Raw genomic sequence first — 111412 nt, 5'->3', positions numbered from 1 at the left:
CGCTGGCGCTCGCCATCATCGGCGGCGAGCCGCATCGCTTTGCGCCCTTCTTCGATCTCTATCGCCAGAGCGCCGCCAAGGCCGGCGTCGATCCGTCGACGCTCAAGACCTCAATCAACGTGCATGGCTTCATCCATGACACCACGCAGTCGGCGGCTGATATCTTCTATGCGCCGCAGGCCGTGGTGATGGACCGGATCGGCCGCGAGCGCGGCTGGGGTCCGACCAACCGGGCGCAGTTCGATGCCTCGCGCGGGCCGCGCGGTGCGCTCTTCGTCGGCGATCCCGAAGCCGTTGCCGAAAAGATCGTCGCCATGCACGGCATCTTCAAGAATGACCGGTTCCTGATGCAGATGGCGATCGGGCCGATGCCGCATAAGGAACTGATGCGCGGGATCGAACTTTTCGGAGCAAAAGTCGCGCCGCTGGTTCGGAAAGCGTTGACGGAGACAGCGTCTGCCGCCTAAGGCAGCGCTTATCCCCGTCGAAGAGCCGTTGAAGGACCGCCATGATCGTCGAAACCGAAGAGGACCTGTCGCGTCTCAAGGACATCGGACGGATCTGTGCGACTGCAGTCAAGACAATGTCTGCAGCGCTCGAGCCCGGCATCACGACGCGCGAGCTCGATCTGATCGGGCGCAAGGTGCTCGAGGACAATGGCGCCCAGTCTGCGCCTGAGCTTTGCTACCAGTTTCCCGGTGCGACCTGCATCTCGGTCAATGAAGAGATCGCCCATGGCATTCCCGGCGACCGGGTGATCAAGGCCGGCGATCTCGTCAATATCGATGTGTCAGGCGAAAAGCTCGGCTATTTCGGCGATACCGGCTCGTCCTTCATCGTGCCGCCGGGCACGGCCAAGCAGGAACGGTTGCTGCGCGACGGCAAGCGGGCGCTTTGGGTGGGCTTGAACCAGGTAAAGACCGGCCGTCCGCTGGCCGATATCGGCAATTCGATCGGCGCCTTTGCCAGGAAGAACCGCTATACGCTGATCACCAATCTCGCCAGCCACGGCGTCGGCCGCTCGTTGCACGAGGAACCGACGGAGCTTTCGACCTGGCCGGATCCGGATGAGACGCGGATCATGGATGAGGGGCTGGTCTTTACCGTCGAGCCGTTTCTCTCGCTCGGCGGCCAATGGGCCGAGGACGGCGACAAGGACAACTGGACGCTCTACAGCGAGCCGCGTGCGCCCACCGTGCAGTTCGAGCACACGATCGTGGTGACCAAGAATGGTCCACTGGTGTTGACGCTCGCCGACTGAGCGTCTGTTCGATAATTCCCCTTGGCGGGCTGCAAATGGCGATTTCTGCGCTTCCGGTGCTCACGTACCAAATGTACGCTCCGCTTCGGTTCTCGAAATCACCATTTTCGCCACTCCCAGGGGAATTCTGGAACAGACTTCGCGGCGGTTAGATGGTTCGTTACTCCGACTTCGAAAAGCCGACGGCGACGCCCTTCTTCTTGAAATAGGACTGCATGATCTTGCGGCCCTGACGGTTCGACTGGGCGAGCTTGGACGGCTCGAACACCGCTTCCTTGACGCCTTCCTTCGCCATCGCAGCCTTGAGGGCGGCAATGTGAAGATCGATCTCTTCGTTGTCGTTGTTGATCGAGGTGTAGATGTTGTCGATGGCCTGCTGCAGGCTGAGATCGCTCATGGGGCACTCCTGAATAAGCTTTGCGACTTCCCTAGCGATTTTTGGGCAGGAGGCAAGAAAAGCTTGAGACCACATCACCGAACGCCAACCTTACAGACCCTTAATTTTGGCGGGGGTAATTCTGCCACAATTTGGCGATGCCATTGCTGGGCGGAACCTTCTGCCCTAGGTTCCGCCAGGTTCTACAGGACTTCTCCCACACGAAGGTTTTCCGCGTGTTTCACTCCTTCTTTCCGCAGCCCAAGCTGTTCTTCACCTCAGCCGCTGTCTGGACGCTCGTCTGCATCATCGTCTGGTATACTGTCGGCCCGCAGATCGGCGCCGCGATCGGCTTGCCGCCGCTGGCAGAAGGGCAGCAGCCGCCCGTCGGGCTGGCCTTCTTCTTCACGCCGGACAATCTCTGGTTCTACCTCTATTTCACCATCTTCGTTCTGATCTTCGGTGGTGTCTGGCAGGTCCTCGCCAAGGATCATCCCTGGACGAAATGGTCGATCTGGGGTTCGGCCTTCATCATCTTCATTGCCTATTTTAGCGTGCAGATCTCGGTCGCGGTCAACAACTGGCGCGGTCCCTTCTTCGATCTCTTCCAGAAGGCGCTCAACGGCGACGGTACGGTCACGGCCGGCCAGCTCTACGAGTTGCAGCTGCGCTTCCTCGAAATCGGCATGGTCGGCGTCACGCTTTCCGTCTTTACCGCCTTCTTCACCAACCATTACGTCTTCCGCTGGCGCAATGCGATGAACGACTATTACCTGTCGAAGTGGGACCAGTTGCGCCACATCGAAGGCGCCTCGCAGCGTGTGCAGGAAGACACGATGCGTTTTGCCAATATCCTGGAAGGCCTCGGCGTTGCGCTGATCAACTCGGTCATGACGCTGGTCGTCTTTCTGCCGATTCTGTTCCGCATGTCGGAGAATGTCACTGAACTGCCGATCATTGGGGCCGTGCCGCATGCGCTGTTCTGGCTGGCGATCTTCTGGTCGCTGTTCGGCACGGTTCTGCTGATGGTGGCCGGTATCAAGCTGCCGGGCCTGCAGTTCCGCAACCAGCGCGTCGAAGCCGCGTTCCGCAAGGAGCTGGTCTACGGCGAAGACAATGCCGAGCGTGCCCAACCGGTGACGGTGCGCGAGCTCTTCACGAACGTGCGCCGCAACTACTTCCGCATGTATTGGCACTACACCTATTTCAACGTCGCGCGCTTCACCTATGGCCAGCTCGACGCAATCTTCCTGACCTTCATCCTGATCCCGACCATCGTCGCCGGCAAGATCACCATGGGTGTCTGGCAGCAGATGGCCACCGCCTTCGGTCAGGTCACGGACAGCTTCCAGTATCTGGTCAGCTATTGGTCGACGATCATCGAACTGCTCTCGATCCACAAGCGTCTCGCCGCCTTCGAGGCCGCCATCGATGGTGCCCCGCTGCCGGCGATCGACCAGCGCTACCTTGAGCGCGAGGCAGCAGAGGGCGAGATTGCCGCAGATCGGCCCTACTGAGACCGAGACAACGCGACCAAATGACAAAGGCCGCGCCGGGAAACCGGTGCGGCCTTTGTGTTTGCGATGAAGGAAGTCGTCAGCCGAAGCTCGGCCACACCGAAACCGGCGTGGTGAAGCCCCCAGGCAGGGCGGCATAGGCTTCCGGTTGGGTGAACAGCGAAAGCCCAATGGCGACAGCGCCGATGGTGGCGGCTATCACGCAGGCGCAGGCAAGGAGGAACAGGATCTTCATGGATTTCCCCGAGATGTTTGACCGGCATATCGGGTCTCCCAGCCGGGAAGTAAATGCGTCACGCGATCACATGCCGATCACACGACGCTCACGGGGGTATCACATGGCGCCGGGTGCCGCCGCCGGATTGGTCCGGCCCTCCATCATGTCGAGCGCTTCGGCATAGGTCACGCAGGCGACATCGGGCAGGGGGCAGACCTCCGTTACCAGCCGTTCCATGGCGGCCCAGTAGGCGCCGCCGTTCATCTCGACGAAATGCAGGCCGATCTGCAGAGGAATACGATCGCCTTCGTATTGCCGGTCGAAGGCCGACCGGAAGGCCTGATAGCTGCGCTCGGCGAATTCGTCGGCCTTCGAGGGATGGTCGATGCCGGCGGAATGGCGGATGAAGAGATTGTAGTCCATGGCGATGATGCGTCGCTCTCTCGGACCTTCCGGGATCAGCGGCAGGCCAAAGCGGGCGACGCCTGCTTTTTCGACCGGTAGCGTCGGATCGTGGGTGACGATGCTTGCGTCATACCGGAAGCCGTGTTCGCGCTCGGCCTGAAACAGGCTTTCGGGTGCCGAGAGGTAAGGGGCGCGGAAACCGGTGATGTCCTGCGTGACGAAGTCCGCCCAGCCTTCCGGTTCGCGATCGGCAAGGCCGTTATCCTTCCAGGCATTTGCCAGAACCCGGTCGAAGGCCTCGAATTCCTTCAGCCAGTCCGCCTTCGTCCAGTCCTTGCCGTCGAAATGGCCGCAGGTATGGCTGGCGATCTCATGGCCTTCGCTGCGCGCCTTCCAGATGTGGTCCAGCCGGTTGCCGACTTCGTCCGCGCTCATGGCAAAGCCGATGTTCGAGCGGCCCGCCTTGATGCCCGGGGCCTTGTAGTCGCCGGCACGGGCGCGCGGGATCAGAGTGGTGCAGGAGAGGAAATAGGTAAAACGGGCATTGGCTTTTTGGCCGATCTCGCGGCTGCGCGCCCAGAGCCTGTTGTCATGCGCACCGTCAAAGGAGACGAGCAGCAGTTGTTTTGGTCTGGATTCGGCCGCGCCTTTTGCCGCAGGGACAGGCTCTCCGGCGAAAGCAATGGTCGCCGTTGCGGCAAGGGAAAAGGCAATCAGGCTACGAAACATCAAGAAATACCCGGTCATCAACAGGGTGCGTTGCCTCCCATCCAAATGCGGCGAAGCTTTGAACGCTCTGGAAATTCGATCGCTGGACCAGTAAGGCTTTGGGCAACTCGACCTGAAAGGTTCTGACCCATGACGCTTCTCATTCTCGGCATCATCCTGTTTCTGGCTACCCATCTCATCCGCGTCGTCGCGCCCGGTTTCCGGCTGTCGATGATCGACCGCTTCGGCGAGACGGGCTGGCGGGTGATCAATTCGGTGATGAGCCTGGTATCCCTGATCGTGCTAATCTGGGGATATGCGACCGCGCCCGTCATCAATCTCTGGTTCCCGCCTGCCGGCATGAACCACCTGACCACGACGCTGATGCTGTTTGCGATGATCTGTCTGGTGGCCGGTTTTCTCCCGGCGGGACATATCGCCACCAAGACCAAGCATCCGATCGTTCTGTCCATCAAGATCTGGGCCGCCGCTCACCTGCTCGCCAATGGTGATCTCCGCTCCGTCCTTCTGTTCGTCGCGCTTCTCGCCTGGGGCGTGGTCCTCAGGATCGACTACAAGCGGCGTGTACGGGCCGGCGATCTCGTGCTCAAGCCCTTCGTTTCGGCGCGCTTCGATGCGATTGCCGTGGTCGGTGGTATCGTCGCTTGGGCCGTCATCACCATGTGGCTGCACAAACTGTTGATCGGTGTTGCACCGCTTGCCATGTGACGGCTTAAGGCTGTTGGCGGTTTTCCCCTTACAAGCGGGCAAAAATCGGCTAGAAGGCCGCTCACGCATGAGAGACTGCATGGAAAGGCCGGCGACGTCCGGGAGTATGAATGGTTGACCAGAACGACAGCTTTATCCGCGAAGTGAACGAGGAGCTTCGCTCCGACCAGGTGCGCAATGCCTGGAAGCGCTACAGCCGCTGGATCATCGGTGTCGCGGTCGTCATCGTGCTCGGCACGGCCGGCCATCGTCTCTGGACCCATTGGGATTCGACCCAGGCGTCGGATGCCGGCGACAAGTTCCTCGCGGCGCTTACTCTGGCCGACCAGGGCAAGCGCGACGAGGCGGAAGCCGCACTTCAGGCGCTGGAGCAGGAGGGCTACGGCGCCTATGGCGTGCTCGCCCGTTTCCGTGGCGCCTCGGTTTTGGCCGAAAAGGGCGATCCGGCCGGCGCCATTGCCTCGTTCAAGACGATCGGCGACGATGCCTCGATCCCGGATGCCGTGCGCAATACGGCGAAGATCCGCGCTGCGTGGCTGCTCGTCGATACCGGCACCTACCAGGATGTCTCGGCGCTCGTCGAGTCCATGGCAACGCCGACCAATGCCATGCGCCATGCCGCCCGCGAAGCGCTGGGTCTCGCCGCCTACAAGGCCGGCGACATGGTCCGCGCCCGCGAATGGTTCGAACAGATCAGTGAAGATGCGGAAACCCCACGCAATGTCGCCAACCGCGCCCAGATGCTGCTCGACAACATCAAGGCGTCGGGCAAGGCGCCGTAACAACGACAAGGCCTCTTAAGGCCGGAAAGCTAGCGTTCCCATGAGTTTCACAGTCGCCATCGTCGGGCGTCCGAATGTCGGCAAGTCCACGCTCTTCAACCGCCTCGTCGGTAAGAAGCTGGCGCTGGTCGACGACACCCCGGGTGTGACCCGCGACCGCCGTCCGGGCGAGGCCAAGCTCGTGGACCTACGTTTCACCATCATCGATACGGCTGGTCTCGAAGAGGCTGGCGCCGACACGCTCGAAGGCCGCATGCGGGCGCAGACGGAGATGGCAATCGACGAGGCGGATCTGTCGCTCTTCGTGGTCGATGCCAAGTATGGCCTCACGCCCGTAGACCAGACGCTCGCCGAAATGCTGCGCCGCCGCGGCAAGCCGGTCGTGCTGGTCGCCAACAAGTCGGAAGCCAAGGGCTCTGACGGCGGCTTCTACGACGCCTATACGCTCGGTCTCGGCGAACCCGTGCCGATCTCAGCCGAACATGGCCAAGGCATGATTGATCTGCGCGACGCCATCGTCGAAGCGATCGGCGAGGATCGCGCCTTCCCCGAGCCGGATGACGAGGCGGAAACCGATGTCGTCCTGACCGAGGGCGAGGGCGAGGGCGAGGAAGACGAAGAATTCGAGCCCGAATACGACGACACCAAGCCGCTGCGTGTCGCCATCGTCGGCCGTCCGAATGCCGGCAAGTCGACGCTGATCAACCGCTTCCTCGGCGAAGATCGTCTGCTGACCGGGCCTGAGGCCGGCATCACCCGCGATTCGATCTCGGTCGAATGGGACTGGCGCGGCCGCACCATCAAGATGTTCGACACCGCCGGCATGCGCAAGAAGGCGCGTGTGCAGGAAAAGCTCGAAAAGCTCTCGGTCGCCGACACGCTGCGCGCCGTCCGCTTCGCCGAGACGGTGGTCATCGTTTTCGACGCGACCATTCCCTTCGAAAAGCAGGACATCCAGATCGTCGATTTCGTGCTCCGCGAAGGCCGTGCCGCCGTACTTGCCTTCAACAAGTGGGATCTTGTGGAAGATCCGCAGGCGGTTCTGGCCGACCTGCGTGAAAAGACCGAGCGGCTTCTGCCGCAGGCGCGCGGCATCCGCGCGGTGCCGATGTCCGGCCAGACCGGCTACGGCCTCGACAAGCTGATGCAGAACATCGTCGACACCGACATGGTGTGGAACAAGCGCATCTCGACGGCCAAGCTCAATCGCTGGCTAGATAGCGTCACGACCCAGCATCCGCCACCGGCCGTCTCCGGCCGCCGTCTGAAGCTGAAATACATGACGCAGGTCAAGGCCCGCCCGCCGGCCTTCATGATTTCCTGCACGCGACCCGATGCGTTGCCGGAAAGCTATGTGCGCTATCTGACCAATGGTCTGCGCGCCGATTTCGATATGCCGGGCGTGCCGATCCGCATCCACTTCAAGGCGGGCGAGAACCCGTTCGAAGGCCGCAAGCGGCGCCGCTGATCGTCAGCCTTACTCGGTTGCTGGTGCCTGACAGCTGTCCGCGTCCTGCGGGCGGATGCCGAAGCGCTGCCTGAGACCACGCCTGCGGCGTTGCTCTTTCGCTTCCACGACATTGTCGAAAAACTGCTGAGTGGCTGCTTCCCAGGAATAGGTCTCGGCGAGCCGTCGTGCGGCCTGGGGCGATGCCTGAAGGGCTGCGATACAGGCAATCTGCAGGTCGTGATCCATGGCGCCGGCGTTGGAGCCGGACGGGATGATGTCGATGGGGCCGGTCACGGGATAACCGGCGACGGGAACGCCGGAGGCGAGCGCTTCGAGGATCGTGTTGCCGAAGGTGTCGGTCTTGGAGGGGAAGACGAAGACATCGGCCTCGGCATAGGCGCGGGCGAGATCCTCGCCATGTTTCATGCCGGTGAAATGCACATCGGTATAGCGCGCCTGAAGGTCGGCACGGGCAGGACCATCACCCACCACCACCTTGGATCCCGGCAGGTCGAGGTCCAGGAAGGCCGGCAGGTTCTTTTCCACCGCGACGCGACCGACCGTCATGAAGATCGGACGGGGCAGGCCGAAGGGCTTTTCCGATTTTTCGCGTGGGTAAAACAGGCTCGTATCGATGCCGCGGCTCCAGAGGCTAAGATTGGTCAGGCCTTGTGCTGCCAGTTCCCGTCTCAGGCTTTCGGTCGCCACCATGCAGGCGCCACCGCGATTGTGGAACCAGCGGACATAGGCATAGAGCCAGGACAGCGGCACCGGCAGGCGGGCTGCCACATATTCCGGAAAGCGCGTGTGATAGGTCGTCGAGAAGGCACGTTTGTGCTTCAGGCACCAGCGACGGGCCATCAGTCCGAGCGGGCCTTCGGTGGCGATGTGAATGTAGTCTGGCTGCTGCTCTTCCAGCATTCGGCCGATGCGGCGCGGCGTCACCAGCGACAGGCGGATCTCCGGATAGGTCGGCATGGGGGCGCTGCGGAAGGGTGCCGGCGTGATCATCGAGACCTCGACGCCCATCTTCTGCAGTTCGCGGTTGGTGGTCTCGATCGAGCGGACGACGCCATTTACCTGCGGGTGCCAGGCATCAGTCACGATGGTCAGTCTCGGCATGGCGCGTCCGCCCCCATCCGAAGGGCCACCGAAGCGGCGAGTCACCCTTCACAAGCTCTCGCCGCCTTATGCGGGTCCAATATTACAGTCTGATGTCAGCCGAAGAAGGGGCGTTTGACATCGGTCTCCGAACCCGATTCCCTAGGCGTGCCTCGACGATTCCCGCCGAAAGGATCCGCCCATGACGAAGTCACCCGCAAAACCCACCCGTTCCAATGCGGCCGACTGGTGGCGGGGCGCCGTCATCTACCAGGTCTATCCGCGCTCCTTCCAGGATACGGATGGCGACGGGATCGGCGACATCAAAGGGATCATCGAGCGACTGCCCTATATCGCCTCGCTCGGCGTCGATGCGATCTGGCTTTCGCCCTTCTTCACCTCGCCGCAGGCCGACATGGGCTATGACGTCTCCGACTACTGCGACGTCGATCCGATGTTCGGCACGCTTGCCGATTTCGATGCGATGATGGCAGAGGCGAAACGGCTCGGACTGAAGGTGATCATCGACCAAGTGATTTCGCACACGTCGGACCAGCACCCCTGGTTCAAGGAAAGCCGCGCGAGCCGCGACAATGCGAATGCCGACTGGTATGTTTGGGCGGCGGCGAAGCCCGATGGGACCGCGCCGAACAACTGGCTTTCGGTCTTCGGCGGCCCCGCCTGGGAGTGGGACGGGGTGCGCAAGCAGTATTACATGCACAATTTCCTCGCCTCGCAGCCGGATCTCAACTTCCACAACAAGGCGGTGCAGGATGCGGTTCTCGACGCGGTGAAGTTCTGGCTTGATCGCGGGGTCGACGGTTTCCGCCTCGACACGGTCAATTACTACTTCCACGACAAGGAATTGCGTGACAATCCCCCGCATGTTCCCGACAGCGAGGACGCCGGCCTGGATGCGCCCGACGTCAATCCCTACGGCATGCAGAGCCATCTCCATGACAAGACCCAGCCCGAGAATATCGAGTTCCTCAAGCGCTTTCGGGCGCTGCTCGACCAGTATCCGGATCGGACGACAGTGGGCGAAGTCGGCGATGGTGCCCGTTCCTTGAAGACGGTCGCGGCCTACACGTCCGGCGGTGACAAGCTGCATATGTGCTACACCTTCGACCTCTTGGGGCCAGACTTTACGCCAAGCCATATCCGCCACTGCGTCGAGAGCTTTCAGAAGCAGGTGAAGGACGGCTGGGTCTGCTGGGCCTTTTCCAACCATGACGTTACGCGGCATGTGAGCCGTTTCGTCCAGCAGCCGCAGGAACGGGAGGCCGTGGCGCGGCTCGCCATATCAGTGCTTTCGGCTCTCCGCGGCTCAATCTGCCTCTACCAGGGCGAGGAGCTTGGCCTACCCGAGGCAGAGCTTTCCTTCGAGGACCTTCGCGATCCCTATGGCATCCGCTTTTGGCCCGCCTTCAAGGGGCGCGACGGATGCCGTACGCCGATGGTCTGGGAGAAGGGCAAGACGCAGGCCGGCTTTTCCACGGCAAAGCCCTGGCTTCCGGTGCCGGCGGCGCATCAGGCGCTCTCGGTCGATGCCCAGGACAAGGATGCAGGATCGGTGCTCGCCCATTATCGAGCGACGCTCGCCTTCCGCAAAAGTCATCCGGCGCTGATCGACGGGGACATGGAGTTTCTGGCGACCAATGAGGATGTGCTGGCCTTCATCCGCTCCAAGGGTGACGACCGGTTGCTCTTCGTCTTCAATCTCCGCCGGGGGCCGCAGGAGATCGGTCTGCCGAAGGGGCATGGCGTACGAGACGTGTTTCCCATGCCCGGGCTGACCGGCACGGTGGTGGACGGGGAGATCCGCCTCGGACCGCTGGACGGCATTTGTGCGAGGTTGTCTTGACCGGGTCTGCCGTTCGTCGAGCAACGAAAGACGATCTCGATGTCTGGGCGTCCCTACGCCATCAGCTCTGGCCGCATCTGTCGCTCGAGGAACACCGGGCCGAAATCACCGAAGCGCTGGCACAGCCGGAGAAGCTTGTCGCCTTCTTTTGTCTCACCGCCACCGGCAACGCAATCGGACTTGCCGAGGCCAGTGTGCGGTCGGACTATGTCAATGGCTGCGAGACGTCACCCGTGGCCTTCCTCTAGGGCATTGTCGTCAACCCACCTGCCCGTCGGCAGGGCGTAGCCGCCAGCCTCGTCGCAGCCGTCGCAGAGTGGGCAAGGGGCCAGGGCCTGAGCGAACTCGCCTCCGACGCCGAGCTCCACAATACCGTCTCCCATGCGATGCATGTAGCGCTGGGCTTCGAAGAGACCCAGCGTGTCGTCTATTTCCGCAAGGCGCTCTGACGTTCAGACCGCGCCATCATCGGGAATATTGAGCACATGGCCGCAGGCCTTGCAGTGCACGGCGTCCACGTCGTGTCGCCGCAGCCCGCATTTGGGGCAGGGAAAGGTCACCTTGTTGGGGCGGACGATCGCCTGGGCGAGCCGCACGAAGAGCGAGATGCCGATGATCATCGTGACGATCGAGGTCAACTTGCCGAAGGTGCCCGGCAGTGTGATGTCGCCGAAGCCGGTCGTCGTGACAGTCGCCACGGTAAAATAGAGGGCATCGACAAAACCGGTGCCGGGATCCTCACGATAGAAGAAGAAGGTGTAGACGAAGCCGCTGACGAGAAGCAGGAAGACGATCAGGTTGACGAAGGCCTTGAACACATCGACGCGCTCCTTGAGCCCGAGCCTGGCGAGCATCAGCCCGAACACCGGCCTCTGGACCACGGCCCATATCCGGGCGACGCGGAGGAAGGCGAAATTGTATAGCCAATAGGGGAAGAGCAGAGTGCACAGTACGAAGATGTCGATCCAGGTCATCGGCCGCATCAAGAAGCGGCGGGTCGACCACGAAGCCGACCATTGGGCAATCAGCTCAAGCGCGATCCAGGCGGCGATCATGTAGTCGAAGATCAGGTAACTCGGACGGTCCCGCAGATAGGGTCCGGCGAGGAAGAAGCCGATGATCGCAATGTCGATCACCATCAGCATGAACTGGAAGCGGATGGCTGCGGTGTCGCGGCCGTAGTAGAGGCGAACAAGGCGCTGGCGGAACGGCTTGGTTCGATTGCCTTCAGTCTGGGATGCCATGGGCCCTCGTCAGTAATGGTAGCGGCATTGCAGGACGACCAGCATCTGGTCTTCTCCCTTGCCGACAACGGCGTAGACGATCCTGTGTTCCTGTGTGATACGGCGGGACCACATGCCTCTAGCACACTGCGATCAGCGAGTGATCAGTTTGTTGTAATCCGCATGAGAGCCGATCCAGAACCAGATCCAGTCCTCGCCCGAGCGGACGGCAAGCGCCCGATGTCCAATGCCGACCCTTGCCGACCAGACCTTGCCGATCTGCTTGAAGTGCAGAGATGGATGCTGGGGATCGGCCTTCAATCGATCAAAGTTGCGATCGGCGAGTTTGCGAACCGCTTCTGGAAGCGCGTTGTAACAAGCCCAGAACTCCGGTGTGGTGTGGTGGTTCACAGCGGCCGCGTTCGCGCCCCCGCGTGAGATGCCAACGCGCCCTTGATGAGTTTCTCCAGTTGTCCTGCTGCCGAGTCCTGTTCGATCTCACGATCCCAGCGCTCGGCGCGCAGTTCTTCCACCGAGTCCGCAAAGGTGTCGAACTCCTCCGGCGACAGTTCGCGGACCATTTCTACAAGACGTTCGAGACGGGTCATGGCTTCATCCTTCCCTCAAACATAAGACTTCTATGGTCCGCTGCCAATCCTCACCCGATCAGGCAGAACTTGTCGACATCCACCATGCCCTTGTCGGAAATCTTCAGATGCGGGATCACCGGTAGAGGCAGGAAGGCGACCTGGAGGAAAGGCTCTTCGAGTTGCGTTCCAAGGGCATAGGCGGCTTGTCTCAAGTGATGCAGCGTGTCGCGCACGCTCTCATAGGGTTCGAGACTCATCAGGCCGGCGACGGGGAGTGGGATCTCGCCGGTCACCTTGCCGTCCTCGACCACGACGAAGCCACCCTTGATTTCGCCCAGACGATTGGCGGCGATCGCCATGTCCTCCTCGGAGACGCCGACCACGCAGATATTGTGGCTGTCATGGCCTACGGTCGAGGCGATCGCGCCCTTCTTCAGGCCGAACCCCTGGACAAAGCCATTGGCGTGGTTGCCGTTTTTGCCGTGGCGCTCGATGACGGCGACCTTGATCACGTCGTTTGCGAGATCAACGGAGGTCTGGTTGCCCGAGGTCGGCAGCCTGTAACGGCGATGCTCGGTGATGATCTTGCCGGGCATCACGCCGATCACGGGCGTTTCGCCTTCGGCCACTGGCACGCCGAAATCGGCAGCCTTGACGACACGCGCCTTGACGCTGTCGAGGCCGACCGGGGCTACCGGCTTGCGGGTGGAGAAGAGCGCATCGGTGACGCGGCGGCCGCCCGAAAACACCATCTCGGCCTTGCAGTTTTCGAGGCTGTCGACAACGACGAGGTCGGCGCGCCAGCCCGGTGCCACGAGGCCTCGATCCCGAAGACCAAAGGCGCGGGCCGCCGAGATCGAGGCGGCGCGGTAGACGGCGAGCGGCTCGACACCGTTCCTGATCGCTTCACGGATCATGTAGTCGAGATGGCCCTGCTCGGCGATATCGAGCGGATTGCGGTCGTCGGTGCAGAGCGCAAGGAAGGGCGAAAGCCGCTCGGTGAGGATCGGCATCAGCGCATGCAGATCCTTCGACACCGATCCTTCGCGCACCAGGATATGCATGCCCTTGCGGATCTTTTCCATGGCTTCCGCAGCACTCGTGCATTCATGATCGGTACGGATGCGGGCGGAGAGATAGCCGTTCAGATCCCGGCCTGAAAGCAGCGGCGAATGGCCGTCGATATGGCCGTCCTGGAAGGCCTCGAGCTTTGCCATGCAGATTGGATCCTTGTGGATCACGCCCGGGAAATTCATGAATTCGGCAAGGCCGATCACCTTCGGATGATCGCGGAATGGCAACAACCGTTCGATCGGCAGATCCGCGCCGGAGGTTTCCAGATGCGTCGCGGGCACGCAGGACGACAGCTGGACGCGGATGTCCATGATCGTTTGCTCGGCCGAATCGAGGAAGTACTGGATGCCCTCGGTGCCGAGCACATTGGCGATCTCGTGCGGGTCGCAGATCACTGTCGTTACGCCATAGGGCAGCACGCAGCGGTCGAATTCATGCGGGGTCACCAGCGAGCTTTCGATATGAAGATGCGTATCGATGAAGCCGGGCACCACGATCTTGTCGGTGATGTCGACGACCTCGCGACCCTCGTAATCCTCGACTGTGCCGATGATCGTCTCGCCTGATATCGCGATGTCGGATGCGACCAGTTCGCCGGTGACCAGGTCGAAGAACCGCCCACCCTTCAGGACGATATCCGCCGGCTCGCGGCCGGTGCCCTGGTCGATACGGCGTTCAAGGTCGGTCATGCGGCGTCTCCGATTCTGTTGTTCCCGGCACTGTAACGACTGGGACGGGTAGAGGGAAAGGGTCGCGATCTCGATCTGTCGTGCTGCGGCTCAATCCCCCTTCGCCGGAGGCTGTGCCTCAAACCGCGCGTCCACCGGCACGCCCAGCGCCACCGCCAGCGCATTGGTGCGGCTCGCCATGGCGATCACCTGCAGGAGTTCGGCATGCATTTCTGGCGTCATGCCCTTGGCTTTGGCCGAGGCGGTGTGTGAGTGAACGCAATAGGCGCAGCCATTGGTGGCCGATACCGCGATGTAGATCAGTTCCTTGACCAGCGGATCGAGCGCGCCCGGTGCCATCACCGTCTGCAGCCGGTCCCAGACGGATTTCAGCTCGTCCGGATCATGCGCGAGCGCCCGCCAGAAGTTGTTGACGTAATCGGTGCCGCGTTTTGTTCTGATATCGTTGAAGACGGCGAGCGCTTCCGCGCTCGCCTCCTCGTCGCTGAGGAGAGGGAGGACAGCCATGTGGTCGTCCTCAAACCAGCGCCAGGACGCGGGCCGGCCCACCGGTGCCGCGCTTGTGCTTCGGTGCGCCGACCATGATCGTCGCTCCGGTGACCGGCAGCTCCTCCAAATTGTTCAGGCATTCGATGCCGTAGCGTCCGCCCGGCAGCCAGCTGTTGTGCACGGCGAAGTCGGCCGAATTGCCGGGATCGAGTGACAGCGTATCGACGCCGATTGCGGCAACGTCGAGTGTCGCCAACAGGTCGGTCGCCGACTTGCCGAAACCGGGGAAGGCGAACTTGCCTTCACCATCATTGCGGAAGGACGGGTCCGTCACCTTCTTCGCCCACCCGGAGCGGAGCGCCACGACCGCGCCTCTCGGGAACTCGCCGTTGGCGCTGATCCAGGCCTCGACGTCGGCCGCCTCGACCATTGCATTGGCGTCTTCTTTGGCGCGGTCGGTGATGTCGATGATGGCGAGCGGGGCGACCAGCTGTTGCGGTTCGATCTGGTCGACGCTCTTGCCGTCGGCGCTGAAATGGAAGGGCGCGTCGATATGGGTGCCTGTGTGTTCGAAGATCGTCAGCTTGTGAAGCTGGTAGCCGTTGCCTTCAAATTCCACCGCCCATTCATATTCGATGCCGGGATTGCCGTCGAAGGTCGGAAAGCTGCCGTCATAGGCATGGGTGAGGTCCACCACCTTGCTCGGGCTCTGTTGCGCCAGAACCGGCTTTGCAATCCCGCCGGTGGCGGTCGCTGCGCCTGCAAAGGCCATGCCTTTGAACAGGGAGCGCCTCGACAACATGTTCTGCTTCACAGTCTCGATCACGCAATGATTGCACATAGGCCTGCCCTCTCCACGGTTGTTGACCGGTGGAGAGTATCCGAAGCATGGTAACGGGCAAGAGGTGTATCGGGCGCTAGTCCGTAAGCCCCGTCGGCGGAATTTCCCGGAGCGGGTCGCCGCCGTCGATGAAAAGGCGCGCCTTCGATCGGGGCGCATGGGACCTTCTTCCTTACCCTCTGATCTCGACCGTAAAGCCGAAGCGCATGACTTCTTCCGCCGGCAGTGCCACCGTATAGGGCCGCTCGACCAGTTCTGCGGTCCCACCTGCATGGGCCGCCATGCCGTGCCAGGGCTCGACGCAGAGGAATGGGGCGCCGGGCTTTTGCCAGAGTGCGATATTGGGCAGGTTCTCGAAGGTGAAATGCATCGAGGGCCCGTTTTCTGCGGCATAGTTGAGCCCCGTGCCTGCATCTTCGGGAAAGACCAGCGCATCATTGGCAAAGAGCGAATGGTGCAAATCGAGCCTGCCGGCCGTGAAGGGGGAGGGCAGGCGCTTGCCGATCAGGCCGGCTTCGAGCTGCACCACGGCAGGTTCGGCGCCGTTGTCGAGCTGAACATGATGGGGCTTGCCCTCGGCGCCAGGCAAAGGCCAGAGAAAGGCGGGGTGAAAACCAAGGCCGAAGGGCAGGAGCCGGTCGCCGGTGTTCTCGACCGTCGCCGTCACCGACAGGCTGCGCCCGTCGAGGCGGTGCTCCAGCGTCAGGCGAAAATCGAAGGGATAGGCTTCGCGCGTCTCGTCGGTCGAGACCAGTTCATGAAGACAGGCCGTCGCCGCTTGCTCGACAATCGTGAATTCCCGCCGGCGGGCGAAGCCGTGCTGCGCCATGGGATAGGTCTGGCCGTTGATCGCCAGCCGGTCGTCCGGCGCCTTGCCGACGATCGGGAAGAGGATAGGTGACCGCCCCGTCCACCAGGCAGCATCGCCGTCCCACAGGAAATTCCGGCCATCCGCGGTCTTCAAGGACTGCATCTCTGCGCCAAGCGTCGAGACCTCGACGGCAAGTTCCTCGTTTGCGATGCGAATCGTATGGGGCATTGATGGTCCTCGTCTGTTTGGCCGCACCCTAAAGGGATTGGCGGCAAAGTGCGACGCGGGTATGTCGAGCATCTCTCTCGAACCCTGCAGGGTTGCTTTGGCTGGGCATCCTTCCGAGAAACAACCCGTCTCAGACGATCACGACGCGCTCGCCGAACGGGGTGTTTTCATCGAAATTCTGCGTGCCGATGCGCTCACTCTCGCCGGAGAGGCGCTTCTCTTCCGCGCCGCCGTCTTCCGCCGGTGAATCGTGAGCGATCTTCTCTTCTGCATCCCGCTGTTGTCGTTCTTCGAGGTCGTGATTGATCTTCGACTGGCGGGCAGCGACCCAGGCATTTTGCGCGTCGGAACCAAGGTTCAGCGTATGACCGCCTTCTGTCTGCGAAGAGGCGGCGCTTGATGAAGTCCTGCTGATGCGTTCGACCATGATCGTCTCCTGACGAGACTTGGCCCGAATCACCGCCATGACCTCCTGTCATGGACCAGGCGAGAGCGGGCCGTTGGGAACCATCGATCGAACCTCGTCGCCGTCATGCGAAAGGGTTGCGATCGTGCGGCTTTCACGCTTCAAGATAGAGCAGCGGGCCTCGGTATTCAACGTGTGGCCCGTCAGCCCTTCGTTTTCGCCACGACCGCCTCGACCGGAAGGCCCCGATCGCGCCAGGCGGAAAAGCCGCCTTCCAGATGGCAGACATTTTCCAGCCCCATCTCGAGGGCCGTCTTCGTCGCCAGCGCCGAGCGCCAGCCGCTGGCGCAGTAGAAGAGGAAGAGTTTCTCTTCGGCAAAGACGGGTTTGTGGTAGGGGCTCTCCGGGTCGATCCAGAATTCCAGCATGCCGCGCGGGCAGGAGAAGGAGTCCGGGATCGTACCTTCGCGCTCGCGTTCGCGCGGGTCGCGTAGATCGACGAAGACGACATTGCTCGCCGAATGCAGACGCGCTGCCTCCGACGCATCCACTGCCTCGACCAGCGCCTCGGCCTCCGCCAGCAGGTCCTTGTAGCCCTTCTTCATGTCGATCCTCCCGACCTCAGTCCACCCGTTGCGATGTTTCGCTATCCTACCTCTGTCGCAGCGTCTGTCACGAACTGCCTTGCCGAAAGACGGCTTGCCGCATTGTCGGCGATCTCGAAAGCGCCTAGCCTGTCTCACATGGACACTGTACCCGTTGCCGGCCCGATCATCCTCTTCGATGCCGAATGCATCCTGTGTTCGGCGAATGCGCAATTCGTGCTATCGCACGATGGCAAGAAGCGGTTTCGTTTGGCTTCAATGCAGGGCGAGGTGGGCTCGGCGCTCTATCGCCGCTTCGGCATCGATCCAGCCAATCCCGACAGCATCATTGTGGTCGACGGCGAGCATATGCTGCGCGACAGCGATGCCGTCTTGTCGATCTATGCCGGCCTCGGCTGGCCTTGGAAGGTCCTGTCGGTCTTCCGGCTCATCCCCCGTTTCATCCGCGACCCGCTCTACCTCTTGATCGCGCGCAACCGCTACCGGCTCTTCGGCAAACGCGACAGCTGCTGGCTGCCGTCGGCGGAGTATCGCGACCGGCTGCTTTGATGCTGGCGAATTCCAGGCGAAACTTTCCCCGTCCGCCGCCGTTGAGGGCTTCATGAAACATGCAATCGTCACAGGTGGCGCCGGCCTCATCGGCGCAGAAGTTTGCACCGCTCTCCAGACCGCCGGTTACGAGGTGGCCTCTTTCGATCTGAAGGAGGCGCCGGCCGGCATCCCGTCGGTCCTCTGCGACGTCTCCGACGAGGCAGCGGTGGCGGCGGCCTTCGCGGAGCTCGGCTGGACAAGTCTCGATCTCCTCGTCAACAATTCCGGCATTGCCACTCCCGATTGGGGCCCGATCAGCAGTCTCTCGCTCGACGACTGGCGCAAGGTCACCGACAGCCACCTGACGGCCGCTTTTCTGATGACGCGTGCTGCCGTGCCCCTGATGGGTGAGGGGGCATCCATCGTCAACATGCTGTCGACGCGTGCCTTTATGTCGGAAAAGAATACGGAAGCCTATGCCGCCTCGAAAGGCGGTCTTTACGGGCTGACTCATGCCCTTGCGGTCAGTCTCGGCCCGAAGATCAGGGTCAATGGCATCGCGCCTGGCTGGATCTCGGGAGAGCGCGATTTGCGGCCGGAAGACCACGCCCAGCACCCCGCCGGGCGCGTCGGGCGACCGGAAGATGTCTCGAAAGCCGTGCTCTATCTCGCCGATGCCGGCTTTATGACCGGAGCAGTGCTGACGCTCGATGGTGGCATGACGCGAAAGATGATCTACGAGGAGTGAGGAGGCGCGAGCGCTGAAGGGGCCGCTAGTCTCGCAATAGCGTAGGCTGCCGCCCCTCGTATGGGCGGCTTTGCGCGGGCCCAATCTCTCGTTCGAGCCCACGCCTGGGGCGCAATCACGCCGCCAGTTGCAGCCGCATCAGATCGCCGTATGCCGATACCAGTCGATCGACATGCAGTTCTGCCTCCTGCGGCCCGAAGCTCAAGTGGCTGACGACGAAGTCGGAGTAGATCGCCACGGGCCGGTTCAGAAGCCGTGGCATGTCGACGGCTAGGGCCTTCTCGTCGCCCAGACGCCTAAAACCGAAGTGCTTCAGATCCTGACCTAGCCATGAGATGAAGTTGATCGATACCCGTTCCTTCACCTCAACGACCGGTTGGACAAGTGGCATGCGCTTGTCCGGCGTCTGGAGGAAATAGTCGTGCAGGGCATTGGCACGGTTCCCGCTTTCCCACAGGCTGCCGTTAAGGCCACCCGGCGGCATTTCGAAGTGGCCGACTTCGATGGGCAGAGAGCCGGACCGCTGTTGCCAGTGGGCGCAGACACCATTGTTGACGACGTTGGCCGACACCAGGAAGGGGGTCGGATTGTCCCGGCGGAAGGCGATGAAATCGCTCAGACGCTCCAGGTTCATGTAGACGATGTCATCGTCGCACTTCATGAAAATCGCGTCCTGGAAACGGTTCGCGTGCTTGGAGTAGTAGGCGTAGGTGTGGTGGTAGGGATATTTCTCGTTCCGCGGACCGATGTAGCGACGGACCTTGTCGTTGACGTTGAGGATCTCGAGGTCAGCACCCCAGCCGCCACGGACCATCACATCGGCACCCCCCGAGAGATTGATCTCGGTGATCGGACCGATCTTCATGCCGTTGACAGTCAGTACCGGATGTCCATTGCGGTCGATCGCCATTGCGACTGGGTTGGGAAGGCTGGGAGAGAGGATGCCCGGTGTGGAAAACTCGGCAATGCGCGGAGCCGTGTCCCGATTGAACGTCGCAAGTTCGGACCGGGCGAGTTTGCGAACTGCGCTCAACTGGTTGTCCCAGCCGCCGACGACAAACTCGTAGAAGAAATTCGGATCGTTCTTGGGCAGCAATGCCAGATGCAGATCGCCGCCAATGCCCGCATCCATGCGGAAGGGCGACAAGGCGGTCACCTCGCCCGCAGGATTGTAAGGGGTATCCGGATGCATGAAACGCGCCGGCCCAAAGTTCTCGGAGACCCAGACGCGATCCTCTTCGGAACGGGTGAAATCCCAGACGTGCCACTCGTCGATGATTCCGGCGGAAAGGGCCGCCCTCACATAGTTTGTGAGGATTTCCATTCGGTTGCGTCGGCCTGCGAAGGTAATGAGTATAATTGGCGCCATGAGAGTCCCACCGGGTTGAGTTGAATACTCCTTGCAGCGGAACATTGAGCGAAGCTGTCCAGAATACTCGTAGAACGAGACTTGATCTGGGACATTGAACTATATGTCGGAGGGTGTGGGCGGTATCCGAGTATACGGCCAGTACCGGATCTGTCGTGCATTTCGGTGGTGTCTGCGTTCTGTCATGTGCCAACGGGGGCGTGACTTGTGCCTCCGGCCGCGATGCGCTTCACTTGCCCCGGCGCCATGCGTCGCATCGGTGCATGCGGAATGCGCTGGTGGAAGAACGAGGCGGGGAGCAAAGCATTGCAGGCAGCAGCGGCACGACCACAACTGACGATCATCGCCATCATTCTCAGTCTCTGGGCCGCCTATGCGGCGGGTGCATTTCTTGCTCCGCTGTCGCTTGCGATCTTCATCCTCGCCTTCGCTTGGCCCGTGCAGCAGCGGTTGTCTTCCGTCATGCCTGCACCGCTGGCCATCATCTTAACGCTGATCGGCATTGTCGCCGTGATCATCGGCCTCAGTTCTTCGACGATCTGGGCCTTCAACACCATCTGGCGATTGATCAGCGACAACGCCACCTACTACCAGGAACTCTATCGGAATGCGGCCGCCTGGCTCGAGGAGAACGGTATCGGCATTGCCGGGATCTGGGCAGATACGGTCAGCGTGCCGTGGTTGCTGCGGCTTGCACAGCAAGCCGTGACGCGCATGGCGCAGACGATGACCTTCTGGCTGGTGGTGCTGGCCTATGTCATGGTCGGCCTCATCGAGATTTCGCGGGCGCGGCGCGTCGTCGAACGGCTGCCGCACGGGCAGGTTTCCGCCCATATTTTGACTGCGTGCCGTGAGACCGCCCGTCGGTGGCGGATCTATATCGCCGTACGCACCTTGATCAGTCTGATGACCGGGATCCTGATCGCAATCTTCTTGATGATCTCCGGGGTGCCCTATGCGCTGGAGTGGGGCGTCATGGGTTTCGTGCTCAACTTCATCCCGTTCATCGGACCCTTGATCGCCACTATCGTGCCGAGCCTCTTCGTGCTGGCGCAGTTCCTCGATCCGAGTTTCGCGATTTTCGTCTTCTTCAGCCTCATGGTGCTGCAATTCCTGTTCGGGAACTACATCGAGCCCTGGATTTCAGGCGATGCCCTGTCCATGTCGCCGTTCGTCGTCCTGATATCGATCTTCCTCTGGACCTTCCTCTGGGGGGCATATGGCACGTTCATCGGTGTGCCGATCGCCATTGCCGTCGCAACATTCGCTGCGCCTTCGCGCTCCCTGGGCTGGATCAGTCAGCTGATGGGCGGGCCGCCTGCGGAGGTGGAAATCGCGGATCCACAGCCTCAGACATCCACCGAGTGACTGCAGGCGGAAATTGGCTGCCGACAATTTCAATCCAACAAAAAAGGCGACCCTCGCGGGCCGCCTTTTCAGTGTCTCGGAACACGTCCGCTTATTCGGCAGCAACCGTCTTGCCGGCTTCCCACTTGTAGACGGCGAAGCTCTGCGAGGTCAGGTCGCCGGTTTCGCCATAGGTCAGCTTGCCGATGGCGGTCGGGATTTCCGAGCCGTCCTTGAGGGCTGCGGCCACGGCTTCCGCGTCGTCGGTGCTGCCGGCCTTGGCGATGCCGGCGGCGATCACTTCGACGGCGGCATAGGTGTTCAGCGTGAAGGCTTCTGCCGGGATGTTCTTCGCGGCGAGCGCGTCGACGGCGGCCTTGCTGTCGTCCGACTTCAACGCGTCGGCGGCATTGGTGAAGATGGTGCCTTCGGCAGCGTCGCCGCCGATGGTGACGAATTCGTTGTTCGACAGGCCGTCACCGGCGATCAGCTGGGCAGAAAGACCGGCATCCTTCATCTGGCGGACCATCAGGCCGGCTTCCGGATGGTAACCGCCGAAGTAGATAACCTCGACGCCTTCAGCCTTCAGGCGGGTGATAAGGGCGCCGAAATCCTTTTCGCCTGCGGTCAGCGAATCCTTGAAGACTTCGGTGACGCCACCGGCGTTCAAGGCTGCCTGGAAGGCGTCGGCGAGACCCTTGCCGTACTGGCCCTTGTCGTCGAGGATGGCGATCTTCTTGTCTTTGAAGCTCGCCAGCACGAACTTGGCGGCGACATCGGCCTGCTGGTCGTCGCGGCCGCAGGTGCGCAGCACCGTGGTCAGGCCCCGGGCGGTGAGGTCAGGGGCGGTCGCGGTCGGCGTGACCATCAGCACACCGTTTTCGGCAAGGACGCTGGAGGCGGGAACGGCGACACCCGACGTGACCGGACCGACCACGAAACGAACGCCTTCACCGACGAGCTGGTTTGCCGCAGAGACGCCCTGCTTCGGTTCGCCGGCATCGTCAGCGATCTTCAGGCTTACCTGTTCGCCGTTGATGCCGCCCTTCTTGTTGATTTCCTCGACGGCGGTTTCAGCGCCGTTCTTGATCTGCGCGCCGACGGCGGCAAGCGGGCCGGTCAGCGGCGCCATCAGGCCGAGCACAATTTCGGCGCGGGCAACGGGGGCGCTGGCGATCAGCGCGGCAAGGGCTGCGCTGGCGAGAAGTTGAAATTTCATGTCCTGCTCCTTGGGTCGGCGCGACCGATCTCTGTCGGTTTCCGCGTCATTCGGGTTCTTTTGTTGCTCCCCATGATCGCTTTAGACAAAAACGACGAGCAGCAAAAGAGCCGATGCCGCGGTGCGTGATCACGCCACAGCTTTGTCGGAGCAGAATTCGGCCTGATGGTGCAGGCCTGTCTTCAGACGGTCAGGATACGGCCAGCAACACCGTCTTCGGCTTCGAAGCCGGCTTTTGCGGCTGCTGCATCCTGTTCGCGGCGCAGCGCGAGCTCCGCCATGGCGATCTGCTGAAGTTCGAAGAGATCGTTGCTGATCTGAGCCCTGCGTGCGGCAAGACGGGCCTCATCGGCGCGCGCTGCGGCGATCGCCTCGGGTTCCGGGGTTGCCCTTGTGGGGGAGGTTGCGAGGGAAAGGTCTTTAACGAACATGCGCTTGAAGAGGTCGACCACGGATTTCCTCCAGGGACCAGATCCGCTCGCGGCCTTTGCGACGTGATGTCGGTGATGACGATTGCGGATGTGCTGAACTCGTCGCCCGGGCCTTTCGCGATCATCTGCGCCAGGATCGAACGTGCGATTCCCCAGAGGATACGGGATGGTGCGACAGGCGACAAGCGGGAGCGAATCCGATGGTCAGCCTCGCGCAAGCTACAAAAAAGCGGCCACACGGGCCGCTTCCTTGCATTGGGTCTCGAGCGGCTGGCTCAGATGTTGTTCATCAGCACCTTACGCAGCTTGTCGAACAGCTCATCGATCTGTTCGTGGGTGATGATCAGCGGCGGCGACAGCGCGATGATGTCGCCGGTGGTGCGGATCAGCAGGCCGTCATTATAGGCGTTGAGGAAGGCGTTGAAGGCGCGCTTCGTCGGCTCGCCATCGATCGGTTTCAGTTCGATCGCGCCGATCAGGCCAAGATTGCGGATGTCGATGACGTTAGGGCAATCGCGCAGGGAATGCAGCTTCTCTTCCCAGTAGGAGGCGATCTCGGAGGCGCGGGTCAACAGACCCTCTTCCTTGTAGGTGTCGAGCGTGCCGAGGGCGGCTGCAGAGGCGATCGGGTTGCCCGAATAGGTGTAGCCATGGAAGAACTCGATCATGTGCTCGGGGCCCTGCATGAAGGCGTCATGGATCTCGGCCGTGACGAAGACCGCGCCCATCGGGATGACGCCGTTGGTCAGGCCCTTGGCAGTGACCATGATGTCGGGCTTCACGTCGAAATACTGGGCAGCAAAAGGCGCACCCAAGCGGCCGAAACCGGTGATGACTTCATCGAAGATCAGGAGGATGCCGTGCTTGGTGCAGATCTCGCGCAGGCGCTGCAGGTAGCCCTTGGGCGGGATCAGAACGCCGGTCGAACCGGAGACCGGCTCGACGATGACGGCGGCGATGGTCGAGGCGTCATGCAGGGTGACGATGCGCTCCAGCTCGTCGGCGAGATCGCCGCCATGCTCCGGAATGCCCTTGGTGAAGGCGTTCTTCGCCGGCTGGTGGGTGTGCGGCAGGTGGTCGACGCCGGTCAACAGCGTGCCGAACATCTTGCGGTTGGAGACGATGCCGCCGACCGAGATGCCGCCGAAATTGACGCCGTGATAGCCGCGCTCGCGACCGATCAGACGGGTGCGGGACCCTTGCCCCTTTACGCGCTGATAGGCGAGCGCCACCTTCAGCGCCGTCTCCACCGATTCCGAGCCGGAATTGGTGTAAAGCACATGCGCCATGTTGTCGGGGGCGAGATCGATCAGGCGGTTGGCCAGTTCGAAGGCCTTGGGATGGCCGAGCTGGAAGGCCGGCGCGTAATCAAGCTCACCGGCCTGCTCGCGGATCGCTTCGGTGATCAGCGGGCGGCAGTGGCCGGCGTTCACACACCAGAGGCCCGCGGTGCCATCAAGCACCTGGCGGCCGTCATGGGTGGTGTAATGCATGTCCTTGGCGCCGACGAAAAGGCGCGGCTCCTTCTTGTACTGGCGGTTCGCCGTGAACGGCATCCAGAAGGCGCGCAGGTCGTTCGGCGTGGAATTCAGGCGGTTAGACATCGTGTTCTCCATGGCCCTTTGGTCGCGGGCGGCCATTCTCCCTGATGCCGGCTGCAAGGGCCGAAATCCGTTGATTGCGCCGTCACGTTATCAGGGCGCAAGGCATGGTCAAGACACCGGCTGGCGCGCATCAACAAAGGTCATGGATCGCTGAATTCGGGTGATGGAAACGCACGGCGTCCGCAATCTGCCGCTTCCGAAGGCTCGTCGCCTGGGAAGCCAAACAAAAAAGCCCCGGAGGCAATGCCATCCGGGGCTTTGAAACATGAAATGCCAGAGGTTCATCCGCGCGAGCGGATGGCGAACCGATCTCCTCCCACCCTCGACCGGGTCGCGTCTGGCAGCGCTGTCATCAGGCGGCGGTCTTGCTCGCTGCCGGAGGGCAATAGATGCTTTCGAGCGTTGCGAGGATCTTGATCACCGATTCCGACGTCGAGGAATAGTAGATCGTCTGTGCGTCGCGGCGCGTCTTGACCAGCTTCTGTGCGCGAAGCTTGGAGAGGTGCTGCGACAGAGCCGACTGGCTCAGGCCGACCTGGGTCGCCAGAACACCGACGGGAACCTCACCTTCGACGAGGCTGCAGAGGATCATCAGTCGCTTCGGGTTTGCCATGGCGGACAGCAAACCTGCTGCAACGGTCGATTGTTCAGACAAAGCTTTCGTTTTCATCTCAGTTCAACTTTCCTTGGTCGAGCGCCCTTGGGGGGAGTGGCAGTCGTTGAAAATCCATCACTTAATTGGAAGCCAAACTCTACCAGCATCATCAAAATTGTATATGCCTAAATTTAAGGTACTGCGTATACTGATTTAGGTAACTCTAATAGCAGATGCTGGACATTTGTGATCGGCGTCACAAATTCGCGTCGGATAAGCAAGTCTTTGAAAACTATGTCGATTCCATGCGAATCGATGGCGGCGATGCGCCAGTCACCCTCAGATGTACCATAAGTTTTCATGGCAATGCGTGTTGCGAGATCTGGATGCCGCCCCCCTAATTCTCGCAGTAAGGCAGCCTCACTTTCAAACAAATCATCATTGATTTGCGGGATGAGGAAATCTTCGCTGCTCAAATGATAGGCACGGCCGAATCCGCCATTGAGGCTCGCCCGTTCGGGGCGCAAGCGAAAGAAACGAAAGTCGGGAAAGTCGATGTAAAGCTGCGATTTCGCATGGCGGGCGAGGAAGCGGCTGCGCAGTCTCTGGTGCGTGTCGCTGTCGCGCTCGACGGCTTCGGCCGTGCATTGCAGCGTCAGGCGCGGATGGGCCAGCGGATCGCCCTTGCCCGGTTCCCCCGTCAGAAGCGAGGCGCGCGGATCGGCGAGCAGGGCCGTCGTGTGGGCGGACAGGCTGGAGACGAGAATGACGGCGGCGCCGTCGCTGTCCATGCCGAGCAGCACACGGCTGACGAAAGGAAAGCCAGTTTCCGGATCGATCACGCCGATGGCCGCGAATCGCGCCCCCCGCAGCAGAATGCGCGCCTGGCGGCGCGCATCTTCGTCGGTATCCCGGATAATCTGGGGCTTGTCTTTCATCGCCGTCTCCCGCATGCGCCTGATGTCGATGCGGGGAAGGGCACGCTACGCCTTGCGGCGATGTTTCGTCAGCCCGCTCACCACATCCTGAGCGTCGATCGTGCCGATGACGACGCCGTTGTCAACGACCCCGATCGTGCCGGGCTGACGCGACAGGGCATCCAGGATGTCGACGAGCGGTGTTGCCGGCGCCGTGGTGCCGGTGACCTGACGCTGTTCACCGGTCACGCCTGAGCGCATCACGTCGGAGGCGATCAGCATGTTGATCGGGTTCATGTTCTGCACGAAATCAGCAACATACTGGTTGGTCGGGTTCTGAACGATCTCCTGTGGCGTGCCGCACTGGATGATCCGGCCGCCCTCCATGATGGCGATACGGTTGCCAATGCGGAACGCCTCGTCGAGATCGTGACTGACGAAGAGAATCGTCTTCTTCAGCCGTGCCTGGAATTCGAGGAGCTCGTCCTGCAGACGGGTGCGGATCAGCGGGTCGAGCGCCGAGAAGGGCTCGTCCATCAGAAGGATCGGGGCACCTGTTGCGAAGGCGCGGGCAAGGCCGACGCGCTGCTGCATGCCGCCGGAGAGCTCGTTGACCTTCCGATCCGCCCATTTCGACAGGTTTACCAGTTCGAGCTGCTCGGCGACCGTCCGGTTGCGCTCGGCTTCCGGAACGCCGGCGAGCTCGAGGCCGAAGCCGACATTGTCGGCAACCGTCCGCCAGGGCAGGAGGCCAAACTGCTGGAAGACCATCGAGACGGTGTGCATGCGCAGATCCCGCAGCACCTGGGCCGATGACTTGTAAGGATCGACATAGCCGGTTTCGGTACGGACGCTGACACTCCCGCGGACGACGGGCGCGAGTGCGTTGACCGCACGCAGAAGGGTCGATTTGCCTGATCCGGACAGGCCCATCAAAACGAGGATCTCGCCTTCCTTGACGGTGAGCGAGGCGCCGGCCACGCCGAGCACGAGGCCTGTACTGGCGCCGATCTCGTCGCGGGTCTTGCCCTGGTCGACCATTTCAAGGGCACGCTCGGGATTGTCCCCGAAGACGATGTCGACATTGTCGAAGATTACGGCGTCGGTCATGTCTCTTCTCCGGGAATGCGGAACATCCGGTCGAGGATGATGGCAAGGATCACGATGCAGAGACCGGCCTCGAAGCCACGCGCGATGTTGACGGTGTTGAGTGCGCGAACGACGGGCACGCCAAGGCCGCTTGCGCCGACGAGTGCTGCGATGACCACCATCGAGAGCGACAGCATGATGGTTTGCGTCAGCCCCGCCATGATCTGCGGCATGGCGAAGGGCAGTTCGACCTTGCGCAGCACCTGCGTCGGGGTCGCGCCGAAGGCGACGGCCGCTTCTACGAGGGAGGGCGGGGTGGAGATGATGCCGAGCCGTGTCAGGCGTATCGGGGCTGCGATCGCAAAGATCACGGTCGCGATCAGGCCGGGCACCATGCCGAGGCCGAACAGGATGAGCGCCGGAATGAGATAGACGAAGGTGGGGATCGTCTGCATCAGGTCGAGAACGGGGCGGACGACGGCATAGAGCCAGGGGCGTCGGGCGCAGGCGATGCCGATCGGCACGCCGATGACCATGCACACACCGGTGGCTGCCAGCACCAGCGCCAGCGTCTCCATGGTCTCCTTCCAGTAGCCCTGGTTATAGATCAGGAGCAGACCGAAGAAGGTGAAGGCGGTGACACCGAGCGAGCGGCGCATGAACCAGGCGAGCAGCGAAAAAAGCGCGATCATGAAAAGCGGATAGAAGCCTTCCAGCGCGGTTCCTCTGAGAAAAGGGGCCTGAAGCACGAAGAGCATCGCGTTGATCGACGCGCTGAGAATCGTAGCGATGAAATCGAATACAAAATCGACGTTATCGGTCAGCCAGTCGACGAAGCTCTTCGACCAGGGCCCGATGGGCAGTTTATTGTCTGTCAGAAAATCCATGTTCGTCCCCTGATAGCCGCAGGTTTAATACCCAGGATCCCGCGCGACCGGATCCCCCTTCCGGTCGCGCGGTTCCAGCATCATTGGACAGGGCTCAGAGGCCGAGTGCCGTCTTCACAGCAGCGAGGCCGTCGCCGCCATCCTTGGTGGTGACGCCGGCGAGCCAGGGCTCGACAGCCGCCGGATTGGCCTTAAGCCAGTCACTCGCTGCCACCTCGGCGTCCTGGCCGTCATTCAGGATCTTGCCCATGATCTCGTTCTCCATCTGGAGCGAGAACTTGAGGTTGGTCACGAACTTGCCGACATTCGGGCACTCTGCCGTGTAGCCGGCGCGGGTGTTGGTGAAGATGGTCGCGCCGCCGAAGTCGGGACCGAAGACGTCATCGCCGCCGGACAGGTAGGTCAGCGCAAAGTTGGCGTTCATCGGATGCGGTTCCCAGCCGAGGAAGACGACCGGCTGGCCATCCTTTTCAGCGCGGGCGACCTGCGCCAGCATGCCCTGTTCGGAGGATTCGACGACTTCGAACTCACCGAGTTCGAACTTGTTGGCGTCGATCATGTCGAGGATCAGGCGATTGCCGTCATTGCCCGGCTCGATGCCGTAGATCTTGCCCCCGAGCGCGTCGGCATGCTTGGCGATGTCGGTGAAATCCTTGATGCCGAGTTCGGCGCCCTTGGCATTGGTGGCGAGCGTGTATTTCGCGCCTTCGAGATTGGGGCCGAAGACCTCGACCGACTTGTCTTCGCGGTAAGGCGCGATGTCGGCTTCCATCGTCGGCATCCAGTTGCCGAGGAAGACGTCGATATCCTTGTTCTTCAGCGAGGAATAGGTGACCGGAACGGAGAGGACCGTGGTGGTCGGCTCGTAGCCGAGCGCCTTCAAGAGAACCGATGCGGTGGCGGTGGTTGCGGTGATGTCGGTCCAGCCGACGTCCGAGAAGCGGACGGTCGAGCAGCTTTCAGGCTCCTGGGCGGAGACCGGCATGGCGCTGATGGCAATCAGCGAAACGGCGGCCGCAAGGTTGCGGCGACAAGTGAGTAGAGACGTCATGGAAAGGCTCCCGGTTTTTTTATTGATGTTCCCAAGTCAACATTCAATACCGGAGAATTGCAAGGATGCCCGCGCGTTTGCGTCGCAGCACCAGCCCTGTTTGCGACTTGCAGCCCCTGCAGGACAGGGAACTCGGGTTCCTGAAAAAAAGCCAAGGATTTTGATGGCAGTCAAAGCAATCGATTGCGCGTCGTGCGAATTGGTGCTGCCATATGCATGCGACGCGCTGGCGCCGTTCTATGGATCAAGGAGTTTCCATGAAGCCGTCTACCTTGCTTATGATACTTGCCGTGTCTGCCACTCCCCTTCCAGCATTCGCAGCTGGCGATCCCGTCGCCGGCGCCAAGGCTTTCAAGGCTTGCCAGGCCTGTCACATCGCGACTGAAGCGAAGAACAAGGTCGGTCCGACGCTGCAGGGCGTGGTCGGCCGCCCGGTCGCTTCGATCGCCGATTACAAATATTCCAAGGCCATGACCGATTTCGGTGCGGGCAAGGTGTGGGACGAAGCGCTGCTTTCCGAATATCTGAAGGCGCCGAAGGCCGTCGTGAAGGGCACCAAGATGGCCTATGCCGGCGTCAAGAAGGACGATGATCTCGCCAACATCATCGCCTATCTCAAGGATCCTGCCGCCGGCGGTCAGTAATCCCTGCACAACTTCCTGATGCGACAGCCGTTTCGCGGCTGTGGCATTTCTCTGCTAGCGCCTCTTGTGTGGAGGCTGCGATCATCCATATCGAATGAGGGCCGCCTCTGCTTGTGCGTTGCGATACTTCCCTGCATGGGGAAACGCGCTAAGGTGATGACAAACGAGTCCGGCGCGCCGCCGGGATGACGGCACAGGGAGACAACATGGCGACTTTGCAGGGCTTCGACACTGAGATCGAAAAGACGCGTAAGATCGTCTCGGAGATGCGTGGAAAGATCGACCAGTCCAGCGTAGTGCTGGATACGCTGGCCAAAAGCGATTCCAAGCTCGTCGGCCAGGATTTCGACATCGAGAATGCCCGGATCTCGGATGTTCTCAACCAGCAAAAGGTGATGGAGGCGAATATCGCCGACCTGATCATCGGGCTGGAAGATGCGACCAACGTCTTCGGTGCCGAGTTCGAGAGCATGAAGAGCTTTTCCGGCATGGAAAAATTCATCGGCATCTTCTCCAAGCAGAGAGCGCAGCGCATGCGCACCGAGCGCGTCCGCAACATGTCGCTTGCCGGCAATTTGCAGGAACTGCTCGCCAAGTCGGACAGCATCGTCGGCATCCTCAAGGAACAGAAGTCGGTTCTCGAGGAGCGCTACAAGACCTCCGAGGCGAGCCTCGTGCAGGTGATCGAGCGGCGCAAGCAGACGATCGCCAATCTCGAAGAGACCCAGAAGCGCATCGAGACGCTCAATCCGGCGCTGCTCGACATCGAAAACAAGATCGCCGCCTCGACCGACACGTCGGAGCGCACGGAGCTCGAAGCCCAGCGCTCGAAGCTTGCGACAGACTACAACCAGGCCCAGGCCCGCGAGCAGGAACTCCTGGCGGAGAGCCAGACGCTCGAGCGCTATACCTCGATGTTCCAGACCTTTGTCGACAGCTTGAACAACCAGATCGCGGCGCAGAACACGCTGATCAACAAGCTCAGCATCGACACCGAGCAGCGCATCGTGCTCTACAAGGCGCTGGAAGATTCGTTGAAGACGGCTGCTCAGCAGGAGGTTGCGCACCGGATCAACACGCTCGGTTCCCAGGTCGATACGGCTGCAGAGGAAACGATGGCCGGCATCGGGGCTGCCGCCCAGCGGCATATCGGCGATCTCCTGGAGCTGCACGAGAAGAACATGCTCTCGACGCAGGACATCCAGCGCCGCAAGAAGCTGGCCGACGAAGCCTTCGCACGCCGATTCCAGTCCGTTCTCGACAAGCACAATGCGGCCAATTACGTGAAGCCGTGAGCATGACGTTCAGCATGTCATTGACGTGGGCGCGGCCATCCGGCCGCGTACCGCTTTTGCGGGGAGCGGTCTTGTCTATGGGGGGAGGGGCATGAACGTCGTCGATCGCAACAGTGCCGTCCTGCACTATTTCACCACCATGGCTTCGGCGCTGTCAGGGCTCGAGCAGTTTTTCGGCCAGTCCGATCGTCGCTTCGGCGACAAGGGGCCGCCGACGCTTCACCTGCTGCCCTATCTCGACCGCTTGAGAAACTCCTTCACCTCCTGGCAGAACCGCATCGGCTTTACCGGCCAGTTCAAGATCGCCCAGGCCGAGAGCGGCTTTCCGATCTTTCAGAACGTGCTGGAGCTGGAAAACGATCGCGCGGGCGCCGCTACACGGCTCTCGACCATTCCCGCCGTTTCCAAACTGCGCGAGGAAATGGTTGATTTCATCCTGCGCCAGAAGGAGTTTCCGGCAGCTCTGCAACAGCAGATCGCCGAGCGCCTCTATCTGGAGCAGGTGAGCGCCGGCGAGATCTTCTCGCCCTTCGTTTTGCCGACGACGGTTGCCGTCAGTGTCAACCCGCAGTCGCGCCGGCCCACCTATCTCGTCAGTTGGGCCGCCTTCGACGGGGTCAGCACCCTGCCGATGATCTATCTGGCGACAGTCGAGGATTCTTCGGAGAATGTCGCGGAGATCCTTGTGACGGCCGAGGGTAAGCTCAATGAAGAGGTCGAGATCCCGCTTCCTGTGGGCGGATTGCTCAATCCCGAGCTCGCCCGCACATTCGACGATTTCTGTGCCAGGAATTCCGCCTATTCGCTGACGCCGGCGACCATCGCCACCAACATGGACCGCGATTTCCCGACACTGCATCCCAAGTCCGTCCGGCGCGTGGTGCTCGGGCCGCTCTATTCGACGGGCTTGACCGAAAATTCCGGCCGCGTCACCGAGATCCTCGACCGGGTGCGCAGGCCCGAGAATGCCTGGGTGATGACCTGGACGGTGCAGGAGGTGTTTTCCAAGCGCGAACAGCCGGCGGTGAAGGGTTTCTTCTCCTCGACGCCGGCCACCCAGGAATTCCACATCGAAACGCATGATCTCGAAGCGGCGCGCATGGGTGTCTCGACCTATGAGAAACACGCGCTGGTGCCGCATGATGCCTATCAGGCGCTCTATGCTGCGGGCGAGATCCAGCCGATCTTCGGCAATTTCAAGGTTCACGTGATTTCCGGCAACCAGGTCGTGAGTGAGGTCTGACGATGAGTGAACTGACGGCAGGGCTGACGACGCTTCGGGAAGACGACATCGCCAAGCATCTGGCCGTCGCCCAAGGGCTGGTGACGCGTTTCGTGGTGCTCGATCAGGGCGAGGGCACATCTGGTGCGCCGATTGCCGGCACTGGGCGGCGGTTCGTATCCACTGTCTCGACAGGATCGGTGCGTCGGACGCGTGAGATCGAGCTTTCCAAGACCATCCAGGCGACCGGTAGCGCCGATCCGCTGCTGACGCCTGCCCAGCATACCGTGCTTTACCGTGTCCGGCGCGGCGCGCAGGTGGCGCTTGCCATATCGGATGTCTTTGCCCGGCAGAGCGAGCTGGAGCCTTTGCAGGCCCGCAATATCAGTGCACCGCTGCAGGGCGAGGAGGCCGCGCGCTTCAAGGCGCTGCTTGCCTCCCAGGCTTATGTCTCCGCCTTTTCCTTTGCCGCTTATCTGAAGTCCACGGTATCCGGCGAGGGCGAGCAGCTGGACGGCATCCGCGCGCCGGACTTCCTCTTCGACACGGTCCAGGATGCGCTCAAAAGCATGATCGCGGGTATCGATACGGCGGTGCAGGGGGCGGGCGACGATGCGACGCTGATCGGCCGCGTGCGTGGTCTTGCCGATCTTGCGCTCGTTGGGCTTCTGACCCGCAAGGCGCGGTTCGAGAATCTCGGCGTCTTCGAAAACGCTCATATCCGTGTGGATCAGGATGATTTCACCCTCGACGGTTTCGACGCCGCGCCGGGCGTTAAATCGAAGCCGCTCACGATGAGCTTCAAGAAGCCGGAAGAGATCATCGGCAACCACATTGCCAAATATCAGGCGCTGAAGCTCGCCAAGATGCTGATGGCCTATGATTTCGACCGGCAGATGAACCCCTTCGTCGATCTTGGCGGCTTCCTCTTCACCTTCATCGGCGACGGCATGCCAGGCACGGGCAAGACGATCCTGATCCAGATGCTGGCGGGGCTGCTCAACGACTACTGCAAGATGGCGGGCTATGCCTTCCACTACGAGAATTTCGGCGTCGACCAGATCTCGTCCTATCAGGGCAAGTCGGGCCAGAACTGCAAAAGCTTCATCAACAACGTGCTCAACCCGCGCGTCATCGGCTTCGGCACGATCGACGATGTCGACCAGGTGACGGCGAAGCGCTCGGACGACCGGGCGTCATCAGGCCAGCACGAGGTGACCGCCGTTCTGATGGAGAGCTTCGCCGGCGCCTCGACCGTGGTGCGCGGCAACGCCACCTTCGGCATGTTCTCCAACTATCCCGAGAATGTCGACGATGCGCTGCGCCAGCGCGCCGGGGCCCGCTGGCTGGTCGACGGGCCGCAGACCCGCGAGGACTACATCGACATCTTCTCGCTGCTGGTCGGCAAGAACCATTCAATCCCGCTTGGCGAACACCAGCTGTTCGCCGGCCAAGAGATCCAGAAGGCGGTCAGCCGCTCCTATGGCGAGCATGACCGCCCAAAGGAAGACGGGCTTGTTGCGGTCTGGGAACGCCACGAGAAGACCGAGGGTAAAATCGAGACACTGGCCGATGTCGGCGCCTATCTGCATGCGATCAAGCTCGCCGAACCACGCTTCACCGGCCGCGCCATCAAGAACATCACCGATGCGATCAAGATGCGGGCGATGGATGTCGAACTGCCAGATGCCTGGTTCGAAACCCCGCATGCTTTCGTCCACAAGAGCTATGACGAGAAGAAGGCGATGATCGCCGAACTGCGCGGTCCCGTGACGATGGAGATGATCTGCCAAGAGATCAACCGCTATGCGGACAGTGAATTCCGCTATGCCGACAAGTCGGATGATGCTGCGGTGTCGGAGATCATCCGCCGCGAGCGTCAGCGGGAACGGGCGATCGGCGAGATAGAGAAGATGAAGGGGGAGGGGACTTGGTGAAATTCGCTATTTGCGAATTTGGTTGTCGAGACCGGGGTTGAGGGGTAGGATGTGCGGGACGTTGTTTACAGCAAGGATGCCATTCGTAGCTTGAACCGGATGCCGGCAAACGAGGCTCGACGTATCCGGTCGAAAGTTCTTCAGTATGCCACCGACCCGGCTTCACTCGCCAACAATGTCAAGAAACTACGGGACAGTCGCTACCATCGCCTGCGGATCGGGGACTGGCGCGTGATCTTCCGTGAAGACGGAACCGTCGTCGACGTGGTGCGTGTCGCAGCGCGCGGTGAAGCCTATGAGGGAGAGCTCTGATGACGATCGCATCATCGTTTACGACGCCAGATGGCGAAGAGATGATCGTACTCAGCCGCAAGGACTACGAAGCGCTTATCGCGCGTATCGAGGATCTGGAAGACAGTCTGGCTGTCGCCGACTTCGAGAGGAAGCTTGCTGCGGGCGAGGAAGAACTGATCCCTGCCGAGTACGTCAACCGGATGGGGGAAGGTGAAAGTCCGATCCGCGTCTGGCGCGATTTTCGTGGCATGGCGGCCAAGGACCTTGCTGCAGCCGCCGGAATCAGCACCGCATATCTGTCAGAGATCGAAACCGGGAAGAAGGACGGCAGTGTAGCAACCCTGAAAGCAATCGCCGATGTCTTGAAGCTCGACCTTGATGACCTCTACTGGCGGCACGAGGACAGGAAGGTCGCAGATACCGCATGAACCGTCTCCTCGAAGCCGAACTCATCTACGGCCGTCTGCTTGCGATCCGCGAGCCGCACCTTGTTGCGCGCTACAACAAGGCGCTCGCGGCCTTCGACCTGCCGCAGACCAATCTCACCGAATTCTATATCGATATCACCGGCTTTTCGCCGCAGGTGGCGGCGGAGCTGGGTGATCCCGACTATCTCGACCCCCTGAAGGTCAACCGGCGCTTCATCATCCTGACCCCGGAGCAGGACAGTCTGCCGGTGGTGCATACGAGCTTCTCCAACACCGCCGGCCTGATGCACGAGTTCTTTTCGGCGAACGCCCGCGCCATTCACGCGATCACGCTCAAGGACACGCTCTATGGAGAGATCGAGGACAGTGTCTCCGAGGTGAAGACGCTCGATGACCTGCTGTCGATCAACGAGGTGAAGTTCAAGGTGTTGTCGGCCGAGGACCTGCTCGGCAAGGCGGGACAGCTCCGGCAGCTCTGCGACGCGCTGGTGACGAGCCCGGATGCCTGGCGTGACGACGCGATGCTGGAGCGCATGGTGTCTCTCGCGAAAGAGACCGGCGACATCAGGCAGAACACGCTGGTCCCGGACAAGCTCGTCTTCCGCCACGATGCCTTCTGGGCCGATCATTTCGGCGGGGTCTTCGTCTTCGTCGATGAGAAGATCACCACGGTCATCTGCGATCCCCAGGCCCCGGGCTTTCGCCGGTCGCGGCCCTGGCAGGTGAGCTACATCTCGATCGACGACACCGCTCAGGTCGCCGATTTTCTGGCACGCACCGGCCGGCTCGAATTGCCGCGGGCAAGCTGGGTGGAAAGCTCCGGCCTTTTTGCCCACCGGCTGGAGATGGCGCTTCTGTCGGTCGCCGCCACACTCGATCCGGTGCCGGATCTGACGCGCATCGATGCGGTCTGGATGCAGACTTTTCTGCACCGGAACGCCAAGGCGATCAGCGATCGCGGCATCTATCCGCTCTTGCAAGAAGCGTTGCGGACGCTTTCGCGTACGGGAAATCTGAGGATGGCGGATATCGACCCGAAACTTCGTCTTTGGCTGGTGCGCGCCGAGCCTGATCATCCCGACCAGTGGCTGACAAACCGGCTGATCGCGCATCTGACACCAGAGGACTTCGTCTCGCGCTTCGTCTTCGACAAGCAGGGCTTCTATCGTGCCTATGACCAGTATCCGGAAGCCTATCGCGATTATGTTGTATCCCGCCTGTCCGACACTTATCTGAAGGACAAGCCCGCCTTCCGCAAACGCCTCTACGGCCTAGGAGATGACCATGCTTGACCCGATCATCGCGTTTTTCCAGCGCGTCTTTGCCGCGATCGGTCGCGGCATCGGCATGGTGGTCGCGTGGTTTCTCTGGCCGTTCCTCGCCGCCCATGGCTGGTATCGCGACCGCAGCTGGATCATCAAGGGACCGATCCTCGGCGTGCTCGTGCTGCTGGCGATCTTCTACGGCCAGTTCATCTATCGCACCCAGGTGTGGCACGGCTTCGATCCGGCTTTTGTGCAGGCCTACAAGTTCGAGGAGCGTACCGTCCCGGCTGGTACAGCACTGCCAGGGGAAGCCAACCGATGCCAGGATTCGGCGATCGTCACCGTGGCCGCTGCACTCACCGATCAGAATGTGAACCAGAACAGCTGGATCTCCTCGACACTGCTCTACAAGCTCGGATTCTTCAGCCTGGATTGGGACAATACGCCGTTCATGGACAACAAGGCTGCGTTCCAGCGCGGCGTCAATCAGGTGGTCCGCCGAACGGCCATCCAACTCGCCGACAATCTCGGTCGCGTGCGCGGCACCTCGGGGATCAACAACGACCTGCAGAGTGCTCGCGGCAATATCCAGTTCAACGAGACCACCTGGTATTTCGGGACCAACCCGTTTGGCTTTAAGACACCGACGCCGAGCTATTACCGCTCCGCCGTGTCCAGCTGGAACAGCTTCAACACATCGCTTTCGACCTGCGAGTCGGTATTCGATACGCGCTCTGACAACCTGCTGCAGTTGCTGGACGGCATGGCGAGCGATCTCGGCAATACGTCCGATATTCTGCGTCGCCGTTCCGAGGAGTTCAATGCGGGCTGGTTCGACACGCGCGCCGATGACCGCTTTTGGTTCTCCTACGGCCAGCTCTATGCGCAATATGCCCTGCTGCAGGCGACGCGTACCGACTTCAGCGGCGTCATCCGTGATCGCAATCTGACGGCCATATGGACCGAAATGGAGCGGCAGTTGCAAGCGGCTCTGCGCATTCAGCCGGCGATCATCTCGAACGGCAGCGAAGACGGGTGGATCATGCCGACGCATCTGGCGACCATGGGCTTCTATATCCTCAGGGTTCGCTCCAACATGGTCGAAGCCCAGTCGATCCTCGATCGCTGAGGCGGCGGGGCCTTCTGTCTAAACCGAATGCGAAAGGGCCCGGTCGAGAGACCGGGCCCTTTCGTTTCAAGTCGCTTGGTGCGATCAGTTGATGATCTTCATGCGGATCGCCTTGGCGACCAATTGCGTGCGGTTGACGCAATCGAGCTTGCGGATCGCATTGGTCATGTAGGCGTTCACGGTGTGGTCCGAGAGCGAGAGGATCTGGCCGATTTCGAGCGAGGTCTTGCCCTGCGATGTCCAGCGCACGACTTCGAGTTCGCGTGCCGACAAGACGTTGGAATTGCCTGCCGTGCGGCGCAACCGGTCGAAGACATCGAAGGCCTGGATGCTCAGCATAGACAGCTCGTTGATCTCCGGCATGGCCAGCGGGCTGCGATCGCCGTCATAGCGGACGACGAAGCGGCTTCCGTCGACGGAATTCATCGAAAAGAGAATGCCGGTGATCAGCCGGTATTTCAGCATCAGGGCAGAAAATTCCGGCGGGCAGTCAAATGTCGGGGCCGACCCATCCGGTCCGATCGTCCAGGCATTGTGCATGATCGACCGGCTGATATGCGTGACTGTCGGGCAGTGTCTGAGGAATTCGAAACGATCGAATTCTCGGCAAAAATCGGCCGGAAGCGTCGTTTCCCGCACCAGCGGGCCGAGCAATTTGTCCTGGGCCGTGGGCGCGGCTGCCAAGCTCACATAATCAAGGCCATATTCACGCGCTGCTCGGGACCAACTGTCCATCAGCTCGGCGCGGCTCTGACAGCTCCCGATATGCTCGCTCAAGAGTGCCTGTCTTTCTGGAAACATCTTATCAATTTCGAAAGTTGACATCAATTCGGAAGTTTAAGACCAATATATCAGTCCAAACGAAAAGCTAGCAGTTTTTCGGGGTCTGTCACGATTAATATGACTAATGTCTGACCGCTGCCGATCAAAATGGCAAGGGCCTGTTAGCCTGATGTTCAAACGGGCAGGGCCGACACGGCCTTCACCTCTTCCATCACCGCGTAGGTGTGGGTTTCGCGCACGCCCGGAAGGGGCAAAATGACCTCGGAGAGGAATTGCCGGTAGGCCTCCATGCCGGCGACCCGTGCCTTGACCAGATAGTCGAAGCCACCGGCAACCATGTGGCATTCCATCACGTCGTCCGATCGCTTCACGGCGGCCGCGAAGGTGTCGAAAACATCCGCCGTGGTGCGATCGAGCTTCACCTCGATGAAGACCAGGAGATTGCGTCCGAGCTTCTGGGGTGAGAGCATCGCCATATAGCCGGTGATGTAGCCTTCCCGGGTCAGGCGGCGGACCCGCTCCGCGGTCGCGGTGGGCGAAAGGTTCACCCGTTCGGCAAGCTCGATATTGGTCAGGCGACCCTCGGCCTGCAGGGCGCGGAGGATCTTGCGGTCAAGGCGATCCAGTTCTTTGCTCATTCTCTGCCAAACTCCATTTCTCTAGTGAACATGCCAGAGAAGTGACCAAAGAATAGTGGGAAAGTCGGTAAATCCGAAGATATGTTGCGGATACCACGGAGGTGATAATGATCAAGCCAGCCACAACCGATTTCCCGCGCTTCGAAGCCCCCTATGCCGGCGACGACGACCAGCTCATTCGCCATTTCGCCTCGCGCCTGTCGCTCTCGGAGAGTCAGAACGGCGCCATCGACCGGCGCGCCACGACCTATATCGAGGCCATCAGAAACAATTCCGGCTCGGTTGGCGGCGTTGAGGACTTTTTGCGCGAATACGGTTTGTCGACCCGTGAAGGTCTGGCGCTTATGGTGCTTGCCGAAGCGCTCTTGCGCGTGCCTGACGCGCTCACCCAGGACCGTCTGATCGAGGACAAGCTGAAGGAGGGCGGCTGGAGCGAACACGAGGCCCATGGCGACAGCTGGTTCGTCTCGGCCTCTGCCTGGGCGCTCGGCCTCTCCGCCCGCGTCATCCGTCCGGGCGAGACGCCTGAAGGCGTCATGCGTGGTCTCGTCAAGCGCCTTGGCCTCCCTACCGTACGCTCGGCCACCAAGCAGGCCATGCGCTTCCTTGGCCATCACTTCGTGCTCGGCGAAACCATCAAGGACGCGCTGTCGCGGGCAGCCAAGAGCGAGGAGCGCGGTTATCGCCACTCCTTCGATATGCTGGGCGAAGGGGCGCGGACGGCCGACGACGCCAAGCGCTACTTCCAGTCCTATGCCATGGCGATCGAGGCGATCGGCGCGCGTATGGCGAAACACGGCAAGAGCCAGCAGCTGCCAAACCGCATGGGCATTTCGGTCAAGCTGTCTGCGCTGCATCCGCGTTATCTCGCGACCCACCGTGAGCGCGTCATGCGCGAGCTGGTGCCGGATCTGTTGAAGCTCGCCCAGATGGCGAAGGCGCATCAGCTCAATTTCACCGTCGATGCCGAGGAAGCCGATCGTCTGGAGCTTTCGCTCGATGTGGTCGCCGCCGTCTTTGCCGATCCCTCGCTCTCGGGCTGGGACGGCTTCGGTCTTGCAATCCAGGCCTATCAGAAGCGCGCGCCGCAGGTGATCGATTACATTGACGGCCTTTGCCAGCAGTATGGTCGCCGGATGATGGTGCGTCTGGTCAAGGGCGCCTATTGGGACACGGAAGTGAAGCGCGCCCAGGAGCGCGGCCTCGATGACTACCCGGTCTGGACCCGCAAGCAGGCGACGGATCTCTCCTATCTGCATTGCGCGGCGAAGCTGATGGAAAAGCGCGCCCGCATCTTCCCGCAGTTTGCCACCCACAATGCGCTCACCGTATCGACAATCATCGAGCTTGCCGGTGCCGATCGCTCCGGCTTCGAGTTCCAGCGCCTGCATGGCATGGGTGAGGCACTCTACGATACGCTGCTGTCGGGCAATGATCGTATTGCCTGCCGTATCTATGCGCCTGTCGGCGGCTACCGCGACCTGCTCGCCTATCTCGTCCGCCGCCTGCTCGAAAACGGTGCCAACTCCTCCTTCGTCGCCGTTGCCGGTGACAAGAATATCCCGGTGACGGCACTTCTGGAGCGGCCGACCGAAAAGCTCGGCCTCGGCAATGGCCAGAGCGCCCGCCACAGCCAGATCCCCATGCCGCTCGGTCTCTACAGTGACCGCCGAAACAGCGCCGGCTTCGAATTCGGCCATCGCGACAATCTCGAGCGGCTGATGGCCCGCATCGGCCAGCCGTTGCCTGAGATCGCGGCGCGTCCGCTGGTTCCGGGGGCAACCGGCGCGACCAGCGACGAGGCCGTGCTGTCGCCGGCCGATCGCACTCACAAGGTCGGGACCGTGCGCAATGCGACGCCTGCCGATGTCGACCGCGCCTTTGCCGCCGGCCGCCAGGGCTTTGCCCGCTGGTCTCGGACCTCCGTCGAGGAGCGCGCAGCAACGCTGGACAAGCTTGCCGACCTGCTGGAGGCCGATCGTGACCGTCTCCTGGCGCTGCTTGCGCTCGAAGCTGGCAAGACGCTGGACGACGGCGTTGCCGAAATCCGCGAGGCGGTCGATTTCTGCCGCTATTATGCAGCCCAAGCCCGTAAGCAGTTCGGCGAGGCCGAAGTCATGCCGGGCCCGACCGGCGAGCTCAATCGTTTGTCCTGGCGCGGTCGTGGCGTCTTCGCCTGCATTTCACCGTGGAATTTCCCGCTCGCCATCTTCCTCGGCCAGGTCTCGGCTGCCTTGGTCGCCGGCAATGCCGTTCTCGCCAAGCCCGCGCCGCAGACGCCGCTGATTGCTTTTGAGGCGGTCAAGCTCTTCCACAAGGCAGGCGTTCCGGAAGACGTACTGATGCTCATGCCCGGCGGCGGTGACGTCGGGGCCGCGATGGCCGCCCATCCGCAGCTCGCCGGCATCGCCTTTACCGGCTCGACGGGCACTGCGCAGGCGATCAACCGGACGCTGGCTGCCAAGGACGGTCCGATCGTGCCGCTGATTGCCGAAACCGGTGGCCTCAACGCCATGATCGTCGATGCGACGGCGCTTGCCGAACAGGTGGCCGACGATGTCGTGATGTCCGCCTTCCGGTCGGCCGGCCAGCGATGCTCGGCGCTCCGCATCCTCTATCTGCAGGAAGACATTGCCGATGGCATGCTGGAGATGATCGAGGGAGCGGCCCGCGAGCTCAATCTCGGCAATCCGCTTGAGATCACCACCGATATCGGCCCTGTCATCGACGAAAAGCAGAAGGCGATGCTGGAGGCTCATATCGCCGAGATGAAGCGGAGCCAGAAGGTGCGCTATGCCGGCAAGGTGCCGGCCACTGGCAATTTCTTTGCCCCGCATATCGTCGAGCTCGATCGTCCCGAAGCCTTGACCAAGGAGATCTTCGGCCCCGTCTTGCACGTCGTGCGCTGGAAGGCAAAGGCACTCGACCAGGTCATCGCCTCGATCGATGCCACCGGCTACGGCTTGACGCTCGGTGTGCACAGCCGCATCGAGGCGACGATCCGCAAGGTCACCGACGCGCTCGACACCGGCAATATCTATGTCAACCGCAACATGATCGGCGCGGTTGTCGGCACCCAGCCCTTCGGCGGCTCCGGCATGTCCGGCACCGGCTTCAAGGCGGGTGGCCCCGCCTATCTCAGCCGCTTTGCGGTCGAGCAGGTGATCTCGGTGAACACGGCCGCTGCCGGCGGCAATGCGAGTTTGATTGCGATCGGCGAGGGGTGAGGGCTTCAATCCAGCGCCTGCCGGTCGCCGCATCGCTCCCCACCTCCCTCGTCTTGGGCGGTGGGGTCTTGCAAAAGTCAGCAGCCCCTGCCATTCCTTGCGAATAGACGGGGGTGGCCGAGTGGTTGAAGGCAGCAGACTGTAAATCTGTCCTACCGAAAGGTAGCGCGGGTTCGAATCCCGCTCCCCCCGCCATCTGATCTGCGCACGTGTGGCCAACTGCTTTTGCCGTGAACGAATCTCGGAGCGCCTTCGCCAATTTGATCTCCGCGAAATACAACGTGATCGCATTGCCCCCATCATGAACTGAGACGACATCGCGCAGCACATTCGTTTGCGGCGGTGCCAGGCGCATGGGGTTCTGCTGGCGCGCGGAAGCGGCGCCAAACTTATCGCCGCCGCAAAGCCTTTTAGACAGACTCATGATGCTTCCTTAAATCTTGCATACCGATCAGTGCCTGGCGTAGCGTCAGCTGTGTATGCTGGGGGGGCGGATGCCCAGAGAGAGAAGTGCCGTGTTCTGGCATGGCTGGGGACTTGCGTGGGGCTTCGCTTTTGGCGTTGCCTTTGCCGGATTCGTGTATCTGGGATCGGCTGGCGCTGACGCAGTATGGTGCGCAGCCGATGATAGGGGTAATTGCCTGCGAGAGTGGATTTCCGCACTCGGAGGATGGGCTGCAGTTGCTGCTGCCGCGCCTACGATCTACTACCTTTCGAGGCAAGTGACCGCGGCTGCGACCCATGAAAAAGTCAATTTTGCCATCGCGAGCCGCGCGAATTTGTCTCTTGCTTCGGCTGCGCGTCAAACAGCGATCGAGGTTCGCTATCAAGTACGCCTCGTTCGCCAAACTCTTGGAAACTCTGGCATGACTAGGCCTCGGCAGGTCAATCACGTTCGTGCTGTCTGCGAACTCGCGTCCGAATGGTTCAAGCGACCTGTTTTTGCAGAGTTCGAGGCGCGCATCGGTTTTGCTGATGCGACGACCGTGGCTACCATAACCGTTTACCTGGATGGCCAGGTCAGCCATATGAAAGATCTTGAGATTCAGGCTCTCGAGGGATTGTCGGTTAAAGAATTCGAAATGCTGATGAAGCGACTCGACGGCGCGATGAATATCGCGGACAAGTTTGCGGAAGCCACATGCGCAAGCGCTGATACCTTCATTCAGGAAATCAACCGCTTGGGGTCTCGTCTCGCCTAATAAGTGGAGGTATGGGGCGTTTTCCGACATCTTCATGGTCTCGTGCCCTCCGTGGTGGCGAGAAGCTTCTCTTCGATGAAGTCATAATCTTCTTTGTGCGCAGCCGGATGCGACGAGAACTCGAAGGTGTAGCCGCGAATGCCGTCCGCGATCTCGACAGCCAAGGCGCGGCAGTCCACCCGCAAATGAGGGGAGGGTGTGGTGTCGCATTCACCTCATCCCCTTCGCTGTGAAAAAAGTCCTCTAACCTGCTTGCCAGCCGAGCTGCGTCGTCCGATCTTCTCGGCACACATAAGGGGCAGGGACACATGACCGTACCATCCGACATCGAGATTGCGCGCGCAGCGAGGAAAAAGCCGATCCAGGAGATCGGCTGCAAGCTCGGCGTCCCCTCCGAAAGCCTCATTCCTTACGGCCACGACAAGGCGAAGATCTCCGCCAGCTTCATCAAAGGGCTGGCGGATCGTCCTGATGGCAAGCTGATCCTCGTGACGGCGATCAACCCGACACCGGCAGGTGAGGGCAAGACGACGACCACCGTCGGGCTCGGTGACGGCTTGAACCGTATCGGCAAAAAGGCCGTCATCTGCATCCGCGAGCCCTCGCTCGGCCCCTGTTTCGGGGTGAAGGGCGGGGCGGCGGGTGGCGGTTATGCGCAGGTCGTGCCGATGGAGGACATCAATCTCCATTTCACCGGTGATTTCCACGCGATCACCTCGGCCCACAATCTGCTGTCTGCGCTGATCGACAATCACATCTACTGGGGCAACGAGCTTAACATCGACACGCGCCGCATCACCTGGCGCCGGGTCATGGACATGAACGATCGGGCGCTGCGCCAGATCGTGACGTCTCTCGGCGGCGCGTCCAATGGTTTCCCGCGCGAGGCGGGCTTCGATATTACGGTCGCGTCCGAGGTCATGGCGATCCTCTGCCTCGCCACAGATCTCGAAGACCTGGAGCGGCGCCTGGGCGCCATCATCATCGGTTATCGGCGCGACAAGAGCCCTGTCTTTGCCCGCGACCTGAAGGCCGATGGCGCGATGGCGGTGCTGCTCAAGGAGGCCTTGCAGCCGAACCTCGTGCAGACGCTCGAAAACAATCCGGCACTCGTCCATGGCGGCCCCTTCGCCAATATCGCCCATGGCTGCAATTCGGTGGTGGCAACGAAGACAGCGCTGAAGCTCGGCGACTATGTGGTGACCGAGGCCGGCTTCGGCGCGGATCTCGGCGCGGAAAAGTTCTTCGACATCAAATGCCGGAAGGCCGGGCTCACACCCTCGGCCGTCGTCCTCGTCGCGACCGTCCGGGCGCTCAAGATGAATGGCGGCGTCGCCAAGGACGATCTCTCCCGCGAGGATGTCGCAGCCGTCGAGCGAGGTGCCGTCAATCTGGCGCGGCATCTGGAAAACCTCGCCAAGTTCGGCGTGCCGGCGGTGGTGGCGATCAACCATTTCACCACGGATACCGATGCCGAGATCGCCGCCGTCAAGGCGGTGGCCGAAGGTCTCGGAGCAGAAGCCGTGCTCTGCCGGCACTGGGCCGACGGCGCGGCGGGGATCACCGAGCTTGCGGAAACGGTCGTGCGGATCGCCGAGACGCCGTCGGCGTTTCGTCCGCTCTATCCCGATGCCATGCCGCTCTTTTCCAAGATCGAACGGATCGCAGCGGAGATCTACAGGGCCGGCGAAGTGACCGCCGACAAGGCGGTGCGGGAGCAACTGGCCGATTGGGAGAGGCAGGGCTATGGGGAGTTGCCGGTTTGCATGGCGAAGACGCAATATTCCTTTTCCACCGATCCGACGTTACGCGGCGCGCCGGAGGGGCATGAAGTGCATGTGCGCGAGGTCAGGCTGTCGGCCGGCGCCGGGTTTATCGTCGCCATCACAGGCGAAATCATGACCATGCCGGGCCTGCCGCGCACCCCATCTTCGGAAAAGATCCGGCTCAATTCCGACGGCGCCATCGAAGGGCTGTTTTAGCCGGCCCTGAAAATCACCACTGAAATCTTGTGGTATTTCGGTCACGTCCGAGCGCGTGATAATTCATGATAAAAAGAATCATGTTTTATATCTTGACGATTGTAATCATGTTTTATACGGCATGATTACGGCGGGAACAACGTCTCCGCCACGTTTTTGACGCAATCACATCCGGCCGACCCGCTTCCGCCTTCGGAAGCGGGAACCCTTTCCTGCGGCCATCGAAAGGACGATACCCATGCGCTCCCGGTCCCTCCGCCCCATCTTGCTCACCTGCACGGCGCTCGCGGCGATCACTTCGCTTGCGCCTGCCCAGGCGCAGACTGCTGCAACGACCACGACGAATGCTGAGGAGACGCAACTGCAGACGATCGTAGTCAAGGGTAAGCGGGCACCGGCCGGGTCCGTTGCGGATACGCCGCTGGCGACCGAGACGACGGCGGAGGACATCCGGAAGAAGGAAATCAAGGACCTGAGCGACCTCGGCAATACGACCGAAGCCGGGATTGATTTCATCAAGTCGAAGCCCGGCAGGACCGGTGGCTTGTTCATCCGCGGCCTGACTGGCCCGCGTGTCGCCGTTCTGGTGGACGAGATTCCGGTTCCCTTCCTGCAGACCATCGCCCGCAACGGAGCGGGCTCACCGACGACAGGCATCAATGGTCAGCCAGACAGTTTCGACGTGGATTCGCTCGGTGGACTGGATGTCCTGCGCGGTGCCGATTCTAGCAAGGTCGGCTCTGGCGCGCTCGGCGGCGCGCTCGTTGCCCGCACGCTTGAGCCGGAAGATCTGATCGCCGAGGGGCGCAATTGGGGCGGTGTCGCAAAGACCGGCTATGACAGCGAAGACAAGAGCTTCAGCAACTCCCTTGCTGTGGCCAAGCAGGTGGAAAACACCTCGGTGCTCTTCCAGGGCTCCTACACGCGCGGCCACGAGACAGACAACCAGGGTACAGCGGACATCTACGGTAGCTCGCGCACCGAGCCCAACCCTATGGACTTCGTCCGCAACAACCTGCTCTTCAAGTTCCGCCACAAGCTCGAGGGCGGTCACACCGTCGGTCTGACCGCAGAGCGTTACGACTACACCAGCGACAGCATTCTCAAGACGCTTCAGTCCTCCACCTTCACCAGCACCACGGCCGCTTCTACCTTCCGCCCGGACGGCTATTTCGGCTGGGATGACGTCCGGCGCGAGCGTGTGTCCCTCGATTACTTCTACGAGGCACCTTCCACCGACACGCTCATTCAGGCCGCCAGCCTGCGTCTTTACTGGCAGCAATTGAGCAAGGATGCCGGATCCTTCGGTCTGCGCAACAGCGGTGCGCAATATCTCCGCGCCAACTCGGCAGAGGAACAGGATTTCGGGGTGATCGGCTCGCTGGTCTCCGAGTTCGACACCGGCACACTCAGCCACCAAGTGCGGTTGCGCGGCAATGCCACCACCTTCGAAACGCACCAGTTCATCTCGGCCTTCCCGGCCTCGGCGACCGTTGTCTCGCAGTCCGATGCACCCGATGTCGACGGCGTCACGCTCGGCTTCTCGATCGAGGACCAGATCACCTTCGGCGACAGCGGCTTCTCGCTCACGCCGGGCATCCGCTTCGACTTCCACGACTATGAGCCGCAGGATTCGGCCGCCTATCGTGGCAATACCGGCTACAACGCCTTCGGCCTTCCGAAATCCTTCAGCGACAGCAACTTCTCGCCGAAGCTTCTGGCCGAGTATCAGCTGAACGAAAGCGTGGGTGTCTTTGCCCAGTGGGCAATGGCCTATCGTGCACCGACCGTGGACGAGCTCTACGGCAACTTCACGAACACGCTGGGCGGCTATGCCAGCATCGGTAATCCCAATCTCGAAGCTGAGACCGGGCATGGCTTCGAAGTGGGTGCCAAGTGGAACACGGGTGATTTCAACGGCAGCGTGACGCTGTTCCACAATATGTACGACAACTTCATCAACAACGTGACGCGCGTTGGCGTGTCGCCACAGCCGGCAAGTCTCTTCACCTACGAGAACGTCCGTGATGCCCGCATCTCCGGTGCCGAGATCAAGACGCGCAAGGATTTTGCCAACGGCTTCTTCGCGGAAGGCTCTCTGGCGGTTGCCTATGGCGAATACGGCGATACCAACGCCCGGCTGCGCAGCGTGGCTCCGCTCAAGGCGATCCTTGGCCTCGGCTATCAGCAGGAAACCTGGGGAACGCAGCTGACCGGCATCTTCTCTGCCGCCATGCCCGATGACAACGTCGCCAACACGTTCGATGCCCCCGGATACGGCGTCTTCAACTTGTCCGGCTGGTGGGAGCCGGAGGCTGCGAAGGGGCTGCGCATCCAGGCTGGCGTCTACAACATCTTCGATAAGACTTATTGGAACGCCGTCGGCGTGGAATCGGTCAACCCGAATGCGGCGAGCTCGGCCAACCAGCCGACGGCCTTCTATTCTGAGGCGGGAACGACCTTCAAAATCTCGCTCACCCAGAAGTTCTGAGCGAGACAGACTCCAGTGCAGGGGCGGCGCAGCGATGCGCCGCCTTTTTTCATGGCGTCACCGGCAATAGCGGTAGCCGCTTTTCCGCTTGATGACGTCGAGATGCATGTGGTCCTGGTGGGTGGCGTCGCTGCCGGGGGAGAGCACCGTCGTGAAGTAGAGGCAGGCGATGGCGTTGAAGGCGCGCTGGAAGGCAGCCTCCGCCGTGCCGTCATCCTGCTTTGCGATCATGACAGGCTCCTCTTCGTCGCCGAAGCGCAATGCTGCAATGTCGATCGCATTGCCATAGGCGTGCTCCGACACCTTGCCGGTCTCCTGGCTATTCCTGTTGCGACAGACATAGCCGGAGGCGTGACGGATGGCGGTAAGCTTCGGCTTGTCGGGGAAAGCGGCCTCTGCCGCCGGTTTCAACATGTCGCGGGTCATGCGCGCCAGCTGCAGTGCCGCTTCGCACCGAAAGGTCGCCTCCGGCTCCAGCGCGACGTCCGGAAGCAGCTTGGTCAGCGTGATCGGGGACGCGATACCGCAGCCATCGGCGTCATCAATGGCCTTGTCTGTCTCGAAGCGCGCGCCAATCGCCTTGAGATCGGCAAGGCAGGCGGCAAGAGCCTTCGGGTCCTCGACAGGCGGCGGCGGATCAAGGGGAGCGGTTTTCTGCTCATCCCCATCAGGCTCGGACACGTCGCCCGGCTTATCCTTTGCCGCCTCCGTTTTTGCAGGGCTCGACGGCTTCGCGCCTTCCTCTGTATCGGCCGCCGTCTCGGGCTTGCTCTGCGGTGTAGGAGCCTCCAGCGGGGTGGCCGTTTGGGTGCCGTCTGTCGCTTTCGTCTCTTCGTCTGGTGCCGACGTCGTCACCTCCGGTCGCATTTGCGGCAGGGGGCCGCGCGAGGGCAGGGTGAACCCGGTCGCGATCGGCCAGGCCAGCAGGAGACCGACCAGTGTCGGCGCTATCGTCTTCGTCATCTCGTCTTCCTGTTCCCCAGTCCCCGGGTCGAAAAGGCGCGAGCCGTCGAAAAGTTCATCTTCAGAGCATGGCAAAACGCCCTTGCTAAGGCGGCGGCTCCACGGTATTCGTTGGCGCATGAAGATCGTTTCGAAGACCTTTGCTTGGTGGTGGGCACGCTGACGCGGCCTTGACCAGTCATGTCTTCTCGACGATTGACCCCAAAGCCGCCCGGAAAATCTCCTGAGGCGGCTTTTTTGTATTCAAGGCGCCGGGAGAGGGCCTCGAAGAACGGAAAAGGACAGACATGTCGACGATTTTGCAGGAAGACGGCTCGGAAGCCTATCAGACCCGCGGCGGTGTGACCGTCACGCGCAAGCGCCGGCCGACGCCCTATGCCGATGCCATCTCCACCTATGTCGACAAGCTCGACGAGCGGCGTGGCGCTGTCTTTTCCTCCAACTACGAATATCCGGGTCGGTATACCCGCTGGGATACGGCGATCGTCGATCCGCCGCTCGGCATTTCCTCATTCGGCCGCAAGGTCTGGATCGAAGCCTATAACGGGCGTGGCGAAGCGCTGCTTTCGATGATCGCCGAGGCGCTCGCCTCCGTGGACGATCTCGCGCTCGGTGCCCGCACCGCCACCCGCCTCGATCTCGACGTCAAGCCGCCGTCGCGTGTGTTTACCGAAGAAGAACGCTCGAAGATGCCGACGGTCTTTACGGTTCTTCGCGCGATCACCGCACTCTTCTATTCGGAAGAAGATGCGGCCATCGGCCTCTTCGGTGCTTTCGGCTATGATCTCGCCTTCCAGTTCGACGCCATCGACCTGAAGCTCACCCGTCCCGATGACCAGCGCGACATGGTGCTCTTCCTGCCGGACGAGATCCTCGTCGTCGACCACTATTCCGCCAAGGCCTGGATCGACCGCTATGACTTCACCAAGGGTGATGTCACGACCGTCGGCCAGTCGGAAGAGATCGCGCCCGAGCCCTTTGTCCACACCGACACGATCCCGCCACGTGGCGATCATCGTCCGGGCGAATATGCCGAGCTGGTGACCAAGGCCAAGGAAAGCTTCCGCAAGGGTGACCTGTTCGAGGTGGTTCCCGGTCAGAAGTTCATGGAACGCTGCGATAGCAAGCCATCGCAGATCTCCAAGCGGCTGAAGGAAATAAATCCCTCGCCCTATTCCTTCTTCATCAATCTCGGCCATCAGGAATATCTCGTCGGTGCCTCGCCTGAGATGTTCGTGCGCGTCAATGGTCGCCGCATCGAGACCTGCCCGATCTCCGGCACCATCCGCCGCGGTGCCGACCCGATCGAGGATTCGGAGCAGATCCTGAAGCTCCTCAACTCCAAGAAGGATGAGAGCGAGCTCACCATGTGCTCGGACGTCGACCGCAACGACAAGTCCCGCGTCTGCGAGCCGGGCTCGGTCAAGGTCATCGGTCGTCGCCAGATCGAGATGTATTCGCGCCTCATCCATACCGTGGACCACATCGAGGGCCGCTTGCGCGACGGCATGGACGCCTTTGACGGCTTCCTCTCCCACGCCTGGGCCGTGACGGTCACCGGTGCGCCAAAGCTCTGGGCCATGCGCTTCATCGAGAAGCACGAGAAGAGCCCGCGCGCCTGGTATGGCGGTGCCATCGGCATGGTCGGCTTCAATGGCGACATGAACACGGGGCTTACGCTCCGCACCGTGCGCATCAAGGACGGCATTGCCGAAGTCCGCGCCGGCGCCACGCTTTTGAACGACAGCGACCCGCAGGAAGAAGAAGCCGAAACCGAACTGAAGGCCTCCGCCATGATTGCAGCGATCCGTGACGCCAAGAGCGGCAATGATGCCTCCTCCAAGCGCGGCGTCGCCCGCGTCGGCGAGGGGATCAACATCCTGCTCGTCGACCACGAAGATAGCTTCGTCCACACGCTGGCCAACTACTTCCGCCAGACGGGTGCGACCGTGAACACGGTGCGCACGCCGGTGCCGGAAGAGATCTTCGACAGCTTGAAGCCCGATCTCGTCGTGCTCTCGCCAGGCCCCGGCTCGCCAACCGATTTCGACTGCAAGGCGACGATCAAGAAGGCGCGGGCACGAAACCTGCCGATCTTTGGCGTCTGCCTCGGTCTCCAGGCGCTCGCCGAAGCCTATGGCGGCGAGCTGCGCCAGCTCGCCGTTCCCATGCATGGCAAGCCGTCGCGCATCCGCGTGCTCGAACCTGGCCTCGTCTTCTCAGGCCTCGGCAAGGAAGTGACGGTCGGCCGCTACCACTCCATCTTCGCGGATCCGGCAACGCTGCCGCGTGAATTCATGATCACCGCGGAAAGCGAAGACGGCACGATCATGGGCATCGAGCACGCGAAGGAACCGGTCGCCGCCGTGCAGTTCCACCCGGAATCGATCATGACGCTCGGCGGCGACGCCGGCATGCGGATGATCGAGAATGTCGTGGCGCATCTCGCAAAACGGGCGAAGGTGCAGGCGGCTTGAGGATTGGGGTGGGGCGCGGCTGGAAACGGTCGCGCCTATCCGCTCAAATATCCTCCTGCCAATCTTCCCGACCATGGCGAACACGAACGATCAGCACGCCGCCGCCGTCTTCGGTCAGGTAAATCACCAGGTGTGCTCGGTAGCGCTGAACCCGGACCGGCGGCGACAACTCGCTTCTCTGTCGGGCCATCTCAGGCGTCGATGCGATCAGCTCGAAAAGGTCGAATAGGCCGTTGTGATAGGTTTGGGCTTGCCGAATGCCCCAGCTACGGATGCCGATCTCGGCAATCTCGATGATGTCGGCTTCTGCTTCGCGTGTCAGCCGATAGGTCATGCTCAGCCGCTGCCCGCGGTCCTTGCTTGCTGTCTGGCGGTTTCGAATAGCTCATCGGCTGTCCGGTCACCCACGCCACTTGCCAAACCGGCGTTTACCGCTGTCTGCATGGCCGCAATCTTCGCCGACCGTTCTTGATCCCGACGGATCAGATCCGAAACATACTCGCTGGAATCGGCATATTCGCCGCTTTGCGTCTTGCGACTGATCCACTCTCTGAGATTTTCAGAAATCGCGATGGTGATCGTCGACATGGTCGTCTCCGTGTCTTTCAGGCCTGAGTATCCCAAAGCGTCCGAGACTCTGCAAGGTCGCTCCGATGGGTCGGTTTTTGACGCAGCCTCGATGTCTCGGTTGATGGTGCCGCGCTCCGTTTCGAACACCGTGTTGCGACGTCGGATAGGTGGCTATCGAAAACCTGACGATTTTCATCTCGGCAATCAGGCCGCACGTTGAACTGGTTACGCGGCTCTCGGCTCGATCCGCTTCAATTCGTCCTCAATCTCGCGCCGCCGCTGCATGAGGTCGTAATCTGCCTGCAGTCCGAGGAAGAAACCTTCGGAGACGCCGAAATAGCGCGCCAGCCGTAGATCCGTGTCTGCGGTCAGCGAACGCTTGCCGAGCACGATTTCGTTGATGCGGCGAGGGGGCACGTTCACGGCGCGCGCCAGGGAGTTCTGGCTCAACCCCATCGGCTTCAGGAAATCCTCGAGCAAAATGTCCCCCGGATGCGGGTTGGGCAAAAAATCAGTCATGATAGTCGACGATCCCGACATCGCTTGGTCCTCCGTCATTCCAGGTGAAGCAAATGCGCCATTGGTCGTTGATCCGGATGCTGTGCTGGCCGAGCCGATTGCCCTTCAATGCTTCCAGCCGGTTTCCTGGCGGCACGAGGAGATCGTTCAGGTTCCGCGCACTGTTCATCAGGCGCAGTTTCCTGAGCGCCACAGCCTGTATGTCCGGCGGAAGTTTTCGGCTTCGCTGACCGGACCAGATGCGTTCAGTCTCGGCATCCGCGAAACTCTGGATCATAATCCACTATAACGCAGTGCGTTATGGCCTGCAAGGAGGGCATTGGCCCATGCCTTCACCCGTCCTTCTCGAATAATGATAAAAACTCTCATGATTTTTTCATCCCCCTGAAAAATCCTGCTGACCCGATCGTTTTTCGGTTGGCAGCCTGCGTCAGGAGCCGGTGGTCTCAACGGTTATGCCCCGTCGTTTGACGGCATCGCTGAGCGTTGAACCCGGCAAAACGGCCGCATGCGCGCGCAGCCTCGGGTTCGAGGACTGCGCTGTGCGGCAAGGCTCGGACGCTGCTGATCGTGTTTTGGTAACAGGGGATTTTTATGCACATGTCGAGGGGAACTTACGCGCGAAGCCTGAAGGCGAGCAGGCGGAGCATTGTTGCAGGCGTTTCGCTTCTGGCGATCTCGGTCGTTTCGGCGCATGGCCAGGATGCGACCAGCGAAGACGGCGCTAACGAGAACGGGGATACGAGGCTTGCGCCGATCGTGGTGACGACGACGGCCGAAGGCCAGCCGCCGGCCACGGGAACGGTCGGCCAGCCGCCGGAGGCCTATGCCGGTAACCAGGTGGCCAAGGGTGCCCGCCTTGGCGCGCTCGGCAACCGTTCTGTCATGGAAACGCCGTTCAGCATCACGGCCTACACGGCAAAGCTGATCCGTGACCAGCAGGCACGCACGGTCGCCGACATCACGCTCAACGACCCCTCGGTGCGCGCTGATGCGCCTGCCTTCAGCGAGCGCGATTCCTTCTTCATTCGCGGTTTCTCGGTGGTCAATCTGGACGTGCTCTATGACGGGCTGCCCTATATCGCCAATCCGCGTCGCAGCTACCTGGAGGGGGTCGAGCGGGTCGAGGTTCTGAAAGGCCCGACCGCCTTCGTCAATGGTGGCATCGGCCGTGTCGGAGGCACGATCAATCTCATCCCCAAGCGCGCCGGCGACGAACCGCTGACCCGTCTGACGACAACCTATATCAGCGACGGGCAGTTCTGGAACCATCTCGATGTCGGTCGCCGCTATGGACCGGCGGGCGAATGGGGCATTCGCGCCAACGGTTCCTATCGCTTCGGCGATACCGCCATGGACAGTAACGAGATCAAGGTCGGCGTTGCCTCGCTCGGTCTCGACTACGAGGGCGAAGACGTGCGTGCCTCGCTCGATCTTAGCCATACGAACCAGAAGATCGATGCGCCGACATCGCTGTTCAATGCGGCGGCCTCCGGCATCACGATCCCGGATGCTCCCGATGGCCGCATCAACACGGCGAGCCCCTTCGAATATCACGACAGCACCCACAGCATGGCGGCTGCCCGTGTCGAATATGATCTGCTCGACAACACGACGCTCTATGCCGCTGTCGGCGCCAGCCGCTATCGCGAGGATTTTCTCACATCGTCCTACACGATCAACAATGTGAACGGCAACGCCACCTCGGAACTCGCGATCCAGCCGCAGCAGATCGACGGCTATTCCGGGGAAATCGGCATCCGCTCCGAATTCGAGACCGGCCCCGTCAACCACAAGGTCAATCTTTCGGTCCAGAAGAGCCTAAACGAGAACTACCGCGGCGGCTTTGCGCCCGGTGCACTCGGACTTCCCGGATCCTATTCGACCAACATCTACAACCCGAGCTACCTGCCCGGTAGCGCCGTGACCAGTCTCAATCTGCCGACGTCGGACAATCTGCCGCTGTTTGCGGACCTCTTGTCCACCAGCATCGCGTTTTCGGACACGCTCGGCTTCTTCGACGAGCGTCTCGAAGTCACGCTCGGTGGTCGCTACCAGGAAATGCGCCAGAGAGGCTTCAACACCCGGCCCGATCGCGGGACGGTCGGCGTCCAGAACTATTACTATGACGAAGCCCGTTTCAGCCCGGCCGTCGCTGCCAATCTGCGCCTGATGGACGGTCTCTCGCTCTATGCGAACTATGTCGAGGCGCTGACTGAAGGGGCGATTGCGCCGGCCACCGCCGCCAATGCCAATGAGGTCTTCCGACCCTTCGTCAACGAGCAGAAGGAAATCGGCGTCAAGTATGACCTCGGCTCCGTGGCCCTGACCGCTGCGCTGTTCGAAATCCGGCAGGCGAGTGGCTATACCGATCCGGGCACCAACACCTATGGCGTCGACGGCCTTCAGGTGAACCGCGGTATCGAATTGTCGGCCTTCGGCGAGCCGATCGACGGCCTGCGTCTGCTGGGTGGTGTCACCTTCCTCGATGCGGAACTGGCAAGAACCCGCAATGGCACCTTCGACGGCAACGACGCCCCTGGCGTGCCGAAGACGGTCGTCAGCTTGTACGGCGAGTATGACCTGCCATCGATCGAGAACCTGACGCTCACCGGCCGCCTCGTCTATAGCGGCAATACCTTCTACGACCAGGCCAACACGCAGAAGGTCGATGGCTGGACCCGCGTCGATCTCGGTGCACGCTACAAGTTCGAACGGGAGAACGGCAAGCCGATCGAAATCCGGGCGAATGTCGAGAACGTGTTCAACGAGAACTACTGGGCATCGTCCGCGCGTGGTTTCCTCGCGGCCGGCGCACCCCGGACATTCATGCTCTCCGCCTCCTTCGATTTCTAAGCGTTGATACCACCGTGACGATTGGATTGGCCGCGCCTTTGACGGCGCGGCCTTTCGGTCCTGTGCAGAGAGCATCTCCTGCCTTGACCTTTCCTCAACCCTTCGGCATTACGCTCACACTTCAACGAACCGCCCGCTTTGCCGGGCGGTTTTGTCGTTTCTGGAATTGCGTCTGCAATTCACTCGCATCTGCAGGGAAAAAGGCCATGGTGGCTGACAACAACACTTTCGTCCGGCGGCTCGCCCTCTTCGGCATCCCGCTCGCCTTCGGGGTCATGGGGCTGAAGCTTTGCGCCTGGTGGGTGACGGGTTCGGTCGCGCTCCTGTCCGATGCGCTCGAATCCACGGTCAACGTCATTGCCGCCTTCCTCGCCTATTTCGTCATCCGCTATGCGCAGAAGCCGGCCGATGACGATCATCCCTATGGCCACCACAAGGCGGAATATCTCTCGGCCGTCCTCGAAGGTGTGCTGATCGTGGTCGCCGCTCTCCTCATCATCCGCGAGGCGATCCCGGCCCTTCAGAACCCGACCTTGCCCGACGCACCCTTCCTTGGGCTTGCGATCAACGGTCTTGCCGCTGTCATCAATGCCGCCTGGGCGACTGTTCTCATCCGCGTTGGCAGAAGCCATCGTTCCCCGGCACTTTCGGCCGATGGCCAGCACATCATGTCGGACGTCGTCACCTCCATCGGTGTGATCGTCGGTCTCCTGCTGGTGCTGGCGACTGGCCATGCAATCCTCGATCCGGTACTCGCCATCCTCGTTGCGCTCAACATCATCTGGCAGGGCTGGAAGGTGATTGCGCAATCCGTCGCCGGACTGATGGATGTGGCCGTTTCCCCCGAGGAAGCCGAGGCGATCCGGCAGGCGATCAAGGAGAATTCGGAAGGGTCGTTGGGCGTCCATTACCTGCGCTCGCGTCGGGCAGGGGCCGCGACCTTCGTCGCCTTCGACCTGGTCGTGCCCTCGACGATGAGTGTGCGCGACGCTCATCTCATCTGCGACCGGCTGGAAATGGCCGTGCATGATGCCGTACCCGGCACGCGCGTTACCATCCATGTCGAGCCGGAAAACGAGATGGCGCATGGCGCCGGCATCGAACTTAGCCGTTGAATGAAAAGGATCCCATCATGAGCAAGACCGATACCTCCGGGCTCACACAGCTCGGCCAGAGCGTCGATGCCCCGACCAGTCCCGAAGCCGCTACTCTCGAGCGCGTGCCGAACGGCAATGCGGGGACGGATTATGTCGTGCGCTTCACAGCGCCCGAATTCACCTCGCTCTGCCCGATGACCGGCCAGCCGGACTTTGCGCATATCGTCATCGACTACATCCCCGGCGACTGGCTGGTGGAATCCAAGTCGCTGAAGCTATTCCTGTTTTCTTTCCGCAATCACGGCGCCTTCCACGAGGATTGCTCGGTCTATATCGCCAAGCGCATCGTCGAGCTGCTCGATCCTAAATGGCTGCGCATCGGTGCCTACTGGTATCCGCGCGGCGGCATTCCGATCGACGTTTTCTGGCAGACCGGCGAGCCGCCGAAGGGTGTCTGGCTGCCAGAGCAGGGCGTCGCCACCTATCGCGGTCGGGGCTGATGGCAAAGGCTTCGGGTGACTTCGGTGTCCCGAAGCGCTAGCTTCCGCTCCATCGCATGCGTACCGGAGGCCTTCATGCCGAAATTTCTTGCCGTCTACACGATGAAGCACGAGGACTTCGCGCGCTTCCGCAGTCTGCCGAAGAGCGAGCAGGATGCAATCGATGCCGAGGGCATCCCGAAGTGGATCGCGTGGGAAGCGCGCAACGCTGCCGCCATCGTCAATCGCGGCGGCATGGTTGGTAAAACCACGCGCGTCACCAAAGAGGGCATTGCCCCGGCGACAAATGGGATCTGTGGCTATCTGATCGTCGAGGCGGAAACGGCAGAGGCGGCAGCCCGGCTTTTCGAAGACCATCCGCATATCACGGTCTTTCCCGGTGATGGCGTCGATATCATGCCCTTCGTTACCGATCCGCCGGAATGAGGCCTGCCCCTGCGGCATATCTCTCAGCACAAACGAAAACGGCGGCCGGCGAGCCGCCGTTTGTATCTTTGCGTCTTGAATTTAGGCTGGACCGCCTTCGCGTTCCGTGGCTCCCTGTGGTTGGAGGCATCGGGAGGGGAGACCCAAGTCCATGATGAAACTGCATTACAGTCGCAATCCCAATCCGCGGCTTGCCGTGGCTGTTGCCCGCCATCTGGGCGCGCCGGTCGAGTTCGTTTTTGCCGCGCCTTTCGCGCCCGGGCAGGCGGAGCGCTACCGGTCGCTCAATCCCAGCCTTTCCATTCCGATCCTCGAAGAGAAGGGGAGGCGCAGCCTGTGGGAGGCCGATGCGATCGCCTGCCGGCTGTCACGGCTTACCGGAACAGGCTTCTGGCGGACGGATGAGGACGAGCCGGACATGATCCGCTGGCTGAGTTGGGGCAAGGCGAATTTCGTTCGCGCCTGCGACATGGTGCATTTCGAATATGGGACCAAACAACGTTACGGGATCGGCCCTGTCGATGCAGCAAGGGTAGAGGAGGGGATCGAGACCTTTCGACAGTCGGCCGGCATTCTGGAGCTCGAACTTGAGGCGCGGCCCTTCCTGCTCGAGAGCGGCCTTTCCTATGCGGATTTTCGCATGGCGAGCTTCCTGCCCTTCAACGACGTTGCGGGGCTGCCGCTCACGGACTACCCGGCCGTCCTTACCTGGTACCGGCGGCTGGAGGCCCTGGCCGCCTGGGCCGACCCCTTCATGGGCCTGAACGCGCCCCTGCTTCCCCGCGCGCCGCTCGCCTCGGAAAGACCGGTTGCGCCGCGGCTGGAACCCATGGGCTGAGCTGCGGTTCGGCTTGTTTACCCCGACGGTGATCCCATATCTGAAAGAATGCCCAACACATGTCCGCCGCCACGGACAAGGAGTGCCATTTTGTTTTCCTTCGATAACAGTTACGCCCGCCTGCCGCAGAGTTTTCATCGGCCGGCGAGACCTGCCGCCGCGCGGGCGCCCGGACTGATCCGCTTCAATCATGCACTGGCCGAGGAGCTTGGGCTTGATCTCGAAGGTGCCGATGAGGCGCGTCTGGCGCAGGTCTTCGGTGGGCAGGTCATTCCCGTCGGGGCCGAGCCGCTGGCCCAGGCCTATGCCGGCCATCAGTTCGGCCATTTCAATCCGCAGCTCGGCGATGGGCGCGCGCTGCTGCTCGGCGAAGTCATCGACCGTGCCGGCAGGCGCCGCGACATCCAGCTCAAGGGCTCGGGCCCGACGGCCTTTTCGCGCAATGGCGACGGCATGGCAGCCCTTGGCCCGGTGCTTAGGGAATATATCGTGTCGGAAGCCTTTGCCGCCCTCGGCGTCCCCGCCACCCGGGCGCTCGCCGCCGTTTCGACGGGTGAACGGGTCGTCCGCGAGACCATGCTGCCAGGTGCGGTTTTCACCCGTGTTGCCGCAAGCCATGTCCGCGTGGGAACCTTCCAGTTCTTTGCCGCCCAAGGCGACGAGCAGGCGGTTCAGACGCTCGCAGACCACGTGATTGATCGCCATTATCCCGAGGCGCGCGAGACGGAGAACCCTTATCTCGCGATGCTCACCCAGGTTGCCGAACGTCAGGCGAGGCTGATCGCGCGCTGGCTCTCGATCGGCTTCATTCACGGGGTGATGAACACCGACAACATGGCGATCTCGGGCGAGACCATCGATTTCGGCCCTTGCGCCTTTCTCGATGAGTATGATCCGCGCAAGGTCTTTTCTTCGATCGATCAGCGCGGCCGTTATGCCTATGCCAACCAGCCCGGCATCGGCCAGTGGAATATCGCAAGGCTTGCCGAGTGCCTGCTGCCGCTCCTCGATGCGGATGAGGAGAAGGCGATCGAGGCGGCGAACGGCGTGCTGAAAGCATTCGGCGACGTCTTCCAGGACGCTTGGCTCGAACTCTTCAAGGCCAAGCTCGGTCTGACGGGCGAGGGGGCGGATGACCGGGTGCTGATCACGGATTTCCTCGAACTGATGCATCAGGGCGAGGCGGATTTCACGCTGACCTTTCGCATCCTGTCCAAGGTCGCCGGCGGCGCGGCCGTCGAGACGTTCACCGACCTCTTCGCCGTGCCGCCACCCGGCCTGTCCGACTGGCTCACCCGCTGGCGGGCCCGCATCGATGATGATCGCACAGCCGCCGAGCGCCAGGCAGAGATGGAGGCGGTCAATCCGGCGCTGATCGCCCGCAATCACCGGGTCGAAGAAGCGATCGCCGCTGCCGTTTACGGCGACTTCTCCTTCTTTCACCGGCTGGTCGACGCGCTTGCGACACCTTATGTCGAGGACCCTGATACAGCCGATCTGCGCGTGCCCCCAACGCCGGATCAGCGGGTGACGCGAACTTTCTGCGGGACGTGAGGGGGCAGGCGGTCTCCGATTGCGCGGTCGGTCGTGAAAAAGTCGAAAAACAGGCGCGGATTTAAGCAACTCAGCCTTGTATGAGTCGTTTGTCTTGCCCGACAACGGCATGCTTGATTTTCATGACCGGAATCCCTTTCATGCTCCGCTATTTCGAGACCATCATTGTTCCCACGGCCCGCGAAACGCCGGGCGATCCACCCGAAGGCCTTTTGAATTTCTACTGGTTCTTCGTGCGTCAGGCGAAGGGGCTGTTCATCGCGCTCCTCTTTGCCAGCCTGCTCGTTGCCATTGCCGATGCGGCGATCCCGGTGTTGATGGGGCGCCTCGTCGAGGTGTTGACCTCGACGCCGAAGGAGGAGGTCTTTGCCGAGGCCTCCGGTCTGATCTTCGGGTTGATCGTCCTTGTTCTTGTCATCCGCCCGCTGGTTACGACGCTGCAGGGCGTCGTTCTCAACCAGTCGATCGCGCCTGGCGTCACCAACATGGTGCGCTGGCAGAGCCACTGGCATGTCATCCGCCAGAACATCTCCTTCTTCCAGAACGACTTCGCCGGGCGCATCGGTTCGCGCATCCTGGAAATCGGTCACACGCTCAGAAGCTCCGTCGTCTCGATCATATCCGTCGTCTGGTATCTCGCAGCCCTCGGTGTGATCACATCGGCCTTCCTTGCTGCTGCCAGCTGGTGGCTGGTGCTGCCGGTTGCGCTCTGGACGCTCGCCTATATCGGCTTTCTCATCCTCATCGTGCCGCAGATCCGCCGTGGCTCGAAGGGTATTGCCTATGCGCGCTCCGAAATGGTCGGTCGTATCGTCGACAGCTATACCAACATCATGACGGTGAAGCTCTTCGCCCGCCCGGAAGAGGAGGACGCTTTTGTCCGCGAGAGCGTCGACAAGCACACTGCCCGCATGATCGTCCAGCATCGCTGGCTATCTCTGTTTTCCATCGGGCTTGCCATCCTCTCGGGCCTCCTGATTGCCGGCACGACCTGGGTCGCAGTTCAGCTTTGGGTGACTGGCGCTGTCGGCATCGATGTCGTTGCCATGGTCCTGCCGATGACGCTGCAGATCTCCGGTACCTCTGCCCGGGTGGCCCAGGAAATTACCCAGATCTCTGACCAGGTCGGCACCGTACACGAAGCAATGGACACGATCGCCAAGCCGCTCGGGCTCACCGACACACCCGCTGCCCGGCCCCTGGTCGTCACCGAGGGCGCGATCCGCTTCGACAATGTTTCCTTCCATTATGGCCGCAAGGGCGGGATCATCGAGAACCTCTCGCTCGACATCAAACCGGGAGAACGCATCGGTCTCGTCGGTCGCTCAGGCGCCGGGAAGTCGACGCTGATGAACCTGCTCCTGCGCTTCTACGACATCGAATCAGGCCGCATCACCATCGACGGGCAGGACGTTGCGCACACGACGCAGGCGAGCATCCGCCAGCATATTTCCGTCGTCACGCAGGACACCTCGCTCCTGCATCGCTCGATCCATGACAATATCGCCTATGGACGGCGATCGGCTTCCCGGGCCGAGGTCATCGAGGCGGCACGCCAGGCGCATGCGATCGACTTCATCGAACAGCTCACCGACTGGAATGGCCGTTCCGGCTTCGACGCGCATGTCGGCGAGCGCGGGGTCAAACTCTCCGGCGGCCAGCGCCAGCGCATCGCGATCGCCCGCGTCATCCTCAAGAACGCGCCGATCCTGATCCTCGACGAGGCGACTTCGGCGCTCGATTCGGAAGTCGAACAGGCGATCCAGACCAGCCTCGAAGGGCTGATGCAGGGTCGCACGGTGATCGCGATCGCCCATCGGCTGTCGACGATCGCTGCCATGGACCGCCTCGTCATCCTCGATAAGGGCCGGATCGTCGAGCAGGGCACGCATGCCGAACTGCTTGATCTCGGCGGTCATTATGCCGGCCTCTGGGCGCGGCAGTCGGGTGGGTTTCTCGAAGCGGAGGGGTGAAGGAGACTCTCGCCGTCATGGTTGCTGCCATAAAGAAAAAGGCGCCCCTTCCGAGGCGCCTTTTCTATTGACCGATGGATGCGGTCGATCAGATTGCCGAGGGCTGCAGCGTCATGGACGTGCCGGTTGCGGCGATGTTGAGGCCGATCTGGCCGGAGACGCTGACCGGCTGCAGGTGGATCGAGCCGGAGGTGCCGCCGAACAGCACGTTGGCGCCAACGCCGGCACCGACGGTCGCTTCTGCGGTCGCGCCGCCATAGAGGCCGCCGAGCGAGCCCTTGTGGTAACCGGCGGTCGGGGCGAAGACGGCCCAGATCACGCGGCTCTGGGTGGTGAAGCCGAGGTCGACGCCGAACTTCTTGATCGAACCGGAATAGGTGTCGAGCGGCTCGCCGTCGATGACGGAGGTGAAGGCGCAGTCCGCGGTCTTGGCAGAGCCGAGCACGTAGCCGAAGCCGCCGCCAATCTGGCAATCCAGGTAGCCGATGCGGACGCCACCGACACGGTCGCTTTCGATGACGACGGGGGCAGGGGCCGCGCCGGTCATATCGGCGGCGGTAGTGATGCCGGCCGAGGTGAGGACGGGGAGGGCGGCGAGGGTGAGCGTAACGAATTTCTTCATGGGATTTCTCCTTCCATGTTCGGCTGCCCGCGGGGAGGGTGGCCGTTTTCGGCTTCTCGGACAGCGTGGAACAACGCCTATCGGCAAAGATTGATCCAACTGAGGCTGAAGATAGGCGGCAAGGTGGCGATCCACCGGCTTATCGGCCTAAGGAGAACCGCCGCCGCGCCGGGCTGCCCTCACCGGAACATTTGCGCCGTTCGGCGCTTGTCCCGGACACCCAAGCCGGAGGCCTTCCCATGACGCTCACCCTTCCCGAACTCGCCAAGAAGATGCAGAAGATCGACTTCTGCATGATGATCACCAAGTCAGAATTCGGCGCCATCGCCAGCCGACCGATGAGCAATAATGGCGATGTCGATTATGACGGCGACAGCTATTTCTTCTCTTACACCGACACCCGCAAGATCCGCGAACTGACCGCTGATCCGACCGTGTCGCTTACCTTCACTGCCCCGCCAAGCCTGCTCGGCAAGCCCGGCATCTTCGTCGCTGTCGAAGGCCGCGCCAGCCTAATTGCCGACAAGTCCGTCTTCGAAGCCCATTGGATCAAGGACCTCGATCGCTGGTTTCCAGACGGCATCGACACACCCGGCATCATCATGATCAAGGTGGATGCCGAGACCATCCAGTATTGGGATGGCGAGGACAATGGCGTGATCCGCGTCTGATTTTCACCTTCGCCAAACACAAAAATGGGCGTCGACTGTTGTCGGCGCCCATTCTCGTTCCCGATGCGACATCCCTTCCGCCCATCGCGCCGCGATCAGACGGATTTTGCGGTGCAAACGGGTCGTGGGTCTCTTGCAGAATGTCGCAGACAGGCTGCAATTGTCTTTGCCCGCCTCTTAAGATCGGCGCCACATCATCCACTCCCAGACATCAGGGTTCACAAGGCTATGGCAGAGTTTCCGACCAAGGCGAAAGTCGTCATCATCGGTCTAGGCGGCATCGTCGGCGCATCGATCGCGTATCATCTCATCGAGCGCGGCTGGGACGATATCGTCGGCATCGATAAGTCGGGCATTCCGACCGACATCGGCTCGACGGCGCACGCCTCGGACTTCTGCTACACCACCTCCCACGACTATCTCTCGGTCTGGACCACCCAGTATTCGATCGATTTCTACGAGAAGATGGGCCACTACGCCCGCATCGGCGGTCTCGAAGTTGCGCGCACCGGCGACGATACCTGGATGGAAGAGATCAAGCGCAAGCTCTCCTCTGCACGCGCCTTCGGCACCCGCGCGCACTACGTCTCTCCGGCCGAAATCAAGAAACTCTTCCCGCTGATCGAGGAAGACCAGGTCATGGGCGGCATGTTCGATCCGGATGCCGGCCTCGTCGTTCCCCGCTCCCAGACCGTTGCCGGCAAGCTCGTCGATGCGGCTGAAAAATCCGGCAAGCTCACGATGTTCGGCAATACGCCGGCGAAATCGCTGATCGTCGAGGGTGGTCGCATCAAGGGCGTCGTCACCCATCGCGGCACCATCATGGCCGATCACGTCATTGTCTGCGCCGGTCTCTGGGGCCGGCTGATCGCGGAAATGGTTGGCGAAGACTTGCCCGTCATGCCGGTCGACCATCCGCTGACCTTCTTCGGTCCCTATAACGAGTTCGAAGGCACGGGCAAGGAAATCGGCTATCCGTTGCTGCGCGACCAGGGCAATTCCGCCTATATGCGCGATACCGGCGACCCGAAGACCACGGAGGGCGGTCAGATCGAATGGGGATATTACGAGCAGCACAATCCGCGCATGTGCCATCCGCGCGAACTCCTTGAAAAGCACGAGGCGCGCCTCTCGCCCTCGCAGCGCGACCTCGACATGGAGCAGATCCTCGAGCCGCTCGAAAAGGCGATGGAGCTCACCCCGATCCTCGGCGAGCTCGGCTATAACGAAAGCCATTCGTTCAACGGCCTTCTCCAGGTCTCCGCTGCCGGCGGCCCGTCCTGTGGCGAAAGCCAAAAGGTGCGCGGCCTCTGGTATTGCGTTGCCATCTGGGTCAAGGACGGCCCTGGCTACGGCAAGCTGATCGCCGACTGGATGACCGATGGCCGCACCGAGATCGACCACAACTCGATCGATTACGCCCGCTTCTACCCGCACCAGCTGACTGAAGACTTCATCGCCGGCCGCTGCTACGAGGCCGCCCAGAAGATCTACTTCCCGGCCGTTCACACCCGCGAGCCCTATGCATCGGGTCGCGGCGCCAAGCGTTCGCCGATGTATGAGCGCGAAGTCGAGCTCGGCGGCTACTTCATGGAACTCGGCGGCTGGGAGCGTGCGCATGGCTATGCCGCCAACGAGCACCTCCTGGAAAAATACGGCGACCGCGTTCCGGTTCGTGAAAACGAATGGGATAACAGGCACTTCTGGCGCGTCTCGAATGCCGAACATCTGGCGATGAGCGAGGATTGCGGCATCGTCAACCTCAGCCACTTCCACATGGTCGACATTGAAGGCCCAGATCATGTCGAGCTTCTCGAATGGCTCTGCGCTGCCAAGATCGGCGGTGATGCGAATATCGGCAAGGGCATCTACACCCACTTCCTCGATGACGAGGGCATGGTGCGCGCCGACTTCACCGTCTTCCGGCTCGCCGACCGCTGCCGCCTGGTGAACGGCGCCGACGCCGGCCCGCGCGACTTCCACTACATGAAGCGCGTGGCCCAGGATCGCGGCCTCGATGTCACCATCACCGACACCTCGGAGAAATACATCACCATCGGCATCTGGGGTCCGAATGCCCGCGTGACGCTCAAAAAGGCCGTCGCCGATCCTGCAGGCCTCGACCCTGAAAACTTCCCCTTCGCCGCGATCAAGCAGATCGAAATCGCGGGGAAATCCGTCACCGCCTTCCGCATCTCCTATGTCGGCGAGCAGGGCTGGGAACTGCACATGAAATACGAAGACGGCTTGGCCGTCTGGGATGCACTCCGCGCCACCGGCGTCATGGCCTTCGGCGTCGAGACCTATGCGAATTCGCGCCGCATGGAAAAGAGCCTGCGCCTGCAGAACGCCGATCTCTTGACTCAGTACAACCTGATCGAGGCGGATCTCGCGCGTCCCAAGGTCAAGGAAGCCGATTTCCGCGGCAAGGCCAAACATCTCGAATACAAAGCCCGCGACAAGCAACCGGCCATGCTCTGCACGCTTGTGATGACCGACAATGTCGACAGCAAGGGCGTCGCCCGCTACCCCGTCGGCTCCATGCCGGTGATGGACCCCGCGACTGGCGAAGTGCTGGTCGACAGCCTCGGACGGCGTTCCTACACGACATCGGTGGCCTATGGCCCGACGATCGGCAAGAACATCGCGCTTGCCTATCTGCCCGCGGAGTATTGCGAAGTGGGGCGGAAGCTGCACGTGGAATACTTCGCCGAGAGCTTCCCGGTCGAGGTTGCGGCGGTGGGGTATAAGCCGCTGTACGATCCGGAGAATTTGAAGCCCCGGAGTTGAGAGTAGGGCGGTTTTCTCAGAGAGTTTTGAACCCGTCGGTCGAGAGGCCGGCGGGTTTTTGCATGTAGCTAGGCGCCTCCCCCTCAACGGGGGAGATGGGTCATCGCACATGCGGCCTTCGCCCCTCATCCGCCCCTTCGGGGCACCTTCTCCCCGCAGGCGGGGAGAAGGCCACGACGGCCACCGCTTGGCTCTTTCCTCTCCCCGCCTGCGGGGAGAGGGCAGGGTGAGGGGCGAAGGCCACACGCTCGAAGCTAGCGGCGGGCTCCCGCTTCTCCCAAGCGCATAAAAGAGGGCTGTCTGCCAAGGAACATTTATCGCCAGGAACCATTGTTCCATCATTCAAACGACAACGGAGAGAAGACGATGGATCTGAATGGCGTGGGTATTCTCGGTGCAATCTTGATCGGCGGCCTCGCCGGTTGGCTGGCAGAGCGGTTCATGCGCAGCAATATGGGGCTCGTGATGAACATTGTGCTGGGTATCGTGGGCGCCATTGCGCTCAACTTCATCCTGGCTGCCGTGTTCAACGTGGCCTTTGGTGGGGCTATCGCCTATCTGATCATCGGCTTTATCGGTGCCTGCATGCTGATTGCCGTCGGCAGAATGGTTCGACGATAAATCGCGTCACTACCCCTCGATTTTCCGAGATCGAGGGGGATGTATCCGAGACATTCCCGAATGAAAACAAGGGCGGAGATGATGTTTCATCCCCGCCCTTTTTTCTTCTCGTAGACTTGGAGCCGTCCCGCCCTCGGATACACCTGACGATGCGATGTCAGGCGGGGCCGGCGCCGGGGGCGAGCACTCTCGCAGGTGCAAATCCCCGGCCCGCTGGAACCCTCATCCTGAGGTGCCCGACCTCGTCGGACCTCGAAGGGTGAGGCCACCTATACAATGAGAAAGAGGGATGCTTCGAGGCCCGCGCTTCACGCGGGCACCTCAGCATGAGGGTGTCGAGACGCATGCGCGGAACCCATCTCCCCCTTGGTGGGGGAGAAAGCGATTTCGATGAATTAGGCGAGCGTAAGCGGCCTAAACATCTGAAATCGCAAGTGAGGGGGTCCGTTCGTCGTGCCACCATCACCGATCCCCTCACCAACAAAATCTAAGGTTTAGCCCTGATCGGGCTAAGCCCTCGATTTTGTAACCTCTCCCACAAGGGGAGAGGGGACCCAAAAACAATTCGTTCTCTCTTGAACAAACCACCGTAAAACGCCCACATTGAACGAGAACAACGAAAAGGAAACGGCCATGGACGGACAGGTATCGCCGAAAGCAGAGATCGCAGATCCCGCCGCGCGCATCGCATCCCTGCTTGCTACCCAGAAAGCCGCCTGGGCCGCCGACGTTACCCCCAGCCATGCCATCCGCGACGATCGCCTGGCGCGGCTCGACCGGATGGTCGACGCCTGGCAGGAGCGTTTCGCCGTGGCGATCTCTGAGGACTTCGGCAATCGGCCGGCGGTCGTCACCACGCTCACCGACATCGTCCCGGTGCGCGCCGCGATCCGCCATGCGCGCAAACAGCTGAAGCGCTGGATGCGGTCGCGCCGCGTGTCGCTCGCCTGGACCGGCAAGCCGGCCTCGGCGGTGATCTTACGCCAGCCGCTCGGCGTGGTCGGGATCGTGGCCCCCTGGAACTATCCGCTCAACCTGATGCTGTCTCCCTTGGTCGGCGCGCTTGCGGCTGGCAATCGGGCGATGTTGAAGCCGTCGGAACTGACGCCTGCCTTTTCCGAGGTTTTGGCAAAGGCAATCGCTGAAACGTTTTCCGAGGACGAGGTCGTCGTGGTCACCGGCGGGCCGGAGGTGGCGACAGCCTTCACATCAGCCCCCTTCGACCACCTGATCTTCACCGGCTCGACCGCGGTCGGCCGGAAGGTGGCGGAAGCGGCGGCGAAGAATCTGACGCCTGTTACCCTCGAGCTCGGCGGCAAGTCGCCCGCCATCCTCGATGCCTCCGTGCAGTTCGACAAGGCCGTGCCGCGCCTCGTCTGGGGCAAGCTTTTGAATTCCGGCCAGACCTGTGTTGCGCCCGATTATGCGCTGGTGCCGCGCGAACGGATTGCCGATTTCGTCGCCGCTTTGAAGGAGGAGGTTGCCCGGCAGTATCCCGGGCTTCCTGCCAATGCCGATTACACCTCGATCATCAGCCCAAGGCATTTTTCGCGGCTCACCCGGCTGGTCGAGGAGGCGCGCGACCGAGGTGCGGAGGTGGTCGAGCTTGCCGGTTCGCATGACGGCGAGCGACGGGTATTCTCGCCGGTCGCGCTGATTGGAGCGTCTGATGAGACCGCGGTGATGTCGGAAGAGATCTTCGGGCCGATCCTGCCGATCGTGCCCTATGACACACTGGACGAGGCGATCGCCTATATCAACCAGCGCGACCGGCCGCTGGCGCTCTACTGGTTCGGCGAAGACAAGGCGGCGAAGGAGCGGGTTTTGACCGGAACGATCGCCGGTGGCGTGACGATCAACGACACGATCCTGCATCTCGCCCAGGACGACCTGCCCTTTGGCGGTGTCGGGGCCTCCGGTTACGGCGCTTATCACGGCGAAGCGGGCTTCCTGGCGCTCAGCAAAGAAAAGCCGGTGCTCAAGCAGTCGGCCATCTCGGGCGTGAAATTCCTCTATCCGCCTTATGGGCGTATGGCGCAGTGGATGCTGAAACTGCTCGGCCGCTTCGGCTGAGTGATCAGGCTTGCCGGTCAGCCGGCAGCAAGGCGGGGCGTGGGCCGTTCCGGGGGCGGCATCGGCTTCGGCTTCGGGGCCAGCACCGAGAGTTCGAAATCGGCGAGCGGCATGGGGCGGCCGAAGAGATAGCCCTGGAAGACCCGGCAGCCGGTCGATTTCAGAAAAGCGAGCTGCGCCTGGGTTTCGACGCCCTCGGCGACGGTTTCGAGGCCGAGATCGGTGGCGATTGCACGGATGGAACGCACGAGGGCGGCGTCGCGGTCGTTTTCGGCGGCGGCCGTGACGAAGCTGCGGTCTATCTTCAGCTCGCTCACCGGCAGGCGGCGCAGATAGGCAAGCGAGGAAAAGCCGGTGCCGAAATCGTCGAGCGAGAAAGTAAGGCCAAGCCTCTTCAGGGATGCCATCTTTTCCGCGACGGGTTCGAGCCCGGCGATCAAGACGCTTTCGGTGAGTTCGAGCCTCAGTCGTGTAGCATCGATGTGGTGGCGGGCGAGCAAGTCCCGCAGCGTTGTTTCGAAATCGGCCTCGTTGAACTGGCTGGCACTGACATTGACCGAAAGCGTGAGGCGCCCGAGCTTCGGATCGGCTTGCCAGCGGGAAAGCGTCGCCAGCGCCTCCTCCAGCACGAAACTGCCGACGAGCGGCATCAGCCCGACTTCTTCGGCAGCGGGGATGAAGATGGAAGGCGGTATGGGACCCTTGGCTGGGTGATGCCAGCGCAGCAGGGCTTCGGCGCCCGTGATCTCGCCCATCCCATCGACCTGCGGCTGGAAGGCGAGGCTGAGCTCGCCATGCCGGAGTGCCGCCACCAGATCGCGGGCGATGCCGCGGGGCGCCGAGAGCCGTTGCTGCAGGGCGTAGATGGCAGTGCAGAAGATGAGGGCGGCCATGGTGGGATTGAGCCAGACGCCGATGCGGTGCAGGTCCGGGGGAACCGGCTGGGCGAAGGGGAGCCGCAGATCGGCAGCATGCAGGACGACAAATGCGACAAGGCTTGCGGCGATCACCGACAGCTGCAGACGGGACGGGCGGCGCAGGTGGTTGAGATAGGCGAGCATGCCGAGCACCGGCAGGAAGAGATGGGTGACGCGCGGCGCGCCATTCTGCGGCACGTCGAACATCAGGCAGAAGCCGATGACGAAAAAGAGGAAGCTGATCTGCGCGACGAGAAGAAAGAGATCGAGCCGTCGGCGGGTGACGAGCGCGAAGCAGACTAGGGCAGCGATCACCGGAAAGAATTCGGCGAAGGCCAGCAACGGATAGCCCCTGACCAGGAATATCACCGTCCAGAACAGTGCGAAGCCACCCACGGCAAGGGTCACGGCCTGATAGACCCGGATGACGCGATCCGCATTGTCCTCCTGATTGCCCCTGCCGAACATCATCCGCGAAAATCGTCCCTTCGGGGCCCGGTTAGGCCTCTCTGGCACGGTGATCCAAGTGCTTTCGGAGGCTGAAATTCAGGATACCCTAACTTAGCCCGCTAAAGAAACCATGTATCTCGATGGTCAAGTTTTTCTGTTCGTCAAGAAATCTCGCGAGCCGAACGATGTTCGGGGCGGCCCATCTCGCGATGAACCGCCCCACCGGACCTTGATGGTCCGTCCTCCCCCCGGAGACTGAGCAGCCGGATTTTCAGCCGGCCTTGGCGACCTTCATGACGTCGGGATCGTAGACGCGGCCAAAGCGGTTGGCGAGAAAAGCGGGAAGCTCGATCTCTTCCTGGCGGACGAAGCCGGCCTGGGGCAGGGTGCCGTCGGCCAGCAGATCGAGCACGGTGCAGATGCCGGCGGCCGTGGTGATCTGGATGGCGCTCATCTTTTTGCCTGCGACGACGCCGGCATAGACCTTGTTGGCACAGGTTTCCTGCAGGTAGCGGCCATCCTTCCAGCCGCAGACGGTGACGAAAACGACGACGACGTCCTGCATGGTGGCGGGCAGGGCGTTTTCGAAGAGGTCCTTCAGCACATCGCGACGGTTTTTCAGGTTGAAGTCGTTCAGAAGTGCCTTGATGATCGCCTGATGGCCGGGATAGCGGATTGTGCGGTAGTTCATCGTGCGCACCCGGCCTTCCAGCGTCTTCGCCAGCGTGCCGAGACCGCCAGAGGTGTTGAAGGCCTCATAGGTGACGCCGTCGAGCGAGAATTCCTCGCGCTCTTCCATGGCCGGCACGATCGTCAGCTTGCCTTCAACGATTGCCTCGCAGGGCTCGATGTATTCGTTGATCAGCCCGTCTGTCGACCAGGTGAGATTGTAGTTCAGCGCATTCGACGGGTATTGCGGAAGCGCCCCGACGCGCATGCGCACCGTGTCCAGCGTGTCGAAATGTTTCGTCAGGTCGTTGGCGACGATGGAGATGAAACCGGGGGCGAGACCGCATTGGGGGATGAAGGCGGAGCGTGCGCCGCGGGCGAGTTCCTCGACCTTGCGGGTCGTCGCCACGTCTTCCGTGAGGTCGAGATAGTGCGTCGCGGTGCGGGCGGCACTTTCGGCGATGGCACCGGTCAGGTGGAAAGGGGCGGCGGAGAGAACGGCGAACTGGCCAGCAAGGGCCGCGTCGATGGCCGTCGCGTCCGATATGTCGAGTTCCAGTGTCTTGACCGCCGAATGGGTGTCGAGCTTTGCCAGCTGTTCGGCGCTGCGGTCGGCGACTGTCACCGCGTAGTCGCCGGTTTCGGCCAGCATGCGGGCAATTGCGCCGCCGATCTTGCCCGCGCCGATGATGGTGATGTTCTTCATGGTTGCCCCTCGCATGCTTCATGTCCGTAAATCGGACAAGGTGTCATTTGTCGAAGCAGTGTGCGGGCGGAGGCTGTCGATTCCAAGTGACGATCTGATCAGATTGCGGTATCAATACGGACGTATCGACGAACAAGTTGGGCAAAATGCAGATCACGGACAAGGATCGGGAGTTGCTCTCCCTGCTTTCGGAGAATGCGCGGATGCCGGTGGCGGAGCTCGCGAGGCGGCTCAATCTTTCCCGCACCACCGTTCAGGCCCGGCTTGAGCGGCTGGAAGCGCAGGGGGTGATTGCCGGCTATCAGGTGCGGCTCTCCGATGCCTATCACAGCGAGCTGATCCGGGCGCATGTGATGATTACCATTGCACCAAAGGCTTTGACGGTGGTGACCAGAGAACTCACCGCCATCCGCGAAGTGGCCGCACTCTATTCAGTCAACGGTCCTTACGACCTGATCGCCATCGTCGCTGCGCCATCAATCTCGGAGCTAGACCGATTGATCGACCGGATCGGCGAATTGTCCGGTGTCGAGCGGACGCTGTCGTCGATCATCCTGTCGACGCGGATATCGCGGTAGGTGTCAGCCCGGTTCCAAACGGACCGCGCGGCCGGCATAGAAGATCCTGATGATCGTGACGGTCTGGTCCTCCACGAGGAAGGCACTCGAGGCTCGACGACGGTAACCGACGACCCTCAGACCAGACGCAACGTCCTCCCGGCTGGTCCCTCGCTCCGGAAACAGAGCGAATCCTTCGCAATAGTCGACGAGATCGTCGATGAAGCGTCGGGTCGTTCGCTCTCCGGCCCGCGGCAGCAGATAGTCCAGAAGTTCGGCGATGTCGCTGATCGCCTTCGGGCTGAAGACGACGACGCGAGTCATTCGCTGCGACGAGACAGCTGTTCACTCAGATGCCCGTGGAGTAGCTGTCGTGCATTCCCCGAGTGGACTGAGCTTTCAGGGGCCTTGCGCATTTCCTCAATGGTCGGGATCACGTCCCGATGCAGCCATTGCTCAAGATCCTCGTCCCGCTGCGACAGTGCGTCCAGGCCTTCCAGTATGGCAGCCTCACGACTGTCGAAGCGCCCAGTTCGAACTGCAGCGTCAATTCTTTCGACGGTCTGTTTCGACAGCGGCAATGCGACGGCTGCGTTTTCGGACATGGCTCTATCTCCTGACTGCCAGCATACCACCCTGCAGCAGAACAATGAACCATGTGTTCTCGGGTGCAGCGATCGATTACGCCGCCTTGAGCTCCGCCCGTGCCAAGGCCCGCTCCAGCGCTGCAATGCAGGTTTCGTCGTGGTGGCGGCCGGCGCCTTCCCGGAGGATGGCGAGTGCCTTTTCGACCGGCATGGCGGCGCGGTAGGGGCGGTCGGCGGTGAGCGCATCGAAGACATCGGCGGTTGCGACGATGCGGGTTTCGAAGGAAATCTGTTCGCCTTTGAGGCCGCGGGGATAGCCGGAGCCGTCGAGCTTTTCGTGATGGGCACCGCCGATCAAAGCGAGATCGGCGAAGGCTGCGACGCGTGATAGGATGGTCTCGGAAAACTCTGCGTGGCGCTGCATTTGTTGCCACTCTTCGCCCTCCAGCCGGCCCGGCTTGTCGAGCACGCTGTTGGAAACGCCGAGCTTGCCGATGTCATGCAGCAGGGCAGCACGCTTCAGGCGGCGGCGCTCGGGCAATGCCATGCCCATTTCCTCGGCGATCATGTCGGTAAACAGCGCGACGCGATCGCTATGCCCCGAGGTGAAGGGGCTCTTGGCATCGATGACGCGGGCAAAGCCTGCGGCGATATCATCGAGATAACATTCGTCGGCCATCACTGCCTGGCGCCCCGGTTCAAGCGCCAGCACATAGGCTTCGAGATTGTCGGAGCCGAGCTCGGCGAAGAAGACCGGGGTGGCGAGCCTTTCGAAGATGGTCACTAGTTCCGGATCGAACCAGCTGCCAGCACGCTTCTTCACTTCGACAAGGGCTGCTTCCGGGCCCTGATGGACGAAGAAGACGTCGATCACTTGGGCCATGAGTGCGATGCGGGCGAAAAGATGGATTTCCGCACCCTTGCGGCCGAGCGGCTGGCCGCCGCCATCGACATGTTCATCGAGATCGAGAATGCCCTTGGCCACTTCTTCGGAAAAACGCATCTGCCGGGCGATCTCGGCGCCGCGCTGGCAGCGCGTCTGGATGAGGCTGGTCGAAATCTCGCCGCCATTCTTGAAGACATTGAGGATGCCGCGGAAACGCTCGGCCAGCCCTGCCTCCATGCCGGTGTGGGAGAGCACGAATTTCAGGATCTGCGGGAAGGAGCCGTCGACCAGCTTGAAATCGCGTTTGAACTTCAGGTCATCGGCCAGATAGAGCTCGCAGATGCGGGCGGCATTCGACGAGCAGCCGAGATCCTTCAAAAGCAGGGTGTAATAGAGATCGCGCAGCGCCTGTTCATCGAGGCCGAGCGCCTGGCCGATGCGCGTGCCGATGAAGCAGCAGCGCACGCAATGGCCGGCCGGCTGGCCCTCGGTCATGTCGAGCGCGTGGCTCAAGGCCTCGATCAGTTCTGCCAGGCGGATGGTCTCGGTCATGGGCGCTCCTTGGGTAAGGCAAGCTAACCCGCTAATATTAAGAACAGGTGTTGGACAGGGTTCGACAAGGCCCTCGCGTCAACCTCCTGTTCATCGCTTCCGTGCTTGTCTTTTTCCCGCATTGTCTTAAGCCATGAGACGCACTATGTGCGGATAAGCCAAACCAACGAGGACTGTCCCCTGTGATGAACGAAGACGAAGACGACAAGAGCAAGGAACTGCCGATCGGCAAGGAAACGGAAGCGAACCTCTTCAAGTCGCGTTCGATCTTCATCTATGGCGGTATCACCATGGAGCTGGCGCAGAAGGTCTGCACGCAGCTCGTCGCGCTCGCTGCCGCATCGGATGAAGACATCCGCGTGTTCGTCTGCTCGCCGGGCGGTCATGTGGAAGCCGGTGACGCGATCCATGACATGATCAAGTTCATCAAGCCGAAGGTCTGGATCATCGCGACCGGTTGGGCTGCATCTGCCGGCTCACTGATTTTCGTCGCGGTGCCGAAGGAGCGTCGCTTGGCGCTGCCGAACACCCGCTTCCTGATGCACCAGCCGTCTGGCGGCACACGCGGCATGGCCTCCGACATTGAGATCCAGGCCCGCGAAATCATCAAGATGAACGAGCGCCTGATCAAGATCTACGCGAAGGCCACCGGCCAGAGCCAGGAGAAGATCGCCAAGGATATCGACCGCGACTACTGGCTGTCGGCCGAAGATGCCGTCACCTATGGCCTGGTCGGCAAGATCATCGAAAGCCACGCCGATATCGGCTGATCGGTTTTTGCCGCGAATACAAAAAAAAGCCGCCGGAGCGATCCGGCGGCTTGTTCGTTTCAGGCTCTTTCGATCAGATCAGCGGGCAGCCGCGACGGTTGGCGAAACGCAGCTGTTCGGGGCCGCGACGGGTGAAGCCGCGAACAGTGATGCTGCGATCGGTGACGCGCACCACTTCGGCGCGGCGCAGGCCCTCCTGGGCTGCTGCACGCTGGGCTTCGCGCGGGCTGCAGCCGCGATCGCGACGGTCACGATCACGGTCTCGGATGATCGGGCGCACACCATCGGGGCCAACGCGCAGTTCGATCCCTTGCGCGGATGCCGGGGCGGCGAAGGGGGCTGCGAGCGGAAGGCCGGCGAGGGCGAGCGTGGTAACAAGCGCTGCGCGCAGGAACTTGGCGGACATGATGAGGCTCCTTTGATGTCGTGGCGGAGAAAGTCGCAGGAAGCCCGAAAGTTCCGTCGTCTCAGGCAGATGAGCCTGCTTTCAGCGCCACTCGTGCAGCCGGTCAGCCATCAGAGGCCGGGTCATGACCAGCGGCAACTTGCCTTCTGCGCGCTCCGCATAGGCGATCGCATCCGCCTCATCATTGAAGCCGATGAAGATCATCGACAGTGACTGAGCCTTGGGCGCGCCCTTCTTGCGATAGGAGAATTTCACCGCGCAATGGGGAAAGGCTTCATCCAGCACCGCGCCTTCGGGAAGCGCATCCGACAGCGCTAGATGGGCGCCGAGGCCGAGGAAGCGATCGATGGCGGCAAAGGCTGTCGCTTCCGGCAATTGCTTGTTCTCTGACGATCGCGGCGCGCGGCCCCAGAACAGGCTGTCGACCAGCCCCTTCGCCCGCTTCGACTTGACCACAACGAGACCGCCGGCCGCGACGAGCTCCAGATGGGTATCCCAGGTCTGGAAAATGTCCGGGGTTTGGTGGAGTTCGGTGAGGAGAGGGCGGAGGGTGGCGGTGAGGTCGGTGTAGAGGGCTGGGGGCATAAGCGGGTGTCTCGGGGTGTAGGTGGTCGGAGGCGGCCTCGTAGCATGGCGGGGGCGGGGTTGGATATGGGGACGTTGTGGATCACGGGGTGTCGGCGCATAATGTGGTCTCTGGTGGTCACTCTGTGAGGTGTCGCGATGTCCAGCATCGGGGTGAAGGAAGCCAAGGCCGGGCTCTCGGGGCTGGTCGATGACGCGGCCGCAGGCGAATTCGTCACCATTACCAAGCATGGCAAGCCGGTGGCGGTGCTGGTCAGCGTCGAGGCGGCGGAGGCGGCCAAGCGGGCGCTCGCCAAGGACCGCCTCAGCCTTGTGGCACATCTCAAACTGTTTCCCGCCGATGTGGATCTCGGTTGCGAGGTATTTACGCGCAACCGGCTGCCGTCGCGCGAGATCGAGTTGTGAGCGGTTATCTGCTCGATACAGATGTGCTGTCGCTGCTGTCACCGTGATGCGGCTGAGTGCCTAGGGAGCGAGGCCAGAAGTGGGTGGGGTGCGTTATCTGTCAACGGTGTCGCCCCATAAGATGGCGGTGGTATGTTGACGCCGCAAATCGACCCTATTGACCACAACAATTCGTTGAACGCACCGTGTTCCAGGCAGCATTAGCCGCTACTTTTTGACGGCTTGAAACTGTGCTGATTTAGTCGACGAGACAGCAAACTCCGTCACGTCAAAGCCCCAAATTCCAACAGCGTTGAGCTGCATGTGCCCCTCCACGTTCTAGGCAGTATAGACTCCAGCAACCATGTAGTGTTGTTGTGTGCTTTCGATTCAACTGATGAGGGGGCGAAATGAGAATTTGTCGTCGGCTATTTGTGGTTCCGCTCGCGAACAATAACTACGGGAAAACAACCATTATTCGCGCTTTAGCCTCTCAAGGAATGGGGATGGATTTCAAGAAGTATGCGAAGGGTGTCCGCCAACTAGAAACGCCGTTTGGGCGCCCTGTAGATGCTTACATCTTCGGTCGATCGTTCCAAGAGACCGAAAAAAGCACTTATGAATCGATAGAGGCGGCACTTGACGGGAACGACCCTCAGTGGCGGACGCGAGAACTGATTATTATGCCAAGCCATGTCGGCAAGAACGATCAAACTGACATTCAACATATGATTGACGTGGCACATTCCGCAGGCTTCGATGCGGTCGCAGTCTCGGTCATTCTAACAACTGACACAGGCGACAATCGACACAATTTTCCTCCTATTTGGAGGATGAACTGGGATGAACGCTGGACAATTCCCAACCCTTGGTCATCTGACCCAGGCGGGCAATTGCAGGCCCTAGGTCGCGACCTTTGGTTTTGGATTTCCAACGCGCTAGTTAAGTAAAACTATCCCATCTTCAACGCTGTCGCTGTTAGAATGGTTGGACAAAGAAATGAGTCAGGTTCTATATCATTATTGTTCTACACCAACTGGTGCAGCAATTCTGAAATCTAGAACATTTCGCCTGTCTGCGCTGTCTGCTGCCAATGACATTCTTGAAGGCCGCGTATTGGCACGTGTGTTTTCTCGGCTTCTTTCGTCAACTGGTCTAGCTGCAGGGGTCATCGATGTCGCAGCAGTCATTGTAGAGGGATATGCTGATTCGACAGAGGGGTTCGCGTTATGCCTTTCGGAGAACGGCGATCTGCTGAGTCAATGGAGGGCATATGGGGCCGATGGTGCAGGCCTCGCTATTGGATTTGACTCCAAGTTGCTTGCCAAAGACTTTGGACCGATTAACTTCGGGGCACAGTTTTTTGAAGTGACTAAAATTGGTTACGGTGAAGATGCTCTGATTGACACACTGTCTCCAGTTGTAAAAGAGCTTCAGCTTGTGTTTTCGGGTCAAGGCGAATTCGTAAAGCTACGTGACGGTGTAACTAGGGAGGCTGCTCTGTATCGCCTCGCGGTCCGGCAGCACGACGCAGGAAGCCTTTTTGAGGGGCGATGCGACAGAGCGCCCGAACTTCTTGCCAATTTGCTAAAGATACTTGCTCCCCTTCACTTCCAGATTTACGCCACTAAACCCGAGGTGTTTCATGAGGAAAGAGAATGGCGACTGCTTCGCCATCGACACAGAGTTGCGTTAGCGGATGTCGAATATCACGCTGATCCAACCATGCTGCGCCCATTTGTATCTTGTCTGATCGCCGATCCAGCAAAAGAGGTTATCAGAGAAGTTGTTGTTGGGCCTAAACACCGATCAGATATCAACTGGCTCAAGGCCTTCCTGGCTTCCTCAGGGCTAGAGCATGTCCAAGTAACGCGGTCGAAGATTGAGAGCTACCGATAAACCGCAATGGCCGGAGTTCCTCGGGACAAGCCCAAGAATGACGACAGACGAGGATTTTGGGCCAACGAAAAACCCCGCCAGATCTCTCCGGCGGGGTCCGCATTCCCTCAATCCTCAAGCGCTAAACCGCGTTCTCAGAACTCGACCGCCCGATCGCCATCCTCGTCCTGAATGCGGGTCGGCAGGCCGATCTTGTTCAGGAGGTTGATGAAGGGCTTCGGCGGCAGTTCTTCGACATTGGCCATCTTCTTCACGTCCCATTCGCCTGTCGCGACGAGCATCGCGGCTGCAACCGGGGGGACGCCGGCGGTGTAGCTGATGCCCTGGCTGCCCACTTCGTTGTAGGCTTCCTTGTGGTCGGCGACGTTATACAGGAAGACGGTCTTTTCCTTGCCGTCCTTTAAACCCTTCACGTAGTCGCCGATGCAGGTCTTGCCTTCGTATTCCGGGGCGAGCGACGACGGGTCGGGCAGGCAGGCCTTGACGACCTTCAGCGGCACGACTTCGGAACCGTCGGCGAGCTTGACCGGCTGTTCGGAGAGGAGGCCGATCGATTTGAGCACGGTGAAGACGTTGATGTAGTGATCGCCGAAGCCCATCCAGAAGCGCACGTCGGCGCCGTCCATGTTCTTGGCCAGAGAATGCACTTCGTCATGACCGCAGAGATAGGCGCGGCGGGTGCCGACGACCGGCAGGTCGTAGTCCTTGCCGATCTCGAACATCTTGTTGACCTTCCATTCGCCGCCCTGCCAGGAATAGACGACGCCGGTGAATTCGCGGAAGTTGATTTCCGGGTCGAAGTTGGTGGCGAAGTATTTGCCGTGGCTGCCGGCATTGATGTCGACGATGTCGACGTCGGTCACCTTGTCGAGATATTCATCCTTGGCGAGACGCGCATAGGCGTTGACCACGCCCGGATCGAAGCCGGCGCCGAGGATGGCGGTGATGCCCTTATCCTCGCATTCTTCGGCACGCTTCCACTCGTAGTTTCCGTACCACGGCGGGGTCTCGCAGATCTTGTTCGGCTCTTCATGGATCGCGGTGTCGATATAGGCGACGCCGGTGTCCATGCAGGCGCGCAGCACCGACATGTTGAGGAAGGCGGTGCCGACATTGATGACGATCTCGGTGCCCAGCTTCTTGATCAGAGCCTTGGTGGCTTCGATGTCGAGGGCGTCGAGCGCGTGGGCTTCGAGCACGCCTTCTTGCTTCATCGCCTTCTTCTCATGCACGGAAGCGATGATGGCGTCGCACTTCGCCTTTGTGCGCGAGGCGATATGGATGTCGCCGAGCACGTCGTTGTTCTGCGCGCACTTGTGCGCGACCACCTGGGCGACGCCGCCGGCGCCGATGATGAGCACGTTCTTCTTCATAATGGGACCACTCCTTGCGTCCAATCGTCAGAACCTGGGCTTGAAGGATTTCAAGACAGGCTTTGTTCGTAGTCCGTGTAGTCGAACTCACGGACCGTCCTGAGGCTGCCATCCAGTTCGCGGATGGCGATTGCCGGCATTTGCACGCCGTTAAACCAGTTTTTCTTGACCATCGTGTAGCCGGCGGTGTCCTGCAGCGAAATGCGGTCGCCGATGTTCAACTCGTTTTCAAAGTTGAACTCGCCGAAGATATCGCCCGCGAGGCAGGACTTGCCGCAGACCTGGTACCGGTGCGGTCCCTGGTTAGGGTGGACCTTCGCGCTTTCCCGGTAGATCAGGAGATCGAGGAGATGCGCTTCGATGGAGGAATCCACCACGACAAGATCCTTGCCGTTGTAAAGCTTGTCGAGCACGGTGACTTCGAGCGTGGTCGACTTGGTGATCGAGGCTTCGCCGGGCTCCAGATAGACCTGGACGCCGAACTCGCCGGAAAAGCGCTTGAGGCGCTCCGCGAACTTCTCCAGCGGATAGTTCTCGCCGGTGAAATGAATGCCCCCGCCGAGGGAGACCCATTCGGCCATTTTCAGGAGGGGGCCGAACTTCTGTTCGATGTCGCCGAGCATCTTATCGAAAAGGTCGAAATCGCCGTTTTCGCAGTTGTTGTGGATCATGAAGCCGGAAATCAGCTCCATGACCGGCTCGACATTTGCGAGATCCCATTCGCCCAACCGCGAGAAGGGGCGGGCGGGGTCGGCGAGATCGAAGCTCGAGGAGGAGACGCCGGGGTTCAGCCGCAGGCCGCGGATGATGCCGGACGACTGTTTCTCGAAGCGGGTCAGCTGGCCGGTCGAGTTGAAGATGATCTTGTCGGCATGGGAGACGACTTCGTCGATCTCGTAATCGGCATAGGCCACCGAATAGGCGTGGGTTTCCTTGCCGAAACGCTCATGGCCGAGGCGCACTTCATTGAGCGACGACGACGTCGTGCCGTCCATATAGTCGCGCATGAAATCGAAGACGGACCAGGTGGCGAAGCATTTCAGCGCCAGCAGCGCTTTCGCGCCGGAGAGTTCGCGCAGCGTCGCGATCTTCTCCATGTTCTGGAGCAGCTTGGATTTGTCGATCAGGTAATAGGGAGTCTGGATCAAGGCTTTATCCTTCGTGAACCCAGCCGTAACAGGCGGAAGTGAACGGGACGCCCCGAATGCGTCGGGGGGTCCCATAGGCAAAAGGGGGGTAAAAGGCAAGCATATCGCAAGGGAATCTCCTTCGTTCCTGCTCTTTGCCCTGACATGGTGAAACGGCGATGACGATCAACCCCTCCGTTTCGCGGGCCCGTCTTGCGCTCACCGGAATGCAGCCATGCGTGAGGCGGCCGGCTTCGTTCAGCAATCGGCAAGCTTTGCCTTGCTATGCCGAGTTGTAACGGTTCAGCCTGGACGCCTCATGCATCTCGACCTCGCCACCATCCTCATCCTGCATCCCCTGTCATTGACGGTCGGCGCGTTGTGTTTCCTCTATCTGCGTTTTGGCTCCCAACGCAGCCATGGGCTCGGAAAGATGGCCGTCGCGTCCCTCGTGCTTGCGGTCGCCTCGGTCCTGGCGGGCGCCTCCGAGCAGGGCTTCGTCGCTTACGAGACCTGGACCTATCTCACGACGATCGTCACCCCGGTTGCCTATGTTCTGATGCTGGTGGGGCTGAGCGACGTGATCACGGAAGACCGTGCCGGTCGGCTCTGGTGGGTTCTGCTCGTGCCTGTCGGTATCGCGGTCGCAGCCCTCGTGACCGCGTTTCCGCTGGAAAGGCTCTACCGCGGCGCCGTTTTCCTTATCTGCATGGGCGGCTTTTCGGCAGCCTCCGCTGCATTGGTGATGTGGGATCCGAAAAGGCAGAGGCTGACGAGCCGTTTCGGCCTGGCGGCCGCCTTCGGTGCCAAGGCCGTCACCGCTGCCGTCACCTTCGTGGCGCTCGTCCTGCCTGATAGCGTCCAGATGACACCGGCGGCGGCGTTTCTCGTGCTTATCCTCTCCCAGTTTGCCATCGCCATGTTCGTGCTGATCCTCGTGCAGGAGCGGGCAGAACAGCGGCTGATCGCGCTCACCGAAACCGACAGCCTGACGGGCATCCGCAACCGGCACTGGATGATGGACCGTCTTCCGCGCGAGGCGCCGGTCGGTAGTGCCTATGTGATCATCGACATCGACCACTTCAAGCAGGTGAACGACCGCCTCGGACATCTGGCCGGCGACGAAGTGCTGACATCCGTTGCGCAAGCGATGACCCGACATTTGGGGCGCAATGCCATTCTCGCGCGCATGGGTGGCGAGGAGTTCGGCCTCTATCTGCCGGCGGCCACGGAGGCCGATGCCGTCCAGGCCGCCGAACAGTTGCGGCTTGCGATCGCTTCGCTATCGATCGCCCACGAAGGAACCCCGATCACGGTAACGTTGAGCGCCGGGGTGGCGGTCGCGCCCAAAACAATGTCGTTCACGCAGCTCATAGGACGTGCCGACGAAGCGCTCTACGCGGCCAAGCGCGGCGGACGCAATCGGGTTGTGCTGGCGCGTTTCGAGAGCATTACGCATGCCATGATTCTGCCTGAACTCGACCTGGCAATGGCGGCAAAACCCGCTTGAGCCGCGGCTGGCGAACGTTTTTCAAGAAACAGCGGCTTGCCAGAGGCGGCGGAATTTGATTGGCCTTCGATCCTTCCAGGTTCGTTTTGGCGAGTCCCTATGCTGAAAGACTTTTCTCCTCAGGCCGCCTTCATGGGCGTGCTCGTCGCCTTTGTCGGCTTCGCCAGTTCCTTTGCCGTCGTTCTGCAGGGGCTGAAAGGGGTCGGCGCCACCGACTACGAGGCGGCGTCGGGGCTCATGGCGCTGTCGGTCGCCATGGGGATCTGCGGGATCGCCCTCAGCGTCTGGACGAAGCTGCCAGTCTCTGTCGCCTGGTCTACGCCAGGGGCGGCGCTGATCGTGCTCGCCGGCCTCATCCGGCCCTTCGGGCGGGCGGTGGCGGCGATCCCGGCGCCGATTGCGAATGCGATGCTGGCCGGCGTGATCCTCAACCTCTGCTTTGCGCCGTTCAAGGCCGTCGCCTTCGATCCTTTGCTCGGTTTGCCGATCCTCGTGGTCTGGGCTGTCGTCGCGGCCTTCAAGCGGCTTTACGCGGTGCCGGCGGCACTTTTGACCTTCGTTGTTGTCATCGTCTTCGGTGTCGACCTGCCGGAGGGCGCAATGGCCAGCTGGGCGGCGTCGCTTGCGCCGCCGGTCGAGTTCGTGTTGCCGGTCTTCACGCTGCCGGCGCTGGTGTCGATCGCGCTGCCGCTGTTCATCGTCACCATGGCCTCGCAGAACATTCCGGGGATCGCGATCCTCAAGGTCAACAAATATGATCCGCAGCCGGGGCCGATGTTTGCGGTGACCGGTCTGTTTTCGGCGCTGTCGGCCCCACTCGGGGGGCATGCGGTGAACCTTGCGGCGATCACGGCGGCGATGTGTGCCGGCGAGGACGCTCATCAGGACCCGAGACGGCGCTACTGGGCGGCGATCATCGCCGGCATCGGCTACGTGCTGCTCGGGCTTGCGGCCGGTGCGGTGACCGGCTTCGTGTCGCTCGCGCCGCCGATCCTGATCCAGTCGGTGGCCGGTCTGGCGCTGATCGGGGCGTTTTCCGGCTCCTCGGTTGCGGCCTTCCAGGTGCCCGAAACGCGGGAGGCGGCGGCGGTAACATTCCTCGTCACGGCTTCGGGGATTTCGATCCTCGGGATCTCGGGCGCGTTCTGGGGGCTGATCGCCGGGGTGGCGATGCTGGGACTGGTGAAGCTGGCCAAGGCAAGGGGATGAGACGGATACGCATCAAAGCCATCGTTTTTACCCTGGCTTCCGGACTGTTCGGTTATGTTTTCTACATGCGCTACTGGATCTGGCGGGACTGTATCGCCGCATCACAGTCGAGCTGTGTGACGTCCGACGGCAGCAACGGCACCGATGGCGGGATGGTGTGGGGCGTGATCGCGCTCGGCTTCCTCGCTGCCGCGGTCATTGCCCAATTCGGGCGGCGGTGATCTGGGTGTGCAGGATCTAGTGCAATCGCAAGGGTTGTGCTAGGTTTTGCCCATGGAGTTCGAATTCGATCCGGCCAAGAGCGAGGTGAACAAGGCGAAGCACGGAATCGATTTCGTGGCGGCGCAGGAGTTGTGGTATGATCTCTATGCTGTGGATGTGGATGCCGGGCATCCGGCAGAAGCAAGGCGGATCCGTGTAGGTCGGATCGCCGGTGTTCTATGGACAGGTGTCTATGTTCTACGGAACGAGCGCGTTCGGATTATCTCCGTCCGCCGGGCGCGAATTCAGGAGAAGCGTCGCTATGAAGACAATCAGCGCTGAAGAGTTCGATCGCAAGTTCGACGACGGCGAAGATATCAGCGAATACGTCGACTGGAGCAAGGCGACGCGCCCCAATCTCGAGCCTGTTGAGTTCACTGTTACCCTCAGACGGGGAACGAAGCTCAGGCTTGAACGGAAAGCCAAGGAACTCGGAGTATCCGTCGATTCCTTGCTTGAAGACTGGCTGCGCGAGAAGCTGGACCCGGCACGGCCATCCGCTGCCGAATAACACCCTTGCGCGATTCAATTCATCGCGTTATTCCTGATCCCATGAAGACCAACGGCACGACCATTGCTGCGACTGACATGACGGCCCGCGCTGCGGCCTGCGTTGTCGCGTCGGTGCCAAACTCGCTTCTTCTTCTCGGCCTTATCCGCGGTTGCCGGGTCCATTGAGGAGCGCCCGGCGGCCGGGTCAGCCGTTTGGCGATTGCTCCTCGAAATTCCCCTTTGTAATGCAATCCATCCCTTGAAAAGGGCCTGCGCGCGCGTGCCAAAGCTCCGCTGATTTGTTATCAGCCATGGCAGCCGCCCGAGGACGAGAAGAGACGAAACCGATGATTTTGAAGACCCATACCGTGAAGCAGGGCATGCCGGACGCTTCGCAGAAGTACCGCCCTTATCCGCAAATCGACATTGCCGATCGCACCTGGCCGTCCAAGATGATCGACAAGGCGCCGATCTGGTGCTCGGTCGACCTGCGCGACGGCAACCAGTCGCTGGTCAACCCGATGGGCCATGACCGCAAGGCCCGCATGTTCCAGCTGTTGCTCGACATGGGCTTCAAGGAAATCGAGATCGGCTTTCCCTCGGCGTCACAGACCGATTTCGACTTTGCCCGCTGGTGCGTGGAAGAGGGTGGCGTTCCCGCCGATGTCTCGCTGCAGGTTCTGGTGCAGTGCCGGCCGGAGCTGATCACGCGGACCTTCGAGGCGCTGGAAGGTGCGACCAACCCGATCATCCATTTCTACAATTCTACGTCTGAGCTGCAGCGTCGCGTTGTGTTCGGCAAGGATGTCGCTGGCATCAAGCAGATCGCTGTCGATGCGGCGAAGATGATCATGGACATGGCGGCGAAGGCCGGTGGTGGTTATCGCTTCGAATATTCGCCGGAAAGCTTCACCGGCACCGAACTCGAGGTGGCGCTGGAAATCTGCAACGCTGTCATCGCCGAGGTAAAGCCGACAGCCGATAACAAGCTGATCCTGAACCTGCCGTCGACCGTGGAAATGTCGTCGCCGAACATCTATGCCGACCAGATCGAGTGGATGTGCCGCAATATCGACAACCGCGAGAACGTGCTGATCTCGCTGCATCCGCACAACGACCGCGGAACCGGCATTGCCGCAACCGAACTGGGTCTGATGGCCGGTGCCGACCGTGTCGAGGGCACTCTGTTCGGCAATGGCGAGCGCACCGGCAATGTCGATATCGTGACGCTGGCGCTGAACATGTACACGCAGGGCGTCGATCCGGAGCTGGACTGCTCCGACATCGAGCGGATCAAGGCCGTTTACGAATATTCCAACGAGATGGTGATCCCTGAGCGCCACCCTTATGTCGGCGAACTGGTCTATACGGCCTTCTCCGGCTCGCATCAGGATGCGATCAACAAGGGCATGAAGGCGATTAAGAAGGCCAATTCCCCTGTATGGGAAGTGCCGTATCTGCCGATCGATCCGCAGGATGTGGGCCGCACCTATGAGGCGATCATCCGGATCAACTCGCAGTCCGGCAAGGGCGGCATCGCCTATATCCTGGCTGAAGACTACGGCATCAACCTGCCGCGCAACCTGCAGATCGAGTTCCGCGAGGATATCCAGCGGATCACCGACGAAGAAGGCAAGGAGCTGCCGTCGAAGAAGATTTACGACCGCTTTATCGAACGTTATGTCGATCAGACCGGCGCGCGCATCAAGTTCGTCGATCACCACACCTTTCCCGCCGGTTCCGACCAGAAGGGTGTGCGGGTCGTTGCCGCGGAGATTACCGATAACGGCGAGACCAAGCGGATCGAGGGCAAGGGCACGGGTCCGATCGACGGATTCGTCAATGCGCTGTCGACCTATCTCGGCATCGACCTCTCGGTGCAGGACTATTCCGAGCATTCGCTGCAGCATGGTTCGAACGCAGCGGCGATTGCCTATGTCGAGATGGCCCATGCCGGCGGCAAGCTGTTCGGTGCCGGCATCAATACGAACATTGTGACGGCTTCGCTTGAGGCGATCGTCTCGGCCGCCAACCGTGTGTTGGATGAGCAGAAGAAGGCCTGATGCCATGACGCTCTTCGCCGAGGTTCGACATTTGTCCTCGGCAAAGGCTCCGCTCGTGCTTCTGCATGGTTTCGGCGGGATCGGCGCCTCCTGGGCGCCGGTCATCGCGCGGCTTGATCCGGGTTTGCCGCTTCTCCTCTATGACCTGCCCGGGCACGGACGCTCGCTCGACGCTGGGGGCGTCGGGCATGCCGGTGTGATGGCCAAGGCCATTCTCGATGATTTCGACAAACGCGGATTGTCGTTTTTCCATCTCTGTGGCCATTCCATGGGCGGAGCGATTGCCAGTTTGATCGCGCTCAGGGCGAGGGATCGGGTGGCATCCCTGACGCTTGTGTCGCCTGGTGGCTTTGGATCCGAGATCGACCATCGGGCCTTGCAGCGTTACGGCCTGGCCGTCGAACCCGACGAGTTGGCTGGCGGGTTGGCCGCGATGGCTGCCCAGGGCGTTGCGTTCGAGGCAGCGGGTCTCGACCGGCTCGCGGCTGCTCGACGGATTGCCGGGGCGACGGATCGACTGATGGAGATCCTCCAATCCTTCCTCGTGGAAACCGATGAACGGATCGGGCAGGGGACGTTGCCGCTTTCCTCATTTCCCGATCTCGGCATTCCTACGCGATTGCTCTGGGGAACTTCCGACCCGATCCTGCCGGTCGCGCAGGCAAAAAACATCTGGCAGGGGGCTGAGGTCACACTGATCGAGGCTGCAGGCCACATGCTGATCGACGAGGCGCCGGATAGGGTGGCGGCGGCCATCCGGGCGGCGATGGCTGAAGGCTAGGAGTTTAGCCGAGCAGTCTTTCGCTGTGGTCGAGCTTCAGCGGCGCATCCTCCCGCTCGATCTTGTAGCGCTGCCAGTCGAGTTGCCAGTTTCCGGCTTCGCCATCGATCGAGAAGAGATTGTAGCCGGCGGCGGGTTTCTTGGCGCCAGGCCCCTGGCTTGCCGAGGCGATGCCGACGACGGGGACGTTCTTCTCGCGGTCCGTCAGCCAGTAGAGCGTGTTGAGATGGGTGTGACCGTGCAGCACGAGTTCGGCGCCGCCGGTGCGGATGGCGGCTGCGAAACGGCGGATGCCGATCATGCGCTTGTGCTGGGGGGCGGCTCCGCGGATCGGCGGGTGGTGGATCATCACCACGCGAAACAGGCCTTCCTCGCCGGCGGCTTTCAGAAGTGCTGCGGTCTCGCGGGCCTGGCGACCGCTGAAATAGCCTTGGGCGGAAAAGGGTGGGGTGGCGATCGAGGTGGAGCAGCCGATTAGCGCGACCGGGCCACGGCGGCGGATATAGGGGAAGAGCTTGTGGTCGTCCTGGAAGATCAGCGGATCGTCGTCGCCGCGCATGTAGTCGTACCAGGCCTGGACCGAGCGCTCGTGTGCGCCGGGCACATAGGCGTCGTGATTGCCCGGAACAACGGACGTGTCGAGCGGCGCGCCCGCTTCACTCAGCCATTCCGCAACGAGCTTCACCTCAAGCTTCGAGGCGAGGTTTACCAGATCGCCCGTGATCGCCAGATGATCGGGATTTTCGGCACGCAGCCCGTCCAGAACCATTTGCAGCGCATTGGGGAAAAGATGCTTGCGGCGGTTGCGATGCCAGTTCACATAGCCCGTAATCCGCTTCGAGGCCAATTCCCGGATCGTCAGGTTCGGCAGCGGGCCGAGATGCACGTCGGAGATGTGGGCGAGCTTGAACATGGCGCTTCTCTTAGCGGCGCTGAAACCGAGGGGCAAGGAAAATGAAGCCAGCAGGAGGCACCGTGCGGGGCGCCGATAGCGAAAGGCTCGGATGGCCCAAGAGGTTCCTCATTCGCCTTCTGCATGTGTATTTCGCCGTCAATCGCGGGATGACGCTCGGCGTTCGCGCCGCCTGTTTCGACGAGACTGGACGGATATTCCTCGTCCGGCACACCTATGTGCCGGGCTGGCATATGCCGGGTGGCGGCGTGGAGCGCGGCGAAACGGCGGTCGAGGCGCTTCTCAAGGAGATGCGAGAAGAGGGCAATCTTGAAGCCGTCGACGAACCCGCGCTCTTTCATGTGTACTTCAACGCGCGCATCAGCCGGCGCGATCACGTCCTGCTCTACCGCGTCAATGTGCGCCAGACAGCGGCCCGTCCGGCGGATCGGGAGATTGCCGAGGCGGGCTTTTTCGACCTCGATGCACTGCCGGAGGGCGTGACCCAGGCGACGCAGCGGCGGATCGCGGAACTGCGCGGGGAGATCGCCCCCGCGCATCACTGGTAGGCTCAGGCGCCGAGCTTTTCCCGGCCGTGCGGTGCCATCAGGTCCTCGTACGGGCCGACGGGAACGACGCCGGTCGGATTGATCATGGTGTGGCTGCGATAATAGTGATGCTTGATGTGGCGCATCTCGACCGTCTCGGCGATGCCCGGCGTCTGGTAGAGGTCGCGCAGATAGGCCGAGAGCGCCGGATAGTCCGCGATGCGGCGGATGTTGCACTTGAAGTGGCCGACATAGACGGGGTCGAAGCGCACCAGCGTGGTGAAGAGTCGCCAGTCGGCTTCCGTCATGCGGCTGCCGAAGAGGTAGCGCTGGTCTTCTAGCCGCTTCTCCAGCCAGTCGAGCGTCTCGAACAGCGGATAGACGGCGCTTTCGTAAGCTTCCTGGGTGGTGGCAAAACCGGCCTTGTAGACGCCGTTGTTGACGGTGTCGTAAATGCGGGCGTTCACCTCGTCGATCTCCGCATGCAGATCTTCGGGGTGCATGTCGAGGGTCGAGCCGGTGAGGTCGTCGAAGGCCGAATTGAGCATGCGGATGATCTCGGAGGACTCATTCGAGACGATTGTGCCCTGATGCTTGTCCCAGAGCACCGGGACCGTCACGCGACCCGAGAATTCCGGGTCGGCCTTGACATAGACCTGCCAGAGATAGTCCGAGCCGAAGAGATGGTCGGGTGTTGCGCCATCACGGTCATGAAATTCCCAGCCATTCTTCAGCATCAAGGGATCGACGACCGAGACCGAAATCAGGTCTTCGAGACCTTTCAGCTTGCGGAAGATCAGCGTGCGATGCGCCCAGGGGCAGGCATAGGAGACATAGAGGTGGTAGCGACCTGCCTCTGCCTTGAAACCGCCCTTGCCGGAAGGGCCGGCGGAGCCGTCTGCGGTCACCCAGTTGCGGAAGCTCGAGTCAGCCCTCTTGAAGTGCCCCGAGGTCGATTTCGTGTCGTACCAGACGTCCTGCCAGACGCCATCCACCAGTCTACCCATGGTCGCTTCCTTCTCGTTTCAACTTGACCGGCAAGATACGGCTGCTGGCTGCAATTGCGAGGGGCGATGGGTTGAACAGTGCGTTTTCCGTTGGACGGCGAGAAAATTTGCTGCTATCGGAACAAAACTCAAGATTTGAAGGCCCCGATGACCATCGCACGGAACCCACGACGACGCTGAAGCTCTCGAACGCACGAATTTCGTGCGCGTGAACCCTATTGCTGTCTGTCTATTGGTTTCGGTCATCCATGTTTCACTCCGGCCTTGTCTACCTCACCGAGGATGCGTCGCACGACGCGGTCATTGAACTCATCAACGAAGAAGCTTTTGGTCCTGGCCGGCACACCCGTGCGGCAGCGCGCATCCGCGAGCAGGGGCCACATGACCGGTCACTTTCCTTCATCTGCACCGACAATGGCGAGACGATTGCCTCGGTGCGCATGACGCCGGTTCTGGCCGGCGGCGTCCAAGGGCATCTGCTCGGACCGCTTGCTGTCCGCCCCTCCCACAAGAACCGGGGCATTGGCCGCGAACTCGTGCGGATCGCGATCGAGGCGGCGCGGCGGAAGGGCTCGGAAGGTGTCATCCTGATCGGTGATCCGCCCTATTACATGCCGCTCGGCTTCGAGAAGGTCGCCTACCAGGCGCTAGCCTTTCCCGGTCCTGTCGATCCAAACCGGGTGCTGGTCGTGCCTTTGGCCGACGACGTGCACGACCGGTTGAAGGGTGTGATCGCCTGGCGGGACTGCGGGGCGAAGATGCCTGCGGCGGCCGACGAGGCCCCGGATCGCGCCTACGCTTAGGCGTCAGACGTCTCCTCAAGCGCTTCGCCGAAGCGCTTGATCAGCCAGCAGATATCGTAGCCCTTGGCAAAATCCTCGATGCGGCCGAAGACGTGGTAGCCGGCACGCTCATAGGCGCGGCAGGCGACCGGATTGATCGTGTCGATGTAAGAGCCGATGCAGCCGCGGGCTCTCGCTTCCTCTTCAGCATGTGCCAGTAGCGCCCCGGCCATGCCCTGACCGCGCAGGCGCTCGGGAACTGCGAGCAATTCCACAAACAGCCACCCCCGGCCGGTATAGCCGACGAGGCCACCGTCGACCGTGCCGTCATCGGCGGTGATCGGGATGTAGATCTCTTTTCTATCCGTTGCGCCAAGCAGCGTTTCGTTGTGCGCCTTGATGCTGGCGAGGATGGAATCGCGGGCGGATTCGGGAACGGTGTCCGAGAGGGTGAGGGGTATCGTCATGCCTTGCAATGTTTCCCTTTGCCCGGGGATTGTCGAGAGCGGGTCCTGGAAATTCTTGAGGAACCCTTCGGTGCAGCGCGTGTTGGGCAGGCATCAACAGATGGCAATGAGGAGGCCCGGATGCGCGCACTGGTATGGCACGGCAAGGAAGATATCCGATGTGATCGGGTGTCGGACCCGGAAATCGAGGATCCGCGCGACGCGATCATCAAGGTGACAAGCTGTGCGATCTGCGGCTCGGACCTGCATCTCTTCCACAATTTCGTCCCCGCAATGATGCCGGGCGACATCATGGGCCATGAGACCATGGGCGAGGTCGTTGAGACCGGTTCGGGCATGAACGGCAAGCTGAAGAAGGGCGACCGTGTGGTCATTCCCTTCACCATCACCTGCGGCGAGTGCGAGCAGTGTCAGCGCGGTAATTTCTCGGTCTGTGAGCGCTCGAACCGGAAGAAGGAACTCGCGGAAAAAGCCTTCGGGCGGACGACAGCCGGGCTGTTCGGCTATTCGCACCTGACCGGTGGTTATCCAGGTGGCCAGGCGGAATATCTGCGCGTCCCCTTTGCCGACAGCACGCATATCAAGGTGCCCGACGGCATGAGCGACGAGCAGGCGCTCTTCCTCAGCGACATTCTGCCCACCGGCTGGCAGGCCGCGGTGCAATGCGAGATCGAGCCTACCGACACCGTGGTCGTCTGGGGCTGCGGGCCTGTCGGACAGATGGCAATCCGCAGCGCCGTTCTCCTGGGCGCAGCCCAGGTCGTGGCGATCGACTATTTGTCCGAGCGGCTTTCCATGGCGGAAGCTGGCGGCGCAATTCCGATCAACTTCAAGGAGGAGAGCGTCATCGACCGGCTCGACGAACTCACCAGGGGCAAGGGTCCGGAGAAATGCATCGACGCCGTCGGCATGGAGAGCCATGTCTCGATGAGCCATCCGGACAGTCTGATGGACCGGGCCAAGCAGATGATGCTGATGGAAAACGATCGGCCGCATGTGCTGCGCGAGATGATCTATGTCTGCCGGCCGGGCGGGATCATTTCCATTCCCGGCGTCTATAGCGGGCTCGTCGACAAAGTCCCGATGGGCATGGCGATGAACAAGGGGCTGACCTTCCGCATGGGGCAGACGCATGTCAAACGCTGGACCGACGATCTCCTGCGCCGCATCGAAGAGGGCGAACTCGATCCGTCCTTCGTCATCACCCACACCGTCGGGCTCGAGGACGGGCCGGAGATGTACAAGGTGTTCCGCGACAAACAGGACAGCTGCATCAAGGTCGTGCTCAAGCCCTAACCGGAGGTATCGTCATGAATTTTCTCAGCACACTCAAGCGTTCCAAGAGCGATCCGAAGGTTCTCGAGACAGGACCAAGCTCGCTTTCATCGTCCGACCGGCTCGCCCGCAACCTCGGCTGGTTCAGCATCGGGCTCGGTGTCGTCCAGCTGTTCGGCGCGCACCGGATCACACGGGCACTCGGCATGGAAGGGCAGGAGGTGGCCGTCAGGGCCTATGGACTGCGCGAGATCGGCTCGGGCATGATGACGCTTTCTGTCGACAAGGAGGTGGGGCTTGCCAGCCGCATCGCCGGCGACGGGCTCGACATCGTTGCACTGGGATCCGCGATGCATCCCGACAATCCCAAACAGGACAATGTGGCGATTGCGCTTGTGATGGTCGCGGGCGTGACGCTGCTCGATTTCATTGCTGCAGGGGCTTCGACAGGGCGGCACATGCGTCGTGGCGCGGTTCAGGACTTCGGCGACCGAAGCGGGTTTCCGAAGGGGGTTGCGGCATCGCGTGGGCTGGCAAAGGAGAAGGCCAAGGCGTTGATGGGGTGAGCGGTTTTAGCGGAAGTCGAGAATCAATGGGCGATGATCCGAGACTTCGGGTTCCGCGACAACCTCGAAGCGTGAAACCTCAATTTCAGGCGATACGAGAACATAGTCCGCGAAGCGCTCCGGCTTGGCATAGTGCGAGGTGCGGGTGTCCGTGATGCCATGGGCTATAATGAGGTCCCGCAATCCGAGCGTTTGCAGAAGTCCGAAGGTGGCGCTGCCGGGCAAGAGGTTGAAATCGCCGCAGGCGATCAGCTTTTCGCCTGGGCGCCAAAGACGCTCGATCAGGGCCACAAGCGCATGTGCCTGTGCCAACCGCTCGACGGTGTCATGCTTGCCGTCCTCACCTCGGAGGCCGTGGAGGTGGGCGATGGTGACGGACTCACCGGAAGCGGGGTCGTAGATCCTTACAACATGCGCGTTGCGCGGACGGGGATGGGCTCCCCATCCGTTGTGGCGGTATTGGTCGTGCACAAAGTCCATGGCATGACCGAGCACCGGAAGGCTCCGACGGACGAAGGTCGCGAGACCAAACTCGGCCCAGATTTCTGTATCCGCGGTAAGTTCGCCCCGCATTGAGGTGCAGAAAAAGGCTTCGTGATCAGGGAGACCGCTGCTGATATCCGTGAAGAGGTTGGCGCGCTGCTGATATTGAAGATCCCCATCCCGGTAGGTCACCCACTCCGCAGCAGAGACGTCGGACCGCAGGACTTCCTGTAGGCAGATCACGTCGGCGTTTTCGGACAGTATATAGTCTCGGACCGACGGAAAGAGGCGACCTGCCCAGCAATTTAGGGAGAGAAGCTTCAAGGGTGTGGTCTCTTCTCTAAACAGGTTCAGCGGACGGAGGTCGGGGATCTTCATTGCACGGCGTGGCGTTGATAGAAGCTCCGCCGAAAGCCAAATTGATTTGCCGTGCGGCGACAAGCAGTTCCGGCAGGTCGCCGTTAGTTAGGATTGTCTCAACGGTTGCTAGCGCCAGTGCGGGGTCCTCGCGGAATAGATCTGCCATGGCGTGGTCGTGAGCTTGATCCTTCATCTCCACTCTTCGCTGGTTGGTTGCCAACTCGACGAGATGCAGCATGATGATGGAATGTGTTTCGCTCAACCCCTATTTGTAGCACCTGCACGGATTCGGAAACTCAACTTAGACTCAAGCCACGACAATGCAGCCAATCCCGACACTCACGACCTCACGTCTCACCTTGCGTCCCATGCGCTTCGATGACTGGCCCGCCTATAGGCAGCTGATGGCGTCGGAACGGGCGCAGTTCATGGGCGGGCCGTTTTCCGATGCTGCAGCCTGGGGCATGTTCTGCAGCGACTATGCGCAGTGGGATCTGTTGGGTTGCGGGGCGCTGATGATCGAGGATCAGGCCAGTGGCGCATGCATCGGTCAGGTGGGGATCAATGCGGGGCCGCTGTTTCCGGAGTTTGAGCTCGGCTGGTTCGTCTATCCGGAGTTTGAAGGGCGCGGCTATGCGCGGGAAGCTGCGGAAACGCTGCTTTCCTGGGCGCGGGACATTCAAAAACTGCCGAGCCTGGTGAGTTATGTCGATCCCGAAAATACGCGATCGGCTGGGCTTGCCCTTAGGCTCGGTGCGGTCCTTGACCCCAGCGCAGAACGGCCAGCGCCAGAGGACCTTGTCTATCGGCACTATCCCCGGGTTTCCGCCTGATGCGGCACTTTCTTCATCAGAAGCGCCTTACCGGCCCTCGCGCCACCACATGGCGGATACCGCGAGCAGCAGGATGCCGAGACCGGCAAATCCTGCAAACAGCGGCAGCGTGTTCACGCCCTTGAGCACGGTTTCGTCGGTCAGCTTGATCAGCATGCGGCGATCGTCGGCGACGCGGACTTCGCCGCGCACCGGCAAGATGTCCGGGATGCGCACGGTCTCATCGCCATCGTCGAGGCGGGCGGTGAGGCCGCGGGTTTCCTGGCTGATCGGGGCGAGCGTGTCAGTCGTCGAGATCATCGCGCGGAATTCGGGCGCGTCGACAGCGCCGACATGCACGAGGGTCGAGAAGTCACCATTGGTAATGGTGAAGAGGCCGGTTTCGGTCATGCGGCTCTCGCCGCGATAGAGGCCGGGCTGTATTTCGTTCAAGTTCAGCGCTATCGTCTCGCCCGAGGGCGTGGTGATCGTCGCGGGGCCGGGGGCGTCGCCGATGGTCTGACGGGTCACCTCCAACGTGCGGCCGGTAGCGCGGGCTTTGAGCGCTTCTTCCTCGAGTTCCGGCTCCTTCATCAGCCAGTGGGCGATGCGGCGATAGAGTGAGACATGCGGGCCGCCGCCTTCAAAGCCGCGGGCCCAGAGCCAGCCCTGATCGGAAAGCAGCATGGCAACGCGGCCCTCATTGGCGCGGTTGAGCACGAGCAGGGGGCGGTCGCCGTCGCCGGTCATGACGGTTTCACCATCGGTACGACCGACATCGACGCTGCGGAACCAGCGCCCCCATTGCGGCGGTTCGACGGCCGAGCCATCGAGGCCGCGGGTGACGGGGTGGCGTTTCCCCTGCTCCGAAAGGCGGGGATAGAAGCCGGCCTGATGCACGTCACCCGTTGGCGTGGCCGGCAGCACGGATTCGAGCGGCGTGAGGGCGATCGAATCCTGGCCGGCATGTTCGGGGCCAGCCGCGATCAGCAGCGCGCCGCCATTCCTCACATATTCGGCGATGTAGTCGTAATAGAGAATCGGCAACACGCCGCGATGCTGGTAGCGGTCGAAGATGATCAGGTCGAAATCGTTGATTTTTTCGACGAAGAGCTCGCGGGTCGGGAAGGCGATCAGCGAGAGCTCATTGATCGGCGTGCCGTCCTGCTTTTCCGGCGGACGCAGGATGGTGAAATGGACAAGGTCGACAGAGGCGTCCGACTTCAAGAGGTTGCGCCAGGCGCGTTCGCCGGCATGCGGCTCGCCCGAGACGAGCAACACGCGCAGGTTCTGGCGGATGCCCTCGATCAGGTGGATGGCGCGGTTGTTGACGTCGGTGACTTCGCCCGGTGTGGCGGCGACAGAGAATTCCAGCACATTGTTGCCGCCACGCGGAACGCGGAAGGCAAAGGAGGTCTCGGCGCCGGGGACAGCCGGCACGGTGCCGAGGTCTTCGCCGTTCATTCTGACCGAGACGTCGGCCGGCTGGTTGGAGGCCTCGCCGTCGTCGAAGACGCGGAAGGTGAGTTCCTGTTCCTCGTCGACGATGCCGAAGCGCGGGGCGCGCAGGACCTCAATGCGGCGGTCGAATTCGTCGGCCTTGCCGGTGATCAGGGAATGCACCGGTGCGTCGAAGGGGAGCGCCTGGTTTTCGGCGGGGATATCATGCACCTGGCCGTCGGTGACGAAGATTGCACCACCGACGCGGGCCGGGGGTACGTCTGTCGTTGCAGCGGCCAGCGCTTCGAAGAGCTTGGTTGAGGGCGCATCGCTGTCGCCGGGATCGGTGACCTCGACGATGCGCGGCTCGATATTGGGGAAGCGGCCGAGGCGGTCGCGGATGCCCTGAAGCGCCTGATCGGTTTCCTCGGCGCGGCCGGCGATCTGCTGGCTCTGACTGCGGTCGACTATGACGGGCACGACCGTGGTCAACGGATCGCGCTCTTCCTGCAACAACAACGGGTTGGCGAGTGCAGCCAATACGGCGATGGAAGCCGCCAGGCGGATGGCCGTGCCGCGTACGCCGCGCAGGAAGCCGAGGGCGGAGAGCACAACGGCGAGCACGGCGAGGGCGGCGATGACGATCCAGGGGATGAAGGGGGCGAATTCGAGCGTCATGGTCTCATTGCCCCAGTCGTTCAAGCAAAGCAGGCACGTGGACCTGGTCTGCCTTGTAGTTGCCGGTCAGCATGTACATCATGATGTTGACGCCTGAGCGGAAGGACATTTCGCGCTGCATCTCGTCGGCGGGGACGACGGGGAGTACGCTTGCGCCATTGGCGTCGATCGCCCAGGCCCCCATGAGATCATTGCCGGTGATCATGATCGGGCTCACGCCATCGCCTGAAGAGGCTACGGCGCTGTTGCTCGACTGGGCCTCCTGGCGGGATTCGACCCAGAGCGGGCTGCCGCTGTAGCGGCCAGGGAATCCCTGCAGCAGGTAGAAGGCACGCGTCAGCACGTGATCGGAAGGCACCGGCTCGAGCGGCGGGATATCGATATTGGCGAGGATCGCCTGCAGGCGTTCGCCATTTGGAGAGGAGCCGACTTCGTTGCCCAGTGTCGAGCCCTGGTCACGCGTATCGAAGAGCACGGTGCCGCCTGATCGCATGTAGGCGTCGATGCGACTGATTGCGGCGGCAGAGGGCATGGGCGCGGAAGCGGAAATCGGCCAGAAAATGATCGGGTAGAAGGAGAGTTCGTCCTTCGAGATGTCAACGCCAACAGGCGGCGCGGGTTCGAGCGTCGTGCGATAGGTCAGGAAGTCCGTGAGGCCCGCGAGCCCTTGTTCGGACAGGCGGTCGACCTCCGCGTCGCCGGTGATGACATAGGCGAGGTGGGTGTTGTCGAGGCGCTCCAGGATCTGTTCGTCTCCGGGTTTGGTATCGGCCGACTGAGCCAGCGCCTGACCGGGGGTGGTGGAGGTACCGAAGGCGAAAGCGAGGGCCAGGATCGAGGCGGCAGCGGCGGGCGCGCGCTTCGGCATGCGCGAGAAGGCGCCGCCCATGAAGAGCACGATCAGGCTGTCGATGACGAGAAGCAGGAAGGCGAGAGTCAACAGGCTCGGCTTCAGCGGCGTTGCAGCAGTACCGGCCATCGGGTCGCGGGCAACGGTGAGGCCTGCTGGCGAGGGAAGCGGACGCAGTGTCGTATCTGCCGGCAGCAGGTTCAGCGCAGTGAAGCCGTCTTCCGTGCCGTAGAGTCCGGGCGGGTTGTCGAAGGTTGCGGCTTCCGGACGTTCCGGGCCGAGCGAGAGCGGCTTGGCGGTCCCGGCTTCCGTCGTCAGCGCACCACGCTCGTTGAGCAGGCGGAAGGGCGGCAGCGAGGGGGCGGTGGACTGGCCGGCTTGCGCTTCGGCTGCGCCAACGCGAGTGAGCTGGACGATACGGCGGAGCATTTCGACGAAGGTGCCCGAGATCGGCAGATCGGACCAGGTGGCTTCGGCGCTGACATGGAAGAGCACGATGCGGCCGGCGCCGTTGTCCTCGACGGTGACGAGCGGCGTGCCGTCGGCAAGGCTCGCCCAGGTGCGGGCGGCAAGGTCCGGCGTCGGCTCGGCGAGCACCTGGCGCTTGATCAGTATGTCTTCGGGGCGCGGCATGCCGGCAAAGGGGCCGAAGGTCGGGAAATCGGCGAGCGGCTGTGGTTCTGCCCAAGAGAGGGCGCCGCCCAGCGCGCGTTCGCCCTGACGCAGGATCACGGGGACCAGCGGGTCGTCGGCGGGGGCTGCGGCCAAGCGCGGGCCGGCAAAGCGGATGAGCGTGCCGCCACGGTTGATCCACGCCTGCAGCGGATCATAGACATCGGCTGGCAGACGGCCGACATCCGCGAGCACCAGGGCAGACGGGTTCTGGTTGAGGATCTCAGGGATGGCGACGGCGAGGTCGGTCTGGCCGGGCTTTACCACGTCTGCGTAGGGGCCGAGGGCGCGCTCGATGTAATAGAGCGGCGAAAGCAGCGGCTGGAAGCCGTCTCCACTGTCGCCGGAAACCAGCGCGACCTTGCGGCGGCGGAAGCCGTCGTCGAGCAGGTGGGTTGCACCGGCGGAAGCGATGCCCGCAATCGAAAGCCGTGCGAAATCATTGCGCAGCTCGAAGGGGGCTGCGATCTCGCCGGAGGCTTCACCGGTGCCGGCTGCGAAATCCACCTGGCCGGAGGCGATGACACGACCCTGACGGTCCTGGGCATCGACAATCAGGCTGCGTGGTTCCGAGGCGTTGAGGCGCGAAAGCGAGACAGTGAGCGCATCCGAGCCGTTGTTGGCGCCGGTGATTGCGACACTCGTTGAACTCTCACCCTCGACGATGCGGAATTCTGCGGGCGAGAGGCCAGCGAGGTCTGACAGGAACGGATCTTCCGGATCGCGTGCGATGCCGTCAGAAATGTAGGTCAGCGTGCCGGGGCGCTCCGACGAGAAGGTCGTGCGCAGGGCCTCAATGCTCCTCGTGCGGTCCGGTCGCAGCGGATGCGGGGTGGCGGCTGCAAGTTTTTCGAGCGCGACGGCCGGCGTGCCGGGGATCGCGTCATGGGTCGCATCGGCGGTGAAGACGATGGAGACGGGCAGGCTGCGGTCAGCGGCATCGCCGATCAGCGCAGTCGCGGTTTCGACGCGGCGATCCCAATCTCCGACGGTGGCCCAGCCGTTGTCAACGACAAGCAGCAGCGGGCCGTCGCCGGAGAGGCTGGCGTTGCGCGGGTTGAGCACGGGGTCAGCCAGCGCGAAGATGACGATCGCGGCCATCAGCATGCGCAGGAGCGTCAGCCACCAGGGGCTTTTCGAGGGGGTTTCCTCGCGCTTCAAGACGCCAGCCAGGATCTTCAGCGGCGGGAAGACTTCTGCCTTGGGGCGCGGGGGCGTGAGCTTCAGGAGCCACCAGATCAAGGGCAGGGCGAGCAGGGCGCCGAGAATGGCGGGAGCGCCGAAGGCGAGTGGCATACCGAACATCAGCCCGCACTCCTGTTGACGGCGGGCGGCATGCCCGACAGGTGCATGTGGACGGCGACGAGGGCTTCCGAGGCGAGGCGGTCGGTGCGGTTATGGGTGAAGCTCCAGCCCATGCGGCGGAGCTGGTCGGACATGGTCTCGCGACGGGCGAGATAGGCCTGCTGATAGTCCTCGCGCAGCGTCTCGGCGCGGCCGGAGGTGAGCTTTTCGCCGGTTTCCGGATCGGTGAATTCGGTGCGGCCGGTATAGGGGAAGGTTTCTTCGGCGGGGTCTGCGACCTCGAGCACATGGCCACGCAGACCACGGCGGGCGAGCGGCGTGATGCGCTCCATCACCCGGTCGGCATCATCGAGAAAATCGCCGATGAGCACGATGTCGCTTGCGCCGCGGATCATGCGGGTGTCGGGCAGGCCTTCCGTCAGCGGCGCATGCATGATGGCGGTGGCCAGGCGCTCGGCGGCGTTGCGGGCGGAGATCGGCTCCATGATGCCGGGGCAGCCGATGCGTTCGCCAGAGCGCGCGAGGATTTCGGCAAGCGCCAGCATCAGCACGAGCGCGCGGCTTTCCTTGGATACCGAGGCGAGCGTCGACTTGTACATCATCGACGGCGACATGTCGGCCCAGAGCCAGACCGTGTGAGCCGCCTCCCATTCGCGGTCACGGATATACATGTGGTCGTCGCGGGCCGAGCGGCGCCAGTCGATGCGCGAGAAGCTCTCGCCATCGGCATAGGGGCGGAACTGCCAGAAGTTTTCGCCAATGCCGCGCTTGCGGCGGCCATGCCAGCCTGCAATCACGGTATTGGCGATGCGGCGGGCCTCGACCATGCAGTCGGGCACGAGCACGGCACGCTGGCGCGCGCGCTTCAAAACCTCGCTGCCGGCTGTCTGCTCGACGATATGGCCGATGGATGCCACGCGGTTAAGGCCTCCCTTACTTGCGCAGGTCGGAAACGAGGCCCGCGATGACGTCGCGGACGGTCATGCCTTCGGCGCGCGCCGCAAAGGTCAGGGCCATGCGGTGTTCAAGCACGGGTTCGGCAAGCGCGTAGACGTCGTCGATGGAGGGAGCGAGGCGACCTTCGTAAAGGGCGCGGGCGCGGGCGCAGAGCATCAGTGCCTGGCCGGCGCGGGGACCTGGACCCCAGGCGATGTTCTTGTCTGTCGTGTCGTTGCCGTGGCCCGGACGTGCCGAGCGGACGAGCGTCAGAATGGCGTCGACCACGGTGTCAGAGACCGGCATCTGGCGGATCAGCTTCTGGATCTCCAGCAAACGGGCGCTATTGATGACTGCATTGGCGCGCTTGTCGCCGACGCCTGTCGTTTCCAGCAGGATCTGCCGTTCTGCGGCAAGTTCCGGATAGAGAACGTCGACCTGCAGAAGGAAGCGGTCAAGCTGGGCTTCCGGCAGCGGGTAGGTGCCTTCCTGCTCCAGCGGGTTCTGGGTCGCGAGCACGTGGAAGGGGGCGGGCAACTGGTAGGGCTGGCCGGCGACGGTGACATGGTATTCCTGCATGGACTGCAGAAGAGCAGACTGGGTGCGCGGGCTTGCGCGGTTGATCTCGTCGGCCATCAGCAACTGGGCAAAGACCGGACCCTTGACGAAGCGGAAGGAGCGACGCCCCGTTTCGTCCTGGTCCATGACCTCAGTGCCGATAATGTCCGACGGCATCAGGTCCGGCGTGAACTGGATACGGTTGGCATCGAGGCCAAGGGCCGAGCCGAGCGTCGTCACCAGTTTGGTCTTGGCGAGACCGGGAACACCGACAAGAAGAGCGTGGCCACCGGAGAGGATGGCGAGAAGGGTGTTTTCGACGACCTTTTCCTGACCGAAGATGACCTTGGCCACTTCCTGGCGGATCGCTGCGATATCCGCCAACGCCTTCTCGGCCTCGGCAACGATCGCCTTCTCGTCCAGTGCAACATCGGGATTTGGCATCATGCCCATGGTCTGCTCCAATTGGTTTTGGACGTGTCCGGCGAATCGAACGGACGCGTAAGGTGCATGTTACTGAAACTAACTTATTGGCGAGAGGACGGCTGACAAGGACGTTTCGAATGACTATCTCGTGACTGTTGTAGGCTAAAGACAAAACCGGGACGCAAAGATGGCAGGCGATACGCTAAAGGCGACGACAGATGCGGCGGGGCTCGCCGCGCTGATTTCGCGCGCGTCAGCGCAAACATCGGGCGGCAAGGCGTCGCTGCCGCCGGTGGAGCGCTGGGAACCGCCGTTCTGCGGGGATCTCGACATGGAAATCAGGGCCGACGGGACCTGGTTCTATATGGGCACGCCGATCGGTCGGGAGCCTCTCGTCCGCCTGTTTTCGACGGTTCTGCGCAAGGATGAGGACGGCAAGACCTATCTCGTCACGCCTGTGGAAAAGGTCGGCATCCGCGTCGAAGACGCCCATTTCGTCGCGGTCGAGATGAGCGTGACGGAAGAGGCGGGTGAGTCGGTGCTGACATTCCGCACGAATGTCGGCGACGTGGTCGAGGCGGGACCGGAGCAAAAGCTGCGTTTCGAGATCGTCGGCGAGAACCATGAACTCAAGCCATATCTTTTAGGTGCGCGGTCGGCTGGAGGCGCTTGTCTCGCGGGCGGTCATGTATGATCTCGTCGAACAAGGAGAGGTGGTGGAGATCGAGGGCAAGGCGATGTTTGCCGTGCGCTCTCGCGGCGCGACTTTTCCGATCATGCCCGCTGACGAACTCGATCGACTGTCGCGATGAGCCTGATGACGTTTACCGCAGAGGATTTTCGTCGTCGGGCGCTGGAACAGGTCGGCGCACCGCTCGAACATGCCTGGCGCGACCATGGCGACCATGCGCTGAACCCCGACACCATTCTTCAATACGAGCAGTTGAAGCTGAGGGATGCGGCGGTGCTGATCGGCGTGATCGACGATCCGGACGAGGCGCGGATCATCCTCACCCAGCGCACCAGCAAGCTCCGGCAACATGCAGGCCAGATCGCCTTTCCGGGCGGCGGTATCGATGCGACGGATACCTCTCCGGAAGAAGCGGCGCTCCGCGAGGCCGAAGAAGAGATCGGCCTCGATCGTCGTTTCGTCGAGACGGTCGGTCGGCTGCCGCAATATCTATCGGGGACCGGGTTTCGCATCCAACCGGTGCTTTCCGTCGTGCAACCCGGCTTCGAACTGACGCTCAATCCCGACGAAGTGGACAGCGTCTTCGAGGTGCCGCTTTCCTTCCTGATGAACCCGTCCAATCATCGGCAGGACAGCCGGATGTGGCAGGGCTCCGTCAGGCATTTCTATGTGATGCCCTATCGGGAGCGGCATATCTGGGGCATTACGGCCGGCATCATCCGGACGCTCTACGAAAGGCTCTATGCATGACCAATCTGGCCGATCGCGACTGGTTCCAGGAGCCCGCTCTGCAAAAGCTGATGACGCTGCTGAATAGCGGCGGCGCGGAGACACGGGTGGTCGGTGGCGCTGTGCGCAACAGTCTGATGGGATTGCCGGTCGGGGATATCGACCTTGCCACGACGCTGATGCCGGAAGAGGTGAGCGGACGGGCGGCGGCCAAGGGCATCAAGGCGGTTCCGACCGGCATCGAACACGGCACGGTGACGCTTGTTGTCGACGGCAAGGGCTATGAGGTGACGACGCTCCGGCGTGACGTCGAGACGAATGGTCGCCATGCCGAGGTCGCTTTCGGCGCGAGTTGGCAGGAGGATGCCGACCGGCGCGACCTCACCATCAACGCGCTTTATGTCGGGGTTGACGGCGAGGTGATCGATCTCGTCGGTGGCCTGAAGGACATTGAAACGAAAACAGTGCGCTTCATCGGCGATGCCGAGCAGCGAATTGCCGAAGACTACCTGCGCGTCCTGCGCTTCTTCCGCTTCTTTGCCCATTACGGCAGCGGGCGCCCCGATACTGACGGATTGAAGGCTTGTGCGAGGGCGCGCAGCCAGCTGAAATCGCTTTCCGCCGAGCGCGTCTGGAGCGAGATCAAGAAGCTCTTGTCGGCGCGGGATCCGGGGCGGGCGCTGCTCTGGATGCGCCAATCGGGCGTGCTGACCGAGATCCTGCCCGAAACGGAGAAATGGGGGATCGATGCGATCCCCGGCCTGATTGCAGCAGAACAGGCGCTCGGCTGGGAGCCGGATGCGCTGTTGCGTCTTTGCGCGATCGTGCCGAAGGATGCAGCGCGGCTCGTGACGCTGTCCGAGCGGTTGCGGATGTCGAATGCCGAGGCAATGGCGCTCGACCGGTTCGCGCGGGCGCCGAAGCCACAGGAGACGGTGACCGATGTTGCCTTTGACCGCGATCTCTACCGGTTCGGCAAGGACGGCATGATCTCGATGCTGAAGCTCGAGCTCGCCTCCGCCCGTGCCCGTGCGGAGGGTGACCAGAAGGCGATGACCCGCAGTGCGCGGCTGTTTTCGCTGTTGAAGCGTGCGGAGGGCTTCGTGCGGCCTGTGCTGCCGATCAAGGGCTCCGACGTGCTTGCCGCCGGTATTCCTGCCGGACCGAAGGTCGGGGAAATTCTCGGCAAGCTCGAAGAAGGCTGGATCGCATCGCAGTTCAACCTCAGCCGCGAGGATCTTCTCGCGCGGCTGGACATGCTGGCGAGGTCCTGACGTTTCGAGATATCAAGAGAAGCCAATACGGGCGTGATCGGCTTCGGTTCATCGGCAATCACTCAACAAAGAGTGTCCCGGCTGCGGCGATCCGTGCGGGATCTCGGCAGCGTATCCCTTCCGGCTTTACACGATCGGCATGACGTCGATCTGGCCTTCAGAGGAGGGACTTCCATGAACCGCATTGCAGTCGCATTTTTTGCCGCCGGCATGACCTTCGCCGCTTCTTCGGCGAATTCCGCCAATATCGTCGAGACAGCCCAACAGGCCGGCAGCTTCAACACTCTTTTGGCCGCCGCTCAGGCTGCGGGTCTCGTTGACGCGCTTTCGAGCGGCGGTCCGCTGACCGTCTTCGCGCCGACGGATGAGGCGTTCGCAGCGCTTCCGGCCGGCACGGTCGAGAACCTGCTCAAGCCCGAGAACAAGGATCAGCTCGCCGCGATCCTGAGCTATCATGTCGTCGGTCGCGAACTGACCTCAACCATGCTGCCGGGCCGCACCATCCATGTCCGCACGATCAAGAGCGGCGGTGATCGCACGCTTGCGGTCTCCAAGTCGGGGTCGGGCGTAACCGTCGACGGCGCAAACGTGGTGTCTGCCGATATCCGCACGGATAACGGCGTCATTCATGTGATCGACAAGGTCATGCTGCCGAGCAGCTGAGACACGCAAGCTTCTTTCTGGACACGGAGCCCGCATGCCGGGCTCCGTTGCCGTTTGGGCAGTCGCCCGCGGTGTCAGGCCGTCTGGGACTGATCGTTGCGAATCCGTTCCTTGATGTGATCCACCATGGACGGACGGATAATCTCCTCGCCATGGGTGACCTTCAGGTGCTCCACGGCCCTTCTCACGACTTCTGCCTCTTCCTCGGCGCGCGTGTGCCAGTCGCAGCCGGGGACCAGAGTTCCGCATTCGAAGCGTTTCATGATCGTCTCCTCCTTCGTCGCCTCAACTCTCGCGAAACCGCAGAATGCCACGATTGTTCGGCGGATGCCAAAAAAATGGCCCGCACAGGGCGGGCCAAAGCATCGACGCGGTGGATTCTGTCTGATCAATCGGGCATGGCCCAGGCGTGGAAAACGGAGCGCGCGGGCTGGCGCTTGCCCCGATGGCTGCCGGTTTCGATGTCGTTTGCGGCGAGCCGGTCGGCGAGATCCTTGCCGGCCAGACCAAGGCGCACCTGCTCAACGAAATAAGAATGGGGCAAGTCGACATCACTCGACTGACGCATTTGCTCCGCCAGCCGATCGATCAATTCGGGTGCCTTGAGCGCACGATCGGCGGGGTCACTGACGCGGGATACGGACACTGAGCTGGATGGGGTCATCGCAATCTCCTCCTCGATACTGCGTGAGGCCGCAGAATGCCCCCCGTCCGGCGTGAGCGCAATGAAAACCGTCAAGTTCCCGACACACTTTGTCGTAAGCGGCGGGAATCACCGCTCATTCTTTTTCGTGAATTGACTTGTGGATAACCGTGTCAGCGGTAACCCCAAGCGATCAGGGATATCGCACGAGCGGCGGGAGCGAGGAGAGGATTGATTCGACATTGCCGCCGGTCTTCAGGCCGAAGATCGTGCCGCGGTCGTAGAGCAGGTTGAACTCCACATAGCGGCCGCGCCGGACAAGTTGTTCCTCGCGGTCCTCGTCCGTCCAGGGGTTGTTGAAATTGCCCCGAACGATCTTCGGATAGACGAGATTGAAGGCGCGGCCGACATCCTGGACGAAGGCGAAGTTGGCGTTCCAGCCGCCCTTGTCCTCGTCTGCCGTCAACCAGTCGAAGAAGATGCCACCAATGCCGCGCGCCTCGTTGCGGTGGGGCAGGAAGAAGTATTCGTCGCACCACTTCTTGTAGGCGGGGTAGTCGGCCACGGCGGGATGGCGTTCGCAGGTGACCTCCATGGCACGATGGAAGAGGCGGGTGTCGGGATCATCCTGGCTGCGCCGGCGGTCGAGCACCGGCGTCAGGTCGGCGCCGCCACCGAACCACTGGCTCGATGTGACCACCATGCGGGTGTTCATGTGTACCGTCGGGACGTGCGGGTTCACGGGATGCGCGATCAGCGAAATGCCAGACGCCCAGAAGCGCGGGTCTTCCTCGGCGCCCGGCATCTGCTTGCGGAATTCGGGCGAAAACTCGCCATGCACCGTCGAGGTGTGCACGCCGACCTTCTCGAAGACGCGGCCATACATCATCGACATGCGGCCGCCGCCGCCCTTGCCCTCTTCACGCAGCCAGTCCTTAGCTTGAAAACGCCCAGGCTCGCGATCGGACATCGGCCCGGTGAGTTCGTTCTCCAGGGTTTCGAACGAGGCGCAGATCGCATCGCGCAGACTTTCGAACCAGGCGCGGGCGGCGTCCTTCTTCTCCTCGATATCCTCGGGCAGGCCTTTCGGCAGAACCGGTCGCTCCATGTCGTCCCCCTCAACTTCTTCAGGCAAACGAATATCAGGTGAAATCGCAGGCGGCCATATGGGGGCGGGGGTGTCCCCGTAAAATCGACTCGCCTTCCGGTTTTGCGTGGATTAATCTCTTGTCCATGCGAGGGATTTCATGACGAAGATACCTGGCCCGCCGCCATTTACAGGTCTCAGGAAGCGGATCGCCGACCACCGCGCCGGAACGGCCGGGCGTTTGGGTGGGCAGTTCGTGCGCGAGACCTATTGCCTGACACGCGAGGAGGCCCGAGCCAAGGCGCGCGAGTGGTTCGACGCCTTTCCGAAGGCGGCTTACTGGACCGAAGTGGAAAGCTGGCGGCAGCTCGACGGAGACCAGATCGAGTTTACCATGCGCCGGCTTCCCTCGGCCGATTGACGGCGCCCGTTCAGGTGCGATCCAACGGCAAATTCTCAATTCGCTAGAATTCTAACTTTCTTTGAAAGCCAATCACAAAACCTCGTCGCTAGGCTCGTTTGAACATAGCCGGAATGATGCCGGCTTCGGATCGACATGATATGCGACATAAGGTTTTCCCATGAGTACAGTCTGGCTCAACCCATCCGTTGCCGGTGCGGCTTCGATGGCGAGCGCTGCCGCGTCCGCGCTCGATCGCGTGACGCCGCGCGCGGTGACAGCACCTGTCGCCGAGACTGAGACGGATGCGTCCAGCTATTGGTCGATTTCGACCACCATGCGGCCCGGCAGCCTTTCGGCCGGCAGCGTGCAGGAAGCCAACGAGATTGCGGCCGCAGTCTCCGATACGGCAGCGCTCGGTCTGGAGCAGGCGACGGATATCGTCGCGCGCATCCAGCAGAAGCTCGTGCTTGCCAAGGCCGTCGGAGCCGACCGCAATGGGATCAATGCCGACATCTCGCAGATGAAGGCCGAGCTTGTTGAAGTTGTTCAGGATAGCACGTTCAACGGAGACAACTGGCTGATGGTGGAGGCCGGCGGACGGCCCAAGGTCACCTCGCTGCTCGCCTCCGTGACCACGGGCAATGATGGCGGCCTCTCCATCAACATGGTCGATTTCGACACCGCCAAATCGACGCTTGTCTCACGCGAGGATGCGGGCGAAGGCGTTTTGACGCGAGCCTATGCGGGCACCAGCCTCGGCGGCGTGCCTTACAATTACTACCTGATGGATGCGCAATCTCGCGAGCCGGCGGAGGCCGGGGCCCGCGAGATCAGGATCGATAGCCGGACGACCGGCGACGAGATCGACGGGATGATCTCGACCCTTAATCGCGTTCTGATCGATATGGTCAGCGCCAGTGCCGAGGTGAGCACGACGCGCAGCCAGGTGACGGGCGGCGGTGTGCTTCTGCAGGGCTTGCAGGGGTCATCCGAACTCGGCGTCAGCCGGCTGGTCGATACGGAGCTCAACGAGCAGCGGGTGCGGCTGACGGCGGAGAAGGTGCAGGATCAGTTGCAGTCCTCGGCGCTCAACATCGCGAACGTGTCGATGACGTCGTGGTTGAAGCTCTGAGCTCAAGCTTCTGTTTGTGAATCGAAAAGGCCCGCTTCGCGCGGGCCTTTTGCTGTTTCTGGCGGCTGACTTGCCGCTCGTCAGTTCTTCGCGCGGGGACGCCTTGCCTTACCGCGCGGCAGCGGGACCATGATCGGGGTCGCAGCTTTTCCTGCCTTCTTCGGCACGTCGGTGCCCTTGGTCATGACTTCCGGCGATGCGGCCGCCTCGACGGTCGGCTCTGCGGCCTCCGGTGCTGCCGACGTTTCCGGGAAGGGCTCGTCCCGTGCTGGTGGTTCAACGTCGATCACGGCGGGAAGCGGCGCCTCTGCGGCCAGCACTGGAAGGGTTTCCGGCTCAACGGGTTCTGTTGCAATGGTGACCGGTTCTGCGACGGTGTTTTCGATGACGGCGGCTGGGGCCGTCTCGGTCACTGCACTCACAGACTCGGTGGACGTTTCTGCCATGGGTGCTTCACCACTAAGGATATTGCCGAGTATTCTGGTCACCTTCAGGGCTGTCGGTAGGTCGGTATTGGTCGAATGGCCGCAGAAGGGGACCTTGATGTCGGTGGCGATCTTCGGGCGCGAATTCAGTTCGCCGAACCAGTCGAGTTCGCCGACGACGTCGATGACCTCGGTGAAGGCTTCCGGCATCTTGATCCGGCCGCCGAAGGTGACGATGCGCGCCGTATTGGCGAGCGTTTCGATCCGGCCCGGGTCACTGGCCTTCAAGGCGTAGAGAGCATCTGCAATCACGCGGTTGCCGCGGGAATGGCCGGCGATCAGGGTGAAGGACAGGGTCGGATCGGCAAGCAGGGTCGACACCGTATCGGCATCGAGGCCGGTGCGGCGACTGGTATCGGTTTCCTCGTCGCGCTTGCCATAGGCGCCGAGCTTCGGCCGACCGACGACGTCATCGATCACCTCGAGATTGCTTCTGACATGGCCGAGCCAGCCGAAGAGAAAGGCACCGCCGATGGCCTCGTTGAGGATGTCGCCGAGGCCGTAGCCCGACACCACGGCTGCTACGGGGGCGTCGATCGCATCGGCGACGTTGCGCGCGAAGGCGGCGGCACCGATCGCCGAGCCGCCGATGCCGGCGACCGCCATGGCGCGCACTTCACGTCCGCCACGCAGACGAAATTCCTCGACGCTGTCACAGAGGGTGAGCATTCCGCCGCCTGTGGGCGGGACGATCATAATCAGGCCTTCCGAGGCGAGACTGTCGCTGATGTAGAAGGCTTCGTCGGCGCTTAGGGCCTTGACGTCATAGTAGAGCGCGTCCATGCCTGTGTTGCGGAGCCGCCAGGGCTCCAGGGCGGCGTTGCGCACCGGACGCTGGCTCAAGCGCTCGGGAAAGCTCAAGGATCGGGCGAACTGGGTCAAACCCAGGGCGAATGCTGTCTCGAACATGACTCCATCTCCCTTTTTGCTGCAATGCAGCATAGCGCGATACGGTTGAATTAGCAATTGCCGTTGAAGGTGCGCTTCACCACCGTCTCGCTATCCTAGGCGAGGGCGAGTTCGGGCGCCTTGATTTATGTCTGTTTCCGGCAGATCCGGGGTCAGAAGCCCGTCTGGCGCAGCGCTTCCCCGGCAATCATGGCTGCCGACATCGCGACATTGATCGAACGCTGGCCCTCGATCATGGGGATGATCACACGGTGGTCGGCCCGGTCATGGACATGATCGGGGACGCCGGCGCTTTCTCGCCCGAAGAGCAGGATGTCATTTCCGGCATAGTCGAAGCGCGTATAGGGCAGGGCGGCTTTGGTCGAGGCGAGCACGAGGCGGCGGCCTTCCGACAGCCGCCAGGCGTCGAAGCGCTCCCAGTTGATGTGGCGGGTCATGGCGACGCTTGCGAGATAATCCATGCCTGCGCGCTTCAGGTTCTTGTCGGAGAGCACGAAACCGGCAGGTTCAATGATGTCGACCTTCATGCCGAGACAGGCGGCGAGCCGGAGGATGGTTCCGGTGTTGCCGGGAATGTCTGGCTGGTAGAGGGCGATGCGCAAGTCTGTCATGGGGCGGTCATATGCGATCGGGGCATGTCGCTCAAGGCGGACGCAGCCTTGCTTGTGGCCGTCTGTGATCGGTGTGCAACAGTTGCGGCAGAATGTCTCGATCGCCTCGAAAGCCGGCTGGAAAATTTGCCAGTCGGCCGATAGAACGGAAGTCTACTTCAACACGCAAGCGGGAGGGCCATCGATGGATCTATTCGGTATTTCGCGCCAGCCCCGATTTATGGCTGTGGCTGCCTGAGCGCGTCACCTCCGTTTCTTTTCCCAAACTGATTCATCCTGCGGCCACAAGTGGCCTCAATCATTGAATATTCGCGCCCTTGCGCCACCTTTGTCCGGTGCCGCGCGCGCGTCATTTCTGGAGACTTTTCCATGTTCTCGTGGTTCGAAAACCGCCTGAATCCGTATCCGGCCGGTGATCCGGTCCTGCCGCCCAAGGGCCTTGTCGCCTTCTGCTGGCACTATACGAAGCCCGCCGGCTGGTGGCTGGCGCTGCTCGGACTTTGCTCCGGCCTCATCGCAATTGCCGAAGTGTTTCTCTACCAGTTCCTCGGCAATATCGTTGATTGGCTGTCGACGGCCGAACGTTCGACCTTTCTCCAGACGGAAGGTGGCACGCTTGCCTGGATGGCGGGCCTGCTTTTGATCGGCCTGCCGGTGCTCGGCGTGATGCATACGATCACCATGCACCAGGTCCTGGCCGGCAACTTCCCGATGATTGCGCGCTGGCAGATGCACCGCTTTCTGCTCCGGCACTCGATGACCTTCTTCGCCAACGAGTTCGCCGGTCGCGTCTCGACCAAGGTGATGCAGACGGCGCTGTCCGTGCGTGAAAGCGTGATGAAGATCATCGACGTCTTCATCTATGCGACGACCTTCTTCGTCTCGATGCTGGCGCTGGTCGCTTCGGTCGATTGGCGGCTCGGTGTGCCGCTCGTCCTCTGGCTGGTGATCTATGCACTGATCCTGCGCAACTTCATTCCCAAGCTGCGCAAGCTTTCCAGCGAACAGGCCGATGCCCGCTCGATGATGACGGGCCGGATCGTCGACAGCTATACCAATATCGCGACGGTGAAGCTGTTCTCGCATGCCGGCCGGGAAGAGACCTATGCCAAGGAGGGTATGGACGCCTTTCTCGGCACGGTGCACCGGCAGATGCGGCAGATCTCGCTGCTCAACATTTGCGTCGACATCAACAACGCCATTGTCCAGTTCTTCGTGGCGGCCTTGGGCATCTGGTTCTGGCTGAACGGCACGGTAACCGTCGGTGCGATCGCGGTCGCCATCGGGCTTTCCATGCGCATCAACGGCATGTCGCAGTGGATCATGTGGGAAGTGGCGGCGCTCTTCGAAAACATCGGCACCGTCTATGACGGCATGGGCATGATGACCAAGGCCCACGACATCGTCGACAAGCCGGCCGCCAAGGCGCTCGCCGCGCCGAAGGGCGAGATCGTCTATGACGGCGTGCGCTTCCACTACGGCAAGCAGAAGGGTGTGATCGAGGACTTCTCGCTGACCATCAAGGCGGGGGAGAAGGTCGGTCTCGTCGGACGCTCTGGTGCGGGCAAGACGACGCTGATGAACCTGCTTCTGCGCTTCTACGATCTGGAGAAGGGCAGGATCCTCGTCGACGGCCAGGATATCTCGGCGGTGAGCCAGGACAGTCTGCGGGCACTCGTCGGTGTGGTAACCCAGGATACGTCCCTGCTGCACCGCTCGATCCGGGACAACATCGCCTACGGCCGACCGGAAGCGACCGATGCCGAAGTGATCGAGGCGGCGAAGCGGGCGAATGCCTGGGAATTCATCCAGGGGCTCTCCGACATGCAGGGCCGAGCCGGGCTCGATGCGCATGTCGGTGAGCGCGGCGTGAAACTCTCGGGCGGCCAGCGGCAGCGTATCGCGATCGCCCGCGTCTTCCTGAAGGATGCGCCGATCCTGGTGCTCGATGAGGCGACCTCGGCGCTCGATTCGGAAGTCGAAGCAGCGATCCAGGAAAGCCTGTTCAAGCTGATCGAGGACAAGACGGTGATTGCAATCGCCCACCGGCTCTCGACGCTGACGCAGATGGACCGGCTGATCGTGCTCGACAAGGGCCGAATCGTCGAAGAGGGAACGCATCAGCAGCTGGTGGCAAATGGCGGCATCTATGCCGACCTGTGGAACCGGCAGTCCGGCGGTTTCCTTGCCGATCAGGCGGACGGGGCGAACGAGGTGCGGGAAACAGCGGCCGAGTGATACCCCATCACGACGATTGATGGAGAACGAGCGGCGGCGGAGCAATCTGCCGCCGACCTTTTTTT

General features: G+C 61.7%; 112 protein-coding genes and 2 pseudogenes (1 of these 114 running past the window's edge). 59 read left to right on the top strand and 55 right to left on the bottom strand.

Annotated elements, in window-relative coordinates; translation table 11 throughout:
- Window positions 1-467 carry the 3' portion of an LLM class flavin-dependent oxidoreductase gene (locus tag QWE_RS08670; protein ID WP_006725734.1) on the top strand. It extends 580 nt beyond the left edge of the window, so only the last 467 of its 1047 coding nucleotides appear in the window; the start codon falls outside the window, past its left edge; it ends in the stop codon at window positions 465-467.
- Between the two features lie 41 nt (window positions 468-508).
- On the top strand, window positions 509-1261 hold the full coding sequence (map, locus tag QWE_RS08665) for a type I methionyl aminopeptidase (protein ID WP_006725733.1): 753 nt from the start codon (window positions 509-511) through the stop codon (window positions 1259-1261).
- Window positions 1262-1421: 160 nt separating this feature from the next.
- Here the strand turns inward: map and QWE_RS08660 are convergent, their stop codons facing one another.
- Entirely contained in the window at window positions 1422-1658 is a 237-nt protein-coding gene (locus tag QWE_RS08660; protein ID WP_006725732.1) for a hypothetical protein, read from the bottom strand.
- 215 nt (window positions 1659-1873) lie between these two features.
- Here QWE_RS08660 and sbmA point away from each other — a divergent pair, with 215 nt between their 5' ends.
- Window positions 1874-3154 carry a peptide antibiotic transporter SbmA gene (sbmA, locus tag QWE_RS08655; RefSeq protein ID WP_006725731.1) on the top strand — a complete coding sequence of 427 codons (1281 nt, stop codon included), beginning with the start codon at window positions 1874-1876 and terminating at the stop codon, window positions 3152-3154.
- A gap of 79 nt (window positions 3155-3233) precedes the next feature.
- On the opposite strand, the gene QWE_RS25240 is transcribed toward sbmA, so the two are convergent.
- Together QWE_RS25240 and QWE_RS08650 are read right to left on the bottom strand one after the other, a co-directional pair.
- On the bottom strand, window positions 3234-3389 hold the full coding sequence (locus QWE_RS25240) for a hypothetical protein (protein ID WP_157790691.1): 156 nt from the start codon (window positions 3387-3389) through the stop codon (window positions 3234-3236).
- Between the two features lie 99 nt (window positions 3390-3488).
- Window positions 3489-4505 carry a polysaccharide deacetylase family protein gene (locus tag QWE_RS08650; protein ID WP_040299853.1) on the bottom strand — a complete coding sequence of 339 codons (1017 nt, stop codon included), beginning with the start codon at window positions 4503-4505 and terminating at the stop codon, window positions 3489-3491.
- Window positions 4506-4634: 129 nt separating this feature from the next.
- Here QWE_RS08650 and QWE_RS08645 point away from each other — a divergent pair, with 129 nt between their 5' ends.
- From QWE_RS08645 to der, 3 genes are all read left to right on the top strand, one after another.
- Window positions 4635-5213 carry an NnrU family protein gene (locus QWE_RS08645; RefSeq protein ID WP_006725729.1) on the top strand — a complete coding sequence of 193 codons (579 nt, stop codon included), beginning with the start codon at window positions 4635-4637 and terminating at the stop codon, window positions 5211-5213.
- 110 nt (window positions 5214-5323) lie between these two features.
- Entirely contained in the window at window positions 5324-5995 is a 672-nt protein-coding gene (locus QWE_RS08640) for a tetratricopeptide repeat protein (protein WP_006725728.1), read from the top strand.
- Between the two features lie 40 nt (window positions 5996-6035).
- On the top strand, window positions 6036-7463 hold the full coding sequence (der, locus tag QWE_RS08635; RefSeq protein ID WP_006725727.1) for a ribosome biogenesis GTPase Der: 1428 nt from the start codon (window positions 6036-6038) through the stop codon (window positions 7461-7463).
- Between the two features lie 9 nt (window positions 7464-7472).
- Here der and QWE_RS08630 read toward each other — a convergent pair whose 3' ends face one another.
- Entirely contained in the window at window positions 7473-8567 is a 1095-nt protein-coding gene (locus tag QWE_RS08630; RefSeq protein ID WP_006725726.1) for a glycosyltransferase family 4 protein, read from the bottom strand.
- A gap of 181 nt (window positions 8568-8748) precedes the next feature.
- Here QWE_RS08630 and bglA point away from each other — a divergent pair, with 181 nt between their 5' ends.
- Together bglA and aac(6') are read left to right on the top strand one after the other, a co-directional pair.
- Window positions 8749-10410 carry a beta-galactosidase BglA gene (bglA, locus tag QWE_RS08625; protein WP_006725725.1) on the top strand — a complete coding sequence of 554 codons (1662 nt, stop codon included), beginning with the start codon at window positions 8749-8751 and terminating at the stop codon, window positions 10408-10410.
- Window positions 10407-10859, top strand: a pseudogene (gene aac(6'), locus QWE_RS08620) (aminoglycoside 6'-N-acetyltransferase). The gene bglA and the pseudogene aac(6') overlap by 4 nt, the downstream one beginning before the upstream one ends.
- Before the next feature lie 3 nt (window positions 10860-10862).
- On the opposite strand, the gene QWE_RS08615 reads toward aac(6'), so the two are convergent.
- The 10 genes from QWE_RS08615 to QWE_RS08575 all read right to left on the bottom strand — a co-directional run bounded on the left by QWE_RS08615 (window position 10863) and on the right by QWE_RS08575 (window position 17366).
- On the bottom strand, window positions 10863-11654 hold the full coding sequence (locus QWE_RS08615) for a potassium channel family protein (protein WP_006725723.1): 792 nt from the start codon (window positions 11652-11654) through the stop codon (window positions 10863-10865).
- A 9-nt stretch (window positions 11655-11663) separates the two neighbouring features.
- Window positions 11664-11768: a type II toxin-antitoxin system YoeB family toxin gene (locus QWE_RS24665; RefSeq protein ID WP_083872867.1), complete on the bottom strand. Its 105-nt coding sequence runs from the start codon at window positions 11766-11768 to the stop codon at window positions 11664-11666.
- 18 nt (window positions 11769-11786) lie between these two features.
- The gene (locus QWE_RS08610; protein WP_006725722.1) at window positions 11787-12044 is read right to left on the bottom strand and encodes a ParE family toxin-like protein; all 258 of its coding nucleotides are present in this window, start codon (window positions 12042-12044) and stop codon (window positions 11787-11789) included.
- A complete protein-coding gene (locus QWE_RS08605) occupies window positions 12041-12241 on the bottom strand; it encodes a hypothetical protein (protein ID WP_006725721.1) in 201 nt (66 codons plus the stop codon). The genes QWE_RS08610 and QWE_RS08605 overlap by 4 nt, the downstream gene beginning before the upstream one ends.
- A 50-nt stretch (window positions 12242-12291) precedes the next feature.
- Entirely contained in the window at window positions 12292-13986 is a 1695-nt protein-coding gene (ade, locus tag QWE_RS08600; protein ID WP_006725720.1) for an adenine deaminase, read from the bottom strand.
- Window positions 13987-14076: 90 nt separating this feature from the next.
- The gene (locus QWE_RS08595; protein ID WP_006725719.1) at window positions 14077-14493 is read right to left on the bottom strand and encodes a carboxymuconolactone decarboxylase family protein; all 417 of its coding nucleotides are present in this window, start codon (window positions 14491-14493) and stop codon (window positions 14077-14079) included.
- A 10-nt stretch (window positions 14494-14503) separates the two neighbouring features.
- A complete protein-coding gene (locus QWE_RS08590) occupies window positions 14504-15316 on the bottom strand; it encodes a cyclase family protein (protein WP_006725718.1) in 813 nt (270 codons plus the stop codon).
- Window positions 15317-15488: 172 nt separating this feature from the next.
- Window positions 15489-16355, bottom strand: a complete 867-nt coding sequence (locus QWE_RS08585) for an aldose 1-epimerase family protein (RefSeq protein WP_006725717.1) — start codon at window positions 16353-16355, stop codon at window positions 15489-15491.
- Window positions 16356-16485: 130 nt separating this feature from the next.
- Window positions 16486-16782, bottom strand: coding sequence for a hypothetical protein (locus QWE_RS08580; RefSeq protein ID WP_040299851.1), 297 nt, complete (start codon window positions 16780-16782; stop codon window positions 16486-16488).
- Between the two features lie 182 nt (window positions 16783-16964).
- The gene (locus tag QWE_RS08575; RefSeq protein WP_006725715.1) at window positions 16965-17366 is read right to left on the bottom strand and encodes a rhodanese-like domain-containing protein; all 402 of its coding nucleotides are present in this window, start codon (window positions 17364-17366) and stop codon (window positions 16965-16967) included.
- Between the two features lie 138 nt (window positions 17367-17504).
- Here QWE_RS08575 and QWE_RS08570 point away from each other — a divergent pair, with 138 nt between their 5' ends.
- Window positions 17505-17915 (top strand): thiol-disulfide oxidoreductase DCC family protein, encoded by a 411-nt coding sequence (locus QWE_RS08570; protein ID WP_006725714.1) that lies wholly within the window; start codon window positions 17505-17507, stop codon window positions 17913-17915.
- A gap of 52 nt (window positions 17916-17967) precedes the next feature.
- A complete protein-coding gene (locus tag QWE_RS08565) occupies window positions 17968-18645 on the top strand; it encodes an SDR family oxidoreductase (RefSeq protein ID WP_006725713.1) in 678 nt (225 codons plus the stop codon).
- Window positions 18646-18760: 115 nt separating this feature from the next.
- Here the strand turns inward: QWE_RS08565 and QWE_RS08560 are convergent, their stop codons facing one another.
- Entirely contained in the window at window positions 18761-19969 is a 1209-nt protein-coding gene (locus QWE_RS08560) for a DUF6250 domain-containing protein (RefSeq protein WP_006725712.1), read from the bottom strand.
- A gap of 315 nt (window positions 19970-20284) precedes the next feature.
- On the opposite strand from QWE_RS08560, the gene QWE_RS08555 reads away from it, so the two are divergent.
- Window positions 20285-21382 carry an AI-2E family transporter gene (locus tag QWE_RS08555; protein WP_157790690.1) on the top strand — a complete coding sequence of 366 codons (1098 nt, stop codon included), beginning with the start codon at window positions 20285-20287 and terminating at the stop codon, window positions 21380-21382.
- Window positions 21383-21473: 91 nt separating this feature from the next.
- Here QWE_RS08555 and QWE_RS08550 read toward each other — a convergent pair whose 3' ends face one another.
- The 8 genes from QWE_RS08550 to QWE_RS08515 form a co-directional block, all read right to left on the bottom strand.
- Complete coding sequence (locus QWE_RS08550; protein ID WP_006725710.1) at window positions 21474-22580, bottom strand: branched-chain amino acid ABC transporter substrate-binding protein; 1107 nt, start codon at window positions 22578-22580, stop codon at window positions 21474-21476.
- A gap of 182 nt (window positions 22581-22762) precedes the next feature.
- Window positions 22763-23032: a hypothetical protein gene (locus QWE_RS08545; RefSeq protein ID WP_006725709.1), complete on the bottom strand. Its 270-nt coding sequence runs from the start codon at window positions 23030-23032 to the stop codon at window positions 22763-22765.
- Between the two features lie 254 nt (window positions 23033-23286).
- Window positions 23287-24615, bottom strand: coding sequence for an omega-aminotransferase AptA (gene aptA / locus QWE_RS08540; protein ID WP_006725708.1), 1329 nt, complete (start codon window positions 24613-24615; stop codon window positions 23287-23289).
- A gap of 352 nt (window positions 24616-24967) precedes the next feature.
- Window positions 24968-25285, bottom strand: coding sequence for an ArsR/SmtB family transcription factor (locus tag QWE_RS08535; RefSeq protein WP_006725707.1), 318 nt, complete (start codon window positions 25283-25285; stop codon window positions 24968-24970).
- A gap of 116 nt (window positions 25286-25401) precedes the next feature.
- Entirely contained in the window at window positions 25402-26148 is a 747-nt protein-coding gene (locus tag QWE_RS08530) for a HugZ family pyridoxamine 5'-phosphate oxidase (protein WP_006725706.1), read from the bottom strand.
- A 45-nt stretch (window positions 26149-26193) separates the two neighbouring features.
- On the bottom strand, window positions 26194-27237 hold the full coding sequence (gene choV / locus QWE_RS08525) for a choline ABC transporter ATP-binding protein (RefSeq protein ID WP_006725705.1): 1044 nt from the start codon (window positions 27235-27237) through the stop codon (window positions 26194-26196).
- On the bottom strand, window positions 27234-28103 hold the full coding sequence (choW, locus tag QWE_RS08520) for a choline ABC transporter permease subunit (protein WP_006725704.1): 870 nt from the start codon (window positions 28101-28103) through the stop codon (window positions 27234-27236). Before choW ends, choV begins: the two co-directional genes overlap by 4 nt.
- Window positions 28104-28197: 94 nt before the next feature.
- On the bottom strand, window positions 28198-29088 hold the full coding sequence (locus QWE_RS08515; RefSeq protein ID WP_420804551.1) for a choline ABC transporter substrate-binding protein: 891 nt from the start codon (window positions 29086-29088) through the stop codon (window positions 28198-28200).
- Between the two features lie 323 nt (window positions 29089-29411).
- Between QWE_RS08515 and QWE_RS08510 the strand changes: the two genes are divergently transcribed.
- The 8 genes from QWE_RS08510 (at window position 29412) to QWE_RS08475 (ending at window position 37368) form a co-directional block, all read left to right on the top strand.
- Window positions 29412-29798: a c-type cytochrome gene (locus QWE_RS08510; RefSeq protein WP_006725702.1), complete on the top strand. Its 387-nt coding sequence runs from the start codon at window positions 29412-29414 to the stop codon at window positions 29796-29798.
- A 206-nt stretch (window positions 29799-30004) separates the two neighbouring features.
- A complete protein-coding gene (locus tag QWE_RS08505; RefSeq protein ID WP_006725701.1) occupies window positions 30005-31093 on the top strand; it encodes a coiled-coil domain-containing protein in 1089 nt (362 codons plus the stop codon).
- Between the two features lie 91 nt (window positions 31094-31184).
- Window positions 31185-32336 carry a hypothetical protein gene (locus QWE_RS08500; protein ID WP_006725700.1) on the top strand — a complete coding sequence of 384 codons (1152 nt, stop codon included), beginning with the start codon at window positions 31185-31187 and terminating at the stop codon, window positions 32334-32336.
- 2 nt (window positions 32337-32338) lie between these two features.
- A complete protein-coding gene (locus QWE_RS08495; RefSeq protein WP_006725699.1) occupies window positions 32339-34252 on the top strand; it encodes an AAA family ATPase in 1914 nt (637 codons plus the stop codon).
- Between the two features lie 51 nt (window positions 34253-34303).
- Window positions 34304-34564 (top strand): type II toxin-antitoxin system RelE family toxin, encoded by a 261-nt coding sequence (locus tag QWE_RS08490; protein ID WP_040299753.1) that lies wholly within the window; start codon window positions 34304-34306, stop codon window positions 34562-34564.
- On the top strand, window positions 34564-34974 hold the full coding sequence (locus QWE_RS08485) for a helix-turn-helix domain-containing protein (protein ID WP_006725697.1): 411 nt from the start codon (window positions 34564-34566) through the stop codon (window positions 34972-34974). Before QWE_RS08490 ends, QWE_RS08485 begins: the two co-directional genes overlap by 1 nt.
- Entirely contained in the window at window positions 34971-36266 is a 1296-nt protein-coding gene (locus QWE_RS08480) for a DUF6638 family protein (protein WP_006725696.1), read from the top strand. The genes QWE_RS08485 and QWE_RS08480 overlap by 4 nt, the downstream gene beginning before the upstream one ends.
- A complete protein-coding gene (locus QWE_RS08475; protein WP_006725695.1) occupies window positions 36259-37368 on the top strand; it encodes a DUF2333 family protein in 1110 nt (369 codons plus the stop codon). Before QWE_RS08480 ends, QWE_RS08475 begins: the two co-directional genes overlap by 8 nt.
- 84 nt (window positions 37369-37452) lie before the next feature.
- Here QWE_RS08475 and QWE_RS08470 read toward each other — a convergent pair whose 3' ends face one another.
- Both QWE_RS08470 and QWE_RS08465 read right to left on the bottom strand, forming a co-directional pair.
- Window positions 37453-38169: a helix-turn-helix transcriptional regulator gene (locus QWE_RS08470; protein ID WP_083872865.1), complete on the bottom strand. Its 717-nt coding sequence runs from the start codon at window positions 38167-38169 to the stop codon at window positions 37453-37455.
- Between the two features lie 155 nt (window positions 38170-38324).
- Window positions 38325-38789, bottom strand: coding sequence for an Lrp/AsnC ligand binding domain-containing protein (locus QWE_RS08465; RefSeq protein ID WP_006725693.1), 465 nt, complete (start codon window positions 38787-38789; stop codon window positions 38325-38327).
- 107 nt (window positions 38790-38896) lie between these two features.
- On the opposite strand from QWE_RS08465, the gene putA reads away from it, so the two are divergent.
- Window positions 38897-42016 carry a bifunctional proline dehydrogenase/L-glutamate gamma-semialdehyde dehydrogenase PutA gene (putA, locus tag QWE_RS08460; protein WP_006725692.1) on the top strand — a complete coding sequence of 1040 codons (3120 nt, stop codon included), beginning with the start codon at window positions 38897-38899 and terminating at the stop codon, window positions 42014-42016.
- Window positions 42017-42531: 515 nt separating this feature from the next.
- Entirely contained in the window at window positions 42532-43218 is a 687-nt protein-coding gene (locus tag QWE_RS25235; RefSeq protein WP_006725691.1) for a hypothetical protein, read from the top strand.
- 32 nt (window positions 43219-43250) lie between these two features.
- On the opposite strand, the gene QWE_RS25890 is transcribed toward QWE_RS25235, so the two are convergent.
- Entirely contained in the window at window positions 43251-43382 is a 132-nt protein-coding gene (locus QWE_RS25890; RefSeq protein WP_276306991.1) for a hypothetical protein, read from the bottom strand.
- Window positions 43383-43526: 144 nt separating this feature from the next.
- On the opposite strand from QWE_RS25890, the gene QWE_RS08445 reads away from it, so the two are divergent.
- Together QWE_RS08445 and QWE_RS08440 are read left to right on the top strand one after the other, a co-directional pair.
- On the top strand, window positions 43527-45200 hold the full coding sequence (locus tag QWE_RS08445; protein WP_006725690.1) for a formate--tetrahydrofolate ligase: 1674 nt from the start codon (window positions 43527-43529) through the stop codon (window positions 45198-45200).
- A gap of 238 nt (window positions 45201-45438) precedes the next feature.
- Complete coding sequence (locus tag QWE_RS08440; RefSeq protein ID WP_006725689.1) at window positions 45439-47691, top strand: TonB-dependent hemoglobin/transferrin/lactoferrin family receptor; 2253 nt, start codon at window positions 45439-45441, stop codon at window positions 47689-47691.
- A 57-nt stretch (window positions 47692-47748) separates the two neighbouring features.
- On the opposite strand, the gene QWE_RS08435 is transcribed toward QWE_RS08440, so the two are convergent.
- The gene (locus QWE_RS08435; protein ID WP_006725688.1) at window positions 47749-48654 is read right to left on the bottom strand and encodes an extensin family protein; all 906 of its coding nucleotides are present in this window, start codon (window positions 48652-48654) and stop codon (window positions 47749-47751) included.
- 287 nt (window positions 48655-48941) lie between these two features.
- Between QWE_RS08435 and QWE_RS08430 the strand changes: the two genes are divergently transcribed.
- Window positions 48942-51131 (top strand): anthranilate synthase, encoded by a 2190-nt coding sequence (locus tag QWE_RS08430; protein ID WP_006725687.1) that lies wholly within the window; start codon window positions 48942-48944, stop codon window positions 51129-51131.
- Window positions 51132-51174: 43 nt separating this feature from the next.
- Here QWE_RS08430 and QWE_RS08425 read toward each other — a convergent pair whose 3' ends face one another.
- The 4 genes from QWE_RS08425 to QWE_RS08410 form a co-directional block, all read right to left on the bottom strand.
- Window positions 51175-51465 (bottom strand): type II toxin-antitoxin system RelE/ParE family toxin, encoded by a 291-nt coding sequence (locus tag QWE_RS08425; protein WP_006725686.1) that lies wholly within the window; start codon window positions 51463-51465, stop codon window positions 51175-51177.
- Between the two features lie 2 nt (window positions 51466-51467).
- Window positions 51468-51719 (bottom strand): type II toxin-antitoxin system ParD family antitoxin, encoded by a 252-nt coding sequence (locus QWE_RS08420; RefSeq protein WP_006725685.1) that lies wholly within the window; start codon window positions 51717-51719, stop codon window positions 51468-51470.
- 207 nt (window positions 51720-51926) lie between these two features.
- A complete protein-coding gene (locus QWE_RS08415; protein WP_006725684.1) occupies window positions 51927-52220 on the bottom strand; it encodes a HigA family addiction module antitoxin in 294 nt (97 codons plus the stop codon).
- Window positions 52213-52497: a type II toxin-antitoxin system RelE/ParE family toxin gene (locus tag QWE_RS08410; RefSeq protein WP_006725683.1), complete on the bottom strand. Its 285-nt coding sequence runs from the start codon at window positions 52495-52497 to the stop codon at window positions 52213-52215. Before QWE_RS08410 ends, QWE_RS08415 begins: the two co-directional genes overlap by 8 nt.
- Window positions 52498-52814: 317 nt before the next feature.
- Between QWE_RS08410 and QWE_RS08405 the strand changes: the two genes are divergently transcribed.
- The 7 genes from QWE_RS08405 (at window position 52815) to QWE_RS08375 (ending at window position 61464) form a co-directional block, all read left to right on the top strand.
- The gene (locus QWE_RS08405; RefSeq protein ID WP_006725682.1) at window positions 52815-55076 is read left to right on the top strand and encodes a TonB-dependent receptor; all 2262 of its coding nucleotides are present in this window, start codon (window positions 52815-52817) and stop codon (window positions 55074-55076) included.
- Window positions 55077-55282: 206 nt separating this feature from the next.
- Entirely contained in the window at window positions 55283-56191 is a 909-nt protein-coding gene (locus QWE_RS08400) for a cation diffusion facilitator family transporter (RefSeq protein WP_006725681.1), read from the top strand.
- A gap of 17 nt (window positions 56192-56208) precedes the next feature.
- A complete protein-coding gene (gene queF, locus QWE_RS08395) occupies window positions 56209-56673 on the top strand; it encodes a preQ(1) synthase (protein WP_006725680.1) in 465 nt (154 codons plus the stop codon).
- 75 nt (window positions 56674-56748) lie between these two features.
- A complete protein-coding gene (locus tag QWE_RS08390) occupies window positions 56749-57099 on the top strand; it encodes a hypothetical protein (RefSeq protein ID WP_006725679.1) in 351 nt (116 codons plus the stop codon).
- Window positions 57100-57253: 154 nt separating this feature from the next.
- On the top strand, window positions 57254-57937 hold the full coding sequence (locus QWE_RS08385; RefSeq protein WP_052018126.1) for a glutathione S-transferase family protein: 684 nt from the start codon (window positions 57254-57256) through the stop codon (window positions 57935-57937).
- Between the two features lie 48 nt (window positions 57938-57985).
- Window positions 57986-59491, top strand: coding sequence for a protein adenylyltransferase SelO (locus QWE_RS08380; RefSeq protein ID WP_052018101.1), 1506 nt, complete (start codon window positions 57986-57988; stop codon window positions 59489-59491).
- Between the two features lie 140 nt (window positions 59492-59631).
- Window positions 59632-61464: an ABC transporter ATP-binding protein gene (locus QWE_RS08375; protein ID WP_006725676.1), complete on the top strand. Its 1833-nt coding sequence runs from the start codon at window positions 59632-59634 to the stop codon at window positions 61462-61464.
- Window positions 61465-61552: 88 nt separating this feature from the next.
- Here the strand turns inward: QWE_RS08375 and QWE_RS08370 are convergent, their stop codons facing one another.
- On the bottom strand, window positions 61553-62086 hold the full coding sequence (locus QWE_RS08370) for a DUF992 domain-containing protein (protein WP_006725675.1): 534 nt from the start codon (window positions 62084-62086) through the stop codon (window positions 61553-61555).
- Between the two features lie 239 nt (window positions 62087-62325).
- On the opposite strand from QWE_RS08370, the gene QWE_RS08365 reads away from it, so the two are divergent.
- From QWE_RS08365 to QWE_RS08350, 4 genes are all read left to right on the top strand, one after another.
- Window positions 62326-62757: a pyridoxamine 5'-phosphate oxidase family protein gene (locus QWE_RS08365; protein ID WP_006725674.1), complete on the top strand. Its 432-nt coding sequence runs from the start codon at window positions 62326-62328 to the stop codon at window positions 62755-62757.
- A 228-nt stretch (window positions 62758-62985) separates the two neighbouring features.
- Window positions 62986-65547 carry a GcvT family protein gene (locus QWE_RS08360; RefSeq protein ID WP_006725673.1) on the top strand — a complete coding sequence of 854 codons (2562 nt, stop codon included), beginning with the start codon at window positions 62986-62988 and terminating at the stop codon, window positions 65545-65547.
- Between the two features lie 366 nt (window positions 65548-65913).
- Window positions 65914-66168 (top strand): GlsB/YeaQ/YmgE family stress response membrane protein, encoded by a 255-nt coding sequence (locus tag QWE_RS08355; protein ID WP_006725672.1) that lies wholly within the window; start codon window positions 65914-65916, stop codon window positions 66166-66168.
- Window positions 66169-66801: 633 nt separating this feature from the next.
- Window positions 66802-68241, top strand: a complete 1440-nt coding sequence (locus tag QWE_RS08350; RefSeq protein WP_006725671.1) for a coniferyl aldehyde dehydrogenase — start codon at window positions 66802-66804, stop codon at window positions 68239-68241.
- A gap of 17 nt (window positions 68242-68258) precedes the next feature.
- Here QWE_RS08350 and QWE_RS08345 read toward each other — a convergent pair whose 3' ends face one another.
- Window positions 68259-69629 carry a putative bifunctional diguanylate cyclase/phosphodiesterase gene (locus QWE_RS08345; RefSeq protein ID WP_006725670.1) on the bottom strand — a complete coding sequence of 457 codons (1371 nt, stop codon included), beginning with the start codon at window positions 69627-69629 and terminating at the stop codon, window positions 68259-68261.
- A 250-nt stretch (window positions 69630-69879) separates the two neighbouring features.
- Window positions 69880-70983 carry a saccharopine dehydrogenase family protein gene (locus tag QWE_RS08340; RefSeq protein ID WP_006725669.1) on the bottom strand — a complete coding sequence of 368 codons (1104 nt, stop codon included), beginning with the start codon at window positions 70981-70983 and terminating at the stop codon, window positions 69880-69882.
- A gap of 146 nt (window positions 70984-71129) precedes the next feature.
- Here QWE_RS08340 and QWE_RS08335 point away from each other — a divergent pair, with 146 nt between their 5' ends.
- Entirely contained in the window at window positions 71130-71561 is a 432-nt protein-coding gene (locus QWE_RS08335; protein WP_006725668.1) for an Lrp/AsnC family transcriptional regulator, read from the top strand.
- A gap of 3 nt (window positions 71562-71564) precedes the next feature.
- On the opposite strand, the gene QWE_RS08330 is transcribed toward QWE_RS08335, so the two are convergent.
- The 3 genes from QWE_RS08330 to QWE_RS08320 form a co-directional block, all read right to left on the bottom strand.
- Window positions 71565-71864, bottom strand: a complete 300-nt coding sequence (locus QWE_RS08330; protein WP_006725667.1) for a type II toxin-antitoxin system RelE/ParE family toxin — start codon at window positions 71862-71864, stop codon at window positions 71565-71567.
- Window positions 71861-72145 carry a hypothetical protein gene (locus QWE_RS08325; protein ID WP_006725666.1) on the bottom strand — a complete coding sequence of 95 codons (285 nt, stop codon included), beginning with the start codon at window positions 72143-72145 and terminating at the stop codon, window positions 71861-71863. Before QWE_RS08325 ends, QWE_RS08330 begins: the two co-directional genes overlap by 4 nt.
- A gap of 76 nt (window positions 72146-72221) precedes the next feature.
- Window positions 72222-73565 carry an HD-GYP domain-containing protein gene (locus tag QWE_RS08320; RefSeq protein ID WP_006725665.1) on the bottom strand — a complete coding sequence of 448 codons (1344 nt, stop codon included), beginning with the start codon at window positions 73563-73565 and terminating at the stop codon, window positions 72222-72224.
- Window positions 73566-73750: 185 nt separating this feature from the next.
- On the opposite strand from QWE_RS08320, the gene QWE_RS08315 reads away from it, so the two are divergent.
- Window positions 73751-74335 (top strand): ATP-dependent Clp protease proteolytic subunit, encoded by a 585-nt coding sequence (locus QWE_RS08315; RefSeq protein ID WP_006725664.1) that lies wholly within the window; start codon window positions 73751-73753, stop codon window positions 74333-74335.
- Window positions 74336-74408: 73 nt separating this feature from the next.
- Here the strand turns inward: QWE_RS08315 and QWE_RS08310 are convergent, their stop codons facing one another.
- Window positions 74409-74741 (bottom strand): hypothetical protein, encoded by a 333-nt coding sequence (locus QWE_RS08310; protein ID WP_006725663.1) that lies wholly within the window; start codon window positions 74739-74741, stop codon window positions 74409-74411.
- Window positions 74742-74822: 81 nt separating this feature from the next.
- A complete protein-coding gene (locus QWE_RS24370; RefSeq protein ID WP_006725662.1) occupies window positions 74823-75326 on the bottom strand; it encodes a hypothetical protein in 504 nt (167 codons plus the stop codon).
- Window positions 75327-75464: 138 nt separating this feature from the next.
- Between QWE_RS24370 and QWE_RS08300 the strand changes: the two genes are divergently transcribed.
- The 3 genes from QWE_RS08300 (at window position 75465) to QWE_RS08290 (ending at window position 77609) form a co-directional block, all read left to right on the top strand.
- Entirely contained in the window at window positions 75465-75731 is a 267-nt protein-coding gene (locus QWE_RS08300) for a type II toxin-antitoxin system Phd/YefM family antitoxin (RefSeq protein WP_006725661.1), read from the top strand.
- A 485-nt stretch (window positions 75732-76216) separates the two neighbouring features.
- Window positions 76217-76660 carry a hypothetical protein gene (locus QWE_RS08295; protein WP_006725660.1) on the top strand — a complete coding sequence of 148 codons (444 nt, stop codon included), beginning with the start codon at window positions 76217-76219 and terminating at the stop codon, window positions 76658-76660.
- 49 nt (window positions 76661-76709) lie between these two features.
- Window positions 76710-77609 (top strand): DUF2971 domain-containing protein, encoded by a 900-nt coding sequence (locus QWE_RS08290; RefSeq protein ID WP_083872864.1) that lies wholly within the window; start codon window positions 76710-76712, stop codon window positions 77607-77609.
- A 134-nt stretch (window positions 77610-77743) separates the two neighbouring features.
- Here QWE_RS08290 and QWE_RS08285 read toward each other — a convergent pair whose 3' ends face one another.
- Together QWE_RS08285 and QWE_RS08280 are read right to left on the bottom strand one after the other, a co-directional pair.
- Window positions 77744-78982 carry a saccharopine dehydrogenase family protein gene (locus QWE_RS08285; RefSeq protein WP_006725658.1) on the bottom strand — a complete coding sequence of 413 codons (1239 nt, stop codon included), beginning with the start codon at window positions 78980-78982 and terminating at the stop codon, window positions 77744-77746.
- 50 nt (window positions 78983-79032) lie between these two features.
- A complete protein-coding gene (locus tag QWE_RS08280) occupies window positions 79033-80130 on the bottom strand; it encodes a carboxynorspermidine decarboxylase (RefSeq protein WP_006725657.1) in 1098 nt (365 codons plus the stop codon).
- A 214-nt stretch (window positions 80131-80344) separates the two neighbouring features.
- Between QWE_RS08280 and QWE_RS08275 the strand changes: the two genes are divergently transcribed.
- From QWE_RS08275 to QWE_RS08245, 7 genes are all read left to right on the top strand, one after another.
- A complete protein-coding gene (locus tag QWE_RS08275) occupies window positions 80345-81619 on the top strand; it encodes a GGDEF domain-containing protein (RefSeq protein ID WP_006725656.1) in 1275 nt (424 codons plus the stop codon).
- Between the two features lie 99 nt (window positions 81620-81718).
- Window positions 81719-82828, top strand: coding sequence for a benzoate/H(+) symporter BenE family transporter (locus tag QWE_RS08270; RefSeq protein ID WP_006725655.1), 1110 nt, complete (start codon window positions 81719-81721; stop codon window positions 82826-82828).
- Entirely contained in the window at window positions 82825-83049 is a 225-nt protein-coding gene (locus tag QWE_RS08265; RefSeq protein ID WP_006725654.1) for a hypothetical protein, read from the top strand. Before QWE_RS08270 ends, QWE_RS08265 begins: the two co-directional genes overlap by 4 nt.
- Window positions 83050-83101: 52 nt before the next feature.
- On the top strand, window positions 83102-83371 hold the full coding sequence (locus tag QWE_RS08260; RefSeq protein WP_006725653.1) for a BrnT family toxin: 270 nt from the start codon (window positions 83102-83104) through the stop codon (window positions 83369-83371).
- Window positions 83352-83600, top strand: a complete 249-nt coding sequence (gene brnA / locus QWE_RS08255) for a type II toxin-antitoxin system BrnA family antitoxin (RefSeq protein ID WP_006725652.1) — start codon at window positions 83352-83354, stop codon at window positions 83598-83600. Before QWE_RS08260 ends, brnA begins: the two co-directional genes overlap by 20 nt.
- A gap of 328 nt (window positions 83601-83928) precedes the next feature.
- Window positions 83929-85644, top strand: coding sequence for a 2-isopropylmalate synthase (gene leuA / locus QWE_RS08250; protein ID WP_006725651.1), 1716 nt, complete (start codon window positions 83929-83931; stop codon window positions 85642-85644).
- Between the two features lie 4 nt (window positions 85645-85648).
- Window positions 85649-86425: an alpha/beta fold hydrolase gene (locus tag QWE_RS08245; protein ID WP_006725650.1), complete on the top strand. Its 777-nt coding sequence runs from the start codon at window positions 85649-85651 to the stop codon at window positions 86423-86425.
- A gap of 4 nt (window positions 86426-86429) precedes the next feature.
- On the opposite strand, the gene QWE_RS08240 is transcribed toward QWE_RS08245, so the two are convergent.
- Window positions 86430-87338, bottom strand: coding sequence for a metallophosphoesterase family protein (locus QWE_RS08240; RefSeq protein ID WP_006725649.1), 909 nt, complete (start codon window positions 87336-87338; stop codon window positions 86430-86432).
- Between the two features lie 41 nt (window positions 87339-87379).
- On the opposite strand from QWE_RS08240, the gene QWE_RS08235 reads away from it, so the two are divergent.
- A complete protein-coding gene (locus QWE_RS08235) occupies window positions 87380-87886 on the top strand; it encodes an NUDIX domain-containing protein (RefSeq protein ID WP_006725648.1) in 507 nt (168 codons plus the stop codon).
- A gap of 2 nt (window positions 87887-87888) precedes the next feature.
- On the opposite strand, the gene QWE_RS08230 is transcribed toward QWE_RS08235, so the two are convergent.
- Window positions 87889-88872, bottom strand: a complete 984-nt coding sequence (locus tag QWE_RS08230; RefSeq protein WP_006725647.1) for a glutathione S-transferase family protein — start codon at window positions 88870-88872, stop codon at window positions 87889-87891.
- A 248-nt stretch (window positions 88873-89120) separates the two neighbouring features.
- On the opposite strand from QWE_RS08230, the gene QWE_RS08225 reads away from it, so the two are divergent.
- On the top strand, window positions 89121-89675 hold the full coding sequence (locus QWE_RS08225; protein WP_040299741.1) for a GNAT family N-acetyltransferase: 555 nt from the start codon (window positions 89121-89123) through the stop codon (window positions 89673-89675).
- Here QWE_RS08225 and QWE_RS08220 read toward each other — a convergent pair.
- Window positions 89672-90121, bottom strand: coding sequence for a GNAT family N-acetyltransferase (locus QWE_RS08220; RefSeq protein WP_006725645.1), 450 nt, complete (start codon window positions 90119-90121; stop codon window positions 89672-89674). The two genes, QWE_RS08225 and QWE_RS08220, sit on opposite strands and share 4 nt — an antisense overlap.
- A 120-nt stretch (window positions 90122-90241) precedes the next feature.
- Here QWE_RS08220 and QWE_RS08215 point away from each other — a divergent pair, with 120 nt between their 5' ends.
- Both QWE_RS08215 and QWE_RS08210 read left to right on the top strand, forming a co-directional pair.
- Window positions 90242-91417: a zinc-dependent alcohol dehydrogenase gene (locus QWE_RS08215; protein ID WP_006725644.1), complete on the top strand. Its 1176-nt coding sequence runs from the start codon at window positions 90242-90244 to the stop codon at window positions 91415-91417.
- Window positions 91418-91431: 14 nt separating this feature from the next.
- Complete coding sequence (locus QWE_RS08210) at window positions 91432-91962, top strand: hypothetical protein (protein ID WP_006725643.1); 531 nt, start codon at window positions 91432-91434, stop codon at window positions 91960-91962.
- A gap of 6 nt (window positions 91963-91968) precedes the next feature.
- On the opposite strand, the gene QWE_RS08205 is transcribed toward QWE_RS08210, so the two are convergent.
- Together QWE_RS08205 and QWE_RS24365 are read right to left on the bottom strand one after the other, a co-directional pair.
- Window positions 91969-92769, bottom strand: coding sequence for an endonuclease/exonuclease/phosphatase family protein (locus tag QWE_RS08205; protein WP_006725642.1), 801 nt, complete (start codon window positions 92767-92769; stop codon window positions 91969-91971).
- Between the two features lie 16 nt (window positions 92770-92785).
- Window positions 92786-93067, bottom strand: a complete 282-nt coding sequence (locus tag QWE_RS24365) for a hypothetical protein (RefSeq protein WP_157790688.1) — start codon at window positions 93065-93067, stop codon at window positions 92786-92788.
- A 58-nt stretch (window positions 93068-93125) separates the two neighbouring features.
- Here QWE_RS24365 and QWE_RS08195 point away from each other — a divergent pair, with 58 nt between their 5' ends.
- Complete coding sequence (locus QWE_RS08195) at window positions 93126-93638, top strand: GNAT family N-acetyltransferase (RefSeq protein ID WP_006725640.1); 513 nt, start codon at window positions 93126-93128, stop codon at window positions 93636-93638.
- Window positions 93639-93665: 27 nt separating this feature from the next.
- On the opposite strand, the gene QWE_RS08190 is transcribed toward QWE_RS08195, so the two are convergent.
- The 4 genes from QWE_RS08190 to QWE_RS08175 are packed head-to-tail and all read right to left on the bottom strand — an operon-like array spanning window position 93666 to window position 100509.
- Window positions 93666-95735 carry a hypothetical protein gene (locus QWE_RS08190; protein WP_006725639.1) on the bottom strand — a complete coding sequence of 690 codons (2070 nt, stop codon included), beginning with the start codon at window positions 95733-95735 and terminating at the stop codon, window positions 93666-93668.
- A gap of 4 nt (window positions 95736-95739) precedes the next feature.
- Window positions 95740-98562, bottom strand: coding sequence for a DUF4159 domain-containing protein (locus QWE_RS08185; RefSeq protein ID WP_006725638.1), 2823 nt, complete (start codon window positions 98560-98562; stop codon window positions 95740-95742).
- Window positions 98562-99479 (bottom strand): DUF58 domain-containing protein, encoded by a 918-nt coding sequence (locus QWE_RS08180; protein ID WP_006725637.1) that lies wholly within the window; start codon window positions 99477-99479, stop codon window positions 98562-98564. Before QWE_RS08180 ends, QWE_RS08185 begins: the two co-directional genes overlap by 1 nt.
- A 16-nt stretch (window positions 99480-99495) precedes the next feature.
- Complete coding sequence (locus QWE_RS08175) at window positions 99496-100509, bottom strand: AAA family ATPase (RefSeq protein ID WP_006725636.1); 1014 nt, start codon at window positions 100507-100509, stop codon at window positions 99496-99498.
- A gap of 160 nt (window positions 100510-100669) precedes the next feature.
- Between QWE_RS08175 and QWE_RS08170 the strand changes: the two are divergent.
- From QWE_RS08170 to QWE_RS08155, 4 genes and pseudogenes are all read left to right on the top strand, one after another.
- A pseudogene (locus tag QWE_RS08170) lies at window positions 100670-101294 on the top strand (DUF1285 domain-containing protein).
- Window positions 101291-101923: a CoA pyrophosphatase gene (locus QWE_RS08165; protein WP_006725633.1), complete on the top strand. Its 633-nt coding sequence runs from the start codon at window positions 101291-101293 to the stop codon at window positions 101921-101923. The pseudogene QWE_RS08170 and the gene QWE_RS08165 overlap by 4 nt, the downstream one beginning before the upstream one ends.
- Complete coding sequence (locus QWE_RS08160) at window positions 101920-103176, top strand: CCA tRNA nucleotidyltransferase (RefSeq protein ID WP_006725632.1); 1257 nt, start codon at window positions 101920-101922, stop codon at window positions 103174-103176. The genes QWE_RS08165 and QWE_RS08160 overlap by 4 nt, the downstream gene beginning before the upstream one ends.
- A gap of 174 nt (window positions 103177-103350) precedes the next feature.
- On the top strand, window positions 103351-103839 hold the full coding sequence (locus QWE_RS08155; RefSeq protein ID WP_006725631.1) for a fasciclin domain-containing protein: 489 nt from the start codon (window positions 103351-103353) through the stop codon (window positions 103837-103839).
- A 74-nt stretch (window positions 103840-103913) separates the two neighbouring features.
- Here the strand turns inward: QWE_RS08155 and QWE_RS08150 are convergent, their stop codons facing one another.
- The 3 genes from QWE_RS08150 to hemF form a co-directional block, all read right to left on the bottom strand.
- The gene (locus tag QWE_RS08150; protein ID WP_006725630.1) at window positions 103914-104102 is read right to left on the bottom strand and encodes a DUF1059 domain-containing protein; all 189 of its coding nucleotides are present in this window, start codon (window positions 104100-104102) and stop codon (window positions 103914-103916) included.
- Window positions 104103-104227: 125 nt separating this feature from the next.
- Window positions 104228-104503, bottom strand: a complete 276-nt coding sequence (locus QWE_RS08145; protein WP_006725629.1) for a hypothetical protein — start codon at window positions 104501-104503, stop codon at window positions 104228-104230.
- Window positions 104504-104675: 172 nt separating this feature from the next.
- Window positions 104676-105590 (bottom strand): oxygen-dependent coproporphyrinogen oxidase, encoded by a 915-nt coding sequence (hemF, locus tag QWE_RS08140; protein WP_006725628.1) that lies wholly within the window; start codon window positions 105588-105590, stop codon window positions 104676-104678.
- Between the two features lie 139 nt (window positions 105591-105729).
- Here hemF and QWE_RS08135 point away from each other — a divergent pair, with 139 nt between their 5' ends.
- Together QWE_RS08135 and QWE_RS08130 are read left to right on the top strand one after the other, a co-directional pair.
- Complete coding sequence (locus QWE_RS08135) at window positions 105730-105990, top strand: hypothetical protein (RefSeq protein ID WP_006725627.1); 261 nt, start codon at window positions 105730-105732, stop codon at window positions 105988-105990.
- Window positions 105991-106150: 160 nt separating this feature from the next.
- A complete protein-coding gene (locus QWE_RS08130) occupies window positions 106151-107104 on the top strand; it encodes a flagellin N-terminal helical domain-containing protein (RefSeq protein WP_006725626.1) in 954 nt (317 codons plus the stop codon).
- A gap of 80 nt (window positions 107105-107184) precedes the next feature.
- Here QWE_RS08130 and QWE_RS08125 read toward each other — a convergent pair whose 3' ends face one another.
- Both QWE_RS08125 and QWE_RS08120 read right to left on the bottom strand, forming a co-directional pair.
- Window positions 107185-108498 (bottom strand): hypothetical protein, encoded by a 1314-nt coding sequence (locus tag QWE_RS08125; RefSeq protein ID WP_006725625.1) that lies wholly within the window; start codon window positions 108496-108498, stop codon window positions 107185-107187.
- A gap of 152 nt (window positions 108499-108650) precedes the next feature.
- Entirely contained in the window at window positions 108651-109109 is a 459-nt protein-coding gene (locus tag QWE_RS08120) for a tRNA (cytidine(34)-2'-O)-methyltransferase (RefSeq protein WP_006725624.1), read from the bottom strand.
- A gap of 369 nt (window positions 109110-109478) precedes the next feature.
- Between QWE_RS08120 and QWE_RS08115 the strand changes: the two genes are divergently transcribed.
- Window positions 109479-111347 (top strand): ABC transporter ATP-binding protein, encoded by a 1869-nt coding sequence (locus QWE_RS08115; protein ID WP_006725623.1) that lies wholly within the window; start codon window positions 109479-109481, stop codon window positions 111345-111347.
- Window positions 111348-111412: the final 65 nt, after the last annotated feature.

Source organism: Agrobacterium albertimagni AOL15, from assembly GCF_000300855.1.
Lineage (GTDB): Bacteria > Pseudomonadota > Alphaproteobacteria > Rhizobiales > Rhizobiaceae > Allorhizobium > Allorhizobium albertimagni.
The sequence above is the reverse complement of the archived record's forward strand: the minus strand, read 5'-3'. Positions and strand labels throughout refer to the sequence as shown.

Excerpts from the sequence above, each read along its gene's own strand:
- map (WP_006725733.1), top strand. The coding sequence starts at position 509 with ATGATCGTCGAAACCGAAGAGGACCTGTCGCGTCTCAAGGACATCGGA.
- QWE_RS08660 (WP_006725732.1), bottom strand. The coding sequence starts at position 1,658 with ATGAGCGATCTCAGCCTGCAGCAGGCCATCGACAACATCTACACCTCG.
- QWE_RS25240 (WP_157790691.1), bottom strand. The coding sequence starts at position 3,389 with ATGAAGATCCTGTTCCTCCTTGCCTGCGCCTGCGTGATAGCCGCCACC.
- QWE_RS08650 (WP_040299853.1), bottom strand. The coding sequence starts at position 4,505 with ATGTTTCGTAGCCTGATTGCCTTTTCCCTTGCCGCAACGGCGACCATT.
- QWE_RS08645 (WP_006725729.1), top strand. The coding sequence starts at position 4,635 with ATGACGCTTCTCATTCTCGGCATCATCCTGTTTCTGGCTACCCATCTC.
- QWE_RS08640 (WP_006725728.1), top strand. The coding sequence starts at position 5,324 with ATGGTTGACCAGAACGACAGCTTTATCCGCGAAGTGAACGAGGAGCTT.
- der (WP_006725727.1), top strand. The coding sequence starts at position 6,036 with ATGAGTTTCACAGTCGCCATCGTCGGGCGTCCGAATGTCGGCAAGTCC.
- QWE_RS08630 (WP_006725726.1), bottom strand. The coding sequence starts at position 8,567 with ATGCCGAGACTGACCATCGTGACTGATGCCTGGCACCCGCAGGTAAAT.
- bglA (WP_006725725.1), top strand. The coding sequence starts at position 8,749 with ATGACGAAGTCACCCGCAAAACCCACCCGTTCCAATGCGGCCGACTGG.
- QWE_RS08615 (WP_006725723.1), bottom strand. The coding sequence starts at position 11,654 with ATGGCATCCCAGACTGAAGGCAATCGAACCAAGCCGTTCCGCCAGCGC.
- QWE_RS24665 (WP_083872867.1), bottom strand. The coding sequence starts at position 11,768 with ATGTGGTCCCGCCGTATCACACAGGAACACAGGATCGTCTACGCCGTT.
- QWE_RS08605 (WP_006725721.1), bottom strand. The coding sequence starts at position 12,241 with ATGACCCGTCTCGAACGTCTTGTAGAAATGGTCCGCGAACTGTCGCCG.
- ade (WP_006725720.1), bottom strand. The coding sequence starts at position 13,986 with ATGACCGACCTTGAACGCCGTATCGACCAGGGCACCGGCCGCGAGCCG.
- QWE_RS08595 (WP_006725719.1), bottom strand. The coding sequence starts at position 14,493 with ATGGCTGTCCTCCCTCTCCTCAGCGACGAGGAGGCGAGCGCGGAAGCG.
- QWE_RS08590 (WP_006725718.1), bottom strand. The coding sequence starts at position 15,316 with ATGTGCAATCATTGCGTGATCGAGACTGTGAAGCAGAACATGTTGTCG.
- QWE_RS08585 (WP_006725717.1), bottom strand. The coding sequence starts at position 16,355 with ATGCCCCATACGATTCGCATCGCAAACGAGGAACTTGCCGTCGAGGTC.
- QWE_RS08580 (WP_040299851.1), bottom strand. The coding sequence starts at position 16,782 with ATGGTCGAACGCATCAGCAGGACTTCATCAAGCGCCGCCTCTTCGCAG.
- QWE_RS08575 (WP_006725715.1), bottom strand. The coding sequence starts at position 17,366 with ATGAAGAAGGGCTACAAGGACCTGCTGGCGGAGGCCGAGGCGCTGGTC.
- QWE_RS08570 (WP_006725714.1), top strand. The coding sequence starts at position 17,505 with ATGGACACTGTACCCGTTGCCGGCCCGATCATCCTCTTCGATGCCGAA.
- QWE_RS08565 (WP_006725713.1), top strand. The coding sequence starts at position 17,968 with ATGAAACATGCAATCGTCACAGGTGGCGCCGGCCTCATCGGCGCAGAA.
- QWE_RS08560 (WP_006725712.1), bottom strand. The coding sequence starts at position 19,969 with ATGGAAATCCTCACAAACTATGTGAGGGCGGCCCTTTCCGCCGGAATC.
- QWE_RS08555 (WP_157790690.1), top strand. The coding sequence starts at position 20,285 with ATGCGCTGGTGGAAGAACGAGGCGGGGAGCAAAGCATTGCAGGCAGCA.
- QWE_RS08550 (WP_006725710.1), bottom strand. The coding sequence starts at position 22,580 with ATGAAATTTCAACTTCTCGCCAGCGCAGCCCTTGCCGCGCTGATCGCC.
- aptA (WP_006725708.1), bottom strand. The coding sequence starts at position 24,615 with ATGTCTAACCGCCTGAATTCCACGCCGAACGACCTGCGCGCCTTCTGG.
- QWE_RS08535 (WP_006725707.1), bottom strand. The coding sequence starts at position 25,285 with ATGAAAACGAAAGCTTTGTCTGAACAATCGACCGTTGCAGCAGGTTTG.
- QWE_RS08530 (WP_006725706.1), bottom strand. The coding sequence starts at position 26,148 with ATGAAAGACAAGCCCCAGATTATCCGGGATACCGACGAAGATGCGCGC.
- choV (WP_006725705.1), bottom strand. The coding sequence starts at position 27,237 with ATGACCGACGCCGTAATCTTCGACAATGTCGACATCGTCTTCGGGGAC.
- choW (WP_006725704.1), bottom strand. The coding sequence starts at position 28,103 with ATGGATTTTCTGACAGACAATAAACTGCCCATCGGGCCCTGGTCGAAG.
- QWE_RS08515 (WP_420804551.1), bottom strand. The coding sequence starts at position 29,088 with ATGCCGGTCTCCGCCCAGGAGCCTGAAAGCTGCTCGACCGTCCGCTTC.
- QWE_RS08510 (WP_006725702.1), top strand. The coding sequence starts at position 29,412 with ATGAAGCCGTCTACCTTGCTTATGATACTTGCCGTGTCTGCCACTCCC.
- QWE_RS08505 (WP_006725701.1), top strand. The coding sequence starts at position 30,005 with ATGGCGACTTTGCAGGGCTTCGACACTGAGATCGAAAAGACGCGTAAG.
- QWE_RS08500 (WP_006725700.1), top strand. The coding sequence starts at position 31,185 with ATGAACGTCGTCGATCGCAACAGTGCCGTCCTGCACTATTTCACCACC.
- QWE_RS08495 (WP_006725699.1), top strand. The coding sequence starts at position 32,339 with ATGAGTGAACTGACGGCAGGGCTGACGACGCTTCGGGAAGACGACATC.
- QWE_RS08485 (WP_006725697.1), top strand. The coding sequence starts at position 34,564 with ATGACGATCGCATCATCGTTTACGACGCCAGATGGCGAAGAGATGATC.
- QWE_RS08480 (WP_006725696.1), top strand. The coding sequence starts at position 34,971 with ATGAACCGTCTCCTCGAAGCCGAACTCATCTACGGCCGTCTGCTTGCG.
- QWE_RS08475 (WP_006725695.1), top strand. The coding sequence starts at position 36,259 with ATGCTTGACCCGATCATCGCGTTTTTCCAGCGCGTCTTTGCCGCGATC.
- QWE_RS08470 (WP_083872865.1), bottom strand. The coding sequence starts at position 38,169 with ATGTTTCCAGAAAGACAGGCACTCTTGAGCGAGCATATCGGGAGCTGT.
- QWE_RS08465 (WP_006725693.1), bottom strand. The coding sequence starts at position 38,789 with ATGAGCAAAGAACTGGATCGCCTTGACCGCAAGATCCTCCGCGCCCTG.
- putA (WP_006725692.1), top strand. The coding sequence starts at position 38,897 with ATGATCAAGCCAGCCACAACCGATTTCCCGCGCTTCGAAGCCCCCTAT.
- QWE_RS08445 (WP_006725690.1), top strand. The coding sequence starts at position 43,527 with ATGACCGTACCATCCGACATCGAGATTGCGCGCGCAGCGAGGAAAAAG.
- QWE_RS08440 (WP_006725689.1), top strand. The coding sequence starts at position 45,439 with ATGCGCTCCCGGTCCCTCCGCCCCATCTTGCTCACCTGCACGGCGCTC.
- QWE_RS08435 (WP_006725688.1), bottom strand. The coding sequence starts at position 48,654 with ATGACGAAGACGATAGCGCCGACACTGGTCGGTCTCCTGCTGGCCTGG.
- QWE_RS08430 (WP_006725687.1), top strand. The coding sequence starts at position 48,942 with ATGTCGACGATTTTGCAGGAAGACGGCTCGGAAGCCTATCAGACCCGC.
- QWE_RS08425 (WP_006725686.1), bottom strand. The coding sequence starts at position 51,465 with ATGACCTATCGGCTGACACGCGAAGCAGAAGCCGACATCATCGAGATT.
- QWE_RS08420 (WP_006725685.1), bottom strand. The coding sequence starts at position 51,719 with ATGTCGACGATCACCATCGCGATTTCTGAAAATCTCAGAGAGTGGATC.
- QWE_RS08415 (WP_006725684.1), bottom strand. The coding sequence starts at position 52,220 with ATGACTGATTTTTTGCCCAACCCGCATCCGGGGGACATTTTGCTCGAG.
- QWE_RS08410 (WP_006725683.1), bottom strand. The coding sequence starts at position 52,497 with ATGATCCAGAGTTTCGCGGATGCCGAGACTGAACGCATCTGGTCCGGT.
- QWE_RS08405 (WP_006725682.1), top strand. The coding sequence starts at position 52,815 with ATGCACATGTCGAGGGGAACTTACGCGCGAAGCCTGAAGGCGAGCAGG.
- QWE_RS08400 (WP_006725681.1), top strand. The coding sequence starts at position 55,283 with ATGGTGGCTGACAACAACACTTTCGTCCGGCGGCTCGCCCTCTTCGGC.
- queF (WP_006725680.1), top strand. The coding sequence starts at position 56,209 with ATGAGCAAGACCGATACCTCCGGGCTCACACAGCTCGGCCAGAGCGTC.
- QWE_RS08390 (WP_006725679.1), top strand. The coding sequence starts at position 56,749 with ATGCCGAAATTTCTTGCCGTCTACACGATGAAGCACGAGGACTTCGCG.
- QWE_RS08385 (WP_052018126.1), top strand. The coding sequence starts at position 57,254 with ATGAAACTGCATTACAGTCGCAATCCCAATCCGCGGCTTGCCGTGGCT.
- QWE_RS08380 (WP_052018101.1), top strand. The coding sequence starts at position 57,986 with ATGCCCAACACATGTCCGCCGCCACGGACAAGGAGTGCCATTTTGTTT.
- QWE_RS08375 (WP_006725676.1), top strand. The coding sequence starts at position 59,632 with ATGCTCCGCTATTTCGAGACCATCATTGTTCCCACGGCCCGCGAAACG.
- QWE_RS08370 (WP_006725675.1), bottom strand. The coding sequence starts at position 62,086 with ATGAAGAAATTCGTTACGCTCACCCTCGCCGCCCTCCCCGTCCTCACC.
- QWE_RS08365 (WP_006725674.1), top strand. The coding sequence starts at position 62,326 with ATGACGCTCACCCTTCCCGAACTCGCCAAGAAGATGCAGAAGATCGAC.
- QWE_RS08360 (WP_006725673.1), top strand. The coding sequence starts at position 62,986 with ATGGCAGAGTTTCCGACCAAGGCGAAAGTCGTCATCATCGGTCTAGGC.
- QWE_RS08355 (WP_006725672.1), top strand. The coding sequence starts at position 65,914 with ATGGATCTGAATGGCGTGGGTATTCTCGGTGCAATCTTGATCGGCGGC.
- QWE_RS08350 (WP_006725671.1), top strand. The coding sequence starts at position 66,802 with ATGGACGGACAGGTATCGCCGAAAGCAGAGATCGCAGATCCCGCCGCG.
- QWE_RS08345 (WP_006725670.1), bottom strand. The coding sequence starts at position 69,629 with ATGATGTTCGGCAGGGGCAATCAGGAGGACAATGCGGATCGCGTCATC.
- QWE_RS08340 (WP_006725669.1), bottom strand. The coding sequence starts at position 70,983 with ATGAAGAACATCACCATCATCGGCGCGGGCAAGATCGGCGGCGCAATT.
- QWE_RS08335 (WP_006725668.1), top strand. The coding sequence starts at position 71,130 with ATGCAGATCACGGACAAGGATCGGGAGTTGCTCTCCCTGCTTTCGGAG.
- QWE_RS08330 (WP_006725667.1), bottom strand. The coding sequence starts at position 71,864 with ATGACTCGCGTCGTCGTCTTCAGCCCGAAGGCGATCAGCGACATCGCC.
- QWE_RS08325 (WP_006725666.1), bottom strand. The coding sequence starts at position 72,145 with ATGTCCGAAAACGCAGCCGTCGCATTGCCGCTGTCGAAACAGACCGTC.
- QWE_RS08320 (WP_006725665.1), bottom strand. The coding sequence starts at position 73,565 with ATGACCGAGACCATCCGCCTGGCAGAACTGATCGAGGCCTTGAGCCAC.
- QWE_RS08315 (WP_006725664.1), top strand. The coding sequence starts at position 73,751 with ATGAACGAAGACGAAGACGACAAGAGCAAGGAACTGCCGATCGGCAAG.
- QWE_RS08310 (WP_006725663.1), bottom strand. The coding sequence starts at position 74,741 with ATGTCCGCCAAGTTCCTGCGCGCAGCGCTTGTTACCACGCTCGCCCTC.
- QWE_RS24370 (WP_006725662.1), bottom strand. The coding sequence starts at position 75,326 with ATGCCCCCAGCCCTCTACACCGACCTCACCGCCACCCTCCGCCCTCTC.
- QWE_RS08300 (WP_006725661.1), top strand. The coding sequence starts at position 75,465 with ATGTCCAGCATCGGGGTGAAGGAAGCCAAGGCCGGGCTCTCGGGGCTG.
- QWE_RS08295 (WP_006725660.1), top strand. The coding sequence starts at position 76,217 with ATGGATTTCAAGAAGTATGCGAAGGGTGTCCGCCAACTAGAAACGCCG.
- QWE_RS08290 (WP_083872864.1), top strand. The coding sequence starts at position 76,710 with ATGAGTCAGGTTCTATATCATTATTGTTCTACACCAACTGGTGCAGCA.
- QWE_RS08285 (WP_006725658.1), bottom strand. The coding sequence starts at position 78,982 with ATGAAGAAGAACGTGCTCATCATCGGCGCCGGCGGCGTCGCCCAGGTG.
- QWE_RS08275 (WP_006725656.1), top strand. The coding sequence starts at position 80,345 with ATGCGTGAGGCGGCCGGCTTCGTTCAGCAATCGGCAAGCTTTGCCTTG.
- QWE_RS08270 (WP_006725655.1), top strand. The coding sequence starts at position 81,719 with ATGCTGAAAGACTTTTCTCCTCAGGCCGCCTTCATGGGCGTGCTCGTC.
- QWE_RS08265 (WP_006725654.1), top strand. The coding sequence starts at position 82,825 with ATGAGACGGATACGCATCAAAGCCATCGTTTTTACCCTGGCTTCCGGA.
- QWE_RS08260 (WP_006725653.1), top strand. The coding sequence starts at position 83,102 with ATGGAGTTCGAATTCGATCCGGCCAAGAGCGAGGTGAACAAGGCGAAG.
- brnA (WP_006725652.1), top strand. The coding sequence starts at position 83,352 with ATGAAGACAATCAGCGCTGAAGAGTTCGATCGCAAGTTCGACGACGGC.
- leuA (WP_006725651.1), top strand. The coding sequence starts at position 83,929 with ATGATTTTGAAGACCCATACCGTGAAGCAGGGCATGCCGGACGCTTCG.
- QWE_RS08245 (WP_006725650.1), top strand. The coding sequence starts at position 85,649 with ATGACGCTCTTCGCCGAGGTTCGACATTTGTCCTCGGCAAAGGCTCCG.
- QWE_RS08240 (WP_006725649.1), bottom strand. The coding sequence starts at position 87,338 with ATGTTCAAGCTCGCCCACATCTCCGACGTGCATCTCGGCCCGCTGCCG.
- QWE_RS08235 (WP_006725648.1), top strand. The coding sequence starts at position 87,380 with ATGAAGCCAGCAGGAGGCACCGTGCGGGGCGCCGATAGCGAAAGGCTC.
- QWE_RS08230 (WP_006725647.1), bottom strand. The coding sequence starts at position 88,872 with ATGGGTAGACTGGTGGATGGCGTCTGGCAGGACGTCTGGTACGACACG.
- QWE_RS08225 (WP_040299741.1), top strand. The coding sequence starts at position 89,121 with ATGTTTCACTCCGGCCTTGTCTACCTCACCGAGGATGCGTCGCACGAC.
- QWE_RS08220 (WP_006725645.1), bottom strand. The coding sequence starts at position 90,121 with ATGACGATACCCCTCACCCTCTCGGACACCGTTCCCGAATCCGCCCGC.
- QWE_RS08215 (WP_006725644.1), top strand. The coding sequence starts at position 90,242 with ATGCGCGCACTGGTATGGCACGGCAAGGAAGATATCCGATGTGATCGG.
- QWE_RS08210 (WP_006725643.1), top strand. The coding sequence starts at position 91,432 with ATGAATTTTCTCAGCACACTCAAGCGTTCCAAGAGCGATCCGAAGGTT.
- QWE_RS08195 (WP_006725640.1), top strand. The coding sequence starts at position 93,126 with ATGCAGCCAATCCCGACACTCACGACCTCACGTCTCACCTTGCGTCCC.
- QWE_RS08190 (WP_006725639.1), bottom strand. The coding sequence starts at position 95,735 with ATGACGCTCGAATTCGCCCCCTTCATCCCCTGGATCGTCATCGCCGCC.
- QWE_RS08185 (WP_006725638.1), bottom strand. The coding sequence starts at position 98,562 with ATGTTCGGTATGCCACTCGCCTTCGGCGCTCCCGCCATTCTCGGCGCC.
- QWE_RS08175 (WP_006725636.1), bottom strand. The coding sequence starts at position 100,509 with ATGGGCATGATGCCAAATCCCGATGTTGCACTGGACGAGAAGGCGATC.
- QWE_RS08165 (WP_006725633.1), top strand. The coding sequence starts at position 101,291 with ATGAGCCTGATGACGTTTACCGCAGAGGATTTTCGTCGTCGGGCGCTG.
- QWE_RS08160 (WP_006725632.1), top strand. The coding sequence starts at position 101,920 with ATGACCAATCTGGCCGATCGCGACTGGTTCCAGGAGCCCGCTCTGCAA.
- QWE_RS08155 (WP_006725631.1), top strand. The coding sequence starts at position 103,351 with ATGAACCGCATTGCAGTCGCATTTTTTGCCGCCGGCATGACCTTCGCC.
- QWE_RS08150 (WP_006725630.1), bottom strand. The coding sequence starts at position 104,102 with ATGAAACGCTTCGAATGCGGAACTCTGGTCCCCGGCTGCGACTGGCAC.
- QWE_RS08145 (WP_006725629.1), bottom strand. The coding sequence starts at position 104,503 with ATGACCCCATCCAGCTCAGTGTCCGTATCCCGCGTCAGTGACCCCGCC.
- hemF (WP_006725628.1), bottom strand. The coding sequence starts at position 105,590 with ATGGAGCGACCGGTTCTGCCGAAAGGCCTGCCCGAGGATATCGAGGAG.
- QWE_RS08135 (WP_006725627.1), top strand. The coding sequence starts at position 105,730 with ATGACGAAGATACCTGGCCCGCCGCCATTTACAGGTCTCAGGAAGCGG.
- QWE_RS08130 (WP_006725626.1), top strand. The coding sequence starts at position 106,151 with ATGAGTACAGTCTGGCTCAACCCATCCGTTGCCGGTGCGGCTTCGATG.
- QWE_RS08125 (WP_006725625.1), bottom strand. The coding sequence starts at position 108,498 with ATGTTCGAGACAGCATTCGCCCTGGGTTTGACCCAGTTCGCCCGATCC.
- QWE_RS08120 (WP_006725624.1), bottom strand. The coding sequence starts at position 109,109 with ATGACAGACTTGCGCATCGCCCTCTACCAGCCAGACATTCCCGGCAAC.
- QWE_RS08115 (WP_006725623.1), top strand. The coding sequence starts at position 109,479 with ATGTTCTCGTGGTTCGAAAACCGCCTGAATCCGTATCCGGCCGGTGAT.